The sequence below is a fragment of the Halomonas huangheensis genome (genome assembly GCF_001431725.1).
In the GTDB taxonomy this organism is placed as follows: Bacteria; Pseudomonadota; Gammaproteobacteria; order Pseudomonadales; family Halomonadaceae; genus Halomonas; species Halomonas huangheensis.
Genome location: NZ_CP013106.1, coordinates 629,513 through 744,855 on the forward strand (window position 1 = coordinate 629,513; position 115,343 = coordinate 744,855).

97 protein-coding genes, 3 tRNA genes and 1 pseudogene (1 of these 101 cut by a window edge) are annotated in these 115,343 nt (G+C 59.2%); 65 read left to right on the forward strand and 36 right to left on the reverse strand.

Translation table 11 applies throughout. The features are described 5' to 3' along the window. Positions 1 to 255 precede the first annotated feature (255 nt). Positions 256 to 1,323: a 3-deoxy-7-phosphoheptulonate synthase gene (locus tag AR456_RS02935; protein WP_021819850.1), complete on the forward strand. Its 1,068-nt coding sequence runs from the start codon at positions 256 to 258 to the stop codon at positions 1,321 to 1,323. Positions 1,324 to 1,509: 186 nt separating this feature from the next. On the opposite strand, the gene AR456_RS02940 is transcribed toward AR456_RS02935, so the two are convergent. Further along, the gene (locus AR456_RS02940; protein WP_021819851.1) at positions 1,510 to 2,160 is read right to left on the reverse strand and encodes a transglycosylase SLT domain-containing protein; all 651 of its coding nucleotides are present in this window, start codon (positions 2,158 to 2,160) and stop codon (positions 1,510 to 1,512) included. 332 nt (positions 2,161 to 2,492) lie between these two features. Here AR456_RS02940 and AR456_RS02945 point away from each other — a divergent pair, with 332 nt between their 5' ends. Together AR456_RS02945 and AR456_RS02950 are read left to right on the forward strand one after the other, a co-directional pair. Continuing rightward, a complete protein-coding gene (locus tag AR456_RS02945; RefSeq protein ID WP_021819852.1) occupies positions 2,493 to 4,613 on the forward strand; it encodes a PhoX family protein in 2,121 nt (706 codons plus the stop codon). Between the two features lie 714 nt (positions 4,614 to 5,327). Further along, positions 5,328 to 5,723 (forward strand): DUF4148 domain-containing protein, encoded by a 396-nt coding sequence (locus AR456_RS02950; protein ID WP_021819854.1) that lies wholly within the window; start codon positions 5,328 to 5,330, stop codon positions 5,721 to 5,723. 241 nt (positions 5,724 to 5,964) lie between these two features. On the opposite strand, the gene ppk1 is transcribed toward AR456_RS02950, so the two are convergent. Further along, a complete protein-coding gene (gene ppk1 / locus AR456_RS02955) occupies positions 5,965 to 8,187 on the reverse strand; it encodes a polyphosphate kinase 1 (RefSeq protein ID WP_021819855.1) in 2,223 nt (740 codons plus the stop codon). A gap of 49 nt (positions 8,188 to 8,236) precedes the next feature. After that, positions 8,237 to 9,247, reverse strand: a complete 1,011-nt coding sequence (gene hemB / locus AR456_RS02960) for a porphobilinogen synthase (RefSeq protein ID WP_031208330.1) — start codon at positions 9,245 to 9,247, stop codon at positions 8,237 to 8,239. A 201-nt stretch (positions 9,248 to 9,448) separates the two neighbouring features. Here hemB and elbB point away from each other — a divergent pair, with 201 nt between their 5' ends. Then, positions 9,449 to 10,114, forward strand: a complete 666-nt coding sequence (elbB, locus tag AR456_RS02965) for an isoprenoid biosynthesis glyoxalase ElbB (protein ID WP_021819857.1) — start codon at positions 9,449 to 9,451, stop codon at positions 10,112 to 10,114. Positions 10,115 to 10,211: 97 nt separating this feature from the next. Here the strand turns inward: elbB and tatC are convergent, their stop codons facing one another. The 17 genes from tatC to pqqA all read right to left on the reverse strand — a co-directional run bounded on the left by tatC (position 10,212) and on the right by pqqA (position 25,997). After that, positions 10,212 to 11,000: a twin-arginine translocase subunit TatC gene (tatC, locus tag AR456_RS02970; protein WP_021819858.1), complete on the reverse strand. Its 789-nt coding sequence runs from the start codon at positions 10,998 to 11,000 to the stop codon at positions 10,212 to 10,214. After that, on the reverse strand, positions 10,997 to 11,500 hold the full coding sequence (gene tatB / locus AR456_RS20795) for a Sec-independent protein translocase protein TatB (protein WP_021819859.1): 504 nt from the start codon (positions 11,498 to 11,500) through the stop codon (positions 10,997 to 10,999). The genes tatC and tatB overlap by 4 nt, the downstream gene beginning before the upstream one ends. Positions 11,501 to 11,506: 6 nt before the next feature. Continuing rightward, positions 11,507 to 11,776 carry a Sec-independent protein translocase subunit TatA gene (tatA, locus tag AR456_RS02980; protein WP_021819860.1) on the reverse strand — a complete coding sequence of 90 codons (270 nt, stop codon included), beginning with the start codon at positions 11,774 to 11,776 and terminating at the stop codon, positions 11,507 to 11,509. A gap of 72 nt (positions 11,777 to 11,848) precedes the next feature. Further along, complete coding sequence (locus AR456_RS02985; RefSeq protein WP_021819861.1) at positions 11,849 to 12,193, reverse strand: phosphoribosyl-ATP diphosphatase; 345 nt, start codon at positions 12,191 to 12,193, stop codon at positions 11,849 to 11,851. Positions 12,194 to 12,231: 38 nt separating this feature from the next. Next, on the reverse strand, positions 12,232 to 13,854 hold the full coding sequence (gene ubiB, locus AR456_RS02990) for a ubiquinone biosynthesis regulatory protein kinase UbiB (RefSeq protein WP_021819862.1): 1,623 nt from the start codon (positions 13,852 to 13,854) through the stop codon (positions 12,232 to 12,234). After that, positions 13,854 to 14,507, reverse strand: coding sequence for a ubiquinone biosynthesis accessory factor UbiJ (locus tag AR456_RS02995; protein ID WP_021819863.1), 654 nt, complete (start codon positions 14,505 to 14,507; stop codon positions 13,854 to 13,856). The genes ubiB and AR456_RS02995 overlap by 1 nt, the downstream gene beginning before the upstream one ends. A 7-nt stretch (positions 14,508 to 14,514) precedes the next feature. Then, the gene (gene ubiE, locus AR456_RS03000; RefSeq protein ID WP_021819864.1) at positions 14,515 to 15,261 is read right to left on the reverse strand and encodes a bifunctional demethylmenaquinone methyltransferase/2-methoxy-6-polyprenyl-1,4-benzoquinol methylase UbiE; all 747 of its coding nucleotides are present in this window, start codon (positions 15,259 to 15,261) and stop codon (positions 14,515 to 14,517) included. Positions 15,262 to 15,524: 263 nt separating this feature from the next. Next, on the reverse strand, positions 15,525 to 15,908 hold the full coding sequence (locus AR456_RS03005) for a gamma-butyrobetaine hydroxylase family protein (protein WP_021819865.1): 384 nt from the start codon (positions 15,906 to 15,908) through the stop codon (positions 15,525 to 15,527). Between the two features lie 168 nt (positions 15,909 to 16,076). Further along, positions 16,077 to 17,399, reverse strand: a complete 1,323-nt coding sequence (hslU, locus tag AR456_RS03010; RefSeq protein ID WP_031208333.1) for an ATP-dependent protease ATPase subunit HslU — start codon at positions 17,397 to 17,399, stop codon at positions 16,077 to 16,079. Between the two features lie 2 nt (positions 17,400 to 17,401). Then, on the reverse strand, positions 17,402 to 17,920 hold the full coding sequence (gene hslV / locus AR456_RS03015) for an ATP-dependent protease subunit HslV (protein WP_021819868.1): 519 nt from the start codon (positions 17,918 to 17,920) through the stop codon (positions 17,402 to 17,404). Positions 17,921 to 18,165: 245 nt separating this feature from the next. Continuing rightward, positions 18,166 to 20,706 carry an insulinase family protein gene (locus tag AR456_RS03020; protein ID WP_021819869.1) on the reverse strand — a complete coding sequence of 847 codons (2,541 nt, stop codon included), beginning with the start codon at positions 20,704 to 20,706 and terminating at the stop codon, positions 18,166 to 18,168. Then, the gene (locus AR456_RS03025; protein ID WP_021819870.1) at positions 20,703 to 22,520 is read right to left on the reverse strand and encodes a prolyl oligopeptidase family serine peptidase; all 1,818 of its coding nucleotides are present in this window, start codon (positions 22,518 to 22,520) and stop codon (positions 20,703 to 20,705) included. Before AR456_RS03025 ends, AR456_RS03020 begins: the two co-directional genes overlap by 4 nt. After that, complete coding sequence (gene pqqE / locus AR456_RS03030; RefSeq protein ID WP_021819871.1) at positions 22,517 to 23,665, reverse strand: pyrroloquinoline quinone biosynthesis protein PqqE; 1,149 nt, start codon at positions 23,663 to 23,665, stop codon at positions 22,517 to 22,519. The genes AR456_RS03025 and pqqE overlap by 4 nt, the downstream gene beginning before the upstream one ends. Then, positions 23,658 to 23,945 carry a pyrroloquinoline quinone biosynthesis peptide chaperone PqqD gene (gene pqqD, locus AR456_RS03035; RefSeq protein ID WP_021819872.1) on the reverse strand — a complete coding sequence of 96 codons (288 nt, stop codon included), beginning with the start codon at positions 23,943 to 23,945 and terminating at the stop codon, positions 23,658 to 23,660. Before pqqD ends, pqqE begins: the two co-directional genes overlap by 8 nt. Beyond that, positions 23,942 to 24,742 carry a pyrroloquinoline-quinone synthase PqqC gene (pqqC, locus tag AR456_RS03040; RefSeq protein WP_021819873.1) on the reverse strand — a complete coding sequence of 267 codons (801 nt, stop codon included), beginning with the start codon at positions 24,740 to 24,742 and terminating at the stop codon, positions 23,942 to 23,944. Before pqqC ends, pqqD begins: the two co-directional genes overlap by 4 nt. 147 nt (positions 24,743 to 24,889) lie before the next feature. After that, positions 24,890 to 25,819: a pyrroloquinoline quinone biosynthesis protein PqqB gene (gene pqqB, locus AR456_RS03045; protein WP_021819874.1), complete on the reverse strand. Its 930-nt coding sequence runs from the start codon at positions 25,817 to 25,819 to the stop codon at positions 24,890 to 24,892. Between the two features lie 106 nt (positions 25,820 to 25,925). Then, a complete protein-coding gene (gene pqqA, locus AR456_RS20800; RefSeq protein ID WP_092569372.1) occupies positions 25,926 to 25,997 on the reverse strand; it encodes a pyrroloquinoline quinone precursor peptide PqqA in 72 nt (23 codons plus the stop codon). A gap of 383 nt (positions 25,998 to 26,380) precedes the next feature. On the opposite strand from pqqA, the gene AR456_RS03050 reads away from it, so the two are divergent. The 8 genes from AR456_RS03050 to AR456_RS03085 all read left to right on the forward strand — a co-directional run bounded on the left by AR456_RS03050 (position 26,381) and on the right by AR456_RS03085 (position 34,472). After that, positions 26,381 to 28,207: a methanol/ethanol family PQQ-dependent dehydrogenase gene (locus tag AR456_RS03050; protein WP_031208339.1), complete on the forward strand. Its 1,827-nt coding sequence runs from the start codon at positions 26,381 to 26,383 to the stop codon at positions 28,205 to 28,207. A 172-nt stretch (positions 28,208 to 28,379) separates the two neighbouring features. After that, positions 28,380 to 28,961 (forward strand): c-type cytochrome, encoded by a 582-nt coding sequence (locus AR456_RS03055; RefSeq protein WP_021819876.1) that lies wholly within the window; start codon positions 28,380 to 28,382, stop codon positions 28,959 to 28,961. After that, positions 28,961 to 29,878: a quinoprotein dehydrogenase-associated putative ABC transporter substrate-binding protein gene (locus AR456_RS03060; protein WP_021819877.1), complete on the forward strand. Its 918-nt coding sequence runs from the start codon at positions 28,961 to 28,963 to the stop codon at positions 29,876 to 29,878. The genes AR456_RS03055 and AR456_RS03060 overlap by 1 nt, the downstream gene beginning before the upstream one ends. Beyond that, entirely contained in the window at positions 29,868 to 30,515 is a 648-nt protein-coding gene (locus AR456_RS03065) for a hypothetical protein (protein WP_021819878.1), read from the forward strand. Before AR456_RS03060 ends, AR456_RS03065 begins: the two co-directional genes overlap by 11 nt. An 18-nt stretch (positions 30,516 to 30,533) precedes the next feature. After that, entirely contained in the window at positions 30,534 to 31,856 is a 1,323-nt protein-coding gene (locus AR456_RS03070; RefSeq protein WP_021819879.1) for an ABC transporter substrate-binding protein, read from the forward strand. 47 nt (positions 31,857 to 31,903) lie between these two features. Beyond that, entirely contained in the window at positions 31,904 to 32,872 is a 969-nt protein-coding gene (locus AR456_RS03075) for a PQQ-dependent catabolism-associated beta-propeller protein (protein ID WP_021819880.1), read from the forward strand. Then, complete coding sequence (locus AR456_RS03080) at positions 32,869 to 33,669, forward strand: ATP-binding cassette domain-containing protein (RefSeq protein WP_021819881.1); 801 nt, start codon at positions 32,869 to 32,871, stop codon at positions 33,667 to 33,669. Before AR456_RS03075 ends, AR456_RS03080 begins: the two co-directional genes overlap by 4 nt. Beyond that, the gene (locus tag AR456_RS03085; protein ID WP_021819882.1) at positions 33,666 to 34,472 is read left to right on the forward strand and encodes an ABC transporter permease; all 807 of its coding nucleotides are present in this window, start codon (positions 33,666 to 33,668) and stop codon (positions 34,470 to 34,472) included. Before AR456_RS03080 ends, AR456_RS03085 begins: the two co-directional genes overlap by 4 nt. A 31-nt stretch (positions 34,473 to 34,503) precedes the next feature. On the opposite strand, the gene AR456_RS03090 is transcribed toward AR456_RS03085, so the two are convergent. From AR456_RS03090 to AR456_RS03110, 5 genes are all read right to left on the reverse strand, one after another. Continuing rightward, complete coding sequence (locus AR456_RS03090; RefSeq protein ID WP_021819883.1) at positions 34,504 to 34,887, reverse strand: c-type cytochrome; 384 nt, start codon at positions 34,885 to 34,887, stop codon at positions 34,504 to 34,506. A gap of 23 nt (positions 34,888 to 34,910) precedes the next feature. After that, positions 34,911 to 35,288 carry a hypothetical protein gene (locus AR456_RS03095; RefSeq protein ID WP_051995769.1) on the reverse strand — a complete coding sequence of 126 codons (378 nt, stop codon included), beginning with the start codon at positions 35,286 to 35,288 and terminating at the stop codon, positions 34,911 to 34,913. Between the two features lie 319 nt (positions 35,289 to 35,607). Continuing rightward, positions 35,608 to 36,369 carry an SPOR domain-containing protein gene (locus AR456_RS03100; RefSeq protein ID WP_021819886.1) on the reverse strand — a complete coding sequence of 254 codons (762 nt, stop codon included), beginning with the start codon at positions 36,367 to 36,369 and terminating at the stop codon, positions 35,608 to 35,610. 3 nt (positions 36,370 to 36,372) lie between these two features. Continuing rightward, positions 36,373 to 38,058 (reverse strand): arginine--tRNA ligase, encoded by a 1,686-nt coding sequence (argS, locus tag AR456_RS03105; RefSeq protein WP_021819887.1) that lies wholly within the window; start codon positions 38,056 to 38,058, stop codon positions 36,373 to 36,375. A 145-nt stretch (positions 38,059 to 38,203) separates the two neighbouring features. Then, positions 38,204 to 40,444, reverse strand: a complete 2,241-nt coding sequence (locus AR456_RS03110; RefSeq protein ID WP_021819888.1) for a primosomal protein N' — start codon at positions 40,442 to 40,444, stop codon at positions 38,204 to 38,206. Positions 40,445 to 40,601: 157 nt separating this feature from the next. On the opposite strand from AR456_RS03110, the gene rpmE reads away from it, so the two are divergent. Together rpmE and AR456_RS03120 are read left to right on the forward strand one after the other, a co-directional pair. Continuing rightward, positions 40,602 to 40,814 carry a 50S ribosomal protein L31 gene (gene rpmE, locus AR456_RS03115; RefSeq protein WP_021819889.1) on the forward strand — a complete coding sequence of 71 codons (213 nt, stop codon included), beginning with the start codon at positions 40,602 to 40,604 and terminating at the stop codon, positions 40,812 to 40,814. 405 nt (positions 40,815 to 41,219) lie between these two features. Then, positions 41,220 to 42,488 carry a malic enzyme-like NAD(P)-binding protein gene (locus AR456_RS03120; protein WP_021819890.1) on the forward strand — a complete coding sequence of 423 codons (1,269 nt, stop codon included), beginning with the start codon at positions 41,220 to 41,222 and terminating at the stop codon, positions 42,486 to 42,488. A 91-nt stretch (positions 42,489 to 42,579) separates the two neighbouring features. Here the strand turns inward: AR456_RS03120 and AR456_RS03125 are convergent, their stop codons facing one another. Further along, the gene (locus AR456_RS03125; RefSeq protein WP_021819891.1) at positions 42,580 to 43,338 is read right to left on the reverse strand and encodes a DUF481 domain-containing protein; all 759 of its coding nucleotides are present in this window, start codon (positions 43,336 to 43,338) and stop codon (positions 42,580 to 42,582) included. A 118-nt stretch (positions 43,339 to 43,456) separates the two neighbouring features. Beyond that, positions 43,457 to 45,985 carry a penicillin-binding protein 1A gene (locus AR456_RS03130; protein ID WP_021819892.1) on the reverse strand — a complete coding sequence of 843 codons (2,529 nt, stop codon included), beginning with the start codon at positions 45,983 to 45,985 and terminating at the stop codon, positions 43,457 to 43,459. Between the two features lie 237 nt (positions 45,986 to 46,222). Between AR456_RS03130 and pilM the strand changes: the two genes are divergently transcribed. The 13 genes from pilM (at position 46,223) to eno (ending at position 63,411) form a co-directional block, all read left to right on the forward strand. Next, positions 46,223 to 47,254 (forward strand): type IV pilus biogenesis protein PilM, encoded by a 1,032-nt coding sequence (gene pilM, locus AR456_RS03135; protein WP_021819893.1) that lies wholly within the window; start codon positions 46,223 to 46,225, stop codon positions 47,252 to 47,254. After that, complete coding sequence (locus AR456_RS03140; protein WP_021819894.1) at positions 47,251 to 47,793, forward strand: PilN domain-containing protein; 543 nt, start codon at positions 47,251 to 47,253, stop codon at positions 47,791 to 47,793. The genes pilM and AR456_RS03140 overlap by 4 nt, the downstream gene beginning before the upstream one ends. Continuing rightward, positions 47,793 to 48,431, forward strand: coding sequence for a type 4a pilus biogenesis protein PilO (gene pilO, locus AR456_RS03145; protein ID WP_021819895.1), 639 nt, complete (start codon positions 47,793 to 47,795; stop codon positions 48,429 to 48,431). Before AR456_RS03140 ends, pilO begins: the two co-directional genes overlap by 1 nt. After that, entirely contained in the window at positions 48,428 to 48,937 is a 510-nt protein-coding gene (locus AR456_RS03150; RefSeq protein WP_021819896.1) for a pilus assembly protein PilP, read from the forward strand. The genes pilO and AR456_RS03150 overlap by 4 nt, the downstream gene beginning before the upstream one ends. A 32-nt stretch (positions 48,938 to 48,969) precedes the next feature. Beyond that, positions 48,970 to 50,292, forward strand: a complete 1,323-nt coding sequence (locus AR456_RS03155; RefSeq protein ID WP_081694693.1) for a type IV pilus secretin PilQ — start codon at positions 48,970 to 48,972, stop codon at positions 50,290 to 50,292. Beyond that, a complete protein-coding gene (aroK, locus tag AR456_RS03160; RefSeq protein ID WP_021819898.1) occupies positions 50,276 to 50,824 on the forward strand; it encodes a shikimate kinase AroK in 549 nt (182 codons plus the stop codon). The genes AR456_RS03155 and aroK overlap by 17 nt, the downstream gene beginning before the upstream one ends. After that, on the forward strand, positions 50,821 to 51,939 hold the full coding sequence (aroB, locus tag AR456_RS03165; RefSeq protein ID WP_021819899.1) for a 3-dehydroquinate synthase: 1,119 nt from the start codon (positions 50,821 to 50,823) through the stop codon (positions 51,937 to 51,939). The genes aroK and aroB overlap by 4 nt, the downstream gene beginning before the upstream one ends. Positions 51,940 to 52,203: 264 nt before the next feature. Then, the gene (aqpZ, locus tag AR456_RS03170) at positions 52,204 to 52,965 is read left to right on the forward strand and encodes an aquaporin Z (RefSeq protein ID WP_021819900.1); all 762 of its coding nucleotides are present in this window, start codon (positions 52,204 to 52,206) and stop codon (positions 52,963 to 52,965) included. A 441-nt stretch (positions 52,966 to 53,406) separates the two neighbouring features. Next, positions 53,407 to 57,855: a glutamate synthase large subunit gene (gene gltB / locus AR456_RS03175; RefSeq protein ID WP_021819901.1), complete on the forward strand. Its 4,449-nt coding sequence runs from the start codon at positions 53,407 to 53,409 to the stop codon at positions 57,853 to 57,855. Between the two features lie 51 nt (positions 57,856 to 57,906). Beyond that, positions 57,907 to 59,325 (forward strand): FAD-dependent oxidoreductase, encoded by a 1,419-nt coding sequence (locus tag AR456_RS03180; RefSeq protein WP_021819902.1) that lies wholly within the window; start codon positions 57,907 to 57,909, stop codon positions 59,323 to 59,325. A 227-nt stretch (positions 59,326 to 59,552) separates the two neighbouring features. Then, positions 59,553 to 61,208, forward strand: a complete 1,656-nt coding sequence (locus AR456_RS03185; RefSeq protein ID WP_021819903.1) for a CTP synthase — start codon at positions 59,553 to 59,555, stop codon at positions 61,206 to 61,208. Positions 61,209 to 61,213: 5 nt separating this feature from the next. Then, on the forward strand, positions 61,214 to 62,065 hold the full coding sequence (gene kdsA / locus AR456_RS03190; protein WP_021819904.1) for a 3-deoxy-8-phosphooctulonate synthase: 852 nt from the start codon (positions 61,214 to 61,216) through the stop codon (positions 62,063 to 62,065). 53 nt (positions 62,066 to 62,118) lie between these two features. Further along, positions 62,119 to 63,411 (forward strand): phosphopyruvate hydratase, encoded by a 1,293-nt coding sequence (eno, locus tag AR456_RS03195; RefSeq protein WP_021819905.1) that lies wholly within the window; start codon positions 62,119 to 62,121, stop codon positions 63,409 to 63,411. 711 nt (positions 63,412 to 64,122) lie between these two features. Here eno and fdxA read toward each other — a convergent pair. Together fdxA and mutS are read right to left on the reverse strand one after the other, a co-directional pair. Next, the gene (gene fdxA / locus AR456_RS03200) at positions 64,123 to 64,446 is read right to left on the reverse strand and encodes a ferredoxin FdxA (protein WP_021819906.1); all 324 of its coding nucleotides are present in this window, start codon (positions 64,444 to 64,446) and stop codon (positions 64,123 to 64,125) included. 237 nt (positions 64,447 to 64,683) lie between these two features. After that, complete coding sequence (mutS, locus tag AR456_RS03205; RefSeq protein WP_021819907.1) at positions 64,684 to 67,272, reverse strand: DNA mismatch repair protein MutS; 2,589 nt, start codon at positions 67,270 to 67,272, stop codon at positions 64,684 to 64,686. Between the two features lie 432 nt (positions 67,273 to 67,704). Here mutS and AR456_RS20805 point away from each other — a divergent pair, with 432 nt between their 5' ends. The 13 genes and pseudogenes from AR456_RS20805 to dbpA all read left to right on the forward strand — a co-directional run bounded on the left by AR456_RS20805 (position 67,705) and on the right by dbpA (position 78,554). Beyond that, positions 67,705 to 67,863 carry a YqaE/Pmp3 family membrane protein gene (locus AR456_RS20805; protein ID WP_021819908.1) on the forward strand — a complete coding sequence of 53 codons (159 nt, stop codon included), beginning with the start codon at positions 67,705 to 67,707 and terminating at the stop codon, positions 67,861 to 67,863. 98 nt (positions 67,864 to 67,961) lie between these two features. Then, positions 67,962 to 68,453, forward strand: a complete 492-nt coding sequence (locus AR456_RS03210; protein WP_021819909.1) for a CinA family protein — start codon at positions 67,962 to 67,964, stop codon at positions 68,451 to 68,453. A 163-nt stretch (positions 68,454 to 68,616) separates the two neighbouring features. Further along, positions 68,617 to 69,687, forward strand: coding sequence for a recombinase RecA (gene recA / locus AR456_RS03215; RefSeq protein ID WP_021819910.1), 1,071 nt, complete (start codon positions 68,617 to 68,619; stop codon positions 69,685 to 69,687). A 131-nt stretch (positions 69,688 to 69,818) separates the two neighbouring features. Further along, positions 69,819 to 70,307 (forward strand): regulatory protein RecX, encoded by a 489-nt coding sequence (locus AR456_RS03220; RefSeq protein ID WP_021819911.1) that lies wholly within the window; start codon positions 69,819 to 69,821, stop codon positions 70,305 to 70,307. 390 nt (positions 70,308 to 70,697) lie between these two features. Next, on the forward strand, positions 70,698 to 73,304 hold the full coding sequence (alaS, locus tag AR456_RS03225; protein ID WP_021819912.1) for an alanine--tRNA ligase: 2,607 nt from the start codon (positions 70,698 to 70,700) through the stop codon (positions 73,302 to 73,304). Between the two features lie 114 nt (positions 73,305 to 73,418). Next, the gene (locus AR456_RS03230; RefSeq protein ID WP_021819913.1) at positions 73,419 to 74,669 is read left to right on the forward strand and encodes an aspartate kinase; all 1,251 of its coding nucleotides are present in this window, start codon (positions 73,419 to 73,421) and stop codon (positions 74,667 to 74,669) included. Positions 74,670 to 74,879: 210 nt separating this feature from the next. Next, the gene (gene csrA, locus AR456_RS03235) at positions 74,880 to 75,083 is read left to right on the forward strand and encodes a carbon storage regulator CsrA (RefSeq protein WP_021819914.1); all 204 of its coding nucleotides are present in this window, start codon (positions 74,880 to 74,882) and stop codon (positions 75,081 to 75,083) included. 88 nt (positions 75,084 to 75,171) lie between these two features. After that, a tRNA-Ser gene (locus AR456_RS03240) sits at positions 75,172 to 75,264 on the forward strand. A 61-nt stretch (positions 75,265 to 75,325) separates the two neighbouring features. Beyond that, positions 75,326 to 75,402: transfer RNA gene (locus AR456_RS03245), tRNA-Arg, on the forward strand. 74 nt (positions 75,403 to 75,476) lie between these two features. Next, positions 75,477 to 75,553, forward strand: a tRNA-Arg gene (locus AR456_RS03250). A 300-nt stretch (positions 75,554 to 75,853) separates the two neighbouring features. Next, positions 75,854 to 76,033 (forward strand): annotated as a pseudogene (locus tag AR456_RS21855) (IS30 family transposase); the annotation flags it as partial. A 34-nt stretch (positions 76,034 to 76,067) separates the two neighbouring features. Next, a complete protein-coding gene (locus AR456_RS03255; RefSeq protein ID WP_021819915.1) occupies positions 76,068 to 76,925 on the forward strand; it encodes a PA4780 family RIO1-like protein kinase in 858 nt (285 codons plus the stop codon). Between the two features lie 225 nt (positions 76,926 to 77,150). Then, positions 77,151 to 78,554, forward strand: coding sequence for an ATP-dependent RNA helicase DbpA (dbpA, locus tag AR456_RS03260; RefSeq protein ID WP_021819916.1), 1,404 nt, complete (start codon positions 77,151 to 77,153; stop codon positions 78,552 to 78,554). Between the two features lie 154 nt (positions 78,555 to 78,708). Here the strand turns inward: dbpA and AR456_RS03265 are convergent, their stop codons facing one another. Continuing rightward, the gene (locus AR456_RS03265) at positions 78,709 to 79,668 is read right to left on the reverse strand and encodes a tRNA dihydrouridine synthase (protein ID WP_021819917.1); all 960 of its coding nucleotides are present in this window, start codon (positions 79,666 to 79,668) and stop codon (positions 78,709 to 78,711) included. A gap of 186 nt (positions 79,669 to 79,854) precedes the next feature. On the opposite strand from AR456_RS03265, the gene AR456_RS03270 reads away from it, so the two are divergent. From AR456_RS03270 to olsF, 4 genes are all read left to right on the forward strand, one after another. Beyond that, on the forward strand, positions 79,855 to 80,109 hold the full coding sequence (locus AR456_RS03270) for an OadG family protein (protein WP_021819918.1): 255 nt from the start codon (positions 79,855 to 79,857) through the stop codon (positions 80,107 to 80,109). Between the two features lie 87 nt (positions 80,110 to 80,196). Next, positions 80,197 to 81,999, forward strand: a complete 1,803-nt coding sequence (gene oadA / locus AR456_RS03275) for a sodium-extruding oxaloacetate decarboxylase subunit alpha (RefSeq protein WP_021819919.1) — start codon at positions 80,197 to 80,199, stop codon at positions 81,997 to 81,999. A 9-nt stretch (positions 82,000 to 82,008) separates the two neighbouring features. Next, positions 82,009 to 83,331 (forward strand): sodium ion-translocating decarboxylase subunit beta, encoded by a 1,323-nt coding sequence (locus AR456_RS03280; protein ID WP_021819920.1) that lies wholly within the window; start codon positions 82,009 to 82,011, stop codon positions 83,329 to 83,331. A 211-nt stretch (positions 83,332 to 83,542) separates the two neighbouring features. Beyond that, a complete protein-coding gene (olsF, locus tag AR456_RS03285; RefSeq protein WP_021819921.1) occupies positions 83,543 to 85,348 on the forward strand; it encodes a bifunctional ornithine lipid synthase OlsF in 1,806 nt (601 codons plus the stop codon). 69 nt (positions 85,349 to 85,417) lie between these two features. On the opposite strand, the gene AR456_RS03290 is transcribed toward olsF, so the two are convergent. Both AR456_RS03290 and AR456_RS03295 read right to left on the reverse strand, forming a co-directional pair. Then, positions 85,418 to 86,050 (reverse strand): IMPACT family protein, encoded by a 633-nt coding sequence (locus AR456_RS03290; protein ID WP_021819922.1) that lies wholly within the window; start codon positions 86,048 to 86,050, stop codon positions 85,418 to 85,420. Beyond that, positions 86,050 to 86,526 (reverse strand): LexA family protein, encoded by a 477-nt coding sequence (locus AR456_RS03295; protein ID WP_021819923.1) that lies wholly within the window; start codon positions 86,524 to 86,526, stop codon positions 86,050 to 86,052. Before AR456_RS03295 ends, AR456_RS03290 begins: the two co-directional genes overlap by 1 nt. Positions 86,527 to 86,799: 273 nt before the next feature. Between AR456_RS03295 and ccmA the strand changes: the two genes are divergently transcribed. From ccmA to AR456_RS03360, 13 genes are all read left to right on the forward strand, one after another. Then, positions 86,800 to 87,438, forward strand: coding sequence for a cytochrome c biogenesis heme-transporting ATPase CcmA (gene ccmA, locus AR456_RS03300; protein ID WP_031208372.1), 639 nt, complete (start codon positions 86,800 to 86,802; stop codon positions 87,436 to 87,438). After that, a complete protein-coding gene (gene ccmB / locus AR456_RS03305; RefSeq protein WP_021819925.1) occupies positions 87,435 to 88,181 on the forward strand; it encodes a heme exporter protein CcmB in 747 nt (248 codons plus the stop codon). Before ccmA ends, ccmB begins: the two co-directional genes overlap by 4 nt. 17 nt (positions 88,182 to 88,198) lie before the next feature. Next, entirely contained in the window at positions 88,199 to 88,939 is a 741-nt protein-coding gene (locus tag AR456_RS03310; RefSeq protein WP_021819926.1) for a heme ABC transporter permease, read from the forward strand. Further along, positions 88,939 to 89,142: a heme exporter protein CcmD gene (gene ccmD, locus AR456_RS03315; protein ID WP_021819927.1), complete on the forward strand. Its 204-nt coding sequence runs from the start codon at positions 88,939 to 88,941 to the stop codon at positions 89,140 to 89,142. The genes AR456_RS03310 and ccmD overlap by 1 nt, the downstream gene beginning before the upstream one ends. Beyond that, positions 89,132 to 89,605 carry a cytochrome c maturation protein CcmE gene (ccmE, locus tag AR456_RS03320; RefSeq protein ID WP_031208375.1) on the forward strand — a complete coding sequence of 158 codons (474 nt, stop codon included), beginning with the start codon at positions 89,132 to 89,134 and terminating at the stop codon, positions 89,603 to 89,605. The genes ccmD and ccmE overlap by 11 nt, the downstream gene beginning before the upstream one ends. Before the next feature lie 23 nt (positions 89,606 to 89,628). Next, on the forward strand, positions 89,629 to 91,641 hold the full coding sequence (locus AR456_RS03325) for a heme lyase CcmF/NrfE family subunit (protein WP_021819929.1): 2,013 nt from the start codon (positions 89,629 to 89,631) through the stop codon (positions 91,639 to 91,641). Beyond that, positions 91,638 to 92,186, forward strand: coding sequence for a DsbE family thiol:disulfide interchange protein (locus AR456_RS03330; protein ID WP_021819930.1), 549 nt, complete (start codon positions 91,638 to 91,640; stop codon positions 92,184 to 92,186). The genes AR456_RS03325 and AR456_RS03330 overlap by 4 nt, the downstream gene beginning before the upstream one ends. Beyond that, entirely contained in the window at positions 92,177 to 92,659 is a 483-nt protein-coding gene (locus AR456_RS03335) for a cytochrome c-type biogenesis protein (protein ID WP_021819931.1), read from the forward strand. The genes AR456_RS03330 and AR456_RS03335 overlap by 10 nt, the downstream gene beginning before the upstream one ends. Then, positions 92,656 to 93,921 (forward strand): c-type cytochrome biogenesis protein CcmI, encoded by a 1,266-nt coding sequence (ccmI, locus tag AR456_RS03340; protein WP_021819932.1) that lies wholly within the window; start codon positions 92,656 to 92,658, stop codon positions 93,919 to 93,921. Before AR456_RS03335 ends, ccmI begins: the two co-directional genes overlap by 4 nt. Positions 93,922 to 93,924: 3 nt before the next feature. Further along, positions 93,925 to 97,422, forward strand: coding sequence for a chromosome segregation protein SMC (gene smc / locus AR456_RS03345; RefSeq protein ID WP_021819933.1), 3,498 nt, complete (start codon positions 93,925 to 93,927; stop codon positions 97,420 to 97,422). A 226-nt stretch (positions 97,423 to 97,648) separates the two neighbouring features. Beyond that, the gene (gene zipA, locus AR456_RS03350; protein ID WP_021819934.1) at positions 97,649 to 99,532 is read left to right on the forward strand and encodes a cell division protein ZipA; all 1,884 of its coding nucleotides are present in this window, start codon (positions 97,649 to 97,651) and stop codon (positions 99,530 to 99,532) included. A gap of 194 nt (positions 99,533 to 99,726) precedes the next feature. Beyond that, positions 99,727 to 101,811: an NAD-dependent DNA ligase LigA gene (gene ligA / locus AR456_RS03355; protein WP_021819935.1), complete on the forward strand. Its 2,085-nt coding sequence runs from the start codon at positions 99,727 to 99,729 to the stop codon at positions 101,809 to 101,811. Continuing rightward, on the forward strand, positions 101,808 to 102,092 hold the full coding sequence (locus tag AR456_RS03360) for a YheU family protein (RefSeq protein ID WP_021819936.1): 285 nt from the start codon (positions 101,808 to 101,810) through the stop codon (positions 102,090 to 102,092). Before ligA ends, AR456_RS03360 begins: the two co-directional genes overlap by 4 nt. An 87-nt stretch (positions 102,093 to 102,179) precedes the next feature. Here AR456_RS03360 and mnmC read toward each other — a convergent pair whose 3' ends face one another. Together mnmC and AR456_RS03370 are read right to left on the reverse strand one after the other, a co-directional pair. After that, the gene (gene mnmC / locus AR456_RS03365; RefSeq protein ID WP_021819937.1) at positions 102,180 to 104,240 is read right to left on the reverse strand and encodes a bifunctional tRNA (5-methylaminomethyl-2-thiouridine)(34)-methyltransferase MnmC2/FAD-dependent 5-carboxymethylaminomethyl-2-thiouridine(34) oxidoreductase MnmC1; all 2,061 of its coding nucleotides are present in this window, start codon (positions 104,238 to 104,240) and stop codon (positions 102,180 to 102,182) included. Positions 104,241 to 104,478: 238 nt separating this feature from the next. Beyond that, positions 104,479 to 104,778: a YciI family protein gene (locus tag AR456_RS03370; protein WP_021819938.1), complete on the reverse strand. Its 300-nt coding sequence runs from the start codon at positions 104,776 to 104,778 to the stop codon at positions 104,479 to 104,481. Between the two features lie 221 nt (positions 104,779 to 104,999). On the opposite strand from AR456_RS03370, the gene AR456_RS03375 reads away from it, so the two are divergent. Both AR456_RS03375 and AR456_RS03380 read left to right on the forward strand, forming a co-directional pair. Beyond that, a complete protein-coding gene (locus tag AR456_RS03375) occupies positions 105,000 to 105,908 on the forward strand; it encodes a PHP domain-containing protein (RefSeq protein ID WP_021819939.1) in 909 nt (302 codons plus the stop codon). Next, the gene (locus AR456_RS03380; RefSeq protein WP_021819940.1) at positions 105,905 to 106,528 is read left to right on the forward strand and encodes an L-threonylcarbamoyladenylate synthase; all 624 of its coding nucleotides are present in this window, start codon (positions 105,905 to 105,907) and stop codon (positions 106,526 to 106,528) included. The genes AR456_RS03375 and AR456_RS03380 overlap by 4 nt, the downstream gene beginning before the upstream one ends. Before the next feature lie 21 nt (positions 106,529 to 106,549). Here the strand turns inward: AR456_RS03380 and AR456_RS03385 are convergent, their stop codons facing one another. Beyond that, positions 106,550 to 107,533, reverse strand: a complete 984-nt coding sequence (locus AR456_RS03385; RefSeq protein ID WP_081694716.1) for an ion transporter — start codon at positions 107,531 to 107,533, stop codon at positions 106,550 to 106,552. A gap of 64 nt (positions 107,534 to 107,597) precedes the next feature. Next, positions 107,598 to 108,473 (reverse strand): CYTH domain-containing protein, encoded by an 876-nt coding sequence (locus AR456_RS03390; protein ID WP_021819942.1) that lies wholly within the window; start codon positions 108,471 to 108,473, stop codon positions 107,598 to 107,600. Between the two features lie 125 nt (positions 108,474 to 108,598). On the opposite strand from AR456_RS03390, the gene AR456_RS03395 reads away from it, so the two are divergent. From AR456_RS03395 to glrR, 6 genes are all read left to right on the forward strand, one after another. Then, entirely contained in the window at positions 108,599 to 109,279 is a 681-nt protein-coding gene (locus AR456_RS03395; protein WP_035588751.1) for a TIGR00153 family protein, read from the forward strand. A 79-nt stretch (positions 109,280 to 109,358) separates the two neighbouring features. After that, positions 109,359 to 110,624 carry an inorganic phosphate transporter gene (locus AR456_RS03400; protein WP_021819944.1) on the forward strand — a complete coding sequence of 422 codons (1,266 nt, stop codon included), beginning with the start codon at positions 109,359 to 109,361 and terminating at the stop codon, positions 110,622 to 110,624. A 178-nt stretch (positions 110,625 to 110,802) separates the two neighbouring features. Further along, positions 110,803 to 112,113: an amino-acid N-acetyltransferase gene (gene argA, locus AR456_RS03405; protein ID WP_021819946.1), complete on the forward strand. Its 1,311-nt coding sequence runs from the start codon at positions 110,803 to 110,805 to the stop codon at positions 112,111 to 112,113. 861 nt (positions 112,114 to 112,974) lie between these two features. Further along, the gene (locus tag AR456_RS03410) at positions 112,975 to 114,510 is read left to right on the forward strand and encodes a sensor histidine kinase (RefSeq protein ID WP_021819947.1); all 1,536 of its coding nucleotides are present in this window, start codon (positions 112,975 to 112,977) and stop codon (positions 114,508 to 114,510) included. Further along, on the forward strand, positions 114,507 to 115,097 hold the full coding sequence (locus AR456_RS03415) for a hypothetical protein (protein WP_236995533.1): 591 nt from the start codon (positions 114,507 to 114,509) through the stop codon (positions 115,095 to 115,097). Before AR456_RS03410 ends, AR456_RS03415 begins: the two co-directional genes overlap by 4 nt. 19 nt (positions 115,098 to 115,116) lie before the next feature. Continuing rightward, positions 115,117 to 115,343, forward strand: partial view of a two-component system response regulator GlrR gene (gene glrR / locus AR456_RS03420; RefSeq protein ID WP_021819949.1) — the 5' end (the start) only. It continues 1,165 nt past the right edge of the window; 227 of the gene's 1,392 nt are visible here — the first part of the coding sequence; it begins with the start codon at positions 115,117 to 115,119; the stop codon falls past the right edge of the window.

Consider the following 115,343-nt stretch of genomic DNA (forward strand, 5'->3'; position numbering starts at 1 on the left):
CCACCAGGGCCGCCTCTCGGAACCCCCGGATGGCAGCCCCATCCGGGGGTTCCTGCATTCAGGATTCGGTTCAACAGGAGGGTATGACATGACCGCATTTCGTGAATTCGCCAGCAGCGCATTCCATGGCCGGTATTACGGCTATGGCTGGCGATTTATCGAGGCGCGGTCGGCCCAGGTGGCCACCTCCGACCGTGAGCAATCTGGTGGCCAACAGAAGATTCGAAGTCACCGATGCCCACGGAGTTGAATGCCATGAATGCCCACACCGCCCTGTCTGTATCTCACGAGTTGTCGACTGATGAGGCAGCCAGTATGCCGCTTCCCACCCCGTTGGAACTCCAACGAGAGGTTCCGCTGAGCGCCATGCTCCATGAGCGCGTCGAAGCCCAGCGTCATGAAATCCGCGATATTCTCGAAGGCCGTGATGATCGTCTGCTGGTGGTGGTCGGGCCCTGCTCGATCCATGATCCCGTTGCAGCGATGGAATACGCTCAACGCCTTGCGAAACTGGCGGATCGGGTGCGTGATCGTCTGCTGCTGGTGATGCGTGTTTACGTCGAGAAGCCCCGTACTACGGTTGGCTGGAAGGGGCTGGCCTACGACCCGGGGCTGGATGGTCAGAGCGACATGTGCCGGGGACTGGAGTTATCGCGACGCCTGATGCGCGATATCGTCGAACTGGGGTTGCCGGTTGCTACTGAGCTGTTGCAGCCGATGATTGCTCCTTACCTGGATGATCTTCTGGCATGGGTGGCTATCGGTGCGCGGACCACCGAGTCGCAATTGCATCGTGAACTGGCCAGCGGCCTCAAGTCTGCGGTTGGCTTCAAGAATGCCACCAACGGCGATCTACAGGTGGCGCTGGATGCCATGCAGTCCGCTGCCCACCCCCATCAGCACTTCGCTATCGGTGCCGATGGACGTCCTGTGATGAAGCAGACCAACGGCAATGACATGACCCACGTAGTACTGCGTGGCGGTCATGGCGGCCCCAACTACGATGCTGACAGTATTGCGGCTGCTCGCAAGGCCATCACTGCAGGTGGCTTGGCTGTGCGACTGATGGTCGATTGCAGCCATGCCAACGCACGCAAGGATCATCGTCGCCAGAGCGAAGTACTGCTTGATGTGCTGGCGCAGCGTGAAACGGGTGACCGAGCCCTGATCGGCGTGATGCTGGAAAGCCATATTCATGAAGGCAAGCAGTCATTGACGCCGGGCAAGCTGCGCTATGGGGTCTCCGTCACCGATGCCTGTATCGGCTGGGAGACCACCGAGCATCTGCTGACCCTGGCCGCCGAACGGTTGGCAAGAGTCTAGCGCCTCTCGAGCGCTAAGCGGTAAGTTACCACTCGAGCGGTAAGCTGTAAGTTATAAGCTGTAAGTCACCCCGCAGTGACCAGCATGGAGCGGCACTGGACAGCTAGCGGTTCGTAGCCCGCAGTGTCTGTTTGACAGCACCTGGCTCGTAGCTTGTTGCTTGTTGCTTGCGGCTTACAGCCTCACCTACCCCCGACAGAATGGCCAGAATTCGAAGGCTCCATCGCACTGGAACTCGGCTTCACAGGCGTTGAGCTGGGCCTGGTAGCGCGACGCAGTACTGGCCACCTGGCGGGCGGCACTCTGGACAGCGGACTTGCCACGGTAGCTGCCACGCTGGTAGCCGCCCTGGCCTTCGTGATAGGCCAGATACAGATGTTCAGGGTTATGCAGTGAGACACCGGCGATACGGTGGGTGCGGGCGTTGTACCAGCCGATGAAGTCGGTGGCATCATCAAAGTCGCTGCGCCCGGAAAACAGACTGCCGGCATCCTCCTGATATTCGTCCCAGACCGGGTCCTGGGCCTGCGCATAGCCGTAGGCGGAGGAAGGGCGCTTCCAGGGGATAAAGCCCAGCAGCCTGGTTCGCGGTGGCCGAATGGTGGCGCGGAACGATGATTCGCGCTGGATAAAGGACATCTGGGTCGCTATCGGCGTACCCCACTTGTCCTGCGAGGCTCGCGCAGCGTCGTACCAATCAGGTTGTTCGCGGAATATCTCGCAGATGTTGTCCTGACGTTGTGGTGGGTTGGGAGTGACAAGAGCACAGCCACTGAACAGTAAGGTCACGCCGATGGCGACGGCCAACCTGAATCCATTTTGATACCACTTTTCCATCCAGCCCTCTCCCTCCAACCCTTTGCAACGATAACCGGCCATTGCCCTCATGCGATTGCGCCGGAGCGCCTCAGAGTAGCATAGGGTCCAGGCGCTCGGCGCGACCTGAATCAGTTTTAGATATTGCTTATATTTGATGTGTTCAGGCTGTCACTGTCATGGCTTCGTCATCTTTTGTGGTTAGCGTCCCCTTGGTTATGGAAGCGCTGGATAAATCGACGAACGTGCTCACGCGAAGCGTCGCGATTGAACCGTACAGGCTTTAGTCAGTGTTTCCTTCGAGCGAAGCGGCCGTAGACGCCGCTCATGACTAGCTGAAGAGGACCTTCTCCATGAGCAAGGCAATCGAAGATCATCGTCTGTTGAACCCCAGTAGCAATGAACCGTTCTCCACTGTGCTGGAGCGCCATGTATCGCGTCGCGCGGTCATGAAAGGAGGACTGGGGCTGGCTGCCATGGGGGCTCTCGGTGGCTTCGGTGTCTCGGCGCTGGCCAGCAGTCACGGTATGCAAAAGTCACCGCTGGCACTGGCATTTGAATCGATCGCCGGTTCGCGGACGGACGCCATTGTGGTACCTCCAGGCTATACCGCTCAGGTATTGATCCCCTGGGGTACTCCTCTCAACGACAGTGCGCCGGAGTGGTCCGAGGATCTGGCCATGACGCCAGAAATTCAGGCCAATAGCGTCGGTATGCACCATGATGGCATGCACGCCTTTCCGCTGGATGACGCGAGTGCTTCACGCCGCTTCATAATGGCGATGAACAACGAGTATATCGATGAAGACGCGCTGTGGGCGCCGCAGGGTGGCCCGACCAACATGGACGAGGGCAAGCGCCCGGCCGATGAGGCTCGCACTGAGATCAACGCCCACGGCATTACCCTCGTCGAGGTCGAGAAGAGCGATGCTGGCGTCTGGCAGCATGTTCGCAACTCGTCCTTCAACAAGCGTTACACCAGTGCCACACCGATGGAGCTGGCCGGACCGGTGGCCGGCAGCGACTATGTGGTAACTCGCTATTCGACCGATGGCACCATGGCGAGGGGCACCAACAACAATTGTGCCAACGGCTATACGCCTTGGGGTACCTACCTGACCTGTGAAGAGAACTGGCCGGATATCTTCATCAAGGATGAAGGTCGCGAGATTGACGACGACCGCCTGGGCATTCCCACTGGTCGCGGCCGCTATGGCTGGGAAACCGCCGCCGGTGACGAATCCGAAGTCGATGGCGAGTTTTCTCGTTTCAATGCTACACCGAGGGGTGCTTCGGCCAGCGAAGACTATCGTAATGAGCCGCGGACCTTCGGCTATATTGTCGAAATCGACCCCTACACCGGGGCTCGCGCCGTCAAACGCACCGCCCTTGGGCGCTTCCGTCACGAAGGCTGCTGGCCCGGCAAACTGGTTGAAGGAAAGCCAGTGGTGTTCTATTCCGGACACGACTCGCGCAACGAATACATCTACAAGTTCGTCTCGAAGGCGGTATGGAACCCTGCCGATGCTCCGGCAGATGGTGCCGAAGCAGATCGCTTGGCAATCGGCGCCAGGTACATGGACGAAGGCACGCTGTATGTCGCGCGTTTCGATGCCGACGGCAGTGGTCAATGGCTGGCGCTGACACCGGATGCCACTACCCCGGATGGCGGTACTCTGGCCGACGCTCTCGGACTGGCAGCGGACGACCATGCAGGCATCATCATCAATACCTGTGACGCTGCCGACATCATGGGTGCGACACCGATGGATCGGCCGGAGTGGGGCGTCGTGGACCCGGAAAGCGGCGAGGTGTACATGACGTTGACCAACAACACCGATCGCACCGAAGCGGATACCGATCCGGAGTTGAAGGGTGATGGCGACAGCATTGCCGCACCGGGCACCGGTTATGCCACGGCGCCGGCCAATGCACCGAACCCGCGTGCCGCCAATGAGGCAGGCCAGATCATTCGCTGGCGCGAGGGCAGTGACCCGAGCAGTTTCGAGTGGGAGGTGTTCGTGTTTGGTGCCGCGGCAAGCGATGCCGACAACTACTCTGGCCTGACCGAAAGCAACCAGTTCGCCAGCCCTGATGGCCTGTGCTTCGACCAACGCGAGGATGGCGGCATCCTGTGGATCGAGACCGATAACGGCTACGCTGGTGTTGCCGATCACACTAATGACCAGGTGCTGGCGGTAGTACCCGCAGCCTTACAGAGGGCCGAAGGTGCCGCAGCTGTGGTGTCCGGCGATAATCAGCAGCACCTCAAGCGCTTCTGCGTTGGTCCCAACGGTTGCGAGATCACCGGTATCTTCCCGACGGCCGACCGCACCGCTCTATTTATCAACGTCCAGCACCCGGGCAACTGGCCGGCTGGCGATGATGCCACTCAGGCAACGTCGGGTAACGTCCGTCCACGTGCCGCGACCGTGGTGATTCAGAAGCAGGACGGCGGCCAGATCGGTGTTTGATTGCCATTTGACTGGCGGTTGTGAAAGGAGCTAGCCTGGCGACGACCAGGCTAGCTCATCATTGCAATCACCGGCACTATTGCAATCATCGGCACTATCACAATCAATAACAGTCTCAAGCCTCGGCACTGATCATTGCCGAGGCTTTTCCATAATGGGAAAGTTGCTGTAGGAGAAGAAGGCGCAGCCGTGCATTTTTTCCTGAGAAAGAAAAATGGCAATAGATAAAATTACCGGCTTGAAGAAGCAGGGGGGAATGCGCAAGGAAATGAATTTCAGATAATCATTTCCGGGTATCGACGTCACTCTGGTGCCCTTGCGGCAGCTGTATCAATGGTGACACTGGTATCTCGTCTACGTGATGTCCGTGATAGCCAGCTAACGGTTCAAGACTGACAACTGGATTATTTCCCCTCCGATTTTGTGCCGAAACCTCCTTCTCTGTAGCTACAGGATGGGAGGTTGGGCTTTGAATGCAGCTGGTTATTGATCAGTCTGTGCTCATTTTTGCCTATCTGTTTCCGCTTGAACCCCGCCTCCAGGTGCGGTCGCAAGGCCGTGAATGAGGTATGTGATGTTTCAGATCCTGTCGTAAATGGAGAATATCCCCCGGACTGGCAGTCCTGCGCGGAGCGCCTTAGTCCCTTGCTGTCCGCCACACGCATTCGGTATCTTGTTGATGGAATCTTGACTCTATCGCAAAGGAGTGCCCTCGTGAAACACCCTGTCCTGGCTATTCTGATATTCACCACAGTGTTGGGTTTGTCCGCCTGCACAACGACTCAGCCTATTCAAAATGTTGAGGCACAGGCAATCACCTCGCCAGTGAGCCGAGAGCAAGTGCGTCAGGCAATTGTTGACGCTGCAGAAAACCGTGGCTGGGTAATTATTGGTGACCAGCAAAATGAGATAACTGCAGCCATTGATGTCCGCACCCACCAGGCGACGGTGCGCATTCCATATTCAAGCAGTGACTATTCCATTATTTACAAGAATTCCATCAATTTGGATCACCGAGGCGATAGGATTCATCGCAACTACAACCACTGGGTGGACAATCTTGACCAGGACATCCGTCGAAATCTCAACGTTATAAGGACTAATCTCTAAACGACATAGAGAAGAGCTGGCCTTGGACTTGCCCCAGCTGAGTGGCCTGAATTCAACAGGTACCGCTCAGTAGGGGAACTTCACCAGGCCCATGGCGCGGGCACGCTCGATTACAGATTACACTCCCAGTGATCGAGCCATCGGCAGCGAACGGTGAGAGGGTGTCCAGCGTGTCTTCCACCGGAGTCTTGTCGACAGGGCTCCGGTGCGAAGAGTCTTTTCTTCTTTCCTCTTTCCGCCATCAAGCCCGCGCCGCGTAGGCGTAGAGAAGCGTTTCCTGAGCGCTGATCGGTGCGGCGTCACCCGGTTCTTGCTTGATATAGGTGCCATCGCTCTGCAGTAGCCAGCTCTGACAATTGTCGACCAGGTAGGTTTCGAGATCCTTGCGTACGCGAGCGGCGATCTTCTTGTCGAGCAAGGGGAAACAGGTTTCCACACGATGGAACATGTTACGTGTCATGAAGTCCGCGCTGGAGCACCAGGTTTCGGGTTTGCCATCGTTGTGGAAATGGTAGACCCGAGTGTGTTCGAGGAAGCGACCGATGATCGAACGTACACGAATGTTCTCGGAGATTCCCGGCATGCCGGGACGTAGGCAGCACATGCCACGAATGATCAGGTCACACTCGACGCCAGCCTGTGAGGCACGGTACAGCGCCTGGATGAGCTTGGGCTCGGTCAGCGAGTTGCACTTGACGATAATATGCGCCCGCTTGCCCTTGCGGGCATGACTGGCCTCGCGCTCGATCATCTCCACGACCCGCTCATGCAGAGTGAAGGGGGCATGCAACAACTTCTCGATGCGTCGTGCACGGCCCATACCGGACAACTGCTGAAAGACCTTGTGGACGTCCTCGCAGAGGACCGGGTTGGCGGTCATCAGGCTGTAGTCGGTGTACAGCTTGGCAGTCTTCGAGTGGTAGTTGCCGGTACCGAGGTGTGCGTAGTGGCGCAGCTCGCCTTTCTCGCGGCGCACGATATGCATCATCTTGGCATGGGTCTTGTAGGCCATGACCCCATAGATGACGATGGCGCCAGCTTCCTGGAGACGCGAGGCCAGCGCCAGGTTGTCCGCCTCATCGAAGCGTGCGCGTAGTTCGATAACAACGGTGACTTCCTTGCCGTTGCTGGCGGCTTCGACCAGTGCGTTGACGATGGGGGAGTCGGCGCCAGTGCGATATAGGGTCTGCTTGATCGCCAGTACATCAGCATCGCGAGCCGCCTCGCGCAGCAGATCTTCCACGGGAGCAAAGGACTGGAACGGGTGCTGAAGCAGAATATCGCCATCCTGCATGGCCTGCAGCAGGCTCTCGGACTTGCGTGCTGTTTTCGGTAACCCTGGAGTAAAGGGGCGATACATCAGGTCTGGGCGATCGAGTGTGCCGAGTACCGACATCATGCGAGTCAGGTTGACCGGTCCGTTGACGCGGTACAGGTCGCCGGGCTCGAGCTGAAACTGTTTGACGAGGAAGTCGGACAGGTCGTGTGGACAGTTGTCGGCAACCTCGAGGCGTACACCACTGCCATAACGGCGTGCCAGCAGTTCGCCACGTAGCGCGGAGGCCAGGTCGGAGACTTCTTCGGGGTCTACCGTCATGTCTGCATTACGGGTCAGACGGAACTGATAACAGCCCTTGACCTTCATGCCGGGGAATACCTCTTCCGCGTGTGCGTGCATCATCGATGACAGGAACACGTACTCGGTGAACCCTTCCTCGCACAGATCATTGGGTAGCGCGATAACCCTCGGCAAGGAGCGTGGCGCCGGCAGAATCGCCAGGCCTCCTTCACGACCGAAGGCATCCTTGCCTTCCAGCTCGACGATGAAATTGAGGCTCTTGTTGACCAGGCGCGGGAAGGGGTGTGACGGGTCGAGGCCGATGGGACTGATGACCGGCTCGATTTCGGTACGAAAATAATCGTAGACCCAGTCGCGCTGAGCGTCGGTCCAGGAGCTGCGGCGCCGGAAACGAATGCCCTTGGCTTCCATGGCCGGAATCAGTTGCTCATTGAGAATTCGGTACTGACGCTCGACATGTTCGTGAGCGATGCTGGATATTTCATCGATTACCGAGCGCGCACTACGTCCGTCGGCTCCGGTGCCGTCATCGCCCAGCATGATCTGATTCTTGAGGCCGGCGACGCGGATCTCGAAGAACTCGTCCATGTTGGATGAGAATATCAACAGGAACATCAGGCGATTGAGCAGTGGATGAGCTTCATCCAATGCCTGTTCAAGCACGCGGATATTGAACTGAAAATGTGACAGCTCACGGTTGAAGTACAGACCAGGGTCCGACAGGTCCGCTTCCGGGTCCGGTAGGGCCTTGGGCTTGATACCGGTTCCGGTCTGGTTGAGTCGGGGAACGGGGGTGTCGACCAGCAACTCATCCGACAGAGATACATCAGATTTGCCGACGTTGCCGTGTCCGGCGGTGTTGGCGTCGCGTTGGGCGTCTTCCATGGTCAATCCTCACAACCGGTGAGCTGGAAGGGCGACCCCCCTCCAGGCGTTATGGGTTTGCCAGCAGGCGAGCGGCTCGCTTGGCAAAGTAGGTCAGCACACCGTCTGCGCCGGCGCGCTTGAAACACATCAGTGACTCGAGAATCGTCGAGTCGGCATCCAGCCAACCGTTGTTGAATGCCGCCATGTGCATGGCGTATTCGCCACTGACCTGGTAGGCATAGGTCGGAACGCGCAGCTCATCCTTGACGCGCCTGACCACGTCCAGGTACGGCATGCCAGGCTTGACCATCACCATGTCAGCGCCTTCGGCGAGATCCATGGCAACCTCGTGCAGAGCTTCTTCGCCGTTGGCTGGATCCATCTGGTAGGTCGCCTTGTCGGCCTTGCCGAGGTTGCCGGCAGAACCTATCGCATCACGGAAGGGGCCGTAGTAGCGCGAGGCGTACTTGGCGCTGTAGGCCATGATACGAGTGTTGTGCAGGCCTTCCTGTTCGAGGACCTGGCGAATGGAGCCGATGCGACCGTCCATCATGTCCGAAGGAGCGACCACGTCGGCACCAGCTTCGGCATGCGATAGCGCCTGTTTGATCAGCGTCTCTACGGTGCGGTCATTGGTCACGTAACCATCTGCATCCAGGATGCCATCCTGGCCATGGCTGGTATATGGGTCGAGGGCCACATCAGTAATGATGCCGAGTTCCGGCAACGCTTCCTTGAGGGCGCGCACGCTGCGCTGAATCAGGCCTGAAGCGCTGAAGGACTCTTCGGCCAGCTCACTCTTCTTCTCAGTACCCACCACGGGAAACAGGGCAATGGCAGGGATGCCGAGGTCATGCGCTTCACGGGCCTCTTCGATCAACAGGTCCAGTGACAGGCGCTCAACGCCCGGCATGGAGGCAATTGCTTCACGTTGGCCTTCGCCTTCGAGGACAAATACCGGCCAGATCAGGTCGGCACTGGTCAGTTGGTTCTCACGCATCAGGCGACGAGAAAAATCATCGCGGCGCATGCGGCGGAGACGTGTCGCTGGAAAGCGGCGGGGAATAATGGCACTCAAAACAGCACTCCGATGAACAGGATATTCCGCCACCTCGCGATTGTGGTGGCTCTTGATGACAAAAGTATTACAGCTGTCAGTATATTCCCCGTGCGGTCTGCGTCGAAAGTCGCGTCTTGTCGCACCCGTGGTGACTCTCTAGAGTATTGCCTAATCAGCCGACCATGAGATGTCGGTGTTTTGCCCTTCAAGGAGAGACTCATGAGTAAGCAGGTTGCGATAGTCCTGGCCGGGTGTGGCGTTCAAGATGGCTCGGAGATCTACGAGACCACCCTGACTCTGTTGCGCCTGGACCAGTTGGGTGTCGCCTATCGCTGTTTCGCACCGGATATCGGCCATCACGAAGTCATCGATCATCGCCGTGGTGAGGCCGTGGAAGAATCGCGCAATGTGCTGGTGGAATCCGCTCGTCTTGCGCGTGGCGAAATCTCTCCGCTGGACGAGCTTTCGGCATCGGATTTCGATGCCGTGATCCTGCCGGGTGGTTTCGGGGTAGCAAAGAATCTCTCGAACTTTGCTGAAGCGGGTTCCGACATGGTCATTCATGACGTGCTGCGTGAGGTGTTGATCGAGTTCCATGATGCTCGCAAGCCGATCGGCTTGATGTGTATCGCACCAGTGCTGGTTCCGGGTGTGTTCGGGCACGGTATCGCGGTAACCATCGGTAATGATCCGGGGGTGGCCGGGGCGATCAGTGCCATGGGCGGGCTGCATCGTACCTGCGCGGTGGATGATATCGTCGTCGACTTCGAACACCGTGTGGTGACCACACCGGCCTATATGCTGGCCACAGGAGTTGCCGAAGCGGCCAGCGGTATCTTCAAGCTGGTTGAGCGCATCAATGAAATGATCGACATCAAACCCTGACATCGATACCCAGCATCGAAAACAGCACAGAAAGCGCGGCCATCAGGCCGTGCTTTCTGCATACTTCAGGATCATTTCACGTCAGGATCATTGCACGTCAGGATTGCTGCTCGTTTTCCGTTTCTTCTTCCCTTTCGCGCTTGCGCTTGACCAGCCGCCCCATCAGTAGCCCCAATTCATAGAGCAGACACATGGGAACTGCCAGCAGGGTCTGTGAGATCACGTCCGGCGGTGTCAGCAGCATGCTGATCACGAAACAGCCCAGAATGATATAAGGGCGTTTGGCCGACAGGCTTTTGGCCGTGGTGGCGCCGGAGAGAATCAGCAGGAAGGTAGCGATAGGGATCTCGAAGGCAATGCCGAAAGCAAAGAACATCTTCAACACGAAGTTGAGATAGGCATTGATATCGGTCATCACCGTCACGTTCCCGGGCCCAGTCTGGGTGAAGAACGCGAACAGCAGCGGGAATACTGCGTAGTAGGCGAAGGCGGCACCGAGATAGAACAGGATCACACTGGAGCCCAGCAACGGAAGGGCCAGTGATTTCTCTTGCTCGTAGAGTCCCGGGGCAACGAAGGCCCAAGCCTGGTGTAGTACAAAAGGAATGGCGATGAATACCGCGACCACCAGCGTCAGCTTGAAGGGCGCCAGAAAAGGTGACGCCACTTCGGTCGCGATCATTTGTGAACCTTCCGGCAGTAGCGCCAGCAAGGGTTCAGCAACGAACTGGTAGATGTCGTTGGAGAAGCCGTACAACGCGAGGAAGATGACCAGAATCGCCACCACCGCGCGCAGTAGCCGCGAGCGCAACTCGACCAGATGTTCAATCAGCGGAGCATGGCCCTCCTCGTTGGACGAGGAGGGCTTGTTGTCGGTCTGGCTCATCGCGTAGCAGAGTCCCTGTTGTCAGTGTCCCTGTTGTCAGTCGAAGGGGCGGAGGCCGGCGAGTGGCGGTCAGACGATTCTGCGTGGTTGGCTGGATCAGGCGCAGAAGTTGGGTCAGACGCATCAGTGGCTGGTTTGGGGGCGGAGCCCTGTGCCGAGGCCGACTGGGAGTTGTCCGGTACCGCGGCAGTGCTGTCAGCCGCCTCGGTGCGCTTGTCACCGTTGCTGGCCTGCGGGTCATTATCACCCAGTGATTCGACACTCTGCCTTGCACGCTTGACGCTGTCGTCGAGCCTGGTCTGTTGCTCCTTGACCTTCTGACGCAGCTCCTCTGCCTCTAGTTGGGCTGTTATCTCGCGCTGTATGCCGGACACCGAGCGCTTGATACGCCCGATCCACAGGCCTGCCGTGCGTGCCGCACGCGGCAGGCGTTCGGGGCCAAGCACCAGCAGACCCACTACGCCGACCAGCAACAGTTCCAGGAAACCGATATCCAGCATGGAGGCTTACTTGCGTTCGTCGGAGGATTCCGGCTTGCGCTCGGCCTCGACGTCATAGGTATGGGAGCCGGTGCTGTCGGTGTTTTCGTCGTGACGCACTTGAGCCTGAGAGTCGGACTCGCCTTTCTTCTCTTCCTCTTCGGAGACGGCTTTCTTGAAGCCCTTGACCGCTCCTCCCAGATCGCTACCGACGTTGCGTAGTTTCTTGGTGCCGAAGATCAGGATAATGATGCCGAGTACGATCAGCAGCTGCCAGATACTGATACCACCTAACATAAGAGCTTCCTCAAGGTTTGGCGCAAGGCGCCATGATTACTGTTGTCGTCGCCGCTTCTGCCATGACGGCTCTCAACTATCTTCCTGCTGCCGAGCAGCCTTCTCGTCGTGCCCCGAAATACCAAAACGGCGCGCCAGTTCGTCGAGAACCTGGCGGTGGTCCAGACCGAGGTGTGACAACATGACAAGACTATGAAACCACAGGTCGGCGGTCTCGGCGATCAATGCCTGTTGAGTGGCCGGATCCTTCGCGTCGGCATCCTTTGCAGCCAGCACGGTCTCGAAGGCTTCTTCGCCAACTTTCTCGAGTATCTTGTTCAGGCCCTTATTATGCAAGGACGCCACGTAGGAAGACTCGGGATCGGCATGACGGCGGTCGGCCAGTGCTGTGTCGAGTCGTTCAAGAATATCGCTCATTGGTTAACGTTCCATTGCAGTCAATCAGTTCCAGTCGGTCAATTCCAGATCAGCAGCAGGGTGCCCACTGCGGCTGCCACCAGAATTTGCCAGGGCTGACCATCGAGCCAGTTGGTCAGCGGTTGCCAGGCCAGTGCCAGTGCCACCAGAGCCAGGCCGATGCGTGTTCGTCGGGAGCGGCGAGTCTGTTGGCGGAGTTGAGTCTGAACGCTACTCAGAGCCCTGGTTTGATCACCGAGCTGTTGGGAGCGCTTCTCCGTCTGTGATAGGGCGCGGTGAGCGAGCACCGGAAGCTCAGGCAACTGGCGTGTCAATTCGGGAGCTTGACGCTTGAAGGACTCCCACAGGCCATGGGCACCAGCACGCTCCTTCATCCAACGCTCGAGAAATGGCTTGGCCGTTGCCCACAGGTCGAGGTCGGGATACAGCTGCCGTCCCAGGCCTTCGATGTTGAGCAGTGTCTTCTGCAGCAGGACCAACTGAGGTTGTACTTCCATATTGAAGCGTCGTGCGGTCTGAAACAGTCCCAGCAATACCTGGCCGAAGGAAATATCCTTGAGTGGCTTCTCGAGAATGGGTTCACAGACCGTGCGTACCGCAGCGGCAAACTCGTTGGCGCGAGTGTCCTCGGCGACCCAGCCGGACTCTATATGTAGCGCTGCCACCTCATAGTAATCCTGGTGGAAGAAGGCCAGCAGGTTTCGGGCGAGGTAGTCCTGATCCTCACGCGTCAAACTGCCGACGATGCCGCAGTCGATAGCGATATACTGCGGGTCCTGGGGATTCTCGCGGTCGACGAAGATGTTGCCGGGGTGCATGTCAGCATGGAAGAAGTTGTCGCGAAACACCTGGGTGAAGAAGATTTCCACGCCGCGCTCGGCAAGCCGCTTGAGATCGGTGTGCTGCGCCTTCAGTGCTTCGATATCGGCAACCGGCACGCCATGGATGCGCTCCTGAACCATGACGCGCTGGCGTGTCAGGTTCCAGTGGATGGCTGGCACATAAAGCAGCGGTGAACGGTGGAAGTTACGCTTCAGTTGCGAGGTGTTGGCGGCTTCCTTGGTCAGGTCGAGTTCGTCGAACAACGTGACTTCGTAGTCGCGGACCACTTCCACTGGATGCAGGCGGCGTGCTTCGGGGACGCATTGCAGGGCTCGTGCCAGCAGGTACATCAACGACATGTCCTGACGCATGACCTTGTCGATGCCAGGGCGTATTACCTTGGCGACGACTTCGCTGCCATCCGGCAGTGTGGCAGCGTGCACTTGAGCAATCGATGCCGAGGCCAGGGGCTCGCGGGAGAAGTCGGCAAACGCTTCGTGCAGCGGCATGCCGAGGGCTTCCTCGATCAGCTGTTCGGCTTGTTCACCGGGGAAGGGGGGCACCTGATCCTGAAGCCGCTTGAGCTCATCGGCGATATCCCCGGGAAACAGGTCGCGTCGCGTCGACAGCATCTGGCCGAATTTAACGAAGATTGGCCCCAGCGCTTCCAGCGACAGACGCAATCTTTCTCCCCGTGAGCGGTCACCAACGGGAATCAAGCGCAGCGGCGACCACTGAAACATCAGGCGAAGTGCCCAGGGCAGCTTGTGCAGCGGTAACAAGGTGTCGAGACGGTAGCGCGTGACTACCCAAAGGATGCGCAGTGGACGGAATATCATCAGGACAGCCCTCCCTCCGCATCAAGCAAACGATGCAAGCGTGCGAGGCGTGCTTCGACACGATCGGTAGCTTGCTCAAGGTCAATCAACAAGTCGCGCAACGATTCGAATTGCTGACGCCCTGGCAACCAGCGAGCTTCTTCGAAAACATACTCCGAGATATCGCTGCGCAATTCTCTCTGGGTGCGAATTCCCCAGCGTGATAGTCCTCTCAGACCCTCCGCCAATTGATGAGCGGGAACATCACCGAGCCAACGTGCCATCTCCGCCTCCCAGTCGAGGTCCAGGTCCAGCAACAGGTCGCGGGTGGCTTCAAGAAGGTGAACCCGACCGCGTACGGCAAGACGGCCTTCGAACATCAGGCGCTCCATCTCCGCGCCGCTGGCCAACGCAGCCAGGCCCTCGCTATCGACCTCGACCACGGCATCGTAATCCTGATCGTCGTCCATCATCTCCAGGGCATCGGCGTGCATGAGATCGATGCCTTGCGCGTGGTAAGCGAGCACCAGCGCCAGTTGAGGAGACTCGAGGCGCAGCAGAATTCGCTGACCGGCCAGCTTGCTCAGTCTGGTCGGTGCTGCTGGGTCTCGGGACAGCAGGGAATTGAGCGTCTTTTCAATGCCGGCCAGTACCAGGGTCGGGATCAACGCCATGGTGCCCTCATAGCTTGATGCCGCGGTGCAGGGCGACGATACCACCCGTGAGATTGGTGAATTCGACACGCTCGAGGCCTGCCGTCTCCATCATGCCCTTTAGCGTCTGCTGGTCCGGATGCATGCGAATCGACTCAGCGAGATAGCGATAGCTGTCGGCATCACCGGCGACCATTTCACCCATGCGTGGTAGCAGACGGAAGGAATATTCGTCGTAGGCCTTGCTCAATAATGGGTTGGGTGGCTTGGAGAATTCGAGTACCAGCAGGCGGCCACCAGGCTTGAGAATGCGCGCCATGGAGGCCAGTGCCTTGTCCTTGTCGGTCACATTGCGCAGACCGAAGGCGATAGTGATGCAATCGAAGGTGTTGTCGGGGAACGGCAGGCATTCGGCATTGGCCTGCACGTAATCGACGTTGCCGCCCGCACCGTTGTCGATCAGTTTGTCGCGACCAACGTTGAGCATGGAGGCATTGATATCAGCGAGGATGACCTTGCCGGTGGGGCCGACGATGCGCGAGAACTTGAGCGCCAGATCCCCGGTGCCACCGGCGATATCCAATACCTTGTGGCCTGGCCGTACTCCGGCGCGTTCGATGGTCAGGCGTTTCCACACACGGTGGATGCCGAAGGACATCAGGTCATTCATCACGTCGTAGCGAGCGGCCACGGAGTGGAAGACATCCGCTACACGAGAGGCCTTTTCCTCAACCGGCACATCCTGAAATCCGAAATGAGTGGTGCGCTTGTCCATGGAGCTCCTGAGCTGTCGCTGGATAAGGCCTCGAGGCCGTAGTGAAGACTGGGTGGAGACTATTGGTGGGAGCCATTGTAGCCTTGCCGAGGAGGGGTTGTCTTCGATCCAGCGAGTCGCTCGAACCGTAAGCTGTAAGCCAACAGCTGTAAGTGAACCCCACAGCGGTGAGCTTCGAGCAGGCTGTGTGCGACAGTATCCCGAACTTCGGTTTGTTGCGGAAGCGCTGGACTACTCGCAGCCTGTCGCTCGGAGCCCGGAGCTTACAATTGCTTGATCTCGATTCCCAGCGCCTCCCGTGAGGCTCCGGCTTCTTCCAGGCGCTTGAGATAGTCTTCCCAGTTGGCCTGTTGATGTTCGATCAGGGAGTATAGATATTCCCAGCTGTAGAGGCCGCTATCGTGGCCATCATCGAAGTGCAACTTGAGTGCGTAGCGGCCAGCCTGGGTGATGTCGAGCAGCCCGACATGTTTCTTTCCGACCTGCAGAGTAGCCGTTTCGCCACCATGCCCGCGTACCTCCGCGGACGGTGAGTAGACACGTAGATATTCCACCGACAGGTGATGGGTACTGCCATCGGCATAACCGACTTCGAGTTCCCTGGCCTTGCGGTGGTAATGAATCCGTGTCGGAACGGGAGTGGTCATGGAAAACTCCTTTGAGCTACGAGCTACGAGCTACGAGCTACGAGCTACGAGCTACGAGCTACGAGCTACGAGCTACGAGCTACGAGCTACGAGCTACGAGCAGCTCGAGTCGTAAGCTGTCGTGAACTCCGCGGCTCGACGCTCGTAGCTCCTATGCGCGGGTTACCCTTAGAGGATATACCGTGACAGGTCTTCGTCCATGGCCAGCTCGCCGAGTTGGGAGTCGACATAGGCGCGGTCGATCATCAACGGGCTACCGATATCGGAACCCTTGAACGAGGCTTCCTCGAGCAGCCGCTCCATGACCGTGTGTAGACGACGGGCGCCGATGTTCTCGGTGCCTTCGTTGACGTTGTAGGCGATCTCGGCGATACGCTCGATACCATCTTCGGTGAATTCGACCTCGAGCCCATCGGTCTTCAGCAGTGCCTCGTACTGACGAGTCAATGCCGCAGAAGGCTCAGTCAGGATGCGCTTGAAGTCATCCGGTGTCAGTGCCGAAAGTTCAACACGGATCGGCAGGCGACCCTGGAGTTCCGGAATCAGGTCCGAAGGACGCGCCAGATGGAAGGCACCAGAGGCGATGAACAGGATGTGGTCGGTCTTGACCATGCCGTACTTGGTCGACACCGTGGAGCCTTCGATCAGTGGTAACAGATCACGCTGCACGCCTTCGCGGGAGACTTCACCACCGCTGGACTGACCGCTACCCTTGGCGACCTTGTCGATCTCGTCGAGGAACACGATGCCGTTCTGCTCGACGGCTTCGATGGCACGTGTCTTGATGTCGTCTTCATTGACCAGCTTGCCGGCTTCCTCATCACGCAGTAGCGTCAGCGCCTCACGGACCGTCACCTTGCGGGTCTCGGTCTTGCCGCGCCCCATGCCGGAGAACAGGCTCGACAGTTGCTGGGTCATCTCTTCCATGCCCGGCGGTGTCTGGATGTCGATATTGGGTCCCTGAGCGGAGACCTGAACGTCGATTTCCTTGTCATCCAGCTGGCCTTCACGCAGCTTCTTGCGGAACACCTGGCGGGTCGAGGAGTCCTCGCGCGGCTCGTTTTCCTGACCTCGCGGCGGTGGCAGCAGCGCATCGAGGACGCGATCCTCGGCGGCATCTTCGGCACGGTGGCCGACTTCTGCCTTGGCTTGTTCGCGGACCAGCTTGATCGCGGCTTCGGTCAGGTCGCGGATGATCGATTCGACATCGCGGCCGACGTAACCCACTTCGGTGAACTTGGTCGCTTCGACCTTGATGAACGGGGCCTTGGCCAGCTTGGCCAGGCGGCGAGCGATCTCGGTCTTGCCGACACCGGTCGGGCCGATCATCAGGATATTCTTGGGTGTGACTTCCTGGCGCAGCTCGCCATCGAGCTGCATGCGACGCCAGCGGTTGCGCAAGGCAATGGCTACGGCGCGCTTGGCGTCCTGCTGGCCGACGATGTACTGGTCCAGGGCGTGGACGATTTCACGGGGCGTCATCTGGGTCATGATCAAAGCTCTTCCAGCGTCACGTTGTGGTTGGTAAACACGCAGATGTCGCCAGCAATTTCCAACGACTTCTCGGTAATCTCGCGAGCGCTGAGGTCAGTGTTGTCGAGTAGCGCGCGTGCGGCAGAAAGGGCGAAATTGCCGCCTGAGCCGATGGCAATGATGCCGCGCTCAGGTTCTACCACATCGCCGTTACCGGTGATGATCAGCGAGGCTTTGCTGTCGGCAACAGCCAGCAGTGCTTCGAGGCGACGCAGTGCACGATCGGTGCGCCAGTCCTTGGCCAGCTCCACTGCAGCCTTCACCAGGTTGCCCTGATACTTTTCCAACTGGGCTTCAAAACGTTCGAACAGCGTGAAGGCATCCGCCGTGCCACCGGCAAAACCGGCCAGCACCTGGCCGTGATAGAGGCGACGTACCTTGCTGGCGTTACCCTTCATCACGGTGTTGCCCAGTGATACCTGGCCATCACCCGCCAGTGCAACCTGGTCGCCACGGCGCACGGAAACGATTGTGGTCATGGAGAATTCTCCTTGTGGGAAATGAACTTCCCGGTGACTTTCGAGGGGATGAACTCCCTCGTCAGAATGCAATTGGCAAGGAGATGCGGGCGGGGAAGACAGAATTCAAGAGATGCGATGAGCCATGAGCGGCAAGTCAATCTGCTTTCCGATGCCATACTCGTGGCCTGCGTGGCGCGGACAGAGCGAATGGATGATCCAGAGCTTTGGAAACCACGGGTGTTGTACTGCGCTCTCCGGAGCCGTCAGATGCCGTCCGTGACGCCTGGGAATGATGGCGAGTGGGCCCACCAGAGTGCCGGTAGCGCGCCTGTCACCAAGGCCTCGGCGGTGGCTGCAAGTTTGCCGGGCGTCAGGTCTGCGAGTGCCTGACGCTGGGTTTCCCAGGCCGCCAGATGCCCCTTCCTTCGGCGTAGGGCCTGCCAGGTTCGCGACAGCGCCTCGGAGTGGACTTCCGGAGGCCCGCACTGGGCGAGCAGGCTGGCGCGGCGCGCGGCGAAGCGAGTGCCGTCCAACTGTGCCAGGGCTTGGCAATGGGCGTTCAGAAAGTCACACACAGCATCGCGCAGCGTCGTGATATCGGCATGAGGCGACTGCACCACATAGCCCAGGCGGGGCCAGCCATGGGCCTCTCGATAGCGCACTGCCGCCACATAGCCCAGACCTCGACGTTGCCGCAGTTCCCGTTGGAAAGCGGCATCGTGACACTGGGCAAGCATCTGAAAGAGCGCCTGACTCGTCGGGCTATCGTCAGGAGCATCCACCTGCAGCATCAGTGTCCGGTCATCTCCCTGGGGCGTGAGCCAACGGGTGGGGCCGGTTGCGATGTTGCCGCATGCCGGCAATGGGCAAGGAGGACTGGCCTTGCTCGAGGGCACAGGACTGGCCTTCGAGAGGTGGGCCATCAGGCGCTGACAACTGGCAAGTGCTTCGGCAGCACCGAACGTGCCGCCGACCCATGCCAGAATTCGTGAGTCAGTGGCTTGAACAGGAGGTGGCTGGGTTTCCAGGCATGTCAACAGGCGCTGGGCAATCAGTCCGCCCGATGCGGTTGGTGCTTCGGGGTCGGTGCCTGCGCATTCGGTACTGGTGCAGGAGAGCCAGCCGGACAGTGCCTGGCTAAGACAGGATTCAAGTCGTGAAGCCTCGCCTCGAACCCATAGCCAGTCACTGTGGACATCGTAGCCCAGCGTCATGACCAGGCGTGGAGCGATCGTCTGACGCAGAGGCAGTGTGGATTGCTGCCATAGGGTCAGCCGTTCGGACTGCCCGGATACCGGTGCCGGCCAGGCCAGACCGTAGAAAGCATCAGGGGCTGGAGGCCCGCCACCCCACCATAAGACGAGTGAATCATTGTCTTCGATCAGGCCCGGTGCCGGTGAAACGTCGTCGTCCAGCAACTTGCGCTGCGCAACGAACGGTGGTGTTCGAAGCGGCCAGGACATGCAGGTGTTGTCACTTGGTGGGTAGTGGAGAAAGGGCGTGCGAGTTTCCGGCACCAGGTCGTTCATCATGGTCGAACGAGGTGATTGCTCGAGCACTCGACAGGATTCGCTATCCAGCCAGGCGACCAGTTGCTCGATTGCCTCAATATTCGACTCTTCTGTTGTCGGGGGCCGGAGCGCCGATTGGCTGACGGCAAGACGACGGGCCAGAGTTATTGGCCAGGTGTCGAGATCGTGCTGGGTGATGTCAGACGCCAGAGGTGGTGATGGAACGGTGGTCAGGCGCCTGGCCAGATGCTGTAAGTGTGTCTGGCAGGTGGCCAGGACGGTCTCGACTTGTCGCTGACCGGTTGGAGTCAGTGTCAGCGATAGCGATAGGGCGGAGGGGCTGGCATCTGGTACCAGGCTGGCCGTGAGCTCGGTAATGGCCGCGTGGTGCTGCAGGGTGGTGGTCAGTTCGCCATTGCCCAGGGCGCGGGCCAGTTGTTCATGGGCTAGCCGCTGCATCGCTGTCAGCGTGACAGGCAGTGGCCACAAGAGCTCGAGGGTTGGCTTACCCGCCGTGCAGCCGGGAGGTAGACACCACTGTATCCGCGCTGGTCGGGCCCAGCGCCAACAGCGCTCGGCCGGGCGCTCGGCACCGCCCGCAATGGAACACGCAGCGGTGGTCATCTGCTCCAGTTGGCGTTCCAGTGGTTGGGGGCCGAGCATCACCAGACTCAGGCGATTGGCGCGGTAATGGCTGGCGTGGAAGTGAACGAGCGCCTTGTGCAGCTCGTCGAGGTTCGCGCCGAGACTGCGACGGCAACCATGGTGGTTGTGATGGGCGGGGTGCGCAGGGAGATAGAGGCGCGAGAGTGCAGCCTGGCGATGTAATGCCGGATCGGCCAGACGCGCCTGGAACTCGGCCTCGATAACGTTGATTTCGTGAGCGATATTGTTCCGGGCCAGTTGGGGCCGGACCACTATATCCAGTAGGCGTTCGAGCCCAGCCTCTGCGGTGTCGGGGGGCAGGGTAAGGTGGATATCGGTGACGGCTTCGTCGGTGTGGGCGTTGTAGCGCCCACCCTGAGCGCCGACCCATGCGGCGAAGTCGCCGGGGTGGGGGTGGCAATCCGAGCCCAGAAAAAGTGAGTGCTCGAGTAGGTGGGCCAGCCCGAGATGGGTTGTGGGTTCATCGAGAGCGCCGGCTCCGATCGCTGCGACCAGGCGTACCTGACGTGCAGTGGGAACCTCGATCGCCACCAGCCGAGCCCCATTGTCGAGATGGCGCTCGGCGAAGCGACTACCCATTGGCAGGTCTGTGAACGGGAGGAGATTGAGTTCGGGAGGTGTATTCATGAAACCGTCCCACCCTGAGCGGTGAAAAAGGCCAGTTCACGAGCAATCAGACGTTGTCGGTTGCTCGGGTGACGGATGCCATGGCCTTCATCGGGAAACACTACGACCTCAGCCGTGATCTGCCGCTGACGCAAGGCCCTGGCCATGGACAACGTCTGGTCGGGGAGTACCACCGCATCCAGGCTCCCCTGAAAGAAGATGATCGGGGCGGAGAAGTCGTTGAGCCGGTTGATCGGGCTGGCCTCTTGCCTGGCTCGGTCATCGCCCAGTAGCCAATCAAGGTACTTCGATTCAAAGCGATGGGTCATTGACGCCAAGCGCTGTGCATCGGTAACGCCGTAGAGACTGGCGCCAGCACAGAAGCGTCGAGTGCTGGCCAGGGTATTGAGCACCGTGAAGCCGCCGGCGCTCTGGCCGCGCAGAAACAGACGCCCTGGGTCGACGAGGCGGCGGGCGATCAGTTCGTCGGCCATGGCAATCGCATCTTCGACATCCAGCCGGCCCCATTGACCGGCGAGGCGTTCGCGAAAGGCTCGCCCGAAGTTACCGCTCCCGCGTGGGTTGAGGTCTGCCACGGCGTATCCCTGTCGAGTCCACCAGCGAATCAATGGGTCGAACACCGGATAGCATGCGGCGGTAGGACCACCATGCACACGCATGATCAGTGGCGGAAGCGCGCCATCGGTAGCGTCGGGAAGATAGACAAATGCCGTGACATGTTCGTCATCGGGCAGTGGCGCGCTGATGTAGGTCGGTGACGGGGCATCGACCGGAGTCGGTTGTGCATGGAGTGTCTGCTGATGGCCCGTGCTCAGGTCCACACGGGCGAGCCGTGCGGCGTGACTCGGCCCTTGGGTTATGGCATACAGCCATCCTTCAGCTGTCGCCAGGCCTATCACTCGCGTGGCATCGGACAACAGCCGATGGTGGTCGCGCCCGAGACCATCGACCTGCACCGTCTGCGCGGCGCCTTGACGGAAGCGCAGCAGCAGGCCTGTGTGGCGGTCAGGCCATAGGTGATGACATTCGCCGAGTTGCCAGGGTGTAGGGACATGGTCGGCTGGGTGCTTACCGAGCGGGTAGGCGCGGCCACCTTCGATGCGGTAGGGCTGCCACCAGCCGCAGTGGTCGCTGATGACCACCAGTTTTCCATCACCGGAGAAACAGGGTTGGGTTACTGCACCGCCGCCATCCCAGGTCTGCCGGTGCAGGATACGACCGCCGGGATCGAGATCGGCGATGACAAGGTGCGCGCGTTGCCATGGCATATGGGGGAATGCCCATTCTACCCACGCCAGCCGCTGCCCATTCGGTGAGAGTGCAGGGGCACCATGGAAATCGGCCTCTTCGGACAGAACGATACGCTCGTTGTCGCTCAGCGCGACAAGGCGTTGTGTTGCCTTTCGCGCGCTGCCCTGTTCCTCGACAGCCAGTAGACGCTGGCGCCGGGGGTCGGCGGTCAGTCCTCCATAGCGGGTATCGGGTAGTGACCACCAGAGATGGGGCTCTGCCCCTGTCAGCGACTGACGGTAGAGCCTTTGTGTGTCATCGGCAACGAAGATCACTGTGCCGTCGAGGTACGCATGGGCACCGCCGCCATAGCCATTGACGCGGCTGGTGACGTCCAGTTCGGGCGGTGTCAGAGGGCGAGCGCGATCGTTCACCCAGTGCCAGAGTCGTCGCCGTCCGGTTGTCGGGTCGGCGGCCAGCCAAAAGGCTCCGGCCTGATTGGCTCGCAGATCACTGAGTCCATCGGCAGGCAGCGCCGCCTGACACAGATCATTGTCGAAATCCTGAAGTTCGCGGTCATTCATGCACGGCAGAACACCTTCGATTCGTGGGTATTACGTGGTGTCAGCTCGTGGGCCGAACGTTGGTCAGCAGCCGCTTCTTCACGGGCAGCCTCGATCAGGGAGTGATCGGGCGATAGCGCGCAGACAGGATCAGTGGCCGTAGGGTCTCCGGTCAGTAGATAGGCCTGGCAGCGGCAGCCGCCGAAATCCTGGTGGCGCTCATCGCAATCGCGGCAGGGCGCGGGCATCCAGGCGTCGCCACGGAAACGGTTGAAGGCGAAGCTCTCGTACCAGATCGTCTCCAGCGACTGCTCGCGCACTGACGGAAATGTCATCGGCAGGATCCGCGCGCTGTGGCACGGCAGAACCGTGCCATCCGGGGCGACGGTCATGAAGATGGCGCCCCAACCGCCCATGCAGGCCTTGGGTCGCTCGGCGTAATAATCCGGTACCACGAACAGCAGGCGCATGTCGCGACCTCGGGCAGATAGTGCCTCACGCCAGCGCTGAGTGGTGGCCTCGGCGGCCTCAAGCTGTTCGCGACTCGGTAGAAGGCCGGTTCGGTTGAGATGCGCCCAGCCATAGAGCTGGCAATTGGCGAGTTCGACGGCATCGGCACCTAGGTCATCGCAGAGCGCGATAATGGCGTCGATATCGTCGATGTTGTGGCGGTGCAGAACGACGTTGAGCACCATTGGGTACCCGGCTGCCTTGACCGCACGGGCCATGGCCAGCTTCTTCGCATGGGCCTTGGGCGAGCCGGCCACAGCCGCGGCGACGTCGGCATCACCGGCCTGCAGGCTGATCTGGATATGGTCGAGTCCAGCCTCGCGCAGGGCCCCGATACGTGTCTCGTTGAGACCCAGTGCCGAAGTGATCAGGTTGGTGTAGAAACCCAGCTTGCGGGCTTCTGCGACCAGTGTCTCGAGGTCCTGGCGGACCAATGGCTCTCCGCCGGAGAAGCCCAGTTGCACTGCACCCATGGCACGAGCCTGGCGCATCGCATCGATCCATTCGTCGGTGCTGAGCTCGTTGTGTTGGGCGGCGAAGTCCAAGGGGTTGGAGCAATACGAACACTGCAGCGGACAGCGATAGGTCAGCTCGGCCAGTAGCCATAGCGGGCGGCCCGGTGAGGAGGGACCTTGTGCGACAGGACGTTCAGCCATGGTGGATCCACCCCTGGTTGGAGGCATCGTGCAGAAACTCCTCCACGTCCTGGGCAAGTTCCTGAACAGGTGCCTGAGGATAGCGGCGCTCAAGCTCGGCAATCAGCGCGGCGACGTCACGCTTGCCGTCGAGCAACGTCAGAATGGCGCCGGCACTTTCATTGAGTTGCACCATACCTTCAGGATAGAGCAGTACGTGACACTGCTGGGCTTCTTCCCATTGCAGGCGCCAGCCCGGGCGTAGTCGGTAGACGGTCGATCTATCGATTGCCTCGCTCATGCCAACCCCCGGTGATAGACGCGCTGTTGGGTAACGGTGTGATAGGGCGGACGATCGAGCTGATAGGCCAGGGTCATGGCATCAAGCATGCTCCACAGCACATCGAGCTTGAACTGCAGAATCTCCAGCGCTCGCTGCTGTGCGGGCAAGGTGGTGCAGATGGCCAGCGCCAGTTCCAGACCATGCTCGACGTCGCGACGTGCCTCGCCCAGCCGTTTACGGAAATACGTATAGCCGGTCTCATCGATCCATGGGTAGTGCTCGGGCCAGGTAGCCAGACGACTCTGATGTGCCTGGGGAGCGAACAACTCAGTGAGCGACGAAATCGCCGCTTCACGCCAGTCGGCCCGTCGCACGAAGTTGATATAGGCATCCACTGCGAAACGAACTCCCGGCAACACGTACTCCTGAGACCATAGTTCTTCACGCGTCAGGCCCACGGCTTCTCCCAGTGTCAGCCAGGCCTCGATACCGCCCGTGTCGTCGCCGTGGCCGTCATGGTCGAGTAAGCGCTGAACCCAGCGACGGCGTGTGTCGGCGTCTGGGCAGTTGGCCAGCAGCGCAGCATCCTTCTGCGGAATCATCACCTGGTAGTAGAAGCGGTTGGCCACCCAGCCACGGATCTGCTCGGGAGTAGCGCGGCCTTCCGCCATGTCGACCTGATAGGGATGGTGGGTATGGTAATAGTCGCCCTTGGCGAGCAAGGCGGCACGGAATGCTGTTTGGTCGAGGGCCTGGCCTTCTGTCCGGTTATCGAAGGGGGAGGACGTCGTGAATGGAGATGTAAGCGATGGCATGGTGAAGGTCTCCCGAGTTGAGCGCTGCGATTGCCGTCACTAACTGGACCAGGGTGATTGGAACAGGGTGATTGGACCAGGGCGATTGAACCAGGGCGATTGGACCAGCGTGAGCCCCGGGAAATGATGACTGGCCTGTGGCAATGTTTACACCTCAAGACGCATGCCGTCGTAGGCCACGTCGATTCCTCTGGCTTCGAGCTCGGCCCGCTGGGGTGACGCTTCGTCGAGAATCGGATTGGTGTTGTTGATATGGATAAGGATCCGTCGCGTCGAGCGCGGCAAGGCATCCAGCTCACTCAATAGTCCCTGGGGGGCCGCCAGCGCCAGGTGCCCCATATCCTGGCCGGTGGCTTGTCCGACTCCCGCGCGGGGAAGTTCGTCGTCATGCCATAGGGTTCCGTCAACCAACACGCTGTCGGCGTCAGCCAACCTGGCGCGCAGCGGATCATCGAATTCTCCCAGCCCCGGCGCATAGAAGAGCGAAGTGCCTTTCACGGTATCCTCGATATACAGGCCGATATTGTCACCCGCGGTGGGAGCACCACGGCGTGGCGAATAGGGCGGTGCATTGCTGGTCAAGGCAACGGCGGTGAACACCAGACCGGGGCAGGGAGCGACGGTAAAACGCGCCGTGGAGTGGTCAGCGTCGACGCCGATCGGTTGCCAGCGCAACCCTCCTTGCCAGTGCTCCAGCATGGGGAAAAGTGGAAAGCCGGTGCTCAGGTCCTGATGCACATTGGGGGTACACCAGACATCCAGTGGACAACCCTCGCGCAGAGACAGCAGCCCGGTAACGTGATCGATCTGGCCGTCGACCAGCAGGACACCTGCGATTCCCGTGTCGCGAGGTCCGTGTCTGGGGTGGAGTTCCTGGTTGGCCGCAATCTGGGCCCGGATATCCGGAGAGGCATTACACAGCAGCCAGCGTTCGCCGTCGCTGCTGATGGCGATCGAGGACTGGGTGCGTGCTCGTGTCTTTATCTCGCCATGGCGCAGACCATGACAGTTATGGCAGTTGCAGTTCCATTGTGGAAAACCTCCTCCCGCTGCTGAGCCCAGTACCAGGACGTGCATGCCTTGTCATCCTTGTTGGAAATCGATTGCCATCCATCTTGCTCTTTTCCTTCATCACCAACGCAAGACGCCCCGAGTTCCGGAGCGTCTTGCGGGCGACTGACAATCAGCGATTGGCAATGTAGAGAGTGACCTCAAAGCCAAGACGCAGGTCGGTATAAGCCGGTTTGGTCCACATAGACATTCTCCTCATGGCATGCCGGGTTCGGCATTTCCTCTGAGTAGTACAGCACGGTGCAACAGAGTTGCCTTTCAACCTAAGTCTTAGTGCGTTGTATTGGGGAGGTCAAGGCAACAGGTTCTCTATCCGGCATTTCCGATAAAACGCCATGGAAATTAATTCGTTGACAGATTCTTGTCATATAGCCTGGACGAATTCCCGATCATTGTTGCTCAGGAGCAATAGTCTTTTGTCTGGCTGTGGGCCTGAATCGGTCCAGACACCCCTACTCAAGGTTCCATCTTGTGCTAGACCTTCTAGTGCACTGGCAGTAAGTCAAATAACTACAAGCAGTGAACCGGGTTCGGGGCACTGCAACTCAGAACACTGGAGACGATGCCATGCTACGGGAGATAAGTTGCACAATAGCGGCGATAGGGCTTCTAACCGTGACGGCAGTCCACGCCAATCAGAATCAACTTGAACTACAGGAAAACCCAGAACTCTGGGCTACACAGCTCGGCAATTATCAAGGAAATCGCTACAGCCTTCTGGACCAGATCAATCGCGATAACGTGTCTGACCTGCGCGCGCAGTGGCAGTTCTCCACGGGTGTTCTGCGTGGTCATGAAGGTGGTCCGCTTTATGTTGGCGATGGCCGTTTGTATATCCACACTCCATTTCCCAACAAGGTATTTGCCCTGGATCTGGAGGACGATGGTCGCGTTGTCTGGAGCTATGAGCCCGACCAGGATTCGCGTGTCATCCCGGTGATGTGTTGCGACACCGTCAACCGTGGCCTTGCCTATGCGGATGGACGTCTCTTCCTGGGACAGGCCGACAACACCCTGGTCGCGCTGGACGCTGAAACGGGCGAAAAGCTGTGGGAAGTCAGTAACGGCGACCATACCAAGGGTGAGTCCAACACCATGTCGCCGCTGGTGGTTCATGACAAGGTGATCATGGGGATCAGTGGTGGCGAGTTCGGTGTCCGCGGCCATATGACAGCCTACAACGTCGAGACCGGTGATATGGAGTGGCGTGGTTACTCCAATGGTCCCGATGATGAGGTGCTGATCGATCCCGAGACTACCACCATGCTGGGCGAACCGATTGGTGAAGCGGATCTGGGCGTGTCGACCTGGCCAGAAGGAGAGTGGGAGCGCGGTGGCGGTGCCCCGTGGGGCTGGGTCACCTACGACCCGGAGCTGGACCTGATCTACTACGGTACTGGTAACCCCGGCACCTGGAACCCGGAACAACGCACCATCGATGGCGAACCCGCTGACAATAAGTGGGCGATTACGGTATTTGCCCGAGACCCCAATACCGGGGAGGTGAAATGGGTCTATCAGAAAGTGCCCTTCGACGAATGGGATTATGATGGCGTCAACGAGAATCAGTTGATTGATGTCGAGTTCGAGGGCGAGCAGCGCAAGGGCCTGGCGATCATCGATCGTACCGGCTTCGGTTTCCTGCTCGATCGCGAGAGCGGTGAATTGCTGGTGGCCGAGAAGTTCGCCCCGGAGACCAATTGGGCGGACAGCTACGATATGGAGACCGGTCGCCCGGTGGTCAACGAGGAGTTCAGTACCTTCCGGCAAGGGGTTGATGTCAACACCACCGACATCTGTCCCACCGCCATGGGCGCCAAGAATATGCAGCCAAGCGCCTATTCCCCCGAAACCGGCCTGATCTATGCCGGTATCAACCGCATCTGCATGAACTACGAACCTTTCGAGACCGAATACGTCGCTGGCCAACCTTATGTCGGCGCCACCTTGACCATGATGCCGGCCCCCCTCCAGGAAGGAGACATGGAAGGCCGTATGGGTAGCTTCATCGCCTGGGATCCGGCTGCCGGTGAGGTCGTCTGGAAGACCGATGAGCGCTTTGCCGTATGGAGCGGTGCTCTGGCCACGGCTGGTGACCTGGCTTTCTACGGCACACTGGAAGGGTACGTAAAGGCGGTGAACATCGAGACTGGTGAGGAGTTGTGGCGCTTCAAGACTCCCTCCGGAATCATTGGCAATATCAATACATTCCAGCATCAAGGCAAACAGTACGTTGCGGTACTGTCCGGCGTTGGCGGCTGGGCGGGTATCGGTCTAGCGGCCGGTCTACAGGATCCTGAAGAGGGGTTGGGCGCAGTCAGTGCGTTCGCAGCTCTCAAGGACTACACCGAACTGGGCGGTATCCTGACGGTGTTTGCATTGCCGGACGCCTGATGTCCGTTGGTCAACAACCCTCGTTACCGCAGCATCACTCATGGCACAGGGGAAAACCCTGTGCCATGACCCGGGCCCAGCCCTGGGCCATCACCCCGATGTCGAACATCGAGCATAGCTCGGCGCAAGTGCCAGCGGCGGGGAGCTCGATATAGCGAGTAAGGTGCCTGGAATGATTGTGACCGTGATCTCACGTTGGTTGGTTGTCGTGGCCCTTGGTGTTTTTGGAAAAGATATTTTGGGAAAAGGAGTTTTGGGAGCAGGTGTTTTGGGAGCGCTGCTTGCGACAGGAGGTATAGCGACAGCGCAGGCTGAGGAGGCTTCCAGTGGCCAGCACGAACAGGGACAGAAGTCTGAAGGTGACAAGGAGGCTGCCGATGATACCTCCGAGGCAGGGGACTATACCATCGTCGACGGCAAGGTCGATCAAGGCACCTACGATGGTTACCTTACCTATTCCCGAGTCTGTCAGGCCTGCCATGGTCCCGATGGAATGGGCTCATCGTTCGCTCCGAGCCTGAAGGAAAGAGTGAAGAGCCGGACCTTTGCTGACTTTGCAGGGACGGTTGCAGGCGGAATGGAGATACAGCCCGGTCTGGTCATGCCGGCGTTCGCTGATGATCCCAATGTGATGAATAACCTCGAAAATATCTACAGTTATCTAAAAGCGCGCGCCGCCGATGACATCGAGCGAGGGCGCCCCGAGGTCATGGAGGATGCGTCCGAGGAAGAATCCAGAAGCGATGACGTGTGATGGTGTCGCCATTGGGACGGCAATATCTGGTGGCCCTGGTGGAGAGTAGGCCAAAGTGGGGTAATGCCAGGCGTTACGGCTTCCTGCTATTGGGCTTCCTTGTGGTTTGGTTGGTTGGCCTTTCCGGCAAGGTGAGTGCCGATGTGCCGGAACTGACGGAGCGCAATCAATTGCGTGTCTGTGCCGACGGCAACAACCTGCCGTTTACCAACCAACAGGGTGAGGGCTTCGAGAATCGCATCGCCGAGTTGATGGCCGATGATCTGGGCCTGGAGCTGGGGTACGTGTGGGCGCCTCAGGTTATGGGCTTCGTGCGTAACACTCTGCAACTGCGCGTCTGTGATGTGATCATCGGAGTGGTGGCCGGATACGGTTTCGTGCAGAACACCCGTGATTATTACCGCTCGGTCTACTCGCTGGTCGTTCCTCAAGACTCACCTCTCGAGGTGACCTCTCTGGACGACGCGGCCCTGGCGGGGCGACATATTGGCGTGGTGTCCGAGACTCCTCCTCTTGTGGCACTACGGCGTGCCGGAGCCCGCATTGAAGGGTATGTATTGCAGACCGACACTCGGGTCAGAACGCCGGCGAGGAATGCCGTGGAGGATGTCGCTTCGGGCGTGACCGAAGGCGCGGTGCTATGGGGGCCGATTGCCGGGTATTTCGCCGCGCGTCAGGATCCTCCGCTCAAGGTGATCCCGTTGGTCGATGACAGCACCGATGCTCGTCTCACCTATCGCATTACCATGGGAGTGCGGCAAGGCGAACCGCACTGGAAAGACACCATCAATGATTTCATTGATCGTCGCCAGGACGACATCAATGCCATCCTCGCGGATTACGGTGTGCCGCTGCTCGACCAGCATGGCCAATTGATCCCTCCCGCCACATCTCCAGGGGGAAGCGATGATGATTGATCTGCGCGGCTGGGGGCCGGGATTTTTTGTGACGCTGATGCTGCTGAGCATCGGGCTGTCGGACGCCCAGGCACAGCGTGCTGCGACCGGGCCGCCCGACTGGCCCTGTGTACAGCGTCTGATTCCTGAGCTGGCCTGGGGCACCATGTGGGCCGGGCCATCTCCGAAGGAACTGGACCAGCAATGGTGGGAGGACGAGGAAGTCGGGCGTGTGGTGCGTTTTGCAACCTCTCGTGAAACGTCTCGAGACGATGCCATCAAGCGGGTCCACGAGTTCGTCGAGCAGGTGGCGAGCGGTCCGCAAGCCGAGCGCGAGCGGCGACTTACCCTGCTGTTTGCCGGTCTATTCGAGCGGGTCAATAGCGAGCGTGGCCGCATTATCGAGCGTATCCGCAGTGCCTCTAGAGGTCAGCTCAGTCGTCTGGAGCGCGTCTCTGGCATGGTCGATGAACTGGAAGCCATGCGGGCATCGCAAGAGGCCAGTGCTAGTGATATCGAACGCCTGCAGCAGGAGTTGCACTGGGAACAGCGGACCTTCGAGCTGCGTCAGCAAACCCTGCCCGCATTATGCGAGAAGCCGTACCTACTCGAGGAAGAGTTGAGTCGAATGGTAGGCGCGATCAGGGCAGAAATGTGATCCACGACAGGATCACTCATGGACGTGGGGGGCAGTGTGCAGATGGTCGATCATGAACGTCAGGACGGCGCGGGCCAGGACAGGATGAGCCCGAACTATATGGGGTCGAATTCCATGGGCATGAGGGCAATGATGCAGGCAGCGCGGATGGCGTTGCTGGGGGTATTGGCAACATTCGGTCTGGCCAGCGGTGTCGGGGCGCAGCAAACCGACCCGCAGAGTGACACCATCACCGTGGGCTATCTGGGGCTGGAGAGAGACGAAGAGTGGGAGCCCCTGTCGGTACTCGATCCGGTGATTGACGATGAGGGAGTGCAGGGTGCACGGCTGGCCATTGACGATAACAATGCGGCCGGCCAGTTCCTGGGCCAGGAATTCGTGTTCGTCGAGGTCACCATGTCGCGGGACAGCGATATAGAAGAGGGGCTTCAGGAGCTGCTTGACCAGGGCGCGGAATGGATCATCAGCGGGTTGCCCCGCGATGACCTCGAAGCGCTTATGGAAATCCCCGCGCTGGGAGACAGGGTCGTGTTCAATGTCGCTGCGCCCGACAATGCGCTGCGTGGAGAGGCGTGTCATCCGAATCTTTTCCACACCACGCCCAGTCGGCGCATGCTGGCCGATGCGCTGGCGCAGTTTCTGGGGTACAAGCAGTGGGATCGCTGGGCGCTGGTGTACGGCAATACCGATGAGGATCGTCTACTGGCAGAGGCGCTTGGCGAAGCCGCCCAGCGTTTTGGCCAGGAGGTCGTTGGCGAGAAGATGTGGCCTCACGATCCCATGTCGCGTCGGGCTGAGGGTGGTTTCCATGCCATCCAGCGCGAGATCCCAGTGTTCGTGCAGGATTTCGCTGATCACGATGTGTTGGTCATCGCCGATGAGAACGACTACTTCGGAGAGTACTTTCCCTACCAGACATGGCTGCCTCGTCCGGTGGCCGGCACTCAGGGCCTGAAGGCGACGGCCTGGCATCGTGCTCATGAATCCTGGGGGGGCGTGCAGTTACAGCGTCGCTTCGAGGAAAAGGCCGATCGCTGGATGACGCCTCGAGACTTTGCCGCCTGGTTGGCGGTGCGTTCGTTGGGCGAGTCATCGGCCAGAACCGATTCTGTGGCCCGCGACGAGGTGCTCAACTACATGCTCAGTGACGAGTTCGAACTGGCGGGGTATCTGGGGCTGCCGGTGAGCTTTCGTACCTGGAATCACCAGTTACGCCAGCCGATCCTGATCACCGGACCGCGCATGGTGGCTTCGGTGTCGCCTCAGGAGGGCTATCTGCATCCGCGAACTCCACTGGACTCTCTGGGCGCCGATGAAGGGGAATCTCAATGTCGTTTCTAGCATGGTCATCCAGTCGATCTCCTGCGGCAGGCCCCGGGAGCATGCCGATGAGCGTCGTGCAGGGTTTCGTCCTTGTCGCCTTGTGGCTGTTACCACTGGCGGCTCACGCCGAACGGGTATTCGTCTCCAACGAGAAGGACAATACGGTCTCGGTGATCGATGGCGTGACGCTGGAGGTGGTGGAAACCATCAAGGTTGGGCGCCGCCCACGAGCCATGGCGTTCAGCAGCGATGGCAGTGAGCTGTTCGTAGCAGTGGGCGACGATGAGGCGATCGATATGATCGATCTCGAGACGCTGCAGGTGGTGCGCAGTCAATCGTCGGGCGAAGATCCCGAGGTGATCCGCGTCGACCCCCATCGACCCTATGTCTATGTCTCGAACGAGGACGACAATATCGTTTCGGTACTGGATTACGAGCAGCGCACGCGGGTCACGGAGATTCCCGTCGGTATCGAACCCGAGGGGTTGGGTATCAGCCCTGATGGCAAATGGCTGATTGCCACCAGTGAAACCTCCAACATGGCGCATATCATTGATCTCGACGAAATGGAGGCGGTCTACCATCGGCTGATGGGCGCTCGTCCGCGACATGTCGAGTTCAACCACGAGGGGGATGAGGCTTGGGTATCGGCGGAGATCGGTGCCACAGTGTCGGTTATCGATATGCAGGACACCTTCGACGTCAAGCACACCATTCGCTTCGATGTGCCGGGCGTGCCGCGCGAAACAGTGCAGGCAGTCGGGGTGGCGCTGACCTCGGATGGCCGCTATGGCTTCGTGGCGTTGGGGCCCTCGAATCGAGTCGCGATGATCGATCAGCAAACCTATGAAGTCCTCGACTACATTCTGGTGGGACAGCGGGTCTGGCATCTGGCACTCAATGCTGATGAAAGTCGTCTGTACACCACCAATGGAGTCAGTGGCGACGTTACCGTGATCGACGTTGACGGCTTCGAAGCAATCCGTTCGATTCCCGTTGGGCGCTTCCCCTGGGGAGTGATTGTCGAACCGTGACCGATGAGAACAGCGAAACGCCGTCTACTGCCAGCGATGGGCCGACTGCCGGTGAGCGACATCGGCCTGTCGTTCTCGATGTGCAGGGCCTGAGCTTCAGCTACAGTGGTCAGCCGGTACTTGAATCGGTGTCCTTCGAGCTGAAGGCGGGGGAGTGCGCGGTGCTGCTTGGCCCTAATGGTGCGGGCAAGAGCACGTTGTTTTCCTTGATCACGCGCCTCTACGACCATCGTCAGGGCACAATTCGCGTCGGAGGTCATGATCTGCGTCGTGAGTCGGTTCAGGCCCATGCGCAGATGGGCGTGGTGTTCCAGCAGCCCACTCTGGATCAGGACCTCACGGTTGCGCAGAACCTCGCCTATCATGGCGCTTTGCACGGTATGACACCGGGAGAGGCACGTCGGCGAGCTGAGCAGCAGCTCTCCCGCCTCGACATGCAGGACAGCTTGCGGCTACGAGTGCGGCATCTGTCCGGCGGGCAACGTCGGCGAGTGGAGATTGCTCGGGGCCTGCTGCACGAGCCGCGTCTGCTGCTGTTGGACGAGCCAACAGTGGGCCTGGATATCACCTCTCGTCGTACCCTGGTGGAGCATGTTCACCGCTTGAGCCGGGAGCAGGGCGTGGCAGTGCTGTGGGCTACTCACCTGATCGATGAAGTCTACCCCGAAGATCGTGTAATAGTGCTGGACCATGGGCACATTTGCGCCGATGGCAGCGTCGCTGATGTCATCGTCCAGACCCGGTCCGAGTCGATCGGTGATGCCTTCAAGCGGTTGACGGAAGGAGAGCTGGCATGAGTCTGGTGGCTTATGCTCACTGCCTTCGTGGCGTCGTCGGTCGTGAGTTGCTGCGTTTCGTGCACCAGCGCTCGCGCTTCGTGGCTGCGCTGGTCAGACCATTGGTCTGGCTGTTCGTCTTCGCCGCGGGTTTTCGCATGGCATTGGGCGTGGCCATGACCGAGCCCTATCAGACCTATATCCTCTACGAGGTCTATATCGTGCCGGGGCTGGTGGGCATGATCCAGCTCTTCAACGGCATGCAGAGTTCGCTGTCGATGGTCTACGACCGAGAGATGGGCAGCATGCGTGTGCTGCTGGTCAGCCCCTTTCCGCGATGGTACCTGTTGATCTGCAAACTGCTGGCCGGGACCATGGTGTCTATCGTTCAGGTCTATGTGTTCCTTGCAATTGCCTACCTCTACGGGGTGCAGGCCCCATTGATGGGCTATGTACTGATACTGCCAGCGTTGATCGTGACGGGGTTCATGGTCGGGGCGCTGGGCATGTTGCTGTCGTCATTCGTGCGTCAGTTGGAGAACTTCGCTGGCATCATGAATTTCGTGATCTTTCCGATGTTCTTCCTCTCCTCGGCGCTTTATCCCCTGTGGCGGATTCGTGAGGGGAGTTACCTGGTCTATCAGGTGGCCGCTTTGAACCCTTTTACCCATGCGGTGGAAATGATTCGCTTCACACTGTATGAGCAGTTCAATCTCGGCGCTACGTTGATAGCTCTGGCGACCACTGCGGTCCTGCTTGGGCTGGCTATTCTTGCCTATAATCCAGCGCGCGGGATGGCCGCGCGCAAGGGTGGGCGAGAGTGAGTCACGTTGCTGTGCGCATGTATCCGCCACACTAGCGTTTGCCGACCCATTCCAGGTAATCGATCAGCAGGTGCCGGGAGTCCTCGTCCAGGCCCCAGAACACCATGCGGGTGCCGGGAAGAAAGTCATCCGGGGCGGCGAGAAAGCGGTCGAGTACCTCAGGTGTCCAGACCAGTTGGGCCTGTTGCAGGGGCGCTGAGTATTCGAAATCAGCAACGGTCCCTGCATTGCGTCCCACCACGCCATGCAGACTGGGACCTGCGATGTGAACCCCAGGCTCCAGTGAGTGACAGCCCTGGCACTGGTTGCGGAACACCCGTTCGCCCTGGGCGGATGAGTCGGGCTCTGCCCCGAACGAGGCACTGATGTCTGCCGCAAGGCTGAGCAGCAGGCCCCCCAGTATTCTGGAGATCATGGTGTGAGCCACCGGGGATACCCTCAGAAACAGCGTAGGTCGGCGTCGGCCTGAACGCTGCGAAAGTGTTCTACGTCGTCCTGCATGCTGCGCTCGGTACGAAACAAGACCCCCATCTCGCCGCGCTGTTCCTGCATCCCCATTACTGTTGCCACCGCTTCATAGTCGTCATAGGGGAGCTGTTCGGCAATCACGTCGATGCTGCAGGAACATTGCTGCATGGTGAGATGGTCCTGGCCATTGGCCGCCATGCAACCGATCACATAGTCCACCCGTGCTGCGGTGGGATAGTCGTTGTCTGCTGCCAGCGTTCTGGACGGTAACAGGAATGCCATGCTCAGAATGATCGCTGTCAGCCCTGTAAGGTTGATGGTGGGGCAGTACGTCTTGTGGTTGTCCATGCGTACCTCTGTGCCACTTCATGTGGAATCCGGTAGACGGAGGCTCTTTGCTGGTTTCAAGTTATGGTACTTGCCGGTTTTTTTCCACCTGGGGCTGGCATGGAAGAGAGCCGCCCTCGGAGAAAATGATCCGGCCCTGAAGGAGGCGTCAGACACCTGGTCGACTTTCGAACAAGGTGCTGACACCTGTCGCTGGCAGCGCGACACTGATGGACCACCGGACGTACTGAGCTGAGCAGCACTCATATGCTCAAGCCGCGGCAGCTCCAGAATTGGCATGGGAGCCGATCCTGCGCGGGAGGCTCACTTGCCGCTGGTGCTAGTTCTGTAGCTGTATCAACAACGGCTCGATGCCCTGAGTGCTCATCAGGTCCTGGGCGCGAGCCAGTTCGTTGCGGTCGTCATACGGCCCGACCTGGACTCGGTGCCAAGTGGCGCCGCCGGTGACTTCCACGTCGCTGATCTTGGCCAGCAGGCCAAAGCCTTTCAGACGGTCGGCCAGTTGGCGAGCATCATTCATCTGGCGGAAGGAAGCGGCCTGCAGCATGTAACGTCGGCTGTCGCTACTGTTGCTGGCAGTCTCCGGGGCGCGGTTGCTGTTGTTGGTGCTGGTGCTGGTGCTGGCATTGGCGGTGATCAGCGCGGCAATCGGGTCATTGTCGGAGATGCCTTCGTTCTCTTTCTCAGGCGGCTCAGCGGCTTCGGGACGTTGAGCCGCTTCGGGGCGCTGAGCCCTGGACGCCGGAACATCTGTGTCCGCAATCACCTCGGTATCAGGTAACAACGTATAGAACTCAAACGTCGGTGCTGGAGGTTCCTTGCTGTCGGCGGTGCCGCTGCCTTCAGTAGAACCGCTGTTCGGGGCAGAGGAACTGGGTTTGGGCAACACTGCTGCAATAGGAGAGTGTTCGTCCTGCCACGGAGCCGTGCCATTCTGGTGGTGAGCCAGCAGAAAGCCGGCAGCGACCCCCACGGCTGCCCACAACCAGCCAGGCAGTCCACGCCCCTGTGGGGAGGCTTTGGTGCGTTTGCGGCTGGTTGTGGCGCCGCGTTTGCTTGGTGGATTCTTGCGAGGGGCCATGGGTTACATTTCCTCCGGTGCACTCACGCCCAGCAGGTCCAGGCCGTTGCGCAGTACCTGACGGGCTGCCAGCCCCAATGCCAGACGAGCATTGCGCAGGGCGTCGTCTTCGACCATTACCTTGCAGGCGTTGTAGCAACTATGGAAGTCAGCTGCCAGGTCCTGGAGATACTGGGCGACCTGCTGGGGCTCGCGCGATCGGGCCGCATGCGAGACGACTTCCGGGTAGCGTGCCAGCCGGTTGAGCAGCAGTTTTTCCTGCTCGGCATCCAGCAGGCCGAGGTTGGCCATGGCCAGCTCGTTATCGAATGGCAGGTTTTCCGAATCGGCCTTGCGCAGCACGCTGCAAACTCGCGCATGGGCATACTGTACGTAGTAGACCGGGTTGTCGTTGGACTGCGAGCGAGCCAGGTCGATATCGAAGGTCAACTGCGAGTCGGCACGCCGTGCGGCGAGGAAATAACGAGTGGCATCTCGGCCCACCTCGTCGATCAGATCACGCAGCGTGACATAACTGCCCGCGCGCTTGGACAGTTTGACCTCGACGCCAGAACGCGTGACCAACACCATCTGGTGCAGTACATAGTCGGGCCAGCCCTGCGGAATGCCGGTGTCCAGTGCCTGCAAACCAGCGCGCACACGAGTCACGGTGGAGTGGTGATCGGCTCCCTGCTCGTTGACGACAGTGCCGAAGCCGCGCTGCCATTTGTCCAGGTGATAGGCCACATCCGGCAGAAAGTAGGTGTAGCTGCCGTCGCTCTTGCGCATCACCCGATCCTTGTCGTCGCCGAAATCGGTGGTGCGCAGCCACAGGGCGCCATCCTGCTCGTAGGTGTGACCGTTGTCGACCAGGCGCTGGGCGGTCTCCTCGACCTTGCCATCCTTGTACAGCGAGGATTCGAGGAAATAGACATCGAAGGAGACACCGAACGCACGCAAGTCGAGGTCCTGCTCGCGACGTAGCCAGGCAACAGCGAATTCACGAATCGCATCGAGGTTGTTGGCGTCAGTCGCCGCGGTGACATGACGGTCATCTGCGTGAACGGATTCGCCAGCCATGTACGCCTTCGCCACATCGGTGATGTAGTCGCCGCGATAGCCATCCTCGGGCCAGCTATCGTCCTCTGGACCGAAGCCCAGAGCTCGAGCCTGCACCGAGAGCGCCAGATTGTTGATCTGAGCGCCGGCATCGTTGTAGTAGAACTCGCGGGTCACCTCGTGACCAGTAGCCTCGAGCAGGCGGGATAGGCAGTCACCAACAGCAGCCCCACGACCATGACCGACGTGTAGAGGGCCAGTCGGGTTGGCGGAAACAAACTCCACCTGCACCTTGCGGCCCTGCCCAACAAGGCTGCGGCCGAAGGTATCGCCAGCTTCGAGTACCTGGCGAACCACCTGCGCGGCGGCATCGGTGGCGGCGAAGAAGTTGATGAAGCCGGGACCCGCGATGTCCACACGCGAAACGGCGGTATTTTCCGGCAGAGCGGCGACCAGCTTTTCGGCCAGTTGGCGCGGCGGCTGGCCGGCTGGTTTGGCCAGCATCAAGGCAATATTGGTAGCGTAATCGCCGTGGGTCTTGTCACGCGTCGGGTCGACCTTGATGACCGGGGTGATTTCGGCCGGCACAACCTGTTGCTGCTTGAGCTCGTCCAGCGCGGCTTCGAGCAGCGCAACAATAGTGTCTTTCATGAGAAATTCGTGTCCTGTGGCTCGGTGACGGGCAACCGACTGTCCTGAAAAACTGTTCCGAGAAAAAACAGTGCCCGTCGGCGGGCAGACCTGGCCGACCATTATCAGTGATTGCGGCCAGCCTTTAAAGGCCGAACGGTCCGACTCAACTCAGCGTCTGTGGGTCAATGTCCAGTGACCAGCGCACTCGACGTGCTTCTGGACAACGTTCCAGCCATGCGACCAGCCAGGCGCAGGCTTCGTGGAGCAGGCTGCGCTTCTGCGCCGACAGCATCAACTGCAGGTGGTAACGGTTCTGTCGTCGCTCCATAGGGGCAGGAACCGGGCCGAGGCAGTCCACAGCCAGCCCACTTTGCTGGAGGTGATCGCGCATGATGGTGGCAGACTGGCTGGCCATGGTGCTCAATTGAGCCTCATTGGGGCTTTCGAGACGTAATAGCGCCATATAGCGCCAGGGAGGCAGTGCGGCAATACGCCGCTCCTCAAGCAGTGTCGTGGCCAGAGCTTCGTATCCGCGTTCGGCCAGTAGGCGTAGGTTGGGGTCATCCGGATGCATGGTCTGCACCAGCACCCGTCCGGGGTGGGCAGCGCGACCCGCGCGCCCTGCGACCTGTTCGAGCAATTGGGCACTGTGCTCGAGGGCGCGGAAGTCACTGGCGTAAAGGCCTGCATCGGCGTTGACGACAACTACCAGCGTTACATGTGGCAGATGATGCCCCTTGGCCAGCATCTGGGTACCGACCAGCAGTGCTGGTTCGCCACGGCGGATCTCGGTAAGCATCCGGTCCATGGCATCTTTTGCTCGGGTACTGTCACGGTCGATGCGATATACCGGCACCTTGGGAAACAGCTCTCCGAGAGTTTCTTCGCTGCGCTCTGTGCCACTGCCCAGCGGACGCAGGTCGGCGCTGCCGCAGTCAGGACAGGCATCGGGAAGCGCACGCCGCCGATCGCAATGGTGGCAGGCGAGCATGGGTGGATGGCGATGCAGGGTCATGCGCGCATCGCAGTGATCGCACTCGGCCATCCATCCACAGGCGTGGCAGGCCAGTGTCGGGGCAAAACCACGACGATTGATGAACACCAGCACCTGATGACCGGCATCCAGCGTTGCACCAATGGCATCGATGACCGGTGGCACCAGGCCACCGCGCCGGATACGAGCCTTGGTATCGGTAAGTTCGAGTTTCGCCGGAGGGTGACGAGTCGCTCGCTGGCGCATGGTCAGGCGCCGATAATGGCCTCGTTGAGCGTGCAGCAGACTTTCCAGCGAGGGTGTGGCACTCCCCAGCACCAGCGGGATCTGGTGATGCCGGGCGCGCATTACAGCAAGATCACGCGCGTGATAGCGCAGACCGTCCTGCTGTTTGAAAGAGCCGTCATGTTCCTCGTCGACGATGATCACGCCGGGGCGGGCGAGTGGCGTGAAGATTGCCGAGCGAGTGCCGATAATGATCGAGGCACGACCGCTGGAGGCTGCTTGCCAGGCGTCCAGTCGTTCGTGATCGGTCAGGCCTGAGTGCAAGGCGACGACTGGCACACGAAAGCGTTGCACGAAACGGCCTAGTGTCTGTGGGGTCAAACCGATCTCGGGAATCAGTACCAGTGCCTGGCGGCCCTTTGCGACCACCGCTTCAATCAATTGCAGATAGACCTCGGTCTTGCCACTGCCGGTGACGCCTTGCAATAGACAGGGGTGAAAGCGCTCCAGGCCTTCGTGCAGCACCGCCAGAGCGGCACTTTGTTCAGCGTTGAGTGTCAGTGCGGGACTGGCCAACAGTCCTTTGCCCTCTGCCATGGTGTTCTGGGTAAGGGTTTCCTCTCGACACTGGACCAGTCGCTTGGCTTCAAGCGCGCGAAGCTGCTCTCGGGTAAAGGACTGAGCGAAGATTGCCTGACTGGTCAGTCCGCGCGGGTGCTGGCCCAGCATCTTGAGCAGGGCGGCCTGGCGCGGCGCACGGGTCAGTCGCTCATCGTGCTCGGTAGTGGTGTCAGTGGCATGCCAGCGCTCGCGGGTACGCGCCTCGAATGGGCGTCCCTGGCGCAGTAGCACCGGCATGGCATTGGCGAGCGTGTCGCCCAGAGCATGTTGATAGTAGCGTGCGGTAAAATGACACAGCCATAACCAGTCTGCTGGTAATGGAGCGTTATCGAGGCAGGCATCTATGGGTTTGAGTCGAGAAAATTCCAGTTCACTGTGATCGCGGCATTCGATGATCACGCCAACGACCTGGCGACGGCCAAAGCTGACTCGCACGCGCAGACCGGGAACCCAGCCGCAGGAGGGCGGTGCTCCGGCTGGGAAATAGTCGAACAGGCGGCGCAGCGGCGATGGAATGGCGATGCCCAGCACGCGCGGCGCGCGCGGGGGAGAGGAATTCTGCAATTGGCCTCCACAGCGAGTTCTGCTAGAATACCGGCCCGCTTCCTTAGCGGATGCGGTCAATACCGGCCGGCTGTGAGCGAGAACGCTCCAGTCTTTACCCCGTATGCGGTGCCTGGCATCGGATCAGGTGGCGGCATACAGCCAAGTGAGGTTCAAGATGAAACAAGGTATCCACCCGGATTACAAGAAGGTCGGCGCGACTTGCTCCTGCGGCGCTACTTTCGAGGTTGGTTCGACTTCCGGTCATGACCTGAGCCTGGACGTTTGCTCCCAGTGCCACCCGTTCTACACCGGTAAGCAGAAGCAAGCCACCACTGGTGGTCGCGTCGAGCGCTTCAACAAGCGTTTTGGTGCTGCCATCAAGCGTTGATCGCATCGCGTTCTCGCTCAACAAACCCGCCCTCAGAGGCGGGTTTGTTGTTTATGGCCCGTGCTGCACTGCACCAGTGCAGGGGATTGAGTCAACGGCTAAGCTGACCAGAATAAACGTAAAGCAATGTAAGTCTTTTGCAGTAATGTTGATGGGTTGATCGCTTCTCGGCAGCAAGTTGATTGATACGGGGCAGCCCGTTTCACGCTGAGTCGAGATACCATGAATAGTTTAGGTATTGTTTTTGTTGCGGTGCGACAAAATCTTGTCGGCACCTGCGTGGAAAATCGCTGAAATTGCGTGTATTCCACTGGAAGTCGTGTAGTGTTGAGAAATGGAAAATTTTTCTATAATCTCGATGCCACAATGTTTACTGCCTTTCTACAGGACACCCGGACACTGAGCATGACTGATGCCAAGAAGCAGGCCGCGCTGGATTATCACGCCTTTCCGATTCCCGGTAAGCTCTCGGTTGAGCTGACCAAACCCACGGCGACCGCCAGAGACCTGGCGCTGGCCTACAGCCCTGGAGTGGCTGAGCCGGTGCGCGAGATCGCAGCGGACCCAGAGAACGCCTATCGCTACACCGGCAAGGGAAATCTGGTTGCAGTGATTTCCGATGGCACGGCAATTCTCGGCCTGGGGAACCTGGGCCCCCTGGCGAGCAAGCCGGTCATGGAAGGCAAGGGCGTGCTGTTCAAGCGCTTTGCCGGAATCAACTCGGTGGACATCGAAGTCAATGCCGAGAGCCCTCAGGCCTTCATCGACACCGTGGCACGCATTGCGGATACCTGGGGGGGGATCAACCTCGAGGATATCAAGGCGCCCGAGTGTTTCGAGATCGAGCAGGCGCTGGTCGAGCGTTGCAATATTCCGGTCTTCCACGACGATCAGCACGGCACCGCCATCGTGACCGCCGCAGGTATGCTCAATGCTCTGGATATTGCCGGCAAGTCGCTGGAGGCGGCGCGTATCGTCTGCCTGGGGGCCGGTGCGGCAGCCATTGCCTGCATGAAACTGCTGGTGGCCTGTGGCGCTCGCCCCGAAAATCTGGTGATGCTGGATCGCAAGGGGGTCATTCACGCCGGGCGTGAGGACCTCAATCAGCACAAGGCAATGTTTGCTGTCGATACCGACAAGCGGACGCTGGATGATGCTATCGACGGTGCGGATGTGTTCGTCGGCCTGTCTGGCCCCGGGCTGATGACTGCGGACCACATCCGCAAGATGGCGCCGAATCCGGTGGTCTTTGCCTGCACCAACCCTGATCCGGAAATTCACCCGGATCTGGCTCGAGAGGTGCGGCCTGATGTGATCATGGCCACCGGTCGTTCCGACTACCCGAACCAGGTCAACAATGTTCTTGGTTTTCCGTTCATCTTCCGCGGAGCGCTTGATGTGCGGGCCACGCGTATCAACGAAGCGATGAAGGTTGCGGCGGTGCATGCTCTCAAGGATCTTGCCCGTGAACCAGTTCCCCAGGCCGTGCTGGATGCCTATGAGGCGGACGAGATGAGTTTTGGTCGCGAGTACATCATTCCCACTCCGGTGGATGTGCGTCTGTTGGAGCGTGTGACTTCGGCTGTTGCTCAGGCAGCAGTGGACTCGGGAGTCGCGCGTAAGCCGTATCCGTCACATTATCCGCTCAAGACCGTCGAGGATGTCTACGGTTGATCCTGATCGCGAACCCTCGCCAGGAAGCACAATCGCCCCGGTCAGATGACCGGGGCGATTGCGTTATGGCAGTGTTCAGTCTGAGGACTGCTCAAAAGGAATAGCGCAGCGAGGCCGAAGTGGTGCGGTCGGTCTCTGAGTCGACATCCTCGGGCGGGGCTGAGTTGTGCTTGATCTCGTGGGAAAGTCGCAGCGACATGTGCGCATTGATGCGTGTATCAAGAGCCGACAGCGACCGAGTGGTGGTATTGGCCTCGGTGCCTTCCACCGACAGTTCCTGCTCGAGGCTGGCGGACTCACTCAATTGGTAACCAGCCTCCAGGGCGCCATAGGCTACTGCCCACTGCTCGTCCTCTTCCCCTTCGATAGCATCGGCACGGTAACCCGGGCCGGCCTCCAGAGTCAGGTTGGCGGTCGGACTATCGATCAGTTGGCGGCCATAGCCGGTAATGGCGGTAAGCTGGTGGTCATAGCCGCTGAAACGATCCTTCTCCCAGCGACCGAAACCGAACAGGTAATTTGGACCATCGAGTTCGCGGCGCTCTCGCATGGAGCCCAGATACCGCTCTGCGCTGGTTTCATCATCCTCGCTGGCATGACGTATTTCCCCACGTAGGCTATGCATCCACAGGCCTGTAATCCACGATAGCTCACCCTTGCCCAGCAAGGTTTCGCTATTGGAGTTGCCCGATAGTTGGGTATAGCCAAGCTCCGCCTCTCCTTCGAACGGAGGCGCATCTTTCTCTGGGGCTTCTGGAGAATAAAAGGGAGTGGCGGCGGCGTAATGGGTCGGCGCAATGCTGGCAATGCAGAGCGCAAGTGTAGCCGCTTGACGTCGTGAAAACTCCATGAAGGGGTCTCTTTCCGGATTCAGAAAGCGACAGTTGGGTGATGAGAGACGGCATCCATACCGCTTGATCTGGTGTCCCCCCGGCGGGTGTCGCCGGAGGGGAGAGGCGTGTCGCCGATTAGAAGATGGCTTCGTAGGCGCCGGTACCTTCGGAGCCGCTGTGCTCCTCGATAACGCTTTCCACGCGCTGCGGCTGATAGGTGGGCAGATGGTCTTCGTCGAAGATCTCTTCCATGCCGCCGGGCTGGCCATCGCTGAGCAGGCGACCGGTATTGGGGTCGATGCGTTCGGTGACGATGCCTTCCGGTGGCTCGGGGACATCTTCGGGAGTACCTTCCAGCGCAGCACTCATGAAGTCGACCCAGATCGGCAAGGCGGCCTGGGCGCCATACTCTGCGGTCGGCGAGTAGTCGTCCTTGCCGACCCAGACCGTGGTGGCCAGGTGCTTGTTGAAGCCGGCGAACCAGGCGTCACGCTGATCGTTGGTGGTGCCTGTCTTGCCGACGATGTCCTCGCGGTTCATGGCCAGGGCCCCACGAGCGGTACCGTGTTCAACGACTTCACGCAGCATGTCGCGCAGCAGGTAGGCCGCACGCTCGTTGACCACTCGCGGAGCGACTTCATAAGTCTTGCCGTCAATCTCGGTGGTGGTTTGATCCGGGCCACACTCACGGCAGGCGACACGCGGATTGGCTTCGTCCACCAGCGTGTTCTGTTCTCCCTGGGTGATCTTCTCGATAAACCAGGGGGAGACTCGGAAGCCGCCGTTGGCCAGTACCGCGTAGGCGTTGGTCATTTCCAGCGGTGTCAGGCTGGCACTACCCAGGGCCAGCGACAGGCCGTGGGGCAGACGATCACGCGAGAAGCCAAAGTCCACCAGGAAATCGATGGTGCGATCGAGGCCGATGGACTGCAGCAGGCGAATGGTCACCAGGTTACGTGACCGGGCAAGTCCTACGCGCAGGCGCGTCGGGCCGAGGAAGTCTCCGCTCGAGTTGGAGGGGCGCCACAGCTGGTTGCTGCCGTCGTTGAGTACCACCGGTGCGTCATTGATGACGGTAGCGGGTGTGGCTTCACCGCTATTGAGGCCTGCCAGGTAGATGAATGGCTTGAAGATCGAGCCCGACTGACGACGTGCCTGAATAGCACGGTTGAACTTGCTGGCATCGAAGTCGAAGCCTGCCTGGAGAGCGAGAATTGCCCCCGTCTGCGGTTCCATGACCACCAGTGAGCCTTCTGCATCGGGCTGCTGCGACAGGCGCCAGCTATCGTCCTCACGCTCGAGGATGCGCACCAGGTCGCCGCGGCTGGCAATCTCGGAGGCACTGGACGGAGCCGCGCCACGATAGCGCGCGGACTTGTAGGGCGCTGCCCACTTCAGCCCATCCCACTCGATGGTGACCACCTCTCCGTCACTCATCAGGACCTTCATCTGCTGGCCTTCGCTGCTGACAACAATCGCCGGCTGCAGTGGACCGTAGGAATGCGAGCGCTCGAGTACCTGGAGCCAGTTACTGACGTCGCCTTCCACACCCTCGACTGTCGTCTGGCTGCGTTCAGCGGCACGGCGTGCGGTTTCGATGACTTCGGGCGACTCGGACAGCTCTTCTTCCAGGCCACTGCGCTCGGTCCGATCCTGAGCCTCGGCAAGGCTCTGGGGAATATCGGTCTGCTCGGCCCCACGCCAGCCATGGCGAGTGTCATAGGCAATCAGGCCATCGGCCAATGCTCTGCGTGCCATCGGCTGCAGTTTGCTGTCGATGGTGGTGGTAATTCGGTAGCTACCGTTGTACGCGTCGTCTCCGAAGCGTTCGATGGCGAACTGGCGAGCCATTTCAGCAACGTAGTCGGCCTGGACCTCGGCGCGTGCAACATGACGTTTGGCGGTGATCGGCGCTTGAACGGCTCCGTCATAGGCAGCCTGGTCGATATAGCCCAGCTCACGCATGCGATACAGAATCCAGTTACGACGGATCAGTGCACGCTCGGCATTGGCCAGTGGGTTGAAGGCTGATGGTGCCTTGGGCAAGCCAGCTATCATGGCAGTCTGTGCCAGATCCAGTTCGCTGAGTGGCTCGTTGTAGTAGACCTCCGCCGCGGCGGCGATACCGTAGGCGCGGTGCCCCAGGAAGATCTTGTTGACGTAGAGCTCCATGATCTCCTGTTTGGACAGAATCTGCTCCATCTGCAATGACAGGAGAATTTCTCGCACTTTGCGAGTAAAGGTCTGATCCAGCGTCAGCAGGTAGTTACGCGCGACCTGCATGGTGATAGTCGAGCCCCCTGACTGGATATCACCACCACTGGTCACCAGTTGTACCGCCGCGCGAACAAGACCTTTGGGATCAACGCCGTGGTGTTCGAAGTAATTCGAGTCTTCGGCAGCCATCAGTGCCTCCACCATCTGTGGAGGGATATCGTCGTAATCGACGGGCATGCGTCGCTCGTCGCCGAACTCGCCGATCAGTTGATTATCGCGGGTATAGATGCGCAATGGGGTCTGCAGTTCGAAATCCTGCAGCTGGCGCACATCGGGAAGGCCCGGGGCGAAATACAGCGCGGCTCCGACGAGGGCCAGCGCAGCAGCGGCCCCAAGCGAGATCGCCAGCCACACGGCGGAAAAGATAAGAGTTCTGAGGTACTTCATGAAATCGCGGTGTCCATGCTGGAAACGAAAACGGCAGGGCGCTGAGTCTGGGTCTGGCATTCCATTGCGATGGCCATTATAGGATCACGCGCTGTTCGCCACCACCATTGGCAGTAAATGCCTGTGCCAGGACGATAGTCAAACCGCATTCACTATCAAATGTGGGACGACAATGCGCTAGCGTAAGTAGTGGAGGCTGAGCGGGATGCTTGGCATCGCTTTTCAGGGGTGCAAGGAATGCATTTTACCTCTTCTGCCAAGGGTTTGGTTGGCGTTGACATCACTTCGACCACTGTCAGGTGTATCGAGCTCAAGGCCTGGCGGTCCACCTGGCGGGTGGGTGGCCATGCGATTGAGCCGTTACCACCTGGTGCTGTGGTCGGGCGCTGCATACAACAGCCGGCGGCTGTCGCCGCGGTTCTGTCGCGTGCGGTGGCCCACCTGGGCCCGCATTCGTACCGGGCTGCCGTTGCCGTGCCGGTCAGTGCGGTGACCATTGCACGGTTGAGTCTACCGGCGACGTTCAATGATGCCGATATTGCGGCACGCCTTGAGTGGGATTCGGACAAGTATTTTGCCGTTCCGTTCACCGAGATGGCTATTGATTTTCATCATCTCGGGATTGATGAGTCCAACGCGTCATACCAGAACATCGAACTCGTGGCTTGCCACGAGCGTTGGATAAACCAATGGGTCGGTCTGTTGCAGGATGTCGGCCTCGAACCGGTGGCGGTGGACTGTGAGAGTCTGGCACTACACAGGGTGCTGCGGTTCTGTTATCCCGGACCGGGAGGAACGGACCTTATGCTGATCGACTTGCGTGCTGAATTGATCGCCATATACGTGTGGCGTGACGGCGTGCTGGGCTACAGCCGAGATTTTCCTGGTGAAGAGTATCGTCAACAGGAAGAGTCTGTCGATATACCCGGTAGTGAGCAATTGGCATACCGAGTTCTCAGTTGTCTGGGGCTGTGTGGTTCCGTCTGTGATACGTCCAGGCTACATCACCTGGTGGTCAGTGGGGATGTTCCCGAGGACAGCCGGACCTTGCGTACTTTACTCGAGCAGGCAGGTTTTGCCGAGGTCTGCTTCGCTGACCCGTTGGCGACACTTCTCGGCAGTTCGTCCACCCATCAGCGAGATCCTTCATCGCACTGCTCCTCACTACAGGAATCTTCGCAACAGGGCTCGTCACAACAGGGCTCTCCACAACAGCATTCTGCAGCTCTTCTGGTGGCTTGTGGGCTGGCGATGTGGGGCCAGCGATGAATCATGTATCCATCAACCTGATGCCATGGCGAGAGGCGGAAGACAGGCGTCGTGCCCGATGCTTCTGGGTGCAGGTGGCGTTGTGTGCAGGGCTGGCATTTCTGCTGGCAGGAGGGGTGGCTGCGTTCTTCCGCCATGAGGTCGGTATCGCACAGCAGCGTCAGAGGCACATAGAGGCCGCGATAGAGGCTCTGGAGCCCCAGCTGAACCAGCTGCGGAGGTTGAGACAGCAGGTCACTGCGCGGGAGGCTCGGCTCATGGAGTGGCGTCAGGAGTTGCAGACTCGACGACTCAGAGTGGAGCTGTTCAACGAGCTGGCCGCCAGCATTGAGCCTGGCGTGCGCTATCAAGTGGCAACAGTGCGAGGGCAAAGCGTGGAGCTGCGTGGTGATAGCGTTGACAGTGCTGCACTGGATCGGCAGCTACAGCGCCTCGAACTGTCCGATATCTTTGAGCGGGCCGAGTTGACTGGTGTCGTAGCTCGAGGTGGGAGACAGCATTTCACCTTGAGCATGAGCCTGACGATGAGTGGCGACTGATGAGCCTCGCTCGGGAGTGGCGGCGGGTGTGTCAGTTGCGTCGGGACCAACTGCAGCTATCCGAGGCAGGCCGGTGGCCGTTGCTGTTGCGACTGATGATGCTGGTGGTGGCCTTTGTCATTAGCCTGGTGGCGGCCCGAGTATGGCTTGTAGAGCCACAGCAACAGGCTTTGCGGGAGGCGCGGGCAAGAGAGGAGCAACGACTGGATAGCTATCGCCGTTTGAGATGGGAAATTGCGGGAAGTGGACAGCTCGAGAAGCGTGCTCGAAATCTGGGTGAGCAATGGGAGATGTTGAGGAAGCCCGCTCGAAACATGACAGCCCCATCGCTGATGGAGCAAATCGGTGAGTTGGCAGCCGAGCACGATCTGAATGTCGAGACACTGGCACTTGCAGGCAAGGCCACAGGTTCCATGGAGGGGGCGCTGGATCTGGAACTGTCCGGAGGCTACCACCGGATCGCTGAGTTTGTTGCGTCATTGGTGGGCATGCCGGTGAACATGACGTTACGTGATATGAGCCTGATCAGGAACGATCAGTCTCTGGAAATGACCGCGAGGATCGAGATTTTTCGCGTAGTTCCTTCCACAAATGACGCCCTGGAGAGCTCGGTAGAGCCCGGGAGAGGTTCGCCATGAGTGGCTGGCGCCTGGTGAAGTGCTGCGGCTGGTGGTTGGCAGCGCTGCTCTGCGGCTGTGATGGAGTGGATGCTGAGAGATTGGAGTCAGAGCTGGCAGCGAAAGCAGATTCGCTGCCGGTTGTGGAGGTGATGGATGTTGCTGCCGATGAGTTACCTATGCCGGCAGCCTATCTCCATGCCGCAGGAAGAAGTCCCTTTTACCTCGACGGCAGCGTTGATGTCCCGGTAGGTGCTTCGGAGCAGGAGTATTCCGCTCTGCAACAGTACCCTCTGGAGATGCTCACCCTGCGGGGCATTCTTGTTCAGGGTGATGAGCGTTGGGCATTGATGGCGTCACCTGATGGCCGTCTTCATCGACTGGGTATGGCGCAGCACATGGGGCGAGCCGGGTGGCGGGTCACTGATGTCGGTGTGCAAAGCGTGACGTTGGTAGCTTCGGATGCTGCGGATGACCATGCGTCTGCTTCGCGTGTGCTGTGGCTTGGTGGCGCGGGTCGTGAATAGAGGGTTTTGACAGCCACAGGGAAGGTGGTGACATGCGTAGATGGGTAGGGATGCTGTGTATATTTGCGGTGCTGGCTGCCCCCATGGCAGTGGCGGAGTCCGTGGAGAAGGAACCGATATCACTGAACTTCCATGATGCTGAACTCAGCGCTGTATTGGCGGCAATCGCTGATTTTACTGGGCTCGATATCATCGTCAGTGATGCCGTGAGGGGGCGGGTGACACTGCGCCTCGATCGAGTACCCTGGGACCAGGCGCTTGAGCTTGTATTGCGTAGCCAGGGGCTTTCAAGCCAGCGTCAGGGCAATGTGATCATGGTGGCGCCAGCCATGCAGACGGCCAGTCAAGTTGTCGCACCAGCAATCCGAATGCCGGTGGAATCAACCCCTTCGCTGGTTCTGGAGCAGTTGACGCTGCGTTACGCTCGTGCTGCAGACATGGCGTCGCTATTGCGAGGTGAGCAGGGCCTGGGCCTACTGTCGGAATATGGCCGAGTGGCCGTTGATGAGCGGACCAATACCCTGTTGGTGCAGGACAGGCAGCAGCGTCTGGCATCAATTCGCAACATGCTGCAGAGTCTGGATATTCCTGCCGCTCAAGTACAGATTGAGGCGCGCATTGTCGTCGTGCGTGATAGCGCGGCACGAGAGATCGGCATTGACTGGGGATTGTCGAGCCGTAGAGGGTTGATTGCGGGCAGCGACGGTCGCACACGGTTGGCGGACCGGTTCTCGGGTCGTGGAGGTCACGGTGGTCTGGCGGTGGATCTCGGAGATCCGGTGGCGCCGGGAGGCGCTTTCAATGTGGGGTATCTTGCCAGTGATGTACTGCTTGACCTCGAATTGCGTGCGCTGGAAAGCGAGGGGCGCAGCAAGACCATCTCCGAGCCGCGCATCATTACCGCCAATCAGCATCCGGCCGTCATCAAGCAGGGTAAGGAGGTTCCCTATCAGGAGGAGACCTCCAGCGGGGCGACCAATACCGAGTTCAAGGAAGCGGTGTTGGCGCTGGAGGTGACACCGCAGATTACGTCCGATGACGCTGTTGTCCTCGACCTGCGCATCAACAACGACACCATCGCCGATCAGAGTTTTGCGGGAGCGCCGGCGATCGATACCAATCAGATAGCCACGCGGGTGCGGGTGGCCAATGGGGCCACGGTGGTGCTGGGCGGCATTCTGACTCATGACCAGGCACGTAACCTCCATCGCATCCCCTGGTTGGGTGATCTGCCGCTATTGGGAAACCTCTTTCGGTATACCGAGGAAGTCCGCGATAGGGTAGAGTTGTTGGTATTCATAACACCCCGAATTCTCGACGACGGCCTGGCGGTTGCTGATGCAGGAAGTACCTAACCTGATCTTGATTGGCCCCATGGGGGCCGGTAAAAGCACTATCGGCCGCCTGCTGGCGGCCGAAATGTCACGCAATTTCCATGATAGCGACCATGAGATACAGGCGCGCTGTGGAGCGGACATCCCGTGGATATTCGATGTCGAGGGCGAGCAGGGGTTTCGTGATCGTGAAAGCTCCATGATCGAGGAACTGGTCGCCAGACAGGGCGTGGTCATTGCCACTGGCGGTGGCGCTGTGCTGCGCGATGAAAATCGTCGCCTGATTCGCGAAGGCGGCACCGTCATCTATCTGTTCACCACCGTAGAGCAGCAGCTCAAGCGCACGGCGCGGGACCGTAACCGACCGCTGTTGCAGCGTGGTGATCGCGAGCAGTTGCTGCGAGACATGTTTGCCCTGCGTGATCCGCTGTATCGTGCCACGGCGGATATGGTTGTGCGTACGGATCGTCGCGGGCCGCGCGCTGTTGTCAATGACATCATTCGTCGCGTTCAGCGACTGGTTGACCCTCTCACCTGCAAGGCTGGCCCATGAGTACCGATACCTCGACTGCATCCAGCAACCTGTTGACCCTCAATGTGGCGTTGGGTGAACGCAGTTACCCTATTGTCATTGGCCCCGGCCTGATCGGCGATGGCGAGCGGCTGGCCGCTAGTCTCGCAGGTAGGCAGGTGATGGTGGTTACCAATGACAGCGTGGCTGAGCATTATCTGGAGCGCCTGACCTCCTCGCTGCCCGATAGCCTGGAGGTCAGGACGCTGATTCTGCCCGATGGTGAGGTCCACAAGACTTTCGCCAGCGTCGAGCGTATATGGGATGCATTGCTGGAAGCCGGGTTCAATCGCCGTTCTTCGTTGGTGGCACTGGGAGGCGGTGTCATCGGTGATATGGTCGGTTTCGCTGCGGCCTGCTATCAGCGTGGCATCGACTTCATTCAGGTGCCCACCACGTTGCTCTCCCAGGTGGATTCCTCGGTGGGTGGCAAGACCGGGGTCAACCACCCTCTCGGCAAGAACATGATTGGTGCGTTCTGGCAGCCGCGTGCCGTGCTTATCGATACCGATGCCCTGACGACCCTGCCATCCCGTGAGTTGTCGTCAGGATTGGCTGAGGTGATCAAGTACGGTCTGATCCATGACCAGTGTTTCCTTGAATGGCTGGAGAGGGAAATGAGTGGTCTGCGCGAGCTCAACACTGAGCTGCTGGCGCGTGCCATCGAGCGCAGTTGTGCGATCAAGGCCGAGATTGTTGCCGCGGACGAGACCGAGCAGGGGGTGCGTGCGCTACTCAATCTGGGGCATACCTTCGGTCACGCCATTGAGGCGTATATGGGATATGGCCGTTGGTTGCACGGTGAGGCAGTGGCGGTCGGTATGGTCATGGCGGCGGATCTTTCGCAGCGGTTGGGGTGGATCGATGCCGCAGCCGTTGAACGTACCCGCCGTATCATCGCGGCAGCCGGATTGCCGGTTGAAGCGCCTGCCGAGATGAGTGTCGACGACTTCCTGGCGCGCATGAAACTGGACAAGAAGAACCTCGACAGTCGTTTGCGTCTGGTGCTGATACGTAGCATCGGTGCAGCCTGCGTTCATGATGAAGCGCCGCTGGAAATGCTCAAGTCGTGTATTGCCGAATTTCCGCGTCGTTGATGTTCGGCGACTCATGTCTCGCGGAGTCTGGTTTTCTCCCCGGTGATGGCTGAACTGAATTTCCCGCCTCACGCCCGCCTTGTGCGGGCGTGATTCGTTTCGCTGAAGATGATCTCTTGTCGTCTGTGCCGGGTATGTCTCCCGCGTGGTATGGGGATGCCTGAGTCGCATCATCAACAACATTCCCGTCATTATTGTGCCGAAATGAGCCTAACCTTCTACAAGGTCCGCCAACACGGTGGGCTAACCTGGAGGATGGGCACCATGAGTCTCATCAAGAAGCTGGTTGCAGAGAGCATTGGAACGTTCTGGCTGGTCTTGGGTGGCTGTGGTAGTGCTGTATTGGCAGCCAATTTCGGTGGCGATGGCAATCCCCTCGGGATTGGGTTTCTGGGTGTAGCGCTGGCCTTTGGTCTGACGGTGTTGACCGCTGCCTATGCGTTCGGCCATATCTCGGGAGGGCATTTCAATCCTGCGGTGAGTGTGGGGTTGTGGGTAGGAGGGCGGTTCGAAGCCCGGGAGGTATTGCCTTATATCATTGCTCAGGTATTTGGCGGTCTGGTTGCAGGGTTCGTCCTGATGATGATTGCGCAGGGGAATGCCGACTTTGTCAGTGATTCCTCTGTGGCCGGTAATTTTGCCAGCAATGGCTTTGGTGAATTGTCGCCTGGCGGCTATAGCCTGGGAGCAGCCTTGCTCACCGAGGTAGTGCTTACCGCCATGTTCCTGATCGTGATAATGGGCGCAACTCACAAGCTGGCACCTGCTGGCTTTGCCCCTGTGGCCATCGGTCTTGCCTTGACGCTGATCCACCTGGTCAGCATCCCTGTTACCAACACCTCGGTGAATCCTGCGCGTTCCACTGCTGTGGCTGTGTTTGCCGGCTCGGGGGCGCTTTCACAGCTATGGCTATTCTGGATTGCGCCGGTCATTGGCGGTGCGCTCGGTGGCTTCGTGTATGGCTGGCTTGGCAAGGGGGAGGTCGATCGGGAGGTGTCTGGAGAGCAAGACCTACCCGAGACCTGATCAACGCTGTTACCTCAATGCCCGCTCCATGGCGGGCATTGTCATGTCTCGCTGATGAAAATAGGCCGTGAGGTGCGGATTGGAACCTCTTTCGCATGCGTCTATCCGCATGTCGTATGCTTTATCGGCATGGGGTTTTGATGGTTATTACGACTAAAGTCTAGTGGCGAGCCAAGAGCGTCTGAGCTTACTGAAAAATCATTCCAAGTGTTTGACGTGGTGAGGTTTTTTTTGCAACCTTTCTTGCAAGCTACAGATTTACGGTGTTTTTTTACTGAGGCGTCGCTGGCGGGTGATTGCGTGGCAGGCGGGGCGTGGATATGCTTGGGGCTCTTTTTCAGTGCAGTTAGCGATAGTCTGCAAAGATCTAAGATAATAAGAAAAACCAATAATAATATCGCGAAAATGCTGTGACTACAACCCTTCATCTGAGGCGCGCCCATGAACAGAGGTCTTCATCAACCCGGCGAGTTCCGTGACAACTGCGGGTTTGGCCTGATCGCCCACATGGAAGGGCAGGCTAGCCATGAGCTGCTGAGTACTGCCATCGAATCATTGACCTGTATGACGCACCGGGGCGGCATTGCTGCCGATGGCAAAACCGGTGACGGCTGCGGTTTGTTGCTCAAGATGCCCGACACCTTCATGCGCCAGGTGGCCCGCGAGGCAATCGGAGTTGAACTGAGCGAGACATTTGCCGTCGGTGCCATTTTTCTGCCCGACGACGATGCTCGTGAAGCTGCTGCGCGTGAGGTAATGGAGCGTGAACTGACCGAGCGTGGGCTCAAGGTGCTGGGCTGGCGCGATGTGCCAGTCGACCCCAGCGTCTGTGGCCCGATGGCGCTGGAATGTCTGCCGCGCATTCGTCAGCTGTTCGTCGAGCCGGGGGCTGTAGACGGTGAGGCCTTCGATGTCTCGCTGTTCATGGCTCGTCGCCGCGCCGAACAGGCTCTCAAGCATGAAGCCGACTTCTATGTCTGTTCGCTGTCCAGCGAAGTGGTGTCCTACAAGGGCCTGGTGATGCCGGTGGATTTGCCGGCCTTCTATCGCGACCTGGGTGACGAGCGTCTCGAAACCGCCATCTGCGTGTTCCACCAGCGCTTCTCGACCAATACTGCACCGCGCTGGCCGCTGGCACAGCCCTTCCGCATGCTGGCGCACAACGGTGAGATCAATACCATCGAGGCCAACCGTGGCTGGGCCAACTCGCGCAAGGAAAACTTCGTCAGCGAGCGTCTGCCCGAGATCACCGAGCTCGACGAAATCGTCAATACTACCGGCTCCGACTCATCAAGCATGGATAACATGCTGGAGGTGCTGCTGACCGGTGGTATGGAACTGCATCGTGCGGTACGCATGATGGTGCCGCCGGCATGGCAGAACGTCGAGATCATGGATAGTGAGCTGCGTGCCTTCTATGAGTACAACTCCATGCACGTCGAGCCCTGGGATGGTCCGGCGGGTGTGGTCATGACCGATGGTCGCCAGGCACTGTGCATGCTCGACCGCAACGGCCTGCGTCCGGCGCGTTGGGTGATTACCCGTAACGGTTTCATCACTCTGGCTTCAGAGATCGGCACCTATGACTACAAGCCGGAAGACGTAGTCGCCAAGGGGCGTGTAGGTCCGGGCCAGTTGTTGGCCGTGGATACCCAGACCGGGGAAGTGCTGCACACCTCGGATATCGATGCCCGTCTCAAATCAGCTTACCCCTACAAGCGCTGGCTCAAGGAGCAGGCGCAATTCCTCGAATCTGCACTGACTGAGCTGGCGGCCTTCCAGACCATGGATGCCGACCTTCTCAAGGTGCAGCAGAAGATGTTCCAGGTCAGCTTCGAGGAGCGTGACCAGATCTTGCGTCCTCTTGCCGAGAGCGGTCAGGAGGCGGTTGGCTCCATGGGTGACGATACGCCCATGGCGGTACTGTCGAGCAAGCATCGCCTGCTCACCGACTATTTCCGTCAGAAGTTTGCTCAGGTCACCAACCCGGCGATCGACCCGCTTCGCGAGTCGATCGTCATGTCACTGGAAACCTGCTGTGGCGCTGAGCGCAATGTGTTCAAGTCAACGCCGGAGCATGCTCACCGCATCGTGCTGACGACGCCGGTTCTGTCTCCGCGCAAGTTTACCGCGCTGGTGACTCAGGAAGATCCTGCGTTTGCCAGCCAGACACTGTCGCTGGGCTACGACCCTGAACAGATCGGGCTCAAGGCGGCATTGCTTGAGTTGTGTCGTGAGGCAGAAGCAGCGGCGCGTGGCGACAAGGTCATTCTGGTGCTGACGGATGCTGAGCTGCCGAAGGGTCAGGTGCCAATCCATGCTGCGTTGGCCGTCGGTGCCGTGCATCATCATCTCGGCAAGTTGGCATTGCGTCCCAGGGTCAACCTGGTGGTCGAGACCGGCTATGCCCGTGATGCTCACCAGATGGCGGTGCTGTTCGGTGTTGGTGCCACGGCGATTTATCCGTGGCTGGCCTATCAGGTCATGGCCGACATGCATCGCACTGGCGAATTGACCGGTAATCCGGCAGATGGTCGCGAAAACTATCGCAAGGGCCTGCAGAAAGGTCTGTTCAAGATTCTGTCGAAGATGGGGATCTCGACGCTGGCATCCTATCGCGGCTCGCAGTTGTTCGAGGCCGTCGGGCTATCGTCTGACGTCATGGATATGTGCTTCAGCGGTATGGCGTCGCGTATCGAGGGCACCGGCTTCAGCGAGATCCAGCTGCAGCAGCAGGCGCTGGCCAGGACGGCATGGTTGCCACGCAAGGGTATTTCCCATGGCGGCCTGATGAAGTACGTGCATGGCCATGAGTACCACGCCTACAACCCGGATGTGGTCAAGGCGTTGCAGGAGGCGGTTCAGGAGGGCAATTACGCCAAATGGAAGCGTTTTGCCGAGTTGGTCAACGACCGTGAGCCGGCGACCATCCGCGATCTGCTCAAGCTCAAGCCGGCCAGTGCTCCGATTCCTATGGAAGAGGTCGAAAGCGTCGAGGACCTTCTGCCACGCTTCGACAGTGCTGGCATGTCATTGGGCGCACTGTCGCCGGAAGCTCATGAAGCGCTGGCTCAGGCCATGAACGAAGCCGGTGGCCGCTCCAATTCCGGTGAGGGTGGAGAAGACGCATCGCGCTACGGCACCATCCGCAGCTCGAAGATCAAGCAGATCGCCTCGGGGCGTTTCGGTGTGACTCCGGCCTACCTGGTCAATGCCGAAGTGTTGCAGATCAAGGTCGCCCAGGGCGCCAAGCCGGGTGAGGGTGGCCAGTTGCCGGGCGGCAAGGTCAACGAACTGATCGCACGTCTGCGCTACGCGGTACCGGGAGTCACGCTGATCTCACCTCCACCGCATCACGATATCTATTCGATCGAGGATCTGGCGCAGTTGATCTTCGATCTCAAGCAGGTCAACCCGGATGCCCAGGTCTCGGTCAAGCTGGTGTCGGAGCCGGGTATCGGCACCATCGCCACGGGTGTTGCCAAGGCCTATGCTGACCTGATCACCGTCTCCGGTTATGACGGCGGTACCGCCGCCAGCCCGCTGACCTCGATCAAGCATGCCGGTTCGCCCTGGGAGCTGGGCTTGCCCGAGGTGCATCAGGCGCTGCGAATCAACGGCCTGCGCGACAAGATTCGTCTGCAGACTGATGGTGGCCTGAAGACTGGACTCGATGTGGTCAAGGCGGCAATTCTCGGCGCCGAAAGCTTTGGTTTCGGTACCGCGCCAATGGTCGCGCTGGGCTGCAAGTACCTGCGCATCTGTCACCTCAACAATTGTGCGACCGGTGTGGCTACCCAGATGCAGTATCTGCGCGATGAACATTTCCGCGGCACTGTGGACATGGTCAAGCATTACTTCCGCTTCATCGCCGAGGAAGTACGTGAACTGATGGCGCTGGTTGGCGTGCGTAAGCTGACTGACCTGATCGGCCGTACCGATCTGCTTGAGGTGTTCGAAGGGGTAACGGCTTCGCAGCGTAATCTCGATCTGACGCCGCTGTTGGGCAATGACCATGTGCCGGCGGACGCACCGCAGTTCTGCACAGTCAGCCGTAACGTGCCGCATGACCCCGGCAGCAAGAACAAGGAAGTGCTCGATGCGCTGTTGTCGGCAATCGAGAGTAAGGCCGGGGCAGATATGTCCTTCACCATCACCAACTGCGATCGTTCGGTCGGCGCTCTGACGTCGGGAGCCATCGCCAAGCGTTACGGAGAGGTGGGGCTTGAGGATGCACCGGTCACCGCGCGCTTCACCGGTGTGGCGGGGCAGAGTTTTGGCGTGTGGAATGCTCGCGGCTTGAACCTGTACCTGGAAGGTGATGCCAATGACTATGTCGGCAAGGGCATGAATGGCGGCAGGATCGTCATCATTCCGCCGCGTGCCAGTCGCTTCGAGAGCCACAAGACGGCGATTGTCGGCAATACCTGTCTGTATGGGGCTACCGGCGGCAGGCTGTTTGCAGCAGGCACGGCGGGTGAGCGTTTCGGGGTGCGTAACTCTGGCGCACATGCCGTCATCGAAGGTGCCGGGGATCACTGCTGTGAGTACATGACGGGCGGCATGATCTGCGTGCTCGGCGAAACGGGCGTCAATTTCGGTGCGGGCATGACCGGTGGTTTTGCCTATGTGCTTGATGAGGACCGTACCTTCGTTGACAAGTACAACCATGAGTTGGTGGAGATTCACCGCGTCAATACCGAGGCCATGGAGGCCTATCGGCGACACCTGAGAGAGACCATCGAGGAATATGTGGCGGAAACCGGCTCCGAGCGCGGTCGCGACATCCTCGAAGACTTCACCGACGTTGTTCGTCACTTCTGGCTGGTGAAGCCCAAGGCGGCAAGTCTCAATGGTCTGTTGGCTCAGTCCCGGCGGCAGCCGGAATAAGTCGCCGAAGCGCCCCGAACAAACAGGCGCCCCGAACATAGAGGAGTATCCATGGCTACCCGTATGAGTAACGATTTTCAGTTCATTGATGTCGGTCGTCAGGATCCACAGAAGAAGCCGGCACACACGCGTTCGCGCGAGTTTGCCGAGATCTATGAGCCGTATAAACCTCAGGATGCGGTCAGTCAGGCTCACCGTTGTCTGCACTGTGGTAACCCGTACTGTGAATGGAAATGTCCGGTTCACAACTACATTCCCAACTGGCTGCAACTGGTCAGCGAGGGCAATATTCTCGAGGCCGCCGAGTTGTCGCATCGCACCAACTCGCTGCCTGAAGTGTGTGGTCGAGTCTGCCCCCAGGACCGCCTGTGCGAGGGGGACTGCACGCTCAATGATGGCTTCGGTGCGGTGACCATCGGCTCGGTGGAGAAGTACATCACTGATACCGCCTTTGCCATGGGCTGGCGCCCGGACATGAGCCAGGTGACCTGGACCGACCGCAAGGTGGCCATCGTGGGCGCCGGCCCGGCTGGCCTCGGCTGTGCCGACATCCTGGCGCGTAATGGCGTGCGCTCGGTGGTGTTCGACAAGTACCCGGAAATCGGTGGTCTGCTGACCTTCGGTATTCCCGAGTTCAAGCTCGAGAAGACCGTCATGGAGCGGCGTCGGGCGGTGTTCGAGGAAATGGGAGTCGAGTTCCGTCTCAATACCGAGATCGGTAAGGATGTATCGTTCGACCGTCTACTCGAGGAATATGATGCCGTGTTCCTGGGGATGGGGACGTACAACTATATGGAAGGTGGCTTCCCGGGCGAAGGGCTCCCGGGAGTACACAAGGCGCTGGACTACCTGATTGCCAACGTCAACCATTGCCTGGGCTTCGAGAAGGACCCTGCTGACTATGTGTCGTTCAAGGGGCAGCGCGTGGTGGTGTTGGGTGGTGGCGATACGGCGATGGATTGCAACCGCACCGCGATTCGTCAGGGCGCCCGTGAAGTGACCTGTGCCTACCGTCGTGACGAGGACAACATGCCGGGCTCTCGTCGCGAAGTGGCCAATGCTCGTGAAGAAGGGGTCGAGTTTCTGTTCAACCGTCAGCCGGTGGCTGTGGTGGGTGAGGAGCGCGTCGAAGGCGTCAAGGTGGTGCGCACACGCCTGGGTGAACCCGACGAGAATGGACGTCGTCGCCCTGAGGTGGTGCCGGGGTCCGAGGAGATCATCGCTGCCGATGCGGTAGTGATTGCCTTTGGCTTCCAGCCGAGCCCTGCTCCGTGGTTCGAGACCTGGGGAATCGAGATGGATGAGCGTGGGCGTGTCAAGGCGCCGGAACGCGGGGACTTTGCCTTCCAGACGACCAACGAGAAGATCTTCGCCGGTGGCGATATGGTGCGTGGCTCGGATCTTGTGGTTACCGCTGTATATGAAGGACGTCAGGCCGCTGAGGGCATTCTCGATTATCTCGAGGTTTGAGATGATCGGACATGACGTGACCGGCAGGAGCCGAGTTGTTTGCGTAACTGGTTGAACCGGCAATGTTTGTTTCGCCGCCACCTTGCCTTTGTGGCAGGGTGGTGGCTGACGCAGACGGGGTATTCCTGCAACTGAAATTGAGCCATTAGTCGATATCTGCTACGCTGTCGTCCCATCCTGGCGCGGCTTTCTGCCGGGCCTACCGATTACGTTTCGACAGGTTCTCCATGACACGATATATCTTCGTGACCGGCGGCGTTGTGTCCTCACTTGGCAAGGGCATTGCGTCGGCTTCGCTGGCAGCGATTCTTGAGGCTCGCGGACTCAAGGTCACCATGCTCAAGCTCGATCCCTACATCAATGTGGATCCGGGTACCATGAGTCCGTTCCAGCACGGCGAGGTGTTCGTCACCGAGGATGGTGCCGAGACTGACCTGGACCTGGGCCATTACGAGCGCTTCATTCGTACGCGCATGACCCAGTCCAACAACTTCACCACCGGCCGCGTTTATGAGCATGTGCTGCGCAAGGAACGTCGTGGTGACTATCTCGGCGGTACCGTGCAGGTCATTCCGCACATCACCGACGAGATCAAGCGTCGTGTCTATGAAGGCGGCGAAGGCTTTGATGTGGCGCTGGTGGAAATCGGCGGTACGGTCGGTGACATCGAGTCTCTGCCGTTCCTCGAGTCGATCCGTCAGATCCGCAGCGAGTTGGGCGCCCAGCGTGCGCTCTTCATGCACCTTACCCTGGTGCCCTATATCCAGACCGCAGGCGAGACCAAGACCAAGCCGACCCAGCACTCGGTCAAGGAGCTGCGCTCGATCGGTATTCAGCCGGATATTCTGATCTGTCGCTCTGAGGTTGGTCTTGAGGAAGTCGAGCGCCGCAAGATTGCGCTGTTCACCAATGTCGAAGAACGAGCAGTAGTGCCGCTGCAGGATGCCGATACTATCTATCGCATTCCGCTGATGCTGCATGAGTACGGTCTTGACGATATTGTCTGCGACAAGTTTCGCCTTGATGCGGCTCCAGCGGATCTGGCCGAGTGGGTCAAGGTGCTCGATGCCAAGCTCAACCCGCTGAAGTCGATCAATATCGCCATGGTCGGTAAGTACATGGAGCTGCTCGACGCCTACAAGTCGCTCAACGAGGCACTGATTCACGCCGGTATCCAGACCCGGGTGAAGGTCAATGTCGACTATATCGACTCCGAGGACATCGAGCGTCATGGTGCGGATCGTCTGGCCGGCAAGGACGCGATTCTGGTGCCTGGTGGCTTCGGTGAGCGTGGTGTCGAGGGCAAGATCCTCACGGCGCGATACGCTCGCGAGAATGGGATTCCGTACCTGGGGATCTGTCTCGGTATGCAGGTGGCGGTCATCGAGTTTGCCCGCCATATTGCAGGCTGGGATGACGCCAACTCCACCGAGTTTACTCATGAAACTCAGCATCCGGTTGTTGGTCTGATTACCGAGTGGCTGACACCGGAAGGCAAGATCGAGGTGCGCGATGAGGCTTCTGATCTAGGCGGTACCATGCGCCTCGGCGGTCAGGAGTGTCGTCTAGCGAAAGGCAGCAGGGCGCGCGAAGCCTATGGTGATGAAGTGATCGTCGAGCGTCATCGCCACCGCTTTGAGGTCAACAATCAGTTCATCGATGAGTTGGAGAAGGCCGGGCTGGTGATCTCCGGTCGTAGCGTCGACAACTCGCTGGTCGAGATGATCGAGCTACCGGACCACCCCTGGTATGTGGCCTGCCAGTTCCACCCGGAGTTCACATCGACTCCACGCGATGGTCATCCGCTGTTCACTGGCTTCGTCAACGCGGCGTTGAACCACAAGGCACAACGGACTCGTAGCCAGTCTGCACATCAGGAGTAATCCGTATGTCTGCAGCACAACGTACCATCGAATTTGCCGGCCTCAGGGCCGGCAATTCATTGCCGCTGGTCCTGTTTGCCGGGATGAATGTGCTCGAGTCTCGCGACATGGCCATGGAAGTGGCGCAAAAGTATGTCGAAGTGAGCAACAAACTCGGTATTCCCTACGTCTTCAAGGCCAGCTTCGACAAGGCCAATCGCAGTTCGATTCACTCCTTCCGTGGCCCGGGTCTGGAGCAGGGGTTGGAGATACTGGCCGAGGTCAAGGAGCGCTTCGGGGTGCCGGTCATCACCGACGTGCACGAGCCGTATCAGGCGGCTCCGGCGGCTGAAGTTGCCGATATCATCCAGTTGCCGGCCTTCCTTGCGCGCCAGACTGATCTGGTAGTATCGATGGCTGAAACCGGGGCTGTGATCAATATCAAGAAGCCGCAATTTCTGGCTCCGCATGAAATGCGCCACATCATCAGCAAGTTCAAGGAAGCCGGAAACGAGCGTATCCTGCTATGTGAGCGGGGCTCGAGTTTCGGCTACAACAACCTGGTAGTGGACATGCTCGGCTTCGGCGAGATGAAGGATACTGGTTTCCCGTTGTTGTTTGATGTCACTCACTCGCTGCAGCGCCCCGGTGGTCGAGCCGATAGTGCCGATGGGCGCCGAGCCCAGGTACTCGATCTGGCACGTGCGGGAGTGGCCGTAGGTATTGCGGGCCTGTTCCTCGAGGCGCATCCCGATCCGGATGCTGCTCTGTGCGATGGCCCCTGTGCACTGCCACTGGACAAGCTCGAGCCGTTCCTTGTGCAGATCAAGGCATTGGATGATCTGGTCAAGGGGCTCCCCGATATCGAGATTCGCTGACCATTGCTCTACAACGCTGACACAAACCTTTGACACCTGAGGGACAAAAGAACATGACGAAGATTGTTGAAATTCGCGCTCTTGAAGTTCTGGATTCGCGTGGCAACCCCACTGTGCAGGCTGAAGTACGTCTTGAGAGTGGCGCGGTAGGCGTTGCCTGTGCACCAAGTGGTGCTTCCACCGGCTCGCGTGAAGCGCTGGAGCTGCGTGATGGTGACAAGAGTCGCTACCTCGGCAAAGGCGTGCTCAAGGCTGTGGAGGCTGTCAACGGCAAGATTCGCGAGTGCCTGGTAGGCATGGATGCGCGTGATCAGCGCGGTCTCGATAATGCCATGCTCGAGCTTGATGGCACCGACAACAAGGAAAATCTCGGCGCCAACGCCATTCTTGCCGTATCGCTGGCTGCCGCCAAGGCCGCCGCCAACGCCAAGGGTGTCGCGCTCTACGCGCATATTGCCGAGCTCTATGGTCAGCCGGGCCAGTACCTGATGCCGGTGCCGATGATGAATATCCTCAATGGCGGCGAGCATGCCGACAATAACGTCGACATTCAGGAGTTCATGATCCAGCCAGTCGGCGCAGCCAACTTCCGCGAAGCACTGCGCATGGGGGCCGAGGTCTTTCACGCTCTGAAAAAGGTGTTGTCGGCGCGTGGCCTGGCCACTGCAGTAGGTGACGAGGGTGGTTTCGCGCCCAATCTGGCGTCCAATGCTGAAGCGCTGGCGGTGATCAAGCAGGCTGTTGCTGATGCCGGCTATGAGCTGGGTAAGGACATGACGCTGGCGCTGGACTGTGCGGCTAGCGAGTTCTACAAGGATGGCAAGTACGTATTGGCCGGTGAGGACAAGAGCTTCGACTCCGAAGGCTTTGGTGACTACCTGGCCGGTCTGGTCGATGAATACCCGATCGTTTCCATCGAGGACGGTCTGGACGAGTCTGATTGGGATGGCTGGAAGTCGCTGACCAACAAGCTGGGTGATCGTGTGCAGCTGGTAGGTGATGACCTGTTCGTCACCAACACGAAGATCCTCAAGCGCGGCATCGACGAGCAGATCGGCAATTCGATTCTTATCAAGTTCAACCAGATCGGTTCACTGTCCGAAACTCTGGATGCCATTCGTATGGCCCAGGATGCAGGTTTTACTGCGGTAATCTCTCACCGTAGCGGCGAGACGGAAGATACCACCATCGCTGATCTGGCAGTGGGTACCTCGGCGGGACAGATCAAGACGGGTTCTCTGTGTCGTTCCGACCGCGTGGCCAAGTACAACCGTCTTCTGGTGATAGAGCAGGACCTGATGGATCGTGTCGCGTACCCCGGTTTGAGTGCTATCAAAGGGCAATAAGTCACCGGGATATAAGCGATTACTGTTGTTTATCCCGATGCATTTTGTAAGAGATTGACGACAAGATTTGTAAGATATCCGCCAATATACTGCCCTAAAAGCCCGCGAAGCTCTCGCGGGCTTTTTTAATGCATTGATTTATAAGGATAAACTTTTAGTAAACGATAGTGTTGTGCAGTTGGGAGCGTAATCTGCCGAGTTGAGAAGCCGCGTAGAAATGCCAGAATGACAGGCATGGATCAGAGAGGTCAGGCTTCGCAAGCGGTATTGACGGCGAAACTGGTCCTTCCCTGGGGAGACAGCGTTGTGATTGCACGGAGGCGTCCAGCGTTGGCAGGGGAGGGTCAATTGCGCCTGGGGGATTACCCCGAAATACCAACTCTTGATTCAGGATGCGTAATGGATTGCGATTTGAGTGCGCCTGGTGCGACAAGGTAGTTGCTTTCTGGGCAAGGACGTCACTCAAAGGAAGTGAGCGGAAGGAGCCGCTCAAGGACATGCTTGGAGCGGGCGGCCTACGGGCCGCCTTTTTTTTGGTGTCCAGCTTTTACGTTCCAACTGCGAGCAGCTCGAGGTGTACGTAAAGCCCGGCGAGCGAGTTATACAGCGTCAGCTGTAAAAGAAGAGCTCCGACCCCCGGCCTTTTCTGGATGGCCTGTGGCGCGAAGCTCGTTGCTTACCGCTTACCGCTTACCGCTTACCGCTTACCGCTTACCGCTCGAGAAGCTTGAGCTTGTCGCTCTTGCCATCCCACTCCTGGGCGTCGTCGAGTGGGTCCTTTCGTTCGCTGATGTTGGGCCACACTTCCGACAGTTCGGCGTTGATCTCGATGAACTGTTCCTGCCCGTCAGGGAGTTCGTCCTCGGAAAAGATCGCCTCGGCCGGGCACTCCGGCTCGCACAACGCGCAATCGATGCATTCGTCGGGATGGATGACCAGAAAGTTTGGTCCCTCATAGAAACAATCCACCGGGCACACCTCGACACAGTCGGTGTACTTGCACTTGATGCAGTTTTCGGTGACGACGAATGTCATGCCAGTCTCCCTTCCTCTCGCCGGTATCCTGCCGGCAGAAAAATCATTGGTGAGTAATGGCACCAGGTATGCCGGGCGCCAGTTCGTGGTCTTGCGGGCTTGTTGCCGCGCTGATCACGATTAGCTCGTTTGGTTATATCGAGATGGTGTTTTTATAATCACGGTCTTCGAGTGCCACATTCTAGTCCTGCGGGTCGGAAGGGGGCAAGCCTTGCCTGCTTCCAGGTTGCAGATGGTTCAGAGTGCGGCTTTCCACTGATAGAGCAGCTCAAGTGCCTGGCGCGGTGTCAGCTCATCCACTGCCAGCTCTGACAGTTGCTCGAGCAGCGGGTGAGGCGCACTGGCAAACAAATCAGCTTGCTGGGGAGTGCCTGGCATATGGGTGTTCTGTAACTGTGTATGCCCCAGATCGACTTCGTGCTGTTCGAGCGTCGCGAGGCGGGCTCGGGCGGCAGTAATGACTGACTGAGGAACCCCCGCCAATTGTGCCACCTGTAGGCCATAGCTCTGGCTGGCGGGGCCCTCTTCGACGCGGTGCATGAAGATGATTCCATCATTGTGTTCTGCGGCAGTCAGATGCACGTTGGCCACCGTCGTTGCCTGCTCGGCCAGCGCGGTCATCTCGAAGTAGTGGGTGGCAAACAGGGTAAAGGCTCGAGTTTGAGTCAGGTGTTCCGCGCTGGCCCAGGCGAGGGACAGACCGTCGAAGGTACTGGTGCCACGCCCGATCTCATCCATCAGCACCAGGCTTTGTTCAGTGGCATTGTGCAGAATATTCGCGGTTTCGGTCATCTCGACCATGAAGGTTGAGCGTCCGCCAGCAAGATCGTCGCTGGAGCCTATTCGAGTGAAAATGCGGTCCACCGGGCCAATGGTGGCGGAGTCGGCAGGCACGAAGCTGCCTACGTGGGCCAACAGGGTGATCAGTGCGGCCTGGCGCATATAGGTTGATTTACCCCCCATGTTGGGGCCGGTAATCACCAGCATGCGACGCTCATCGTCCATACGCAGATCATTGGGGACGAAGGGGTTGTCACTGACCTGTTCGACAACCGGGTGACGGCCGCCGAGGATGTCGATGCCTGGCGCTTCAGCAAGCGTAGGGCTTACAAGGTCCAGTGCTCGAGCACGTTCGGCAAGCGCGCAGAGTACATCCAGTGCGGCCAGCGCTCGGCCGGTAGCCTGCATCTCACCAAGCTGGGCATTCAGGTTGTCGAGCAATCCATCATAGAGCAGCTTTTCGCGAGCGAGGGCGCGGGACTTTGCCGATAGCGCCTTGTCCTCGAACTCCTTGAGTTCGGGGATGATGAAGCGTTCGGCATTTTTCAGCGTCTGGCGACGGATATAGTCAACCGGCACCTCGCGCGCCTGGGAGCGAGGAATTTCGATGTAGTAGCCATGGACCCGGTTGTAGCCGACCTTGAGGCTTGCTAGTCCGGTGCGCTCACGCTCTCCGGTCTCGAGCTGCACCAGGTAGTCGCCGGCATGCTCGGCAAGGCCGCGATACTCATCCAGTTCGGCATCGAAACCATCGGCGATCACACCGCCATCGCGAATCACCACCGGGGGATTGTCGATCAGGGCCCGGGTCAGCGTGTCGGCGAGTTCAGGGTAGGGGTGAATATGCTGCCTGAGGTCGTCTAATGCAGTGCCTTCGGCAAATGTGGTCAGGTTGCCCTCCAGCGCCGGGAGGGCATTGAAGGCGTCGCGAAGACGGGCCAGATCGCGTGGGCGAGCGCTATAGAGAGCCACTCGTGCAAGGATGCGCTCGACATCACCGATGGCCTTGAGCTCGTCGCGCAGCCCCTGGTAATCGTCGCGATCCAGCAGCAGTGAGATGGCGGCCTGGCGTCCCTGCACCTGCTGACGATCACGCAAGGGCCGGTTCAGCCAGCGCTTCAGGAGGCGTGATCCCATGGCAGTAGTGGTGGTGTCGAGCACGCTGGCCAGCGTGTTGTCGCTATTGCCGCCGAGATTGGTGTCGATCTCCAGGTTGCGGCGGCTGGCGGCGTCGATGACCACCGCATCATCGCGGTTCTCGACACCGAGAGAGGTGACGTGGGGCAGAGCACTGCGCTGTGTGTCGCGGGCATAATCGATCAATACTCCCGCTGCGATGATCCCGGCCTGTAAGTGGGCGCAGCCGAAGCCGCGTAGATCCTGGACGCCGAACTGATCGCACAGCACGCGCGTGGAGCTTTCCAGGTCAAACAGCCAATCGCTCTGGCGACGCAGGCCTCGGCGTTCGGAGAGGGCGCCTGGCAGCGTCTGGCTTTCTGCGACCAGCAGTTCGGCAGGATCGAGACGTGTCAGTTCGCCCAGCAGCTCGGCTTCGCTGTCGATTTCGAGAACACTGAAACGTCCGCTGGACAGCTCCAGCCAGGCGATGCCGATATGTTCGCCAGTGGGAGCGATAGCGACCAACAGGTTGTCACGACGGGCATCCAGCAGTGCTTCGTCATACAGAGTGCCGGGAGTGACAATGCGCACTACCTTGCGCTCGACCGGACCCTTTGAGGTTGCCGGGTCACCGATCTGCTCACAGATTGCCACCGATTCGCCAGCCGCAACCAGCCGTGCCAGATATCCTTCGGCGCTATGATAGGGTATGCCGGCCATGGGAATAGGCTTGCCCGCCGACTGCCCGCGCTGGGTCAAGGTGATGTCGAGCAGCGCCGAGGCGCGCCTGGCATCGTCGAAGAACAGCTCGTAGAAATCGCCCATGCGATAGAACAACAGCACCTCGGGATGCTCCCGCTTGATCTTGAGGAACTGGGTCATCATTGGCGTATGGGCGGGGGGGCTGGGCTTGGCCATGTCGTTCATTGGGACTTGATGATTCCTGTGGCGAGTGGCTTGTCGTCATGGGCGTCTGGCGATCGCACAGAATAGCACGACGACACGGGCATTCTGTAGCCGTTCAGGCCTTCCGGAGCTTACAGCTCAATGTGCCCAATCGCAGGAGATACTGGTCCTGTGGTTGATTCAGTACAACCGCAGGGAACGTAACGCTGGGCAATTTGTCCAGAGTTGTGACAGCGTGCCCTGAGCCGTAACAGTGTGTCCCGAGCCGTGACAATGTTGAAAATTGCGTGAACTTGCCACCGAGTGATTTGTAGTGATCGGGCCCCACGGTTACGCTGTTTCGGCTATGGTGACATCAATCGGTGACATCCATGATTGACGACACCGGTTGGTAGCATTCTGCTTGCCTTGTGCAGATCCTGTACATGACTGACTAGCTAAAGGAGCGCGTATATGGACGTTATTCGCATTATTCTGGCCATTCTTCTTCCTCCGGTAGGGGTGTTCCTGCAAGTGGGGTTTGGTCTGCACTTCTGGCTCAATATTCTACTGACGCTTCTCGGCTATATCCCCGGCATTGTTCACGCGGTGTGGATCATCGCCAGACGCTGATGCTGGACGCTCGGTTGTTGATTGCATGCACCTACCATTTCATGACGACCAATGCGGCGCCGAGTAGGGCGCCGTGTTGGTTCTGAGGCATTGGCTATATGTCTGAATTGTTGAAAGCATCGCAGTCTCTTGCAGAACGCCTGGGCCAGAGATGTCTCGAGCTGGGGATCAGTGTCACCGCTGCGGAGTCCTGCACCGGTGGCGGAGTCGCGGCGGCGATTACCGATATTGCTGGCAGCTCGGAGTGGTTCGAGGCGGGCTATGTTACCTACTCCAATGCGGCCAAGACTCGCCTGCTGGGGGTGTCGACAGCGATACTCGAGCAGCACGGCGCAGTCAGTGAGGCTGTGGTCGAGTCCATGGTGGCAGGTGCTTGTACCGATAGCGGTGCTCAGGCCGGGGTGGCGATCAGTGGTGTCGCTGGCCCGGGGGGAGGTAGTGCTGAGAAGCCGGTGGGCACCGTGTGGCTGGCGTGGAGCGTCAAGGGGCGGGTTGATGCGCAGCGCTTCCTGTTCGAGGGCGATCGATCTGCGGTACGGCAGCAGTCAGTGGTAACCGCGCTGGAAGGTTTGCTCGAGCGTTTGGCATAGCCCCGATAGTGCATTCTTCGGAGGATTGTTCATGACCACGCGAAAGACTGGTCGCCGCCGGAATTTTTCGTCATACTACTGTTCAGCCATACAGTAATTTGTCGGGTCGCCGAGCGACTTCGAGGACAACGGTCAACAGATAACCGGTAACAGGAGCTCCACCATGGCGCAGGATGAAAATCGTACGAAGGCGCTGAACGCCGCTCTTTCCCAGATCGATCGCCAGTTCGGCAAGGGTACCGTCATGCGGCTCGGTGATGCGCCGCGCGTTGTCATGCCCTCGGTCTCCACCGGCTCCCTGGGGCTGGATATCGCTTTGGGCATTGGTGGTTTGCCCTATGGCCGTGTGGTCGAGATATTCGGTCCGGAATCCTCGGGCAAGACGACTCTGACCCTGTCCGTGATTGCCCAGGCGCAGCGTGATGGCAAGACCTGTGCCTTCATTGACGCCGAGCATGCACTGGATCCGAGTTATGCCGAGAAGCTGGGCGTCAACCTGGATGACCTGTTGGTCTCGCAGCCGGATACGGGCGAGCAGGCGCTGGAAATCTGCGACATGCTGGTACGTTCCGGTGGTGTCGACGTGATCATCATCGATTCTGTGGCGGCACTGACGCCACGCGCCGAGATTGAAGGTGAGATGGGTGACTCCCACGTTGGCCTCCAGGCTCGTTTGATGTCTCAGGCATTGCGCAAGATCACCGGCAATATCAAGAACGCCAACTGCATGGTGGTGTTCATCAACCAGATCCGCATGAAGATCGGGGTCATGTTCGGTAGCCCGGAGACCACGACCGGTGGTAACGCGCTCAAGTTCTACGCCAGTGTGCGTCTGGATATCCGGCGTACCGGTTCGGTCAAGCAGGGCGATGAGGTCGTGGGTAACGAGACTCGCGTCAAGGTGGTCAAGAACAAGGTGGCACCGCCGTTCCGTCAAGCCGAGTTCCAGATTCTGTATGGCAAGGGCATCTATCATGCCGGTGAAGTGATCGATTTGGGTGTGCAGTGCAAACTGGTCGATAAAGCGGGGGCCTGGTACAGCTATCAAGGCAACAAGATTGGTCAAGGCAAGGCCAACTCCGCTCAGTTCCTCGAGGACAATCCGGCGATCTTGAACGAGATCGAGACCCAGATTCGTGCTCAGTTGCTGTCTCAGCCTGATGCGAAGAAGGATGAGAAGGAAGAGGTTGCAGAGCTTCCTGTGGGTGAAGATCTCGGTGATGACTTGCTGTAGCGGTATCTGCCACCAGAGCAGTGGTAGTGGTGGCGAGAGTGGTGCAGGAAATAATGGTAGAATCACTCGGGCTCCGCATGGCGGGGCCCGATGCGTATCTGATGATGCGTATTTGATGAATAGGCCGACCGATGTGGGATGTTGCGAAAGCTGCTGACAGCACGCCGCGAGGTGATGCCATTCGTCTGCTGGCGAGGCGTGAATATTCACGTCACGAGCTGACGGAACGCTTGAGGGCAAGAGGTCACGATGGTGACGCAGTGGCTGATGCCCTGCAGCAGCTTGCCGATGAAGGGCTGCAGAGTGATGAGCGTTTCGCCGAGTGCTTGCTGCGCGATCGGATACTACGCGGTCAGGGGCCGATCAAGATGCTGGCTGAGCTGGGGCGGCGAGGCGTAGATCGCCAGTTGGCACGCCAGAGCCTGGTCGAACTCGAGAGGCAGCAGGGAGTAGACTGGAGCGAGCGGGCCAGTGAGGTCTTGCGGCGGCGCTTTGGCGAAGATATGACACAAGGCCTCTCTCCTCGCGAGCGCGCGCGTCGCGAGCGCTTTCTGGCTGGCCGAGGTTTTGATTTTGAGCAGGTGCGTAATGCACTGCGTGGGGGAGAGGAAGAGCTGTAAGCGGTAAGTTATAAGCTGTAAGTAAACCCTGCAGCGGCGAGCGTAGCAGCCACGAGCCACGAGCCACGAGCCATGAGAGCGCTACGCTTGAGCTCGCGCCCTGACTGACCTTGCTGGAGCTTTTGTCTGTCAGCTGTAGCGATGACACTGAACAGCTCATGGCTTTATATTGCTCGAGCCCCGAAGTGGCGGGGCTGCACTGTGCCTTTACAGGGTAGTGCGAGCAATGAGTTGATATCCCCCACTTTAGTCGCTTGACAACTACGCTATAATGTTTCCCCTTTGACCAGCCCCGGGCCATGAATCTTGATGCGTTCCGAGGCTGCTGGCATGCACTGCAGATAGCGCAGCCAGCCCGACGGCTTCCATGCTCATCGCCACGGAATTTTCATGAAAAGCGCAGATATCAGACAGGCCTTTCTGAGTTACTTCGAAGAACACGGCCACACTCGCGTGCCCTCCAGCTCACTGGTTCCAGGCAACGACCCGACGCTGCTGTTCACCAATGCCGGCATGGTGCCGTTCAAGGATGTGTTCCTTGGCCGGGACCCGCGTGATTATGTTCGTGCAACCTCGTCTCAGCGCTGTGTGCGTGCCGGTGGCAAGCACAATGACCTCGACAATGTTGGTTACACCGCGCGCCATCACACCTTCTTCGAAATGCTGGGGAACTTCAGTTTCGGCGATTACTTCAAGCGTGATGCCATCCGTTTCGCCTGGACCTTCCTTACCGAAGTGATGGGCCTGCCGAAGGAAAAGTTGTGGGTCACTGTGCATATCAGTGACGATGAGGCCGAGCGTATCTGGAAGGACGATATGGGGATTGACCCCACTCGCTTCTCGAAGCTCGATGAAGACAACTTCTGGCAGATGGGCGATACCGGCCCCTGTGGACCAAGCTCGGAGATATTCTTCGATCATGGCCCGGAAGTGGCAGGCGGTCCTCCGGGCAGTCCGGATGAGGATGGTGACCGCTATATCGAGATCTGGAACCTGGTATTCATGCAGTTCGATCGCGACAGCCAGGGCAATCTGAACCCGCTGCCCAAGCCGTCCATCGATACCGGTATGGGGCTGGAGCGTGTCGCTGCCGTTATGCAGGGCGTGCACTCCAACTACGAGATCGATCTGTTCCAGAACCTGCTCAAGGCGGCTGCCGAGGCCACTGAGCATGCCGATACCACTACGCCCTCACTGCGTGTGATCGCCGACCATATCCGCTCCTGTGCCTTCCTGATCACCGACGGTGTGCTGCCTTCCAATGAGGGGCGTGGCTATGTGCTGCGTCGTATCATTCGTCGTGCCATTCGTCACGGCCACAAGCTGGGCGCGCGTGGCAGCTTCTTCCATCGTCTGGTGGCGGCGCTGGATGCCGAAATGGGCGATGCCTACCCTGAACTGCGTCAGGCACGTGGGCAGATCGAACGGGTGTTGCTCAAGGAAGAAGAGCAGTTCGCGCGCACCCTTGATCACGGTATGGGGCTGCTGGAAACGGCGCTGAGCGAACTCGACGGCGACACATTGCCGGGTGAAACCATCTTCAAGCTCTATGACACCTATGGCTTCCCCTACGATCTGACCGCGGATGTCTGCCGTGAACGTGGCGTCGGCCTGGATGAGACCGGTTTTGAGCGTGAACTTGAGGCTCAGCGTGAGCGAGCGCGGGCGGCTAGCCAGTTTGGCGCTGAATATGGCGCCACTATCGAGCTGGAGGGTCAGACCGATTTCACCGGTTATGAACGCCTCGAAGATGAGGCTACCGTGGTCGGTCTGTTTGATAGTGAGGGCAATGCGCTGGTCGCTCTCGAGCCCGAGCAGCGTGGCGTGGTCGTTCTGGACCGCACTCCCTTCTATGGTGAGTCCGGTGGTCAGGTTGGCGACACCGGTTATCTACAGCTGGCCGAAGGGCGTTTCCTGGTCAAGGACACGCAGAAGCAGGCTGGCCATCACCTGCATCAGGGTGTCCTGCTGGAAGGTTCGCTCGAGGTCGGCGCGAAGGTGACTCCGCAGGTCGATGCCTCGCTGCGTACCGCTACCGTGCGTAACCACTCGGCAACGCACCTGTTGCACAAGGCCTTGCGCATGGTGCTTGGCGATCATGTCCAGCAGAAAGGCTCGCTGGTGACGCCGGAGCGTCTGCGCTTCGACTTCAGCCATTTCGAAGCCATGACGGCCGAACAGCTCAAGGAAGTCGAGCGCCTGGTCAACGAGCAGGTGTTGGCCAACGCGCCGACGCGGGTCGAGACCATGACGCTTGACGAGGCCAGGGAGCGCGGCGCAGCGGCACTGTTCGAAGCCAAGTACGCTGACCGGGTTCGGGTGCTGACCATTGGTGCCGACGACTACTCCGTCGAGCTGTGTGGCGGCACTCATGTCCAGCGTAGTGGCGATATCGGCTGCTTCCACATCGTCACCGAGGCAGGTATTGCCTCTGGTGTGCGGCGTATTGAAGCGATTACCGGTGAAGGTGCTCTGGCCTGGTTCGCTGCACAGGAAGATAGCCTGCAGCGTGTCGCCGAGCGCCTCAAGGCGCGTCCGGAGCAGATCGAAGAACGTGTCGAGTCACTGGTCGAGCGTAATCGAAGTCTCGAGAAGGAGCTTGAGCGCCTCAAGGCGAAACTGGCCAGCGCTGCGGGTAGCGATATGCTCAGCCAGGCGCAGGAGATCAAGGGCGTCAAGGTGCTGAGCACTCAGCTTGAAGGTGTTTCGGGCAAGGACCTGCGTGGTGTACTCGACCAACTCAAGAACAAGCTTGGGTCTGGTGTTGTAGTACTGGGAGTTGCTGATGACGCGGCGGGGAAGGTCAGTCTGATTGCCGGTGTGACCGATGATCTGACCGCGAGAGTCAAGGCGGGAGAGTTGATCAATCATGTCGCTGGACAGGTGGGTGGCAAGGGCGGTGGCCGCCCAGACATGGCTCAGGCTGGTGGCAGCGATGTGGCTGCATTGCCCGCGGCGCTGGATAGCGTATCGGATTGGTTGAATACCAGGCTTTGACCAATCCAGGTCGGAGAGAACCACAGGCTCTCCGGCCTTTTTTCTGCCCTCTGACGGCAGCACATAACCGTTTGATTCATAGCATAACAGTCCAACGAGCGAGGAAGACGGCATATGGCACTATACGTACAGAAGTTCGGTGGGACGTCGGTCGGCTCGGTGGAGCGAATCAAGGCCGTGGCCGAGAAGGTCAAGGGCTTTCGTGATCAGGGCCATCAGATTGTCGTAGTGGTTTCCGCCATGAGCGGTGAGACCAACCGTCTGATTGGCCTGGCCAACGAGATCAATGACGAACCGACCCCCCGGGAAATGGATATGCTGGTATCCACCGGTGAGCAGGTGACAATTTCTCTGCTGGCGATGGCGTTGCACAAGCTGGGAGTGCCCGCCACGTCCTATACCGGTTCCCAGGTCGGCATTCTGACCGACAGTGCGCATACCAAGGCACGTATCCAGCGTATCGAGACTGATGAGATACGCGAAGACCTTGATGAAGGTCGGGTGGTGGTAGTCGCAGGTTTTCAGGGTGTGGATGAAGAAGGCAACATTACCACTCTTGGACGCGGTGGCTCCGATACCACCGGTGTCGCTCTGGCAGCTGCCCTGAAGGCTGATGAGAGCCAGATCTATACCGATGTCGATGGTGTCTATACCACCGATCCGCGCGTATGCTCCAAGGCCCAGCGTCTCGATACCATTACCGTCGAGGAAATGCTTGAGCTGGCCAGCCTTGGCTCCAAGGTTCTACAGATTCGCGCTGTCGAATTTGCCGGTAAATACAATGTTCCGCTGCGCGTGCTGTCCAGTTTCGAGGACGGCCCCGGCACCCTGATCGTTGCAGAATCCGAACAAGACGAGGACTCCATGGAAGAACCGCTGATCTCCGGTATCGCCTTTACCGCCAATGAAGCCAAGCTGACGTTGCTTAACACTCCCGATGTGCCGGGGGTTGCGTCACGCATCCTTGGTCCGATCGCCGACGCCAATATTGAAGTCGACATGATCGTGCAGAACGTTGCGCCCGCGGGTGACTACACTGATTTTACATTCACGGTGGCCAAGGGGGACTTCAAGCAAACTACGCGGATTCTCGAAGACAAGGTGATTCCGGAACTCGGGGGTGGTGAACTGCGTGGCGATGACAATATCGCCAAGGTCTCTTTGGTCGGCGTGGGAATGCGTTCACATGCTGGTGTTGCCTCGAAGATGTTCCGCGTACTGGCGGACGAGAATATCAACATCCGTATGGTGTCTACCTCGGAAATCAAGATATCCGTAGTAATCGACGAGAAGCATATGGAGCTTGCTGTCCGAGCCCTGCATGAGGCTTTTGGACTCGACAAGTCTGATATCGAGAGCGAATAAGCAGCCTCGCTGCCGCGTACAGCATCTACGCTACAGGAAGGAGCCCCGCACATATTCCGCATATATATTGGTGCGGGGCTTCCCTTAAACGGCACAATCAGGTGTCATGAGGCGTTGTTGTCCGTCCCAATGATGAGTACCCGGACAACTGCTGGCCTGTTCGCAGGCAGCGAAGCGACTCTCGTAACAGGTCTGAGAAGGAGATCAGTCATGCTCATCCTGACACGCCGCGTCGGCGAAACCCTTATGATCGGTGACGACATCACTGTCACTGTTCTAGGGGTCAAGGGAAATCAGGTGCGTATAGGTGTCAATGCGCCGAAGGACGTTGCAGTTCATCGTGAAGAGATCTATCAACGTATCCAGCGCGAAAAGTCCGGCGGTAGCACTGGCGATGATGATGGCGAGAATTGATCATTGACCAGTCTGATGTGTAGTTATTTTTCACTTCAGACTGGACAATGACCTTGGTTATCGGTAGGATACGCACCGTGCCGATGAGGGAGAGGTGGCCGAGTGGCTGAAGGCGCTCCCCTGCTAAGGGAGTATGGGGTTTATAGCCTCATCGAGGGTTCGAATCCCTCCCTCTCCGCCATTCGATAAAGACATCGATAAGATGTCATTACTGGAATGGAACTTCGGCATCGCAGGATTACGCGCCCGTAGCTCAGCTGGATAGAGTACCTGACTACGAATCAGGTGGTCGGAGGTTCGAATCCTCCCGGGCGCGCCATCTTGTAAAAATCCTGGGTGAAGGGAGCATTTCCGTTCTTCAGGTAGTTTTGTAATGAGTTGCTCATTACCTATGCGCCCGTAGCTCAGCTGGATAGAGTACCTGACTACGAATCAGGTGGTCGGAGGTTCGAATCCTCCCGGGCGCGCCAGATTCCGACCCGTCCTCTTGCGAGGGCGGGTTTTTTGTCTCTGCTGAAATCTGTTGGCCGTCTTGCTGGGCATTGCCCGCCGGTCAGATCGTTTATGCACCCTCCTCGTGAGGGTGTTTTTTTTGGTGCATCAGGCATGGTCAGTTGCGCCTTGGTTGGCGCTGGTCTTGAGAGTGGTGCTCGGGATAACCTAGGGGAAAGTCACCTGTACGCCGGGCAATGGGTAGTGCTGGTCGAACGGCAGGAGTGTCCATCGCGAACTGAAACCTGAAGAGCTGAAAGTACCGTGGAGGCCTGTGACGGCGGTGTTTTCCGACGGCGACTGACTTTCAGCAGGTCACCGGTGCCGGGGTGCGACGAGCAGTAAACAAGCTGAGCAATCGCTCATGAAGGCGTCTCGGCTATCGGACACCGGCACAGGTGTTTCTGGGTGAATGCTCGGCAGCGCTGGGCACAGCGGGTGCTGCATTTTTTGGTTGAATTCAGGACTGAACAGGACGGATTACCAGGAACAATGAAAGTACCCAAGAGATTACAACCGCTGGTCGATGATGGCATGATCGATGAGGTTATCGCCCAGTTGATGAGCGGCAAGGAAGCGCAGGTGTATGTGGTGCGTTGCGGTGACGACTTGCGCTGTGCCAAGATTTTCAAGGAAGCCAGGCAGCGCAGCTTCAAGCAGGCGGTGCAGTACCAGGAAGGCCGTAAGACGCGCAACAGCCGCCGCGCCAGGGCGATGTCGAAGAAGACCCGCTATGGCCAGCAGGAGCAGGAACAGGCGTGGCTGAATGCTGAGGTCGATGCCCTGTATCGGCTGGCGTCGGCCGGCGTGCGCGTTCCTCAGCCCTGTGGCTTCGTCAATGGCGTACTGCTGATGGAGCTGGTCTCCGACGGCGAGGGTTACGCCGCTCCGCGGCTGGATGACGTCACGTTGAGCGCGGAGCAGGCCCGCGACTATCACGGCCTGGTGATGGCCGACGTCGTGCGCATGCTGTGTGCCGGCCTGGTACATGGCGACCTTTCGGAGTTCAACGTGCTGGTGGACCGCCACGGCCCGGTGATCATCGATTTACCTCAGGCGGTGGATGCATCCGGCAACAACAGCGCTGCCATGATGCTGGAGCGCGATGTCGACAATATGCGCGCTTATTTCGGCCGCTTCGCCCCGGAGCTGTTGAAAACCGAATACGGCAAGGAGATCTGGGCGCTCTATGAGGCGGGTGAGCTGCACCCGGACAGCTCCCTTACCGGGCATTTCGAGCATGACGCGACCAGTGTCGACGTCGGGAACCTGATGGCTGTCATCGATGACGTTCGTGAGGAGCAGGCCGAGCGCATGGCGCCGACCTGGGACGAGCTGAACGGCGATTGACGAGCCTGGTCGGCCCTGGAGGTCGAGCCACGAGTTGACCTGATCCACTTTCAGGGCGTGTTTGTCCCAGCATCAGACGCAAGGCCCTGATCACGAAGGCTGCATGGGGCAAGGTCTGGGAGCCGGAAGAAGCGCAAAAGCGGCTCATGCCCATTTCGATTGGGAAATTACCTCGCGCTTACCTACAATGCGCCGCCCTCCCTCTAAACTAGACGAGTCCCTGCTTTGAAAACCCCTGATGCCAACCACCCGCGCGATTTCCAGTCGCTGCCACTACAACAGTCCCTCCTGACAAACCTTGAGGATCTCGGCTATACCCGGCTGACGGAAATCCAGGCCGCCGCGCTGCCGGCGATTGTAGAGGGGCGGGATGTGATCGGTCAGGCCAGAACTGGCTCAGGCAAGACCGTGACCTTTGGTCTGGGCCTGCTGCACAAGCTGCAGGTAGAGCAATTCCGGGTGCAGGCTCTGGTCTTGTGTCCTACCCGGGAGCTGGCGGACCAGGTGGCGAGGGAGTTGCGCAAGCTGGCGCGGACCATTCACAACATCAAGATTCTGACCCTATGTGGCGGTATGCCCTTCGGGCCGCAGGTCGGCTCGCTCAAGCATGGGGCGCATATCGTGGTGGGCACGCCCGGGCGCATTGAAGATCACCTGCGCAAGGGCAATCTCGACCTCGGCGAGGTGCAGACTCTTGTGCTGGATGAAGCAGACCGAATGCTGGATATGGGCTTCCAGGCGGTGCTGGACCAGATTCTGGCGGAGCTGCCAAAGCAGCGGCAGACGCTTCTGTTTTCAGCCACTTATCCCGAAACCATTGATGCACTGGCGACGCGGGTGCTGCGCGATCCAGTCAAGGTGGAAATCGCCTCGGCGCATACCCAGAGCACGATCGAGCAGAAATACTACCGGGTGGAGAGCAACGAGGAGCGGCCTGTGGCGCTATACCAGTTGCTGGCCAATTTCGATGCTTCCTCGGCACTGGTTTTCTGCAATACCAGGAAGGATACCGATGAGGCCGCGCAGGCGTTGAAGCGCGCTGGCGTCTCCGCGCTCGCGCTCCATGGAGATATGGAGCAGAGGGATCGAGATTGTACGCTGGCGCTGTTTGCGAATGGCAGCGCTTCCGTTCTGGTGGCGACGGACGTGGCTGCGCGCGGGCTGGATATCGAGGAGTTGCCGGTGGTAGTGAACTACCACCTCTCACGTGACCCGGAGGTGCATGTGCACCGGGTCGGCCGCACCGGGCGAGCAGGGCAGAAGGGGGTGGCGCTATCGCTGGTCAGCAGGAAGGAGGCCCATAAGCTGGAGCGGTTGGAGGAGCTGACTCAGCAGCCGATAACGCTGCAGGATGTTCCGCCGTTGCCCAGCGGCTTTGTGGCTTCACGGCCGGTGATGTCTACGCTGCAGATCGATGGCGGCAGGAAACACAAGGTGCGTGCTGGGGATGTTGTTGGCGCGCTGACAGGGGAAGGTGGCATTGACGGAGCTCAGATTGGGAAAATCCAGTTGTTTGAGCTCTCTACTTTTGTAGCGGTTGAGCGGGAGGTTGCCAGCAAGGCGCTGGGCAAGCTCGTCAATGGAAAATTGAAAGGCCGTAGATTCCGCGCGCGAATCGTGGGTGTCTGAGCGCTTCCGGCGCACAGATTCGCCCGTCATTGAGCCGCGAAACAATCCGTCCGACTGTCCGCTGCCACTGCCTGGTGCTGGAGAATAGCCTGGCTGCATGAGAGCTTGAGCCGAACGCGGGGTGACTCGCAGGTTCTGCTCTCGGAGGGCATGTTCACGACTGGCCGATGGCAATGGCCTGGGGGCTGGGCTGGTGGAGCCCATCAAGGAGGGCATCCAGGTCGGTGATGCGGCGCACGGCCTGAAAACGCTCGGCGGCTTCACTATCCCTGGCGCGCATCTGGTTCATCCATTGCTTGAGTAGTGAAACTACAATTCGTTCTGGTAGTGTAGTACGCTGCAGTGCAGCATATTCGCTGAGTAGGGCGGCGCGCTGCGCCCAACTGGTGTCTGGAAGGCGCTGCCCGCAGCGTTGCCAGTGTCGGATGCGTGGTGCCAGCCAGGGGTCAGCAAGAGCGCCGCGGCCCAGCATGACATGACGGCAGCCGGAGAGGGTTCGAGCCTTCCAGTAATCCTCCAGGCTCCAGATGTCGCCATTGGCGACGACCGGGATGCTCAATTGTGTGCGGATACGGCCGATCCATTCCCAGTGGGCAGGAGGCTTGTAGCCTTCGTCGCGGGTGCGGGCATGAACCACCAGTTGCCTGGCGCCGGCATCCTCGGCCGCTCTGGCGCACTCCAATGCCAGGCGACGGTTGGAGAAGCCGAGGCGGATCTTGGCGGTAACCGGAATCACGTCGCCCACAGCACGGTATACGGCGTCTACCGCACGGAACAAGCGGCGTGGATCGCGCAATAATGAAGCACCGCCGTCGTGTCGGTTGACGAGCTTGGCCGGGCAGCCGAAGTTGAGATCGAGGCTGATGGCTCCCAGACGCAATGCCTGTTGTGCATTGGCGGCAAGTGCCTCGGGGTCGGAGCCGAGAAGCTGTAGGTGGACGGGGATGTTGCTGGGAGTGGCGATAGGCTGTGTGGCGAGCTCCGGGCAATGCCTGTAGAACACACGAGGTGGTAGGCGTGCGTCGACCACCCGTACGAATTCGGTGACTGTCCAGTCGAAGCCGGGGGTGCGAGTCAGCAGGTCTCGAGCGTGGTAATCGATCACGCCCTCCATGGGAGCGAGCCCTATGCGACCTTCGTCTAGCTGATGGGTGTGTAGTAAATTAACAACCAAAACTGCTACCTTAACGCAATTGTCATCTACTGCTTATGTGGCAGTCTACAACATCAAAATTACTGAAAAGTGTGCGGTTCGTGAAAAATAAGCACACTTTCGTGCGATAAAAAGGGGGTGTTCCGCATGCAGGACTCACAGCTTCTAAGCGAAGGTCTCAGCCTGATGGGACTTGGCATGGGCTTCGTTTTTGTTTTTCTTACGGTGCTTGTGGTTACCGTGACGCTGATGTCTCGCGTTATCGGTCGTTTCTTTCCACAGCCGGTGGCGCCGACTGCCGCCCCTCGCAAGGCTACTGTTGCGTCTCCGCAGCAGGATGAAACCTTGATGGCGGTTATCGCCGCTGCCATTCATCAGCATCGGCAGCGCCATCGTCGCTGATTCTGCACCGATTGCAACGAATTTCCAGCTCATCTCCGTTTTTTGCAAGCTTATTCCCGAAACTTTCAACGATAACAGGGCTTTGATATGAGTGAGATTCAACGACCGCTCGGCATCACCGATGTCGTGCTGCGCGACGCCCATCAGTCGCTGTTCGCTACCCGCATGCGCATCGACGACATGCTGCCGATTGCCGAGAAACTCGACAAGGTCGGGTTCTGGTCGCTCGAATCCTGGGGTGGCGCGACCTTTGATGCCTGCATTCGCTATCTGGGTGAGGACCCCTGGGAACGCATTCGTGCCCTCAAGGAAGCCATGCCCAATACCCCTCAGCAGATGCTGTTGCGTGGTCAAAACCTGCTCGGATATCGCCATTACGCTGATGATGTGGTGGACCGTTTCGTCGAGCGGGCGAAGACCAACGGCGTGGATGTATTCCGTGTCTTCGATGCAATGAATGATCCGCGTAACCTGGAACGGGCAATCAAGGCGGTCAAGGCCAATGATGGTCATGCTCAGGGCACGATTTCCTATACGGTCAGCCCGGTCCATACCCTTGATAGCTGGGTAGAGTTGGCGAGCACCATTGCCGATATGGGTGCCGACTCATTGGCGATCAAGGATATGGCTGGGCTACTGACTCCCTATACCGCTTATGAGCTGGTAACACGGCTCAAGCAGACCCTGGATATTCCCATCCACATGCAGTGCCATGCCACGACCGGCATGTCCACGGCGACGGCGCTCAAGGCCGCTGAAGCCGGCATCGACAATGTGGATACCGCGATTTCTTCGATGTCGATGACTTATGGACACAGTCCTACCGAGTCGCTGGTGGCGATCCTCAAGGGCACTGAGCGTGATACCGGATTGGATCTCGAGTTGCTCGAAGACATTGCTGGATATTTCCGTGAGGTGCGCAAGAAATATGCTGCCTTCGAAGGCTCTCTCAAGGGCATTGACTCGCGCATTCTGGTCGCTCAGGTGCCGGGTGGCATGCTGACCAATATGGAAAGCCAGCTCAAGGAGCAGGGGGCGGGGGATCGTCTCGATGATGTACTTGCTGAAATACCGCGAGTGCGTGAGGACCTCGGTTATATCCCTCTGGTCACGCCAACGTCTCAGATCGTTGGGACGCAGGCGGTCATGAACGTGATGATGGGAGAACGCTACAAGTCGATCTCCCGCGAAGTGCAGGCGCTGCTCAAAGGTGAGTACGGTGTGGCGCCGGCTCCCTTCAACCGTGAATTGCAGCAACGTGTGTTGGAAGGTGGAGAGGCGATTACCGAGCGCCCGGCTGACCGTTTGAGCGCGGAAATGGAGCGTCTCACCGGTGAGCTTACCGACAAGGCGGCTAGTGATGATATTCGTCTGGCCGAGGGTGAGCAGCAGATCGATGATGTGCTGACTTATGCGTTGTTCCCGCAGATTGGCTTGAAGTTTCTCAAGAACCGCGATAATCCCGATGCCTTCGAGCCCGCGCCGACGCTGGAATCTGCCCAGTCGGCCACTCAGACTGCTGTGGTCAGTACCGCGGCACCTTCCAATGGTCCGGAGACCTACACCGTCAAGGTCAACGGTAATGCCTATGTGGTTGAGGTCAGTGAAGGTGGTGAGATTACTCAGGTGGCGGACTCTTCATCTTCGCCTTCATCTGCGCCTGCACCGGCTACTTCCAGTGGCATGAGCGTGGATGCACCGCTGGCCGGCAATATCTTCAAGGTCAACGTCAAGCCGGGTGACAGCGTGGCCGAGGGTGATGTTGTGGTGATCCTCGAGGCGATGAAGATGGAAACCGAGGTGCGCGCTCAGGCGGCCGGCACCGTATCCGAGGTCAAGGTGAGTGAAGGCGACAGTGTGTCTGTAGGCGACGCACTGGTCGTCCTCTAGGGGCGTATCATGGAGAAGATTCTGACGCTCTGGTATGGCTCTGGGCTATACAACCTGAGCCTTGGTCAGGCGGTGATGATCGTGGTCGGGCTGATGCTGTTGTGGCTGGCGATGGCGAAGAAATTCGAGCCACTGTTGTTGGTTCCGATCGGCTTCGGCGGCATTCTGGCCAACATCCCCGAGGCTGGGCTGGCGCTGTCGGCAGCTGAGCAGGCCGCGCATCTGGGTCGTCCCGAGCTGTTGACGCAGATGGCTCAGGCGCTGGGAACCAGCCTGCCTGCGGGCGCTGATATCGCGAGCTGGAGACACGGCCTGGAAGAGTTGCTGCATGGGGATATCTCGCCGGCGCTGCTGCGTGCGGCCAATGATGTCGCCATGGATGCTGGTTTTGCACATGGCATGCTGTATCAGTTCTACAGTGTGGCCATTGCTTCCGGTATTGCGCCGTTGGTGATCTTCATGGGGGTTGGCGCGATGACCGATTTCGGCCCATTGCTGGCCAACCCCAGGACACTGTTCCTTGGTGCGGCGGCTCAGTTCGGCATCTTTGCCACACTGCTGGGTGCGGTGGTGCTGTCGGCGGCCGGGGTGATGGACTTTACCCTCAATCAGGCAGCAGCCATTGGCATCATCGGCGGCGCCGATGGTCCGACCTCGATCTATGTGGCCAGCATCCTTGCGCCGGAGTTGCTGGGCGCGATTGCAGTCGCGTCCTACTCCTACATGGCGCTGGTGCCGCTGATTCAGCCACCGATCATGCGTGCCCTGACCACGGCGAAGGAGCGCGAGATCGCCATGACGCAGCTGCGTCCGGTCTCTCGCCTGGAGAAGATTGTCTTCCCGTTGGCGCTGCTGATTCTGGTTGTGCTGTTTCTCCCAGACGCCGCACCGCTGCTGGGGATGTTCTGCTTCGGTAACCTGATGCGCGAATGTGGCGTGGTCGAGCGTCTATCGGATACGGCTCAGAATGCGCTGATCAATATCGTCACCATCTTCCTCGGCCTTTCGGTGGGCTCGAAGTTGATGGCGGATCGCTTCCTGGCGGTTGAGACCCTCGGGATTCTCGGTCTGGGCATGGTGGCCTTCGCGATCGGTACCGCCTGTGGCGTGTTGATGGCCAAGGTGCTGAATATGGTCAGCAAGAACCCGATCAACCCTTTGATCGGTTCCGCAGGCGTGTCGGCGGTGCCGATGGCGGCTCGGGTTTCCAACAAGATAGGTCTGGAGTCCAATCCGCATAACTTCCTGCTGATGCATGCCATGGGGCCGAATGTGGCTGGTGTCATCGGGTCGGCGGTAGCCGCCGGGGTGATGATCAAGTACCTCGGTTGAGGTTGCTCTGCCACTCAAGGAAATGGCGCCTTCCTCGGTAACGGGGAGGGCGCTATTGTATTGGTGACTCACAGAGCGGCTCTGGACCACTCGTATCCGCTGGTTTGTCCGCTAGCTGCGGAGAGTCTCCGAACTACCACGCAATAGCCATCCAACTGTCATTTTCTCAGCTTAGTCTGGCCCCATTGCTACCGCGGCAAGGGGAAGGCAGATGATCGACATCGATGGCGCATTGCGTGACAAGGCTCCAGCGGTTCAGCGTTGGCCGAGTTGGTGTCGGCGCTTGCTCGTGGCCGGGCTCAAGCGGCTGGTGCATGAGCAGGAGATCAATGACTTTCTGATCCAGCATCAGAATGCCGGTGGCATGGAGTTTATCGACCGAGTGCTGGAGCGGCTGGACTTCGGCTATACCCTTTCCTCACGCGAGCGTGACAATATCCCGGTGACTGGACGAGTAGTTATCGTCGCCAACCATCCACTGGGAGCCCTCGACGGCCTGGCGTTGGTGCGCATGGTGGCCGACCTGAGACCTGACGTTAAGATCATTGCCAATGACCTGTTGATGCAGATCCGCCCGCTGGCGCCTTTGCTGCTGCCGGTGGATAACCTGTCGCGCAAGGGGTTTCGCAAGAGTCTGCAGGGGATTGTCGATGCGCTGGATGATGAGCAGGCAGTAATCGTGTTTCCCGCTGGGGAGGTTTCTCGCGCTGGTCCTTCCGGCATCAAGGATGGCGACTGGATGTCTGGCTTTCTGCATGCTGCACGCCGTACCAATGCGCCGATTGTGCCGGTACATGTCGGAGGACGTAACTCCTCACTGTTCTATTCGCTGACGTCTCTCTATTCGCCACTGGGCACGCTGTTGTTGCCGCATGAGATGTTTCGTCAGCGCGGGCGACAGGTTGCGATGCGCGTTGGCGGCGAGATTCCGTTGCAGCGCTTCGATCGTGATGATCTGGCAACTGCTGCCAAGCTCAAGCTATTGCGTAAACACGTCTATCGTCTGGGTAAAGGGCGTAGTGGTGTCTTTGTCAGTGAGTCGGGGATTGCTCACCCGGAAAGTCGCCAGCGTCTGAGAGAGGAACTGTCGTGTGCCGAGCGCCTCGGAGAAACGCCGGATGGCAAGCAGATCCTGCTGTTTGACTACCGCCCCGATTCGGCAGTAATGCATGAAATCGGGCGCTTGCGTGAGATTACCTTCCGCCGAGTTGGTGAGGGCACCGGCAAGAAGCGTGATATCGATGAGTACGATGTTCTCTATCGGCACCTGGTGCTCTGGGATGACAAGGATCTCGAGATTGCCGGTGCTTACCGTCTTGGCGAGGTAGGCAAGATTCTGGAGGCGCGTGGCGTCGAGGGTCTGTACAGCTCGACCATCTTTCACCTCGATAATGCGCCCTTGCAGGAATGGTGCAATGGCCTGGAGCTCGGTCGCAGCTTTGTCCAGCCACGTTATTGGGGGCGTCGCAGCCTGGATTATCTGTGGCTGGGTCTGGGCGCCTATCTACGCAAGCATCCAGAAGTTCGCTGGCTGTTTGGCCCGGTGACCATTCCCAATCATATGCCACCGTTGGCCAAGGAATTGCTGCTCAGCTATTACCGTCACTATCACGCCAATGACACCAGTCTGATTCGACCGCGGGCGCCGGTGCAGTTGTCGTCGGCCGGGCGTCATGAGGCCGAACGGCTGTTCTCCGGTAATGACATCAAGGAAGATTTTCAGCGCCTCCGGCATGCGCTGCAGGCGATGGGGGCTGGTGTGCCTGCGCTCTACAAGCAGTATGTGGAGGTGGCTCAGCCCGGAGGCGTCAGCTTCCATGCTTTCGGCGTCGATACCGGGTTCAGCTACTGTATCGATGGGCTGGTGGCGGTGGATGTCACGCAGCTGAAGCCGGAAAAACGCGCCCGCTACATCGGGGAAATGGCACCTGCCGGCAACTCAGCAACTGCTGCGGAAAAGGCTGTCGACATGGACGTTGATGGAGTCGCTGCCACCAGGGCGACCGCAGGGGTATAAGCCGGGTAGTTACCAGCATGCCTGGTAATGACCGGCATCGCGCCTGGCTAACAACAACACTCGAGCGTGTCATGGTGTCAGTTGGGAGTCATCTTCCAATTGCAACTTGCCCTTGAGGCGCGAATGCAGAGCGCTGACATCTACCTGGGTATCACTGGGCCAACCCAATGCCAGAGTCACTCCGTCGGCAGCATAGAGAACATCGACGATGGTGATGTCGTGTTGCGCACACCAATCTCTGGTGTCGGCTTCCCCTGCAAACTCGATGCGCACACGCACCTCACGCCGCTCGGTGACTTCTCGTCTGGGCACCTCGGCCAGAGCAGCCATTACCGCTTGGGTGTAGGCGCGAGCCAGGCCACCGGTGCCCAGCTTGATACCACCGAAGTAGCGAGTGACTACCGCGGCTACCTGGCCGATGCCATCACCGGTGAGGGCCTGGTACATCGGGCGGCCTGCGGTGCCGCCGGGCTCACCGTCGTCGGAAAAGCCGATATGGACCTGCTCCCCCGGAGGCCCGGCGATAAAGGCACTGCAGTGGTGGCTGGCATTGGGGTGGGCGTTGCGTGCGGCTGCCAGCAGGCGGTCGAATGCCCCATTGTCCGGCGCATGGGCCAGCCAGGTGATGAAACGACTGCGTTCGATCTCGATCTCGACTTCAAACCAGTTGTCGGGAGTGAGGTCGGGAACCGGATAGCGCATCAGGCTGCCATCTCTGCTCGCCGGGCGACACCCATGACCAGGCCCAATACTCGAATATCGCTATTGCGCAGATAGATGGCTGGCATGCTGGTGTTGGCCGGTTGCAGACGCACACCATTCTTCTCGATATACAGCTTCTTCAGGGTGACCTCCTGGTCGTTGATCATGACCACTGCTGTTTCGCCGTTCTCGGCGCTTTCCTGACGTTCAATAATGATCACATCGCCATCGAAGATATTGCAATCGATCATTGAGTTGCCACGCACCTGGAGGGCGTAGGTATTGCGGCGGATCATGCGTGATGGGACATGAATAGTGGCATCGCTGCTGCATACCTCGATCGGCATACCCGCCGAAACACTACCCGCCAGCGGAATCTCGACGCTGCTGTCGGGGTCGTGGTCAATGGCAGCCCAACTCTCGGCGATGGGTAGGTTGGGTAGGCGTTGAAAGAACTGCAGTGTGACGGTGGTCATGGCACGTGGTCTCCCCTTGGTGGGCACTGCCTGCATTCGACGCGCAGGTGGATCTTGCGAGTCGTCGTGGCAGCACCTCCCTTGCGTAAAATACCTGTCGATACATACAGTGTTTTGATGAAGGATAGCAGCGCCAGCAAAACACGCAAGTATCAAGAATCTGCCGTAGGTGGTCATGACACGAACCTGCGACGGCTTGCCGCCTGTGGTTGCTGGTTCGACTGCGGCAATACGTGTAAAGTCTGTGCGAATCTGTTGATCCTGGGGTGCGTCTTGAGTCTGAGTCTTGAAGCTCGGCAACTGGCATGCGAGCGCGATGGCCGCTGGTTGTTTCGTGGCCTCGACCTGACCCTGAAGCCTGGGGATGTACTACGCGTCGAAGGCCCCAACGGAAGTGGCAAGACCACTTTGCTCAAGGTGCTCTGTGGGCAGATTACTGATGTTGAAGGTGAGGTGCTGTGGCAGGGGCGACCCTTACGTCGCGCGCGTGCCGACCTGTTGGCCAATCTCGTGTACCTCGGTCATGGCGCCGGGATCAAGGCGCATCTCAGTGCGTTGGAGAACCTGCGTTGGTATCAGGCCATCAATGGCGACGGCGTCTCGCTGTCCGATTGTGAGGAAGCCCTTGAAAGTGTCGGGCTCGCCAGCTTCGAGGATGTGCCTGCCTTCCAGTTATCGGCAGGACAGCAACGGCGAGTAGCGTTGGCGCGCCTTTATCTGGCTCGGGGATTGCTGTGGATTCTCGATGAACCGTTCACCGCCATTGATGCGGAAGGTGTATCAGCGCTGGAGCAGTTGTTGGCACAGCACGCCAGTCGTGGCGGAGCAGTGTTGGTAACTACTCACCACGCGCTGGATCGAATACAAGGCCTGCGTAGGCTGCGCCTCGGCAGCGAGGTGGCGGCAGCATGAAGCGCGAGTTTTCATCGGCTGATCAGGCGGCCAGTGCGAAACCATTGGTGTTGCGCACCGCCGGCACAGGGCTGGGGCGTGCACTGGCGGCGACGTTCAAGCGTGACCTTCTGGCGGTGGCGCGTCGGCCGGGGGATGCGCTGACACCGCTGATGTTCTTCGCCATGGTCATCACGCTGTTTCCTCTGGGGATTTCTCCTGATGCCGATCAACTGGCGCTGATTGCTCCGGGTATTCTGTGGGTGGCCGCGTTGCTTGCGGCGCTATTGTCGCTGGATGGGCTCTTTCGTGCTGACCACGACGACGGTACCCTGGAGCAGTTGATGCTCACGCCGCATCCGCTAGCGGTGCTGATGCTGGCCAAGGTTGCCGTGCATTGGTTGGTCACCGGGGTGCCGCTGGCGCTGCTGGCACCCTTGCTGGGGTTGACGCTGGCGCTGCCCGAGGGGAGTTATCTGGTGCTGTCAGCGTCCGTGGTGTTGGGTAGTGCCTGCATCAGCCTGATCGGTGCCATCGGTGCTGCGCTGACGGTTGGGTTGGCGCGTGGAGGAATGCTGCTGGCGTTGATTGTGTTGCCACTGTTCATGCCAATACTGATCTTTGCCAGCGGTGCCATCGTTGCGGTCATTGAGGGTGGCCCCTGGCTGGCGCACCTGGCAATTCTCGGCGCCTTTTTATGCGGGGCATTGATGCTGGCGCCATTGGCGATTGCAGCATCTCTGCGCGTCAGTCTTCATGGTTGATTCAAGGAATTTTCCCGATGTGGGCCTTTTTCCATAAACTCGGATCGCCGCGCTGGTTCTATGCTATCGCGGCACGTCTGGAGCCCTGGTGCTGGACACTGGCACTGCTGCTGATCCTTGTCGGTAGCGTCTGGGGACTGGCGTTTGCGCCGGCGGATTACCAGCAAGGCAACAGTTTCCGCATTATCTATATCCATGTGCCGGCGGCCTTCCTGGGTCAGTCGATCTACATGGCCATGGCGGTCTGTGGATTCGTCTACATGGTGTGGAAAATCAAGGTTGCCGATATGGCTGCTGCCATGATGGCGCCATTGGGTGCGGTAATGACCTTCATGGCGCTGTTGTCAGGGTCGGTATGGGGCAAGCCAACCTGGGGGACCTGGTGGCAGTGGGATGCGCGTCTGACGTCGATGCTGATTCTGCTGTTTCTGTATATTGGTGTGATGGTGCTGCGTGGGGCGTTCCATCGGCCTGAAGCGGCGGCAAGGGCGGCGGCAATACTGACCATGGTAGGGGTGGTCAATATTCCGATCATCAAATACTCCGTTGACTGGTGGAACACATTGCATCAGCCCGCCACCTTTACGATTACCGAGCGTCCGGCGATGCCGGTCGAGATGTGGTTGCCGCTGTTGGTCATGGTGCTCGGCTTCTATGCCTTCTTTGCCGCCTTCACCCTGACTCGGGTGCGTAGCGAGATACTGCGCCGCGAGGGCAACAAACGCTGGGTGCTGGATATGTTCAGGGAGACGCGTTGATGGCGTTCGATTCTTTTGCCGAACTGCTCGCCATGGGCCGACATGGTGTCTATGTATGGACCGCCTGGGGAATCAGTCTTGGGCTTTTGACACTCTGCATCCTGCTGGTTCGTGGTGAAAGCCGTGCTGTGCAGCGTACCTTGCGTCGGCGTAGCCGGCGAGAGCTGAACGCCAGCTCAGGGGAGGCTGATCATGAGGGCTAAACGCCGTAATCGTATGCTGATCGTCCTCGGTCTGGTGGTGTTGTGTGCCATCGGTGTGGGGCTGACGCTTTATGCACTGCGCAGCAACATCAATCTGTTTTTCAGTCCGGTGCAGATTGCCGCCGGGGAGGCACCCTTGAATCGTCAGTTACGTGCCGGAGGCATGGTCAAGGAAGATAGTGTCGAGCGTCATAGTGACAGTCTCGATGTCAGTTTTGTGGTGACGGATTTCGTCGATCAGGTCGAGGTACGCTACAGCGGAATCTTGCCGGATCTGTTCCGCGAGGGGCAGGGTGTGGTAGTGGTTGGCAAGTTGACGGAAGGCGGCTGGATCGCAGCCGATGAGGTGCTTGCCAAACACGACGAGAATTACATGCCGCCAGAGGTAGCTGAAGCGCTCGAGAAGGCAGGCTACTCCCCAGCGGACTATCGACAGGCGCCTGAGGCATCGGAAGCGCGCTGAATGCTCAGGGCAAGGACTCCAGTATGGTGATCGAGATGATTCCTGAAATCGGCCATTTTGCGCTGATCATTGCGCTGCTGATGGCGCTGTTCCAGGCCATTCTGCCGCTTGCCGGTGCCGCGACACGCCGCCCGCTGTGGATGGCCTACGCACGCCCGATGGCGGCAGGGCAGCTGGCGTTTCTGTTGATCGCCTACGGCTGTCTCACGGCGAGCTATATGCTGGATGATTTCAGTGTCATCAACGTGGCCGACAACTCCAACTCGATGCTGCCCTGGTACTACAAGTTCAGTGCGGTGTGGGGCAACCACGAAGGATCGGTGCTGCTGTGGAGCTTGATACTCGGGGGCTGGAGCTTTGCCGTTGGCTGTTTCTCGCGGGCACTGCCGCCTGACATGGTGGCACGTGTACTGGGTGTCATGGGCCTGGTCAGTACCGGTTTTCTGGCTTTCGTGCTGTTCACTTCCAATCCCTTTGCGCGCACGCTACCCAATGTCCCACCCGATGGCGCGGACCTCAATCCGTTGCTGCAGGATATCGGGCTGATCATCCATCCGCCCATGCTGTACATGGGCTATGTCGGTTTCAGTGTGGTCTTTGCCTTCGCCATCGCGGCTCTGCTTGGCGGGCGCCTCGACTCAGCCTGGACCCGCTGGGCACGACCCTGGACCAATATTGCCTGGGCGTTTCTCACCGTTGGTATCGCGCTGGGAAGCTGGTGGGCGTATTACGAACTGGGCTGGGGTGGCTGGTGGTTCTGGGACCCGGTAGAGAATGCCTCGCTGCTGCCCTGGTTGGCGGGTACGGCGCTGATTCACTCGCTGGCGGTAACCGAGAAACGCGGTACCTTCAAGAGTTGGACGGTGCTACTGGCGATCATAACGTTCTCGCTGTCATTGATGGGGACTTTCCTGGTGCGCTCCGGGGTACTGACTTCGGTACACGCCTTTGCCAACGACCCCTCGCGCGGCCTGTTCATCCTGGTGCTGTTGGGCATCACCGTTGGTCTGTCGCTACTGCTGTTTGCCCTGCGTGCTCCGCGGGTTAGCCAACCGGGTGCCTTCAACTGGTTGTCCCGCGATGCCCTGCTGCTGGTCAACAACATCCTGTTGGTGGTGATGACGGTCACGGTATTGCTGGGCACGGTGTATCCACTGCTGCTGGATGCCCTGAGTCTCGGCAAGATCAGCGTGGGGCCACCATACTTCAATGCCGTATTCGTGCCGCTGACGGTGATCCTGTGTGCATTCATGGGGCTTGGTCCGAGTGCGCGTTGGAAACGCATGACAGGACGTGAACTGGTTCGGCGCCTGGCGCTGGCAGGTGTGCTGGCGTTGGTGATCGGCGCGGCGATACCGCTGCTCTATCACGGTGAGTGGAATCTGAAAGTGGCCATCGGCATGGTCTGTGCGTTGTGGCTGGTACTGTCGCTAGTACGTGACCTGTGGCACAAGACGTCGGGCAGTAGTGCCGGATTGACCGCCTTGAAACGCCTGACACCCGCCTACTGGGGCATGGTGCTGGGACACCTGGGCCTGGCAGTGACCATCATCGGTGTGACCCTGGTGTCCAATTATGCTGTTGAGCGCAGCGTGCGCATGGGCGTTGGTGACAGCATTGAAATGGAGGGGTTCACCTTCACCATGACCCGCCTCGATGAGCGTCGTGGCCCCAATTACATCTCGGATGCTGCCACCATTGAGGTGCAGCGTGGTGACAGTGTTCGACGTTTCATCATGACGCCGGAGAAGCGCCTCTATATTGCCCGCGGCATGCCGATGACACAGGTGGCGCTGCGTCCGGGGCTGTTCCGTGATCTGTATATTGCCATGGGCGAGGAGCTCGAAGGCGATAGCTGGGCCATGCGTTTCCAGATCAAACCCTTCGTTCGCTGGCTGTGGCTGGGGGCGCTGCTGATGGCTATCGGTGGCCTGGTCGCCGTTGTCGATCGACGCTACCGACGCCGGCTCGCGATCAGAGAGCCGCAGGTGCGTGATGATTCAATTGAGTCAACTGCCCGGGAGGTCGGGGCATGACGCGTCGTCTGTTGCTGTTGTTGCCGTTGCTGGCGTTCCTGGTACTGGCGGTGTTTCTGTATCGCGGATTATCGATCAATCCCTTCGAGCGTGAGTCGGCATTGATGGCACGCGAGTTCCCGGATTTCTCGTTGAGCACCCTGGCGGACCCGCAGCGTCAGGTGGATGTCAGCTTGCTCCAGGGCGAAGTTACGCTGGTCAACGTCTGGGGTTCCTGGTGTCCTACCTGCCGTCAGGAAATGCCGCAATTGCTGGCATTGGCCGAGCGTGGTGTACGACTGGTCGGAGTCGACTACAAGGAACAAGGCACTGACACCGCTCAGCAAAGGGACAAGGGCAGCGCCTTTCTGCGTCAATTCGGTAACCCCTTCGAGGTCAATATCTTCGACCCCGAGGGAACGCTTGGCTTTGACCTCGGAGTATACGGGGCCCCGGAGACCTTTCTCGTCGATGCCGAAGGTGTGATTCGCTATCACCATACCGGCTATATCACCGCCGAGGATGTCGATAAGGTGATCATGCCGGAGGTGGAAAAATGGCGTTGATGCGTAGTCTCATGCTGGGCGCGTTGGTGATGTTGGCGTTGCTGGGCAGCGGTTCGTTGCTCGCCGAGGCCATTGAAGTGCGGTCGTTCGACAACCCGGTTACCGAGCAGCGTTATCAGGACCTGACCGCAACGCTGCGCTGCCCCAAGTGCGAGAATCAGGCGATTGGTGATTCCAACTCGCCGATTGCCGCTGACATGCGCGAGCGGGTCTATCTGCAGTTGAAGGATGGCCGCTCCGATAAGGAAATTATCGACTACATGGTCGAGCGTTTCGGTGACTATGTACTCTACAACCCGCGTCTCGAAGGGCGAACCCTGTTGTTGTGGGGCCTGCCGGGCGCGCTGGTACTGGTTGGCGTCGTCACTCTTGTGCTGTTGATTCGCTCGCGGCGCAAGTCCCGCCTGCAGGCCTTGTCGCAGGAAGAGCAGCAACGTCTGGCGGCATTGATGAAGCGTGAGGTTGGTGAATGATATTGATGTGGCTGGCCTTTGCGCTGCTGTTGTTGGTGGCTGCCTGGTTGTTGATGATCCCTTTACGCCGTGCGGCGAAGGTCGAGAAGCGGCAGCGCGATCTGGAGGAACGTGATGATGCTGCTGAGCAGAATCTGTCCGTATATCGACGCCGAGAGGCCTCTCTGAAAGAAGCCCGCGAGCGTGGTGATATCGACCAGCAGCGCTTCGAGGAAGACCTTCACGAACTGCAGCGTTCACTTCTGGATGACACGGCGTATCTGCAGCGCTCGCCACTGAAGTCGGCGCGGGCCGGGCGAATCATGGTACCGGTGCTGGTGGCGCTGATGGTGATCGCTAGCCTTGTCTGGTATCGCTGGGAAGGTGCAGAAGGTGATCTGGCATTGCATCAGGCCATCAAGACGGTTCGTGAGGATCCGCAGCGAACGCCACAGAAACTGATGGCAGCTGTCGAGCAGCAGGCACAGCATCAACCTGAGAATTCTGATGTGTGGCGTACGCTTTATCCGCTCTATCGTGACAGCGGTCAGCTGGATAAGGCCGAGGATGCGTTGCAGCGTTTGATTACCCTGGAAGGACGTAAATCCTGGTGGTTGGCGGAGAAGGCACAGATTCTGTACTTCGCCAATCAGCGCCAACTGACACCAGAGGTTCAGGGCTTGGTTGACGAGACATTGGCGATGGATGCCAATGAGCCAACCTTGATGGGACTTCTGGGAGTTGATGCCTTCGAGAAACAACAGTATCAGCAGGCGATCGACTACTGGCGTCGGGCTCTGGCAGCCGATATTCCTGCCGCGATTGCCAGTGCGATGCAAGAGGGGATCCATGTTGCCCAGCAGCGCCTTGATGGAAACAACACTGATGTAAACAACATTGCTGGCAACAATGCCGCAGCGACTGTCACTGGCAACCGGATTGCGGTGGAGTTGTCATTGGCCCCTGAGCTGAGCGACAGCTTGCCGTCGGATGCTATTGTGTTCGTGGTTGCCAGAGATAGCGCAGGTCAGCTGCCTCCGCTGGCGATTCAGCAGTTACGTCTGAACCAGCTTCCGGCCACGGTAATGCTGAGCGAAGCCAACGCCATGTCACCGGCCGCCAGCCTCAAGGGCAGCAACGAAGTGCGCCTGGTGGCGCGGGTTTCGGCCAGTGGTCAGGCGCAATCCCAGCCCGGTGATTTGATGGGCGAGCGCACAGGGGTTGCAGTATCGACGACAGATCCGGATCCTGTCGCGCTAACCATCGATCAGGTAGTCGAATAATCCATGCGTCTGACGTCGATTCGTCTTGCGGGTTTCAAGTCGTTTGTTGATCCGGTCACGGTGCCTTTTCAGGGCAATATGACCGCGGTCGTCGGACCCAATGGCTGTGGCAAGTCAAATATCATCGATGCGGTACGTTGGGTAATGGGCGAGTCATCGGCCAAGACGCTGCGTGGCGAGTCGATGACCGATGTCATCTTCAATGGTTCCACCGGGCGCAAGCCGGTAGGCATGGCATCCATCGAATTGGTCTTCGACAATCGTGACGGCTCGTTGGGCGGCGTCTACGCCCAGTACGCGGAAATCTCGGTCAAACGCCAGGTCACTCGCGATGCTCAGTCGAGCTACTTCTTCAACGGCCAGAAATGTCGCCGCCGGGATATTGCTGACCTGTTCCTGGGTACCGGCCTCGGGCCGCGCTCCTACTCGATCATTGGCCAGGGCATGATCTCGCGGCTGATCGAGGCGCGCCCCGAGGAGCTGCGCGCTACCCTCGAGGAAGCCGCCGGGATCTCGAAGTACAAGGAGCGTCGTCGCGAAACCGAAAATCGCATGCGTCGCACTCAGGAGAACCTCGAGCGACTCGAGGATATTCGTGAGGAGCTCGACAAGCAGCTCGAACGACTTCGACGCCAGGCGGAAGCAGCCAAACGCTATCAGACCCTGAAACAGGAAGAGCACCGGGTGAAGGGCGAGTTGGCCCTGCTTCGTGGTCGTGCGTTGCGTGCCAGTCAGAACGAGCAGGAAGGTCGTGTTCGCGAGCAGGAGACGGCAGTCGAGCGCGAAGTGTTGGGGATGCGTCAGTGCGAGACTCGGCTTGAGGAAGCGCGGGCTGAACACGACGGCATTGCTCAGGATCTCGACGTGCGACAGTCCAGCTTCTACGAAACCACCACAGCGATTGCACGTCTTGAGCAGGAGCTTGAACACACTCGCTCGCGGGATCAGCAGTTGGCACGTGACCTCGAGGGTGCCAAGCGCGAATTGGAGGAACTGGCACGCCTGGGAGAGACCGATGAGCAGCGCCTGCAGAGTCTCGAAGAGCGCCTCGAAAGCCTGGCGCCGGAGCAGGAAGAGCTGTCCGAGCAGTTGGCGGAGCTTGAAGCAGCACTCGAAGAGGCTGAGCCAGCGGTGGAAGAGCGCGATGCCGAGTGGGAGGCGTTCAATGAACGCTGGCGTAATGACAGTCATGCCGCAGAACGTAGCCAGGATCGTCTGCGTGAGTTGGAAAGCCGTCTCGAACGTATTACCGCTGACCGCAACAAGCGTCGTCAGCAACTCGAGGAACTACCGGACATCGCCGCGCTCAGTGCCCAGCGTGATCAAATCAAGGAGCGTCTGGCCGAGAGCGATGAGCGCCAGGCCATGCTCGAAGAGCAGCGGGAGAACCTGGCGAGCCAGCGAGACGATGGTCGTCAGGCGCTCACCGAGCACGATGCTGCACGCGATGAACGACGCTCCCGGCGCAGTGCGCTCCAGGGCGAGATCGCCTCGCTCGAAGCATTGATCAGCGCCGCTTTGGCGGATCACGATGAGGGGCTTGATCAGCAACTCGATAGCCTGGGGCTTGCTGAAGCTCCACGGCTGGGTGAGCAATTGGATGTTGATGTCGGTTGGGAGGAGGCCGTTTCCTGGGTACTGGCGCCATGGCTCAAGGCGCGACTGGCCGCGATCGATACCAGTGGTGACGCCTTGAGTACGATGCACGGTGCTGGAGAGATCGCACTTCTTGATGCCACCGAGATCTCGGCACCCTCTGGTAGCCTGGCCGCTAGAGTCCGCGGAGCCGGCGCAGGTAGCCTATGGCTTGCAGGCATCCGTTGTGCTGAATCACGGGCAGCAGCCTGGGCGGCGCGGGAGCAACTGCAGCCAGGTCAGAGCTGGATCACCAACGATGGCTTGTGGCTGGGGCCGGGTTGGGTGCGCTTGCGTGGCGAAGGCGATGGTCCCGATGCCTTGCTGGTCAGTCGTCGGCGTCTGGCAGAGGCTAATGCAACCCTGGGAGACGTCGAGGCCGAATTGGTCCGCCTGGATGCTGAATATGAGGCGGCGCAGCAGCGTGTCGCCGATGCTGAGCAAGCTCTGGAGCAGCTGCGACTGGATGAGCGGGACCTGGATCAGGCTCGTCAGCAATTGGCGGTACAGGACAGCGGGCTCGCCAGTCGTCTCGAACATCTGTCGAGCCGAGGTTCGGAGATTCATGAAGAACTCGAAAGCCTTGCCGAATCCGATGAGGAAACACGGCTCGCGATCGAGGAAATCAGAGAGCAGTGGCAGAGCGCCATGGCGCGCCTGGAAGAAGGCGCGGAAGTGCGCGAGCGGCTTGAGCGTCGTCGTAGCGAGGCACGCGAGCAGCTGGTCTCGCTGCGTACCCGACAGAGACCCTTGAGTGAGCGTTCCCAGCAATTGACGCTGGACTACCAACGGATGACAACCGAGCGCGCAGGGCTGGCCGAGCAACAGGGACGAGCCGGAGATACTCGTACTCGACTCGAGGAACGCGTTGCTGAACTCGAGGAAGCTCGAGAGGGCCTGCATGAGCCGGATGAGGAACGTCGTGAGCGTCTCGACGAATTGCTCTATCGCCGTGAGCGTGAGGAACGTGAGCTGAACGAAGCGCGTGGACGAGCTTCGGCACTGGTGGAGCGTCTACGCGACGATGAGCAGGCACGTCAGCAGCATGAGCGGGCCCTTGATGGGGTACGTGAGCGGTTGCAGGAAGCGCGCATGCAAGTTCAGGCGTTGGCGCTGAAGGCTGAAACCCAGGACGAGCAGCTCAAGGAGCTGGGCCATGATATCGATCAGTTGACCGAAAACCTCGATCCCAACGCCACCGAATCCGCCTGGCAGACGCGCCAGGAAGAGCTGGGTGACAAGATTCGCCGCCTGGGGGCGATCAATCTGGCGGCCATCGAGGAGTATGAGCAACAGGCTGAGCGGCGTAACTATCTTGAGGCTCAGCAGGCAGAATTGAACGAAGCACTGGAAACCCTGGACAAGGCTATTCGGCGTATTGATCAGGAGACGAGGACTCGCTTCCGTGACACCTTCGAGAAGGTCAATGCCGGCCTGCAATCGCTTTTCCCGCGGGTCTTCGGCGGCGGAGCCGCATGGTTGACGCTGACGGGCGATGATTTGCTTGAAACGGGAGTTGCCATCATGGCACGCCCACCCGGTAAGAAGAACAGTACTATTCATTTGCTGTCCGGGGGAGAAAAAGCACTTACTGCGTTGTCTATGGTATTTGCTATCTTTCAACTAAATCCAGCTCCGTTCTGTATGCTTGATGAAGTTGATGCGCCATTGGACGATGCCAATGTTGGGCGATATGCCAAACTGGTGAAGGAAATGTCCGAGAGTGTTCAGTTTATCTACATCACGCATAACAAGATTGCGATGGAAGCAGCAGAGCGTTTGATGGGCGTCACTATGCAGGAGCCGGGTTGTTCTCGCCTGGTATCGGTCGATGTAGATGAAGCCGCAGCCTTGGCTGAGGCATAATAAACTTGAAAGCTAGTTGCAAAAGGTTTACCAAATAACACCATAATACTGTTTGGCAAGATAGGCAGAGGGATTCAGAAGGGCGAATGTGAAAGGCGTTGTCGAGAAGACCGGAGAAAAAAACGGCGCTTGACAAACAAAAAAAGTGGCCTTTTTTTTCGCGATCACGCTATGCTGTTGACGGACAACCTACAGGCATGGCGCCTTAGCAAAGGCATGACGACCCATGGAACTTAGAGAGTGGCTGATCATACTGGGGCTGGCATTGGTGACACTCATCGTTATTGATGGTGTACGTCGACTGCAGCGCCAACGACGCACTCCCCGCCTGGACGAAGTAGCGGGGGATGGCTTGCAGACTGCGAGCGTGGATGGACCCGATCCAGACGCCGAGGCCCGAAAGGCCGAGGTGGACTGGGAGTTGCCCAATGGAGGGGCGCGTGTCGTTAGACCCGCCGACTTCTCCAGTGTGCAACCCAAACCCAAGCTCGAACGTCAGGAGCACCCGGGACCATCGCGCGTGCTGCATGAGTTCCGTGTGTCTCAACAACGGACCGAAGAACATGAGGCAAGCGCTGCTGGCGCATCGTCTTCGGCAATTGCTGCTGCATCTTCTTCTGCAGCGGACGCAAGGCCCGCCACTGACTCCGTCCAGCCGAGCAGCAGCAGGCCGAGCGATGGTGGAAGGTCAGAGCAACCCGAAAAGGTGGCCGAAGCTGAACAGGCTGTGCCGCCTCAAGCTGTAATCAGTGACTCCGCTCCGTCGGCGGAGTCTTCTGATGACGCAGCTCAAACGGTTACTGGTGCTGAACCGGTGAGTAATGAGCCGGTGAGTAATGAGCCTTCTGATGCCGGGTCCGAAAAGGTAGAGATGCAAGCGGCCAGCGCGCCTTCGACGTCGGTCGATGTTGATGTTGAAGAGACACCGACTTCCGAGACCACTGCTGCTTCCAGCGAGAAGAAGACTTCCACGAAGGGGGCTTCCACGGAACGGCGCGAACCGATTCTCGGCTCTGCTGATGACGAGGAAAGCAACGAACTGGCGGCGGAGCCATTGGCCGCAAACCCTGACGATCATGATGAATACGATGATGATCGTTATCGTCTGGTTGATTTCGAGGGCATGGGCGACTCGTTCAAGACACGTTCTCGCCAGGTTGGCTCCTCGGTTCAGCGTTTTGGTGCCTCGCTGCAGAAATCGTTGGCAGAGCGTCGCGAGAACAAACGAGTTGAGCGTGAACGTCGCGAGAAGCTCAAGGCAGAGAAAGCCGCAGAAGCTGCACGCATTGCCGAACAGAAGGCGGTTGAGCAGAAGGCTGCCCGGGAAGCGGCAGAGGCCGAGCAGGCCCGCCTGGAACTGGAGCGTCAGCAACAGCAGGCCCGTCTGGAGCTGGAACGTCAGCAACAGGCACCGGCTGCCTACGACGATGATTACGATCCGTTGTTCGCTCCGCGTCGTGACACACCGCGCTTCGATTATGACGGCCTCGACGATGTTGCGGAGTACGAGCCTGCACTCTCTGCGCAAGAAGAACCGAAGATCAGTGCGGAAGTTGATGATGGCCCGACCTTTGCAGACAACAGCAAGGTCCGGGTTCATCCGGTGCTGGAGAAGGCGCTGCGTCACGACGTCAATGCCGAGCATGCTCGCGATAGCCTGGCCAATGCCGATGAGATCATCGTTATCAGCGTGATGTCTCGTGATCCTGCTGGTTTCCCGGGATCGCAACTGCTCGAGCTGATGATGGCTTGTGGTCTGCGCTACAGTCGGGAGATGGGAATCTTCCACCGCTTCGAGACCGAAGAAGTGGATAGTGCTCTGCAGTTCTCGATGGTCAATGTCCTCAAGCCGGGCTCTTTCCCGATTGAGGCGATGGATGACTTCACTACGCCGGGCGTCACTCTATTGATGCCGCTACCGAGTGCTACTGACACCTCAGCTGCCTTCGAGGCCATGGTCGAGACAGCCATGGTGATCGTGAGACACATGGGTGGCGAGTTGAAGGACGAGAACCGTAGTGTGATGACAGCACAGACTGTCGAGTTCGCTCGTCAGCGGGTACAGGAGTTCGAGCGCCGCCATCGTCTGCACCGTTATCAGGTCAACTGATGATGAGCTGATGGCACGCTGACCCAGCGCAGCAGATTCAAGCGGCCCCATGGTGAATTGCCATGGGGCCGCTTGGCGTTTGGGCGGCTTGGCGTTTGGGCGGCTTGGCGTTTGGGCGGCTTGTCGTTTAGAGGTTGGCGGTTTCAGGCTAGAATAGCCTCAGCCAACGCTCCGGATTTCTGCTGAAGGTTGCCATGACCCAGGACACCGCAATTCGCGATGAAGTAACTCGGCTGCGTGCCGAGCTTGAAGACGCCAATCACCGTTATTACGTACTTGATGATCCGTTGCTCGCTGATGCCGAGTACGACCATCGCTTGCGGCGGCTACAGGAAATCGAACAGGCGCATCCCGAGTTGCTGACCGAGGACTCTCCCACTCAGCGAGTCGGCGCTCAGCCGGCTGATGGTTTTCCAGCGGTGGAGCATGCGTTGCCGATGCTGTCGCTGGACAATGCTTTCAATGAGGATGAGCTGCGCGCTTTCGTGGAACGTGTGGCGAAGTTGCTGGAAGTTGAGCCGCAGAATGTCGTCTTCAGCTGTGAACCTAAACTCGACGGCGCCGCGGTATCTCTGGTCTACGAGAACGGGCTACTGGTCAGTGGCGCGACTCGTGGTGACGGCCGCACCGGTGAAGGCATCATCTCCAATCTGCGCACACTACGTTCGATACCCTTGAAATTGCGTGGCGACACTTACCCCGAACTCCTCGAAGTTCGAGGAGAAGTGATCATGAATCATGAGCGTTTTGAAGCCATGAACGAACACGCTCGAGAGCACGGGTTGAAAGTGTTTGCCAACCCGCGCAATGCTGCTGCTGGTAGCTTGCGTCAACTGGACCCAAGAGTGACGGCAACTCGTCCACTGGAGTTCAGTGCCTACCAGGTGGCTCGCATTGATATGGCGCGTATCGATGACTCCTTGCTGCCAACGCACAGTGAGCAGATGAAGCTGCTCAAGGCGTGGGGAGTCCGCTCCAGTGCAGAACTGGAAGTGGTCACAGGTGCCGAAGGCATCATCGACTACTGCCGTCGCCTCGGCGAGCGTCGCGATGGGCTCGGCTATGATATCGATGGCGCGGTGATCAAGGTCGACGATCTGCGCCTGCAGCGTGAGCTGGGTTTTGTGGCGCGCGCGCCACGCTGGGCGATTGCCTTCAAGTTTCCCGCTCAGGAGCAGGTCACTCGTCTCAATGACGTCGAGTTCCAGGTCGGCCGCACCGGGGCGATCACTCCGGTGGCACGCCTCGAGCCAGTTTCGGTCGCGGGGGTGACGGTATCCAACGCCACCCTGCACAACGCCGATGAAATCGCCCGCCTCGGGGTGAAGATTGGCGATACCGTGGCCATTCGTCGTGCTGGTGATGTTATCCCTCAGGTGGTGCGAGTCATTGAGGATCAAAGGCCCGAGGATGCTCGTGAGATCGAGTTTCCGAGCGAGTGTCCGGTATGTGGCTCGGACATCGAGCGTGTCGAAGGTGAGGCTGTAGCACGTTGCTCCGGTGGGCTTGTGTGCGCCGCGCAACGCAAGGAGGCCCTCAAGCACTTTGCCGGTCGACGGGCGATGGATATTGACGGACTGGGCGTCAAATTGATCGAGGCGCTGGTCGAGCGCGACTGGGTCAAGACTCCCGCCGACCTGTTTCATCTCAAGGCCGAGGATCTGGCCGAACTGCCACGCATGGCCGAGAAGTCGGCCAATAACCTGGTCGCTTCACTGGAGAAATCCCGACATACCAGCCTGGCGCGTTTCATCTTTGCCTTGGGAATACGTGAAGTTGGGGAGGCTACTGCTGCTAACCTGGCTGCTCACTTCGGTACACTGGAAGCGGTGATGCAGTCAGACCGAGCGGCATTGGAGGCGGTCGAGGATGTGGGGCCGATCGTTGCGGCGCATGTAGAGACCTTCTTCCAGCAACCACACAATGTGGAAACCGTACGCGCACTGATCGATGCCGGTGTGGATTGGGATGAGGCAGAAATCGTGCGCGGTGCGACACCTCTCGAAGGACAGAGCTGGGTGTTGACCGGAACTCTGGAAAGCATGACCCGTGACGAAGGCAAGGAGCGCCTGCAGGCGCTGGGCGCCAAGGTTGCCGGCAGCGTATCGAAGAAGACCAGTTGCCTGGTAGCTGGCCCTGGTGCTGGCAGCAAGCTGACCAAGGCCGAGCAGGCGGGTGTGCCGGTTATCGATGAGCAAACCTTTCTTGAGCGACTTGCCGAGTGGGAAGCACTGCCTGCTGCGAGTGTCGAGAACGCGGGTGAGGAGCATAGCCAATGAGTCGTTTTGTTGAAGTTCCCTGGCGCATGATTCCGACAGAAACGCTTGATGCGTTGCTGGAAACCTACGTGACTCGCCAGGGCTACGACTCGACCGATACGGGTGAGGGCATGCACGGCTGGGTGCGCGAACTGCGTGCCCAACTGGAGAAGTCGGAACTGGTCATCGCCCATGATCTGGGTACCGAATCCACCGAAGTCATGACCCTCGCCCAGTGGCGTGCCTTCGGCCGCGATCTCGCCGACGACGAGGAAGAAGGGGATTATGATGGCATGGCGTAGCCAGCCGATTCGCTGAAGCGATCGGCTGGAGAGGGAAAGGGGAAAGAAGGAAGACTGGAGGGAAAGAGGGAAGAAACTACCCACCTCTCACCTCTCACCTCTCACCTCTGTCTTCTTCCTTCTTCCTTCTTCTCTCTTTCCCCGCACCAGATCCCGTATGATCCGCCGTCCCGGATGCAGGTGATCGGCCAGTGGTGCTTCCAGCGGTAATGGCTCGTCGCAGATGCGCGAGGCCAGTAGTTCGGCGCACAGCGGCGCACTGGCGAGTCCTCGGGAGCCATGCGCAGCGCTGATCCACAGGCCGGGGTGGTGCTTGCCGGGGATCGCGGCGATGCGCGTAGCGTCCTTGGTCAGCGTGGCGTAGTCCGTGCGCCACGCTGCTTCATCGGGCACCGGGCCAGCGTAGGGCGATTTGTCCGGACTGGCGGCGCGTATGCCGGCGCGGCCCTGCAAGTCATCGATTGCCAGCGACTGCCCCGCAGCGGCCAGGCGCGCCGGGTAACCGGGCAGTGTCTGATCGAGTTCAGCGAGGTTGGCTTGATGATCCTCGCTGCACACTTCGCTATTGCTGCTGTTGGGCGTGAAGGTGGCACCGAAGGTCAGCCAGCCATCCAGTGGCGGGGCGACGTAGCCACCTGCGCAGATCACACGCGACGGTGCTGGCATATTCTCGGCTAGTGCCAGACGGCTGACCTGGCCTCGCACTGGTTGCAATGGCAGATTGGCGCTTTGCGGGAAGTGACGTGCGCCGAGGGCCGATGCAATCACGACCTGATCGACCTCAAGCTGTTCGGCATTGTCCAATCTCAGCTGCCATCCACGCTGTGGATTCCCCGTGAGAGCCTCGACGTTGTGCGCGATAAAGCGAACCCCCGCGCTGGCGGCCAGTTGCTCGCAGAGCCGACGGGGGCGGACCCAGCCAGCTTGACTGTAGTCGAGCCCGCCATGGGGCAACGGCACACCTGCCAGTTGCGAGGCCTGCTCGGCATTCACCTGACGCACCACGTCTTCGGGCAGCGGGTGGTTGGCGATAAAGCGCTGTTGACGGCGCTGCTCACGTTCGGTACTGGCCAGTTGCAATACCCCGGTTTGATGCCACAGCTGCTGCTCTGGGTCGAGACGTTGGAGCCAGCGCTGACTGTACAGCAGGCCGGCGAGATAGCAGCGGCTCTGGGCGTTGGTCTCGGCGGCGAGTTTTACGTATAGCGCGCCCTGCTCGTTGCCGGAAGCACCACTGCCGGGGCCATTGGCATCGAACAGCAGGACTTCGATGCCGCGGCGTGCAAGGGCTTCCGCGAGGCTGGCGCCGGCGATGCCGGCACCCACGATGGCTATTCTGGTGGTGGAACGTGGATGGGGTGGGGAGAACCAGGGGGTCGATTGACGGCGTGAGTCAGTGGGAGGTGTGTCGATCTCGCCAGCCAGCATTTCACGCTTGCGACCGAAGCCTGGCACCTTGCGCCAGTTGAATCCTGCTGCCTTGAGCCCTCGTTTGACGATTCCTGCACAGGTGAAGGTAGCGAAGGTTGCGCCTGGTCGAGAGCGAGCCGCCATTTGCTCGAACAGTTGTGGTTGCCACATATCGGGATTCTTCGACGGAGCAAAACCGTCCAGAAACCAGGCATCGACCTGCCCATCGAGTAGTGCCAGGCGCTCGCAACTATCGCCGATATGCAGGTCGAGAATAACCCTCGGAGACAGGATGAGGCGGTGGATGCCAGTGACCGCAGCGGGCCATTGCCTGACCAGGACTGCCGCCTTGTCGGCAAGGTCAGGCCAACTGGAAAGAGCGCGTTGCAGGTCACTGCGCTGCATGGGGAAACACTCTGTCGACACCAGATGTAGCCGTGCACTGCTGGGAGCGTGTTGCTCGAAAGCCTGCCAGGCGCAGAGCATGTTGAGGCCGGTACCAAAACCGGTCTCGCCGATCACGAAGGGGCGCGACTCCTGCCATTCGGCAAAGCGCTGCGGCAGTCGATTGGCGGCGATGAACACATGCTGTGTTTCGGCACGACCATCGTGACGCGAGAAGTAGACATCGTCGAATGCAGTGGAGTGTGGGCTGGCTTCGCCGGTATCGTCGTTACGCCAATCGAGTTGGGCGGTTTCGGCGGCCGCCAACGGGGGCAGGCCGTCAGTGGTGATCACGTATGAGGTTCTCTATCGGCGAGTGGTCATGATTTGATCAGTTGTCTTTCGGCGCCGTGACAAGCGGCTTTCAGAAAGACGTCCGCGGCGTTTCAACAGACTTTTCCACAGCTCCTGTGAGTAACCGCCTGTGGATGAATGCCTCTGTGGATGAGACTTCAAGGGCGGCTACTCAACGCTAACGAGCCAGTGCTCTGTGACAGAGTATTATTGTTCCAGCAGCGGTGAAAACCTGATGTCAGGGTAGAACCTTCTTGAATGGCTTGACGGTTACCGAGGCATAGACACCGGCAATGATGAAGGGGTCGGCGTCGGCCCAGGCCTGGGCGCTGGTCAGATCATCGAATTCAGCCACCACCAGACTGCCGCTGAAGCCGGCTTCGCCAGGGTTGTCGCTGTCGACTGCTGGGTGCGGGCCGGCCAGCACCAGGCGGCCTTCATCACGCAGGGCCTCGAGGCGAGCCAGGTGATCTGGGCGGGCTGCCATGCGGCGTTCCAGGCTGTCGTGCACATCTTCACTGATGATCGCGTAGAGCATCTAATCTTCCTCAGTTGTTCCCGGGCTACCATAGCCAGGGAGGGGCATGATGGAACATGCAACAGGTGGGTGCCGCAGTGGTGAGAGCTGCCTGTGGGCAACCCTGCCGGAATGATCGTCATTGACCGACGCCATGTACCGCGCGCACCATGTGCTTATATTCTGACAAAGACGCTGGCTGGCGTCATGCGTCATGCAAATCACATCCTGATACCTGCCTCATGCCCCTATTGCCCGATGGATTTACCGGCGAAGCGCTCGCCGTTGACCTGCATATGCACTCGACTGCCTCTGATGGCGCCTTGTCTCCCGAGGCGCTGGTGTCACTGTGTGCCGAGCGAGGATTGTCGCATATGGCGCTGACCGATCACGATAGCGTAGCCGGTGTTGCCGAGGCACAGACAGCGGCGCAACGTTACGGCATCAGCGTGCTGCCGGCAACGGAGCTATCGTCACAGTGGCATGGGATCAACATCCACGTGGTGGGGCTACTGCCTCATGGCGCGGGCCCACTGCTGGAAGCCGGCCTGGCGTCTCAGGTCGAGGCTCGAGAACTGCGTGCACAGACCATTGCCAGGCGTATGGAGCGCATCGGTCTTACCGATGCGCTGGCCAGAGCTCGGGTTCGCGCCGGAAGTGAGCGCCCACTGGGGCGGCCGGATTTTGCTCACCTACTGGTCGAGGATGGCCTGGTACCGGATCTGAATACGGCTTTTCGAAAGTATCTCGGCAACGGCAAGCCGGGCGATGTCAAATCCCATTGGCCGTGGTTGTCGGAAGTGGTGGAATGGGTGTTGGATTCAGGAGGTGTTGCGGTACTGGCACATCCGCTGCGCTACAAGTTGACCCGCCGCAAGCGCGGACTGCTGTTGAACGATTTTCAGGCTGCCGGAGGTCAGGCGGCGGAACTGGTCAGCGGCTTCCAGAATACCGATGTGACCCGTGATCTGGCTCGCCAGTTGGATGAGCGTGGATTGTTTGCTTCATTGGGCAGTGACTTCCATTTTCCCGGTGGACATCTGTCGCCTGGCTCCATGAGCCCGGTACCCCGGACGTCGGTCGCGCCAGTATGGAAGCATCCTCGGCTTGCTGGCTGGGGACAAGTACAAGCCTGCAAGGAGATCTTATGACCCAGTATTTCCAGATTCATCCGGACAACCCCCAGAAGCGCCTGATCGACAGGGCCGTAGAGATCATTCGCCAGGGAGGGGTGATTGCCTATCCCACCGACTCCGGCTATGCCCTGGGCTGCCATCTGGGAGACAAGAAGGCCATCGAGAAGATCAAGTGGCTGCGTTCGCTGGACGACAAGCACAACTTCACCTTGATGTGTGCGGATCTTTCCGAGATTGGCACCTATGCCAAGGTCGATAACACCGCATTTCGTTTGCTCAAGGCCCACACACCTGGTGCCTATACCTTTATTCTGCAGGCCACCAGCGAAGTGCCGCGGCTATTGTTGCACCCCAAACGCCGTTCGATCGGAGTGCGGGTGCCGGACCATGCGATTACTCGAGCGTTGCTGGATACACTTGGTGAACCGCTGATGAGTGTCACGCTGATCCCGGTCGGAGAAGACTTGCCGATGACCGATCCGGAAGAAATTCGTGATCGCTTCGGCGCGCACCTCGAGGCGGTCATCGATGGCGGCGCCTGCCACCTCGAAGCGACCAGTGTGGTGGATATGCGCGACCTGCCCGCGACAATTGTACGCCGTGGACGCGGTGACCTGAGCGCCTTCGAGGACTAGGTCCCGGAGCGGCAGGGCCAGCTAGACGCTGGGCCCGTTGCGAGGTTGGCTCGGGTCGGAAGTGTCGTCGCTGTTGCTGGCGGTCTGGCTGCTGTCGGTCTGACTGCTGGCGGAATCCGTTGGCGATGAATTACCCCCGGCCGAGCCATCATTGTCTTCGTGGGGGTCCGGAGTGGTTTCATCAAGCCAGGTTCCGCACAACAGACAGTATTTCGCACTGTGGTCATGACGGTCGTGGCCGCAGCCTGGGCAGGCTTCCTCTGAATAGCGGTCGGCGCGTACCGAGCGAATCACCTCGGCGGAAAAGACCCCAGTAGGCACGGCAATGATCGAGTAACCGGTCAACATCACCATGACACTGATTGCTTGTCCCAATGGAGTGACCGGGGCGATGTCGCCATAACCGACGGTGGTGAGGGTCACAATTGCCCAGTAGATGGATGTTGGGATGCTGGTGAACCCGGCCTCGGGAGGCTCGATCAGATAGATCAGCGAGGCGAAGATATTGACCAGCATGAACACCGTGAACAGGAACACGAATATCTGCCGTCCGCTGCGCCTCAGGGCATCCAGCAGCAGACGCCCCTCGCCAACGAACTCCATCAGTCGCAGTACCCGGAAGATACGCAGAGTACGCAGCATCCGTACCACGATCAGTGATTGAGCGCCGGGGATAAGTAGTGCCAGCCAACTGGGCAGGATCGAGATCAGGTCGATGACGCCGTAGAAACTCTTCAGATAACTCCAGGGGCGGTCCAGGCAATACAGGCGCAGGGCCAGCTCGATGGTGAACAGAACGGTAAAGCCCCATTCGAGGGTATAGAAGGTCTCGCCGTACTGCAGGCGCAGTGACTCGACGCTTTCCAGCATGACCACCAGAACACTGCTGAGAATCGCGAAGATCAGCAGGATATCGAAGCCCTTGGCAATCCGTGTGTCAGACTCGAAGATGACCTGGAATATGCGGGTGCGCACGCCCTCGGCGGCAGGCTTGAAGCCGTTGATCACGAATATATCCTCTGTCTATGTCTGTTCTGGCTCAAGGGCCAGTGCCCAGGACCTGACGGCTTCAGGCCATCTCGATGTGATCCGGCAGCTGGCGGGCCAGCCGCAGCAGCATGCTGCCCAGCTGCGGGGTTAGCCAGTCGTATTTGTTGCTGTTCCTCAGCAGCACGATCAGTGTAGCGGTATCCTCCTGTAGCTCGGGCTGCATGTGGCCGAGCCGTTCAAGACAATCAATGGCCCGGTTGATCCACTGACGCTCGCCAGTATCGCTGAAGGCGTCCAGCGCCATGTTGATGTTGTGCAACACAACGCTTGCCGAACCTGCTTCGAGAGCAGGCCATGCGTTTGCAAGCAGGGCCGCCCCACGCGCCGCCTTGCTGGTGTCGGAAGGGCGCAATGCGACCTGTGAAACCAACTGTTCAGCCAGTTCCGGTAGGCACTGAGCACTACCGTGCTTTAGCTCGAGCTCCAGCTCACGAATGCCCACATGACGCCCGCCGGCACGGATCTCGCCTTCATCCAGCGCCAGTTCGACCTGGTTCTGTTCCACCGACAACAGCCAGGTCTGACGATGAAAATCAGTGGTGAAGCGTGCCTCGAGATGTTCGAGTACCTCATTCGGCAAATCGTTGATAGGCGGTAGCTCAGCCAACCCGGCTAGGTCCAATTGAGCCTCGGGTACCGGCCACTCCCACTCGCCACGCTGTGACATGCCGCCACTGCCAGTGCCACTGGTCTTGAGAGTTTGCACCCATCCATTCCCGGTCCGTCGCAGGCGCAGAGCCATGCGTGCCTGCTTGAGATCACCCCTTGCCGTATCAAAATAAGTGTTGGTGAGCTGGTCGCGGGAAGAAGGGAGGTGCGTCAGAAGCGGGTGCTGACGCAGTGTTTCAGGGCCCTGCTGGCCCAGGGCCAGCTTCATTTCCACTTCCTGGCTCATCGCTGATTACTCCTTGGGCTGGGCTTGAGGGGGTACACCATCAATATGACATGAATTTTTCCATGACGTGACAGTGGTGGATCACTATACTGACGCCGCCATTTACTCAGTGTCCGTGACTTACCATGGTGACATCAAATCCGTTTTCCGTGATGTTTGGCCGTTCGCCGTTTCAACCGCTGCTGGCCCACATCAAGAAGGTTCATGATTGCTCCGCCGAGCTGTTGCCGTTCTTCGAGGCATCGCTTGAGGGGGATTGGGACGCCGCTGCCCAGCATCGAGAAACCATCACTCGCCTCGAACATGATGCCGACTCGCTGAAGACCGAGTTGCGCTTGAATCTGCCCAATACGCTGTTTCTGCCCGTATCGCGCTCGGATCTGCTTGATCTGATCTCCGTGCAGGACAAGATTGCCAACAAGACTCGCGATATCACCGGCATTATGCTGGGTCGCCGCATGCGTGTGCCGGAACCGCTGGCAGAGCCAATGCGCGATTATATCGAGACCTCTGTTGCCAGTGTCGCCAAGGCGCGTCAGGCGCTGGAAGAGTTGGGCGATCTGCTCGAGTCCGGTTTTGGTCGCAATGTGACTGAACTGGTGCAGAAGCTGATTCGTGATTTGCACGACCTCGAGAACCGCACCGACAAGCAGCAGATCGCCATTCGTCGCCAACTGTTCGAACTGGAAGCATCTCTGCCGCCGGTCGATGTGATGTTCCTGTACCAGATCATTCTATGGATCGGCGAGGTCTCCGACCGTGCCGAGCGTGTCGGAAGCCGCCTGCAGATCATGACGGCGCGCTGAGCTCTGACCCCTGAAGACCGCCTACGGGCGGTCTATGTACTTCTGGATCCTGTTTCGAACGTTTCAAGGGTTATATCCCATGTCGATCATTACTCAGTACGGCGATATCTTCGTCCTGATGGCCTGCGCATTCGGCTTCTTCATGGCCTGGGGCGTGGGTGCCAACGACGTGGCCAATGCCATGGGCACCTCGGTGGGCTCAAGAGCCATCACCATCCGTCAAGCCATCATTATTGCGGTTATCTTCGAGTTTCTCGGCGCCTGGCTGGCCGGTGGTCAGGTTACCGAGACCATCCGCAAGGGCATCATCGATCCGGCGATGCTGGCACAGGACCCTCAGTACCTCGTCTACGGCATGATGGCGTCGCTGCTGGCCGCAGGTAGCTGGTTGTTTATTGCTTCCATGAAAGGCTGGCCGGTCTCGACCACGCATTCCATTGTTGGTGCCATTGTCGGTTTTGCCGTTGTCGGTCTGGGCATGGATGCAGTGGGCTGGCCCAAGGTTGGCCAGATCGTGGCCAGTTGGGTGGTGTCGCCACTGCTCGCAGGCTCGATTGCCTTCATGCTGTTTCGCTCGATACAGAGCATGATCTTCGAGGCCGATGACCCGTTCGCTGCAGCCAAGCGCTATGTACCGATGTATGTGTTTCTGGTCGGCTTCATCGTGTCCATGGTGACGCTGGTCAAGGGCCTCAAGCATGTCGGGCTGCACCTGTCATTCCTCGAGAGCTTCGTGGTCGCGGTGATTCTGGGGCTGGTGCTGATGGGAATCGGTATTCAGCGTGAGAAGCGTATCAACCGCAGCCAGCAGAAGAAGGACTCTTTTGGCTTCGAGGGCGTCGAACGCATCTTCAGCGTGCTGATGATCTTTACCGCCTGTGCCATGGCATTTGCACATGGTTCCAATGACGTCGCCAATGCTGTAGGTCCGCTGGCCGCAGTCATCAGCGTTGTGCAGCATCAGGGCAGCATCGAGGCGGCTTCCTCGATCCCGTGGTGGGTGCTAGTGCTGGGCGGCGGCGGTATCGTCGTCGGTCTGGTGACCTATGGCCACAAGGTTATCGCCACGGTCGGTACCGGCATCACGGAATTGACGCCGAGCCGTGGCTTTGCCGCGACGCTGGCGGCTGCCATGACCGTGGTGCTGGCGTCGGGTACCGGATTGCCGATCTCGACCACTCATACGTTGGTAGGCGCTGTGCTGGGCGTAGGTCTGGCGCGTGGTATCGCCGCCATCAACCTGCGTGTCATCGGTACCATCGTGATGTCGTGGTTCATTACCTTGCCGGCAGGTGCTGGTCTGGCGATTGCCTTCTTCTTCATGTTCAAGGGCATCTTCGGCTAGCCGCGGAACGAAATGCTGGTCGCCAACGGCGCCTTCGGGCGCCGTTGGCGTTCAAGGGCCTTGATCGACACGGACTGCAGCCGGCGTATCGGAGGCTATGGCAGCGGTGCCGGGCGCCTATTCCCTCTGATATAGTGATTCGATCTTTCCTGTTATCGGTTTATGGAGCTGCGCGGCCTTGAACACGCCCTTTTCCTTCGTCGATTGGTTTCGTCATTCATCGCCCTATATCAATGCGCATCGTGGGCGAACCTTTGTTGTACTGATCGAAGGCGAGGCCATGGAAGGATCACGAGGCGAGTCGTTGATCCAGGACCTGGCATTGCTGCATACGCTGGGTGTCCATCTGGTGGTGGTATTCGGTATTCGCTCTCAGGTGCATCGTGCCCTGGAGAACGACGGTCTCCAGCCGGTCAGGCACCAGGGGCGCTGGGTGGCGGACGATACCATCATGGCGCGTGTTGAACGCGTCGCGGCTGAGCAACGCCTATGGCTCGAAGCGCGCCTGTCGTTGGGATTACCCAACACTCCTCTGCATGGCATTGAGCTGACAACCGTCTCGGGCAATCTGGTGATGGCCAAGCCACTCGGGGTTCGCGAAGGAGTGGACTTCCAGCGCTCAGGTGAAGTCCGTCGTGTTCGGGCGGCGGGTATTCGTGCCCAACTCGAACAACGGGTGCTGGTGTTGCTGCCGCCGCTGGGCTTCTCGAGCACCGGTGAGGTGTTTGACCTGGATGCCGCTGAAGTTGCTCAGCAAGCGGCAGTGGCGTTGAAAGCCGACAAACTGATCCTGCTGGGTGAAGCGGATGGCCTACGTGATAGCGAAGATCAATTGCTGCGCCAGATGAGTCCCTCTGAAGCGGCGCCTCTGCTGGCCGGGGAAGATCCCGAAAGTGAGCTGGCCCGTCACCTGGGGATCGCCTGTCAGGCGGCTCTGCACGGGGTCGCACGTACCCACCTGCTGTCATGGCGCGACCCGGATGCATTGTTGGGCGAGCTATTCACACGAGACGGCATCGGAACCATGATCACCCAGCACCGCTATGAGCAGCTACGTGCTGCCGAGATCGGTGATATCGGCGGCCTGCTGGAGCTGCTTGAGCCTCTGGAGCGTAATGGCATGCTGGTACCGCGCTCGCGGGAACGGCTCGAGCATGAGGTCGACGACTACGTAGTGATTGATCGTGATGGCATGATCATCGGATGTGCGGCTCTGCATCGCTTTGCTGATGCGCGGGTTGGAGAGTTGGCTTGTGTTGCGGTGCATCCGGAATATCGCTCCGGCGCACGTGGCGAGCGGCTTCTCGCCGAGGTCGAACGTCTGGCGAAGCGCGAGGGATTGGACAATCTATTCGCGTTGACTACCCATACCACACACTGGTTCCTCGAGCATGGTTTTGCGTTGGCATCGTTCGAGGCACTGCCACCTCTGCGTCGTGACGCCTACAATCACGCCCGTAAATCAAAGGTGTTGGTCAAGCCGCTGTAACGTCCAGGACTGATCCTTTATCGTGCCGGCTTCTGAGATCAAGGGGCCGGCACTCCTTTCTTGTGCTGGCGACACCGGGCACGAAAGTCCGGTGTCGCGATTTCCTGTCAGCAACTTTTCTGCATGTGTCTCCAGATGGAGACTATCTATCTTTTTGTTTTATAACGACTTCATCGTTTTCTCTCAATTATCGTCCCTTTTTAGAGACGAATTACAGTTGTTCGGAGAGGCTTTGATTAGTTGGTTCTGAAATTCATCAAGATTTTATTTTTTAACCTTTTGAAAATAAAGGAATGGTTCTGATTGTGGCATGCTAATGGCATTGTTTATAGCGAGTAGGGAAGGTGGCCGGCTCAGGCTGGTTTCACCTTCCGGATTATCGAGGGCCTCACTGCCCTGTGTGTCCTCGGGTTATCCAGCGTCTGCTCCGCGCGATGTGCGACACAAGGTTGCGATGAGACGGTACTAGCTGTAGTGGCACGGAGAGGTATCGATAGAAGCAAGGATGCTTTGGCAAGGATGCCACCCCCCAGCTTTTGATTGGAAAGCGGGAAATACGATTTGAACGTCGACGCTTGCGGCAAGGCGGCGATGTAAAGAACGAGGCGAGGTGGTTTACCACCTGCATATCGATAACCCAGTTCCTGGTGACGTAGGTGTCGATATGGCTTCGGGCCTTCGGGCCACTGGAAAACTGTTCAATGGACGGACCAGGCGGTCGATTGATCTGTTTTTCAACCCCTTCAGTTCCCTGCGTATTCGGGCCGGCTATGCCGGCCCTTTTTTTGAACCATTTTCTTGTTGATTTACGCGGGAATTCGAGGGCAAGTGGGCCGACTCTGGTATCCTCTGGATGGAACGATGGACGTTTCCTTCACTTTCTTTCATAGATCACTGGCCATGACCTCTGCCGCAACGCGCCGATGGCGCCCTCGCTCCTTGTTACAACTGGTTCTGCTCGCCTTCCTTGTCGTCATGCTGCCGCTGGGCGTGCTGATGTACCAGGCTGGTCAGGCTCTGTCGGAGCTTTCACGGCTGGCTGAGGTCAGTGCCCGTCAGGCTGTGGAGGAGACACGCCGAGCACGCACTCTGGGGGCGCTGGCAGTAGAAATGGAACGCGGCGCGAGGCAGTACGAGGTCGTGCAGCAGGAAAGTCTGCTGGAGATATTCTCCACGCGCCTGGAAGAGTTTCGCGATCTGCTGGCACAGCAGCAGAGGCTGTTGACCGGCAGTCCAGATATCCGGGCTCTGGAAGAGCAACTGGATGAACTGGCGAAACTTCCGGAGTTGTCACCAGAAGAATATAGCGAGGCGCTGGAGCAGTTCAGTACCTTCTCGGAGCATGTCGAAGGCATGCGTCGCGAGACCAATGCGCGGATTGACCAGCGCCTCGATGCCATCAGGAGCCGAGCTCACGATGTGCAACAGCGCTTGTGGTGGCAGTCCGGCGCACTGGTATCGGCGAGTCTGTTGCTGATGCTGTTGTTCACCCGGCTGATCATCCGGCCGGTGCGACAATTGGAACGCCGCATTCTCGGCATCGGCAGTGGTTACCAGGATGGTGCTGTCGGTGCGCAGCGCGTACAGGGACCGGCAGAGTTGGTGGCATTGGGCGAACGCTTGGATTGGCTGACTGCCAGGCTGGATGAGCTGGAGGCTCAGAAGCAACAGTTCCTGCGTCATATGTCGCATGAGTTGAAGACGCCATTGGCCAGTGTCCGAGAGGGGTCGGCGCTGTTGTCTGATGGAGTGGCGGGCGAGATGACCGCCCGCCAGCGGGAAGTACTGGAGTTGATCGACTCCAGTGGAGCTGAGTTACAACGACTGATTGAGCAGTTGCTTGACTATAATCTGCTTCAGCACTCGCGTTCCGCTGAGATCAAGCGCCTCGACATGGCTACGGTGCTGCGTGAAGTACTGGCCAAGCACCGCCTCGGGTTGCAGTCCAAGGATATGCGCGTGGAAGTGTTCTCGGGCCCTCTGCATTGGTATGCCGACCATCAGGCCTCAGCCAGGGTACTGGATAACCTGATATCCAACGCGGTGGCCTATGGAGCAGATGGTGGTGAGCTTTTGGTTCGTGCCCGGGCTCATCATGATCGGCTGGAGCTGGAAGTTGCCAATACAGGTGAGCCGATCGCCGAGCAGGACCGGCCCCATCTGTTTGAGGCTTTTTACCAGGGGCAGGCTCGGCGCAAGGGCGCGCTGAAGGGGTCGGGTATCGGACTTTCGGTAGCGGCCGATTGCGCCCGTGTGCAGAACGGGCGACTGGAGCTGATTGATGACCCTCGCTGGGCAGTATGTTTCAGGCTGACATTGCCGGTTGCCCAGCCACAGGAAGAGCATAAGCAGATGCCTGCAGAGACAGGCAGCAACGCAAGGGATCTGACGATATGAAACAAGGGGTTAGGGTGATGCAGTTCAGCAAGCGAGCGAGTGCACGTCTGCTGCAGTCAGCGCTGCTGGTAACCTTTATGGGCGGGCTGGCGGGGTGCGAAATGCTTCCTATGGAAACTTCCTCGCGCCCGGTCGATGTCGACAAACAAGTCGATTTGACCTCCTGTAATGCGGACGTGCCGAATTTTGCTGAATCCCCATGCATGCTCACCGATTGGGTCGCCTTCGGGTTGGCCGCGCAACGTGGTGATCGCGAGTGGCGCGATAACATGCTGCCTCGCCTGGCGGGACACGCTCCCGAACAGCGCTTGAGTCGCGCCGTGGTCATGAGCTGGGGCAGTGAATCTCAATGGGATCAGGCATCGGAGATATACAAGGCCGACCTGGGAGCTGCGCCTGGCGCACTGCAGCCACTTTTCCGTTACTGGCTGAATGAGCTGGAAGGGCGTCGAAAGCTGTCCTCCAGAGTTGACCAGCAACAGGGTGAAGTGGCTCGCCTGGAGGAAGAGAACGAGGCCCTTGCCGACAAGCTGGAAGCCATGACCGCGATCGAACAAAGTATCAACCTGCGTCAACAGGTGGAGTAAAGCCTCTGGAGAATCCAAGATGAAGCAAGTCGCAACGACCCCGAGCGCCAGAACTTCGGCCCACATTCTGCTGGTCGATGATGATGCTAGCCTACTCAAACTGTTGGGCATGCGTCTGGAGAGCCGTGGTTATCGTGTGACCACTGCGGAAACTGGACGTGATGCACTCAAGCGTCTGGAAGAAGGGCGTCCCGACCTGGTGCTGTCAGATCTGCGTATGGATGAGATGGACGGCATGGCGTTGTT

Excerpts from the sequence above, each read along its gene's own strand:
- AR456_RS02935 (WP_021819850.1), top strand. The coding sequence starts at position 256 with ATGAATGCCCACACCGCCCTGTCTGTATCTCACGAGTTGTCGACTGAT.
- AR456_RS02940 (WP_021819851.1), bottom strand. The coding sequence starts at position 2,160 with ATGGAAAAGTGGTATCAAAATGGATTCAGGTTGGCCGTCGCCATCGGC.
- AR456_RS02945 (WP_021819852.1), top strand. The coding sequence starts at position 2,493 with ATGAGCAAGGCAATCGAAGATCATCGTCTGTTGAACCCCAGTAGCAAT.
- ppk1 (WP_021819855.1), bottom strand. The coding sequence starts at position 8,187 with ATGGAAGACGCCCAACGCGACGCCAACACCGCCGGACACGGCAACGTC.
- elbB (WP_021819857.1), top strand. The coding sequence starts at position 9,449 with ATGAGTAAGCAGGTTGCGATAGTCCTGGCCGGGTGTGGCGTTCAAGAT.
- tatC (WP_021819858.1), bottom strand. The coding sequence starts at position 11,000 with ATGAGCCAGACCGACAACAAGCCCTCCTCGTCCAACGAGGAGGGCCAT.
- tatB (WP_021819859.1), bottom strand. The coding sequence starts at position 11,500 with ATGCTGGATATCGGTTTCCTGGAACTGTTGCTGGTCGGCGTAGTGGGT.
- tatA (WP_021819860.1), bottom strand. The coding sequence starts at position 11,776 with ATGTTAGGTGGTATCAGTATCTGGCAGCTGCTGATCGTACTCGGCATC.
- AR456_RS02985 (WP_021819861.1), bottom strand. The coding sequence starts at position 12,193 with ATGAGCGATATTCTTGAACGACTCGACACAGCACTGGCCGACCGCCGT.
- ubiB (WP_021819862.1), bottom strand. The coding sequence starts at position 13,854 with ATGATATTCCGTCCACTGCGCATCCTTTGGGTAGTCACGCGCTACCGT.
- AR456_RS02995 (WP_021819863.1), bottom strand. The coding sequence starts at position 14,507 with ATGGCGTTGATCCCGACCCTGGTACTGGCCGGCATTGAAAAGACGCTC.
- ubiE (WP_021819864.1), bottom strand. The coding sequence starts at position 15,261 with ATGGACAAGCGCACCACTCATTTCGGATTTCAGGATGTGCCGGTTGAG.
- AR456_RS03005 (WP_021819865.1), bottom strand. The coding sequence starts at position 15,908 with ATGACCACTCCCGTTCCGACACGGATTCATTACCACCGCAAGGCCAGG.
- hslU (WP_031208333.1), bottom strand. The coding sequence starts at position 17,399 with ATGACCCAGATGACGCCCCGTGAAATCGTCCACGCCCTGGACCAGTAC.
- hslV (WP_021819868.1), bottom strand. The coding sequence starts at position 17,920 with ATGACCACAATCGTTTCCGTGCGCCGTGGCGACCAGGTTGCACTGGCG.
- AR456_RS03020 (WP_021819869.1), bottom strand. The coding sequence starts at position 20,706 with ATGAATACACCTCCCGAACTCAATCTCCTCCCGTTCACAGACCTGCCA.
- AR456_RS03025 (WP_021819870.1), bottom strand. The coding sequence starts at position 22,520 with ATGAATGACCGCGAACTTCAGGATTTCGACAATGATCTGTGTCAGGCG.
- pqqE (WP_021819871.1), bottom strand. The coding sequence starts at position 23,665 with ATGGCTGAACGTCCTGTCGCACAAGGTCCCTCCTCACCGGGCCGCCCG.
- pqqD (WP_021819872.1), bottom strand. The coding sequence starts at position 23,945 with ATGAGCGAGGCAATCGATAGATCGACCGTCTACCGACTACGCCCGGGC.
- pqqC (WP_021819873.1), bottom strand. The coding sequence starts at position 24,742 with ATGCCATCGCTTACATCTCCATTCACGACGTCCTCCCCCTTCGATAAC.
- pqqB (WP_021819874.1), bottom strand. The coding sequence starts at position 25,819 with ATGCACGTCCTGGTACTGGGCTCAGCAGCGGGAGGAGGTTTTCCACAA.
- AR456_RS03050 (WP_031208339.1), top strand. The coding sequence starts at position 26,381 with ATGCTACGGGAGATAAGTTGCACAATAGCGGCGATAGGGCTTCTAACC.
- AR456_RS03055 (WP_021819876.1), top strand. The coding sequence starts at position 28,380 with ATGATTGTGACCGTGATCTCACGTTGGTTGGTTGTCGTGGCCCTTGGT.
- AR456_RS03060 (WP_021819877.1), top strand. The coding sequence starts at position 28,961 with ATGGTGTCGCCATTGGGACGGCAATATCTGGTGGCCCTGGTGGAGAGT.
- AR456_RS03065 (WP_021819878.1), top strand. The coding sequence starts at position 29,868 with ATGATGATTGATCTGCGCGGCTGGGGGCCGGGATTTTTTGTGACGCTG.
- AR456_RS03070 (WP_021819879.1), top strand. The coding sequence starts at position 30,534 with ATGGACGTGGGGGGCAGTGTGCAGATGGTCGATCATGAACGTCAGGAC.
- AR456_RS03075 (WP_021819880.1), top strand. The coding sequence starts at position 31,904 with ATGAGCGTCGTGCAGGGTTTCGTCCTTGTCGCCTTGTGGCTGTTACCA.
- AR456_RS03085 (WP_021819882.1), top strand. The coding sequence starts at position 33,666 with ATGAGTCTGGTGGCTTATGCTCACTGCCTTCGTGGCGTCGTCGGTCGT.
- AR456_RS03090 (WP_021819883.1), bottom strand. The coding sequence starts at position 34,887 with ATGATCTCCAGAATACTGGGGGGCCTGCTGCTCAGCCTTGCGGCAGAC.
- AR456_RS03095 (WP_051995769.1), bottom strand. The coding sequence starts at position 35,288 with ATGGACAACCACAAGACGTACTGCCCCACCATCAACCTTACAGGGCTG.
- AR456_RS03100 (WP_021819886.1), bottom strand. The coding sequence starts at position 36,369 with ATGGCCCCTCGCAAGAATCCACCAAGCAAACGCGGCGCCACAACCAGC.
- argS (WP_021819887.1), bottom strand. The coding sequence starts at position 38,058 with ATGAAAGACACTATTGTTGCGCTGCTCGAAGCCGCGCTGGACGAGCTC.
- rpmE (WP_021819889.1), top strand. The coding sequence starts at position 40,602 with ATGAAACAAGGTATCCACCCGGATTACAAGAAGGTCGGCGCGACTTGC.
- AR456_RS03120 (WP_021819890.1), top strand. The coding sequence starts at position 41,220 with ATGACTGATGCCAAGAAGCAGGCCGCGCTGGATTATCACGCCTTTCCG.
- AR456_RS03125 (WP_021819891.1), bottom strand. The coding sequence starts at position 43,338 with ATGGAGTTTTCACGACGTCAAGCGGCTACACTTGCGCTCTGCATTGCC.
- AR456_RS03130 (WP_021819892.1), bottom strand. The coding sequence starts at position 45,985 with ATGAAGTACCTCAGAACTCTTATCTTTTCCGCCGTGTGGCTGGCGATC.
- pilM (WP_021819893.1), top strand. The coding sequence starts at position 46,223 with ATGCATTTTACCTCTTCTGCCAAGGGTTTGGTTGGCGTTGACATCACT.
- AR456_RS03140 (WP_021819894.1), top strand. The coding sequence starts at position 47,251 with ATGAATCATGTATCCATCAACCTGATGCCATGGCGAGAGGCGGAAGAC.
- pilO (WP_021819895.1), top strand. The coding sequence starts at position 47,793 with ATGAGCCTCGCTCGGGAGTGGCGGCGGGTGTGTCAGTTGCGTCGGGAC.
- AR456_RS03150 (WP_021819896.1), top strand. The coding sequence starts at position 48,428 with ATGAGTGGCTGGCGCCTGGTGAAGTGCTGCGGCTGGTGGTTGGCAGCG.
- AR456_RS03155 (WP_081694693.1), top strand. The coding sequence starts at position 48,970 with ATGCGTAGATGGGTAGGGATGCTGTGTATATTTGCGGTGCTGGCTGCC.
- aroK (WP_021819898.1), top strand. The coding sequence starts at position 50,276 with ATGCAGGAAGTACCTAACCTGATCTTGATTGGCCCCATGGGGGCCGGT.
- aroB (WP_021819899.1), top strand. The coding sequence starts at position 50,821 with ATGAGTACCGATACCTCGACTGCATCCAGCAACCTGTTGACCCTCAAT.
- aqpZ (WP_021819900.1), top strand. The coding sequence starts at position 52,204 with ATGAGTCTCATCAAGAAGCTGGTTGCAGAGAGCATTGGAACGTTCTGG.
- gltB (WP_021819901.1), top strand. The coding sequence starts at position 53,407 with ATGAACAGAGGTCTTCATCAACCCGGCGAGTTCCGTGACAACTGCGGG.
- AR456_RS03180 (WP_021819902.1), top strand. The coding sequence starts at position 57,907 with ATGGCTACCCGTATGAGTAACGATTTTCAGTTCATTGATGTCGGTCGT.
- AR456_RS03185 (WP_021819903.1), top strand. The coding sequence starts at position 59,553 with ATGACACGATATATCTTCGTGACCGGCGGCGTTGTGTCCTCACTTGGC.
- kdsA (WP_021819904.1), top strand. The coding sequence starts at position 61,214 with ATGTCTGCAGCACAACGTACCATCGAATTTGCCGGCCTCAGGGCCGGC.
- eno (WP_021819905.1), top strand. The coding sequence starts at position 62,119 with ATGACGAAGATTGTTGAAATTCGCGCTCTTGAAGTTCTGGATTCGCGT.
- fdxA (WP_021819906.1), bottom strand. The coding sequence starts at position 64,446 with ATGACATTCGTCGTCACCGAAAACTGCATCAAGTGCAAGTACACCGAC.
- mutS (WP_021819907.1), bottom strand. The coding sequence starts at position 67,272 with ATGAACGACATGGCCAAGCCCAGCCCCCCCGCCCATACGCCAATGATG.
- AR456_RS20805 (WP_021819908.1), top strand. The coding sequence starts at position 67,705 with ATGGACGTTATTCGCATTATTCTGGCCATTCTTCTTCCTCCGGTAGGG.
- AR456_RS03210 (WP_021819909.1), top strand. The coding sequence starts at position 67,962 with ATGTCTGAATTGTTGAAAGCATCGCAGTCTCTTGCAGAACGCCTGGGC.
- recA (WP_021819910.1), top strand. The coding sequence starts at position 68,617 with ATGGCGCAGGATGAAAATCGTACGAAGGCGCTGAACGCCGCTCTTTCC.
- AR456_RS03220 (WP_021819911.1), top strand. The coding sequence starts at position 69,819 with ATGTGGGATGTTGCGAAAGCTGCTGACAGCACGCCGCGAGGTGATGCC.
- alaS (WP_021819912.1), top strand. The coding sequence starts at position 70,698 with ATGAAAAGCGCAGATATCAGACAGGCCTTTCTGAGTTACTTCGAAGAA.
- AR456_RS03230 (WP_021819913.1), top strand. The coding sequence starts at position 73,419 with ATGGCACTATACGTACAGAAGTTCGGTGGGACGTCGGTCGGCTCGGTG.
- csrA (WP_021819914.1), top strand. The coding sequence starts at position 74,880 with ATGCTCATCCTGACACGCCGCGTCGGCGAAACCCTTATGATCGGTGAC.
- AR456_RS03255 (WP_021819915.1), top strand. The coding sequence starts at position 76,068 with ATGAAAGTACCCAAGAGATTACAACCGCTGGTCGATGATGGCATGATC.
- AR456_RS03265 (WP_021819917.1), bottom strand. The coding sequence starts at position 79,668 with ATGGAGGGCGTGATCGATTACCACGCTCGAGACCTGCTGACTCGCACC.
- AR456_RS03270 (WP_021819918.1), top strand. The coding sequence starts at position 79,855 with ATGCAGGACTCACAGCTTCTAAGCGAAGGTCTCAGCCTGATGGGACTT.
- oadA (WP_021819919.1), top strand. The coding sequence starts at position 80,197 with ATGAGTGAGATTCAACGACCGCTCGGCATCACCGATGTCGTGCTGCGC.
- AR456_RS03280 (WP_021819920.1), top strand. The coding sequence starts at position 82,009 with ATGGAGAAGATTCTGACGCTCTGGTATGGCTCTGGGCTATACAACCTG.
- olsF (WP_021819921.1), top strand. The coding sequence starts at position 83,543 with ATGATCGACATCGATGGCGCATTGCGTGACAAGGCTCCAGCGGTTCAG.
- AR456_RS03290 (WP_021819922.1), bottom strand. The coding sequence starts at position 86,050 with ATGCGCTATCCGGTTCCCGACCTCACTCCCGACAACTGGTTTGAAGTC.
- AR456_RS03295 (WP_021819923.1), bottom strand. The coding sequence starts at position 86,526 with ATGACCACCGTCACACTGCAGTTCTTTCAACGCCTACCCAACCTACCC.
- ccmB (WP_021819925.1), top strand. The coding sequence starts at position 87,435 with ATGAAGCGCGAGTTTTCATCGGCTGATCAGGCGGCCAGTGCGAAACCA.
- AR456_RS03310 (WP_021819926.1), top strand. The coding sequence starts at position 88,199 with ATGTGGGCCTTTTTCCATAAACTCGGATCGCCGCGCTGGTTCTATGCT.
- ccmD (WP_021819927.1), top strand. The coding sequence starts at position 88,939 with ATGGCGTTCGATTCTTTTGCCGAACTGCTCGCCATGGGCCGACATGGT.
- ccmE (WP_031208375.1), top strand. The coding sequence starts at position 89,132 with ATGAGGGCTAAACGCCGTAATCGTATGCTGATCGTCCTCGGTCTGGTG.
- AR456_RS03325 (WP_021819929.1), top strand. The coding sequence starts at position 89,629 with ATGGTGATCGAGATGATTCCTGAAATCGGCCATTTTGCGCTGATCATT.
- AR456_RS03330 (WP_021819930.1), top strand. The coding sequence starts at position 91,638 with ATGACGCGTCGTCTGTTGCTGTTGTTGCCGTTGCTGGCGTTCCTGGTA.
- AR456_RS03335 (WP_021819931.1), top strand. The coding sequence starts at position 92,177 with ATGGCGTTGATGCGTAGTCTCATGCTGGGCGCGTTGGTGATGTTGGCG.
- ccmI (WP_021819932.1), top strand. The coding sequence starts at position 92,656 with ATGATATTGATGTGGCTGGCCTTTGCGCTGCTGTTGTTGGTGGCTGCC.
- smc (WP_021819933.1), top strand. The coding sequence starts at position 93,925 with ATGCGTCTGACGTCGATTCGTCTTGCGGGTTTCAAGTCGTTTGTTGAT.
- zipA (WP_021819934.1), top strand. The coding sequence starts at position 97,649 with ATGGAACTTAGAGAGTGGCTGATCATACTGGGGCTGGCATTGGTGACA.
- ligA (WP_021819935.1), top strand. The coding sequence starts at position 99,727 with ATGACCCAGGACACCGCAATTCGCGATGAAGTAACTCGGCTGCGTGCC.
- AR456_RS03360 (WP_021819936.1), top strand. The coding sequence starts at position 101,808 with ATGAGTCGTTTTGTTGAAGTTCCCTGGCGCATGATTCCGACAGAAACG.
- AR456_RS03370 (WP_021819938.1), bottom strand. The coding sequence starts at position 104,778 with ATGCTCTACGCGATCATCAGTGAAGATGTGCACGACAGCCTGGAACGC.
- AR456_RS03375 (WP_021819939.1), top strand. The coding sequence starts at position 105,000 with ATGCCCCTATTGCCCGATGGATTTACCGGCGAAGCGCTCGCCGTTGAC.
- AR456_RS03380 (WP_021819940.1), top strand. The coding sequence starts at position 105,905 with ATGACCCAGTATTTCCAGATTCATCCGGACAACCCCCAGAAGCGCCTG.
- AR456_RS03390 (WP_021819942.1), bottom strand. The coding sequence starts at position 108,473 with ATGAGCCAGGAAGTGGAAATGAAGCTGGCCCTGGGCCAGCAGGGCCCT.
- AR456_RS03395 (WP_035588751.1), top strand. The coding sequence starts at position 108,599 with ATGGTGACATCAAATCCGTTTTCCGTGATGTTTGGCCGTTCGCCGTTT.
- AR456_RS03400 (WP_021819944.1), top strand. The coding sequence starts at position 109,359 with ATGTCGATCATTACTCAGTACGGCGATATCTTCGTCCTGATGGCCTGC.
- AR456_RS03410 (WP_021819947.1), top strand. The coding sequence starts at position 112,975 with ATGGACGTTTCCTTCACTTTCTTTCATAGATCACTGGCCATGACCTCT.
- AR456_RS03415 (WP_236995533.1), top strand. The coding sequence starts at position 114,507 with ATGAAACAAGGGGTTAGGGTGATGCAGTTCAGCAAGCGAGCGAGTGCA.